We start from the raw sequence: 115,343 nt of genomic DNA, 5'->3' as shown, positions 1-115,343 counted from the left end.
ATACTCATGATTTTAACAAAGATAAATAATAGCAGGACCACTAGACTCAGTTTCAGCAGAAAGTGCTTTTTAAATAATCCCTGACGTAAACTCTGATCAGAATTAAAATATAATAACACCGCCAATATAATACTGGCTAACAAAGTAGCGCTACTAGCACCGAAAATTCCCAGCGGTGGAATTAAAACACGATTCAATAACCATTTACTAATTACAGCTAAAAGTAACGCCAGCCAATTTTGCTGCTGCTGATGTTGTGCCTGCATCAGTGTGTTAATAACGATAGCATAGGCAATAAAGAAGGCTGCTAAAACATATACGGCCAAACTCCAGCTTTGTTGGGCATCTTTAAAAAATAACGTATTAATTTGGGGCATTAAAGCTGCCATTCCGACTGCACAACTAGCCGCTAACACTAAAGCCACATGTAAAGTAATATTCTTTAGTTCTGCTTGTTTGTCTTGATCTGATTGGCTTAATTGCGGCAAAATAGTAGTTGCCAAAGATACTGCTAGCACAATAGCTAACTGGGCCAAAGATTGAGCCCGATCATAAATACCCTTTAATTCTTGCGCATGTTGATAAAAGGCAGCTTGCAAGGCCTTAAAAACGGTAAAAGAGTCAATAGCCTGAAATAAAACTAAGACCCCACTAAATAAGCTCAATAACAGGCCTTCAGATAAAAAGCGCCGCAATAAATGACTGTTACCGGCTTTTCTTAATTGCGGCTGCGGCTTAGCTGAGATCGGCAAATGAAAACCTAAAAGTATTATTATCGCCCCCGCAGCACCAATTGCAGCTCCGGCATGAGCCCAAGTTCCCATTAGATAATCACGTGAACTTAGGCAGATTGCCGCTATAATAATTATCAATACTCGAATAATTTGTTCGCTCACCTGCGAGATTGCAGTAGGGAGCATCTGTAAATCACTCTGATAAATTCCCCGCAATACAGCTTCTAGAGGCGCCAATAAATAAAACCAAGATAACACCGCGACTAAGGGCGTTAAAGACGGATCTCCCATCCCTGAAGCAATCTGTGGCGCAGCTAACTTTAACAACAGAGCTCCTAAAATTCCTAATACAAGGGCTCCTTGAAGCAAGTGCCGCTGATTTTGCGCCTGATTTACTTTATCTTCTGCCAAAACCTGGGAGACAAACATTGGTAACCCGCTTAGAGCAATAGCAGTGCAGAGACCATATAAAGGATATACCTGCTGATAAATAAAAAAACCGCGGTTACCAACCAAATTCTGTAGAGGTATCCGATAAAGGGCACTCAAAATCTTGGTTATTAATGAAGAAATAGTTAAAACCCAAGTTTCTGCAAAAAATAGTGACATTCCTTTATTTTTCATAATTTTTATTTAGCAACCGGCTGAGCCGCTTGGGCCCAACGTTGCAGCAAAGTTTGTAATTGCTTTAAATAATCCGAATGATGCTCAGTATTTAAAGAAACTGTAAAATATTCATGTTCAAAGTTAACTTGCGCTTTCATAGAGCTCAGAGCTAAATCCTGAAAAATCTTCTCACCATTTAAATACTTATCCGCCTCCACACCAAAAGTAATCATTATTTGCTGAGATTGTTGCTTAATTTTGGTAATTAAAGCTTGATTCGCCAGTAATTTTAAGTGGGTAGCTTTTAATAAATTAGCTACCTCACTTGGATACTGTCCAAAACGATCCTTAAACTCTTGCTGTAAATCAGTTAACTCAGCTTCACTTTTAGCTTGACGCAGACGCTTATACATTTCAATTTTTTGCCGTTCATCACTAATATAACTAGTAGGTATATAAGCTTCTAAATCTAATTGAATTTGGGCATCTGTACGCGGATGTTGGCGATTTTTACCTTGTTTTTTAGCCACTGCTTCTGCCAGCATTTGTGTATACAAATCATAGCCGACTGAATCAATGAAACCATGCTGCTGTTTACCTAATAAGTTTCCTGCACCACGAATTGCTAAATCCCGCATCGCAATTTTAAAACCTGAACCAAGTTCAGTAAAATTCTTAACCGCTTCTAAACGTTTTTCTCCAACTTCACTTAAAGTTTTATCTTTTTGATACATAAAATAAGCATAAGCTACACGACTGGAACGCCCAACTCGGCCACGCAATTGGTAAAGCTGTGACAAACCATACCGATCAGCATTTTCTACAATTAGGGTATTAGTATTAGAAATATCAACTCCAGTTTCGATAATGGTAGTTGTTACTAAAACATCATAATCTCCATTTAGAAAATCACTCATAACTCCCTCTAACTGGGCCTGAGTCATTTTCCCATGCGCTATTGCTACATGCGCATCTGGAACCAAAGTTGCTAACAAACTGGCGGTTTGTTCAATATCTTCAACCCGATTGTGCAAATAAAAGACTTGCCCATTACGATTTAGCTCCCGTTCAATAGCACTTCTAATAACATCATAATTTTGCTCCATTACAAAAGTTTGAATCGGATAACGATTAGGAGGTGCAGTTTCGATTACGGACAAGTCGCGAACGCCCATCATCGACATATTTAAGGTTCGCGGAATTGGCGTAGCGGTTAAAGTTAACACATCAATTTGTGATTTCATTTGTTTTAAGCGCTCTTTATGTTTAACTCCAAAACGCTGCTCTTCATCAATAATTAAGAAGCCTAAATCTAAAAATTGGACATCTTTAGATAAAATGCGATGTGTCCCTACGACCATATCAATAGTTCCAGCGGCTAACCCGGCCTTAATTTCACTTTGCTGCGAAGGTGTTTGAAAACGGGTCAAAATAGCAGTTTTAATCGGAAAATCAGCAAAACGCTCCTGCATTGTTTGATAATGCTGCTGAGCTAAAATTGTGGTCGGAACTAAAAAGGCCACTTGTTTACCGTCATTAATAGCTTTAAAAGCTGCTCTTAACGCCACTTCAGTTTTACCAAAACCAACATCGCCCACTAATAAACGGTCCATTGGATGTGGGCTTTCCATATCGCGCTTGACCTCAGCAATACTACGTAACTGGTCTGGAGTTTCAACATACGGAAATTGGGCATCAAATTGCTTCTGTAAATCATCATCCGCAGAAAAAGCATAACCCTTTTCTGCTTCACGTTGAGCATACAAATCAATTAAATCATCAGCAATATCTTCAATATTTTTTTGAACACGTTGTTTAGTCTTATGCCATTCGGTACCGCCTAATTTGTTTAATTTAGGAGCTTTGCCCTGAGCCGAAACATATTTTTGAACCATATCCAGTTGTGTAACTGGAATAAACAATTGTCCCTGATCGCGATATTCAATCGTAATATAATCTTGATGCTTGCCGTCAACTTCTAAGGTCTGAATACCTAAAAATTTACCAATACCATGGTTGACATGGACTACATAGTCTCCGGGTTTAAGATCAGTATAACTTTTTAAACGTTCGGCATTGCTCATCGTTGTCCGCGAGCGTCGCCGCTTAGGCTGCTTATTAAATAATTCTTTTTCAGTGATCACTACAATTCGTTCATCAGCCAACTCAAAACCCGTGTGTAAGCCGCCCACAACCAGCTGTGTTTGAGCCGGTTTAATATTATTAATAGCACTCACATCCGCCGTAATTCCAAAATCTGTTAAAGTTTGCTGCATTTTTTGCAAACGGGCAGAAGAACTAATTAAAAGAATAACGGTGGCTGCTTGTTTTTGCCATCTTTCAATCTCCGCCTTTAACAAAGGTAAATTACTAAAAAACTGCTGAATAGAGCGGCTAGTAACATTAAGCAATTGTTCTAAGCGAAGATGTCCACGACTCCGCGGGAACAGCGACAAAAAAATCTCTCCCTGCGAAATAGCCGTGACCGCTTGCTTAAAAGTCCAGCGAAATTTTAAGTCCGGCAATAATTTACCAGTTTCCAATTGGCCACTAAACCAAGCCGTGTTTTCTTCATTATTAGTTCGATCTTGTTCTTGAATTCGCTCATAATCATCAAAAATGACTAAACTTTGCGAAACTAAATAATCGGTTATTTTAGCTGGTTGAGTATATAAAAAATCAATATATTCGCCTAAATTATCTACTCGCTCACCTGCCAGCAAAGCCTCAATATCACTTTGATAATTAGTCTGTAAAGTCTTGATTATTTGCTGATCTTTAACTTTTTGGACATGCTGGGCGAGGACTTTTTTTAATTGTCGACCCACTTCCTGCAAACGATTAGAGTCAACAATTTGATCACTGGCAGGACTCAATAAAACTTGCTGGTATTGGGTTTGACTGCGTTGCGTTTCAGGATTAAAACTATGAATTGTATCGATTTCATCACCAAAAAATTCTATACGCCATGGCTTTTTTTCCGTCAGGGGAAAAATATCAAAAATATCGCCCCGAATGGCATATTCTCCGGGACTAGAGACTAAGGAATCCCGGTGATAACCCATTGTTAAGAGTTTTTCCGGTAATTTAGTTAAATCAAAATTGTCACCTACCTGTAACTTTAAATGATTTTCGGCAAAATCTGCAGGTGTCGGTAAAACATATTCCAATCCCGCAATGGAAGTTACTACAATTCCGGTTTTTTGAGACTGCAAAAAATCTAAAGTCTTCAAGCGCTGACTTAAAGATTCCGGGGAACTAACCGCAATCTGGGTTGCAATCGATGATTCCAACAAAAAAACCTGTACTTGTTCGTCCGGCAGTAATTGGCTGAGATCATCCGCTAATTGACTGGCATGATAGGAATCCGGCTCAACGACTAAAAGCGGCTGCGCTGTTTTTCTTAACAAATGAGCTAAAAAGAGCGTTTTTGCCGACCCGGTCAATCCCGTTAACATTTGCTGCGATTGCGGTTTCAAATTTTCAATAAATGTCTCTAATTGTTTATTTTGATTAAAACAATCAATTAATTGCAATTTTTCCTCCTCATTAATTGAATTGATTCATAGATTGGGCAAAGTCATCATACTGAATCCAATTTTCAACAGCAGCGGCAGCCTGTTCAATTCCCTTTAAAGCCTGAGCTTCCAGCTGCTTATCAAAGGGAGTCAGGACCCAATCAACGACGTGCTGGCGATCAGGATGTCCAATACCAATTTTAACTCTTTTAAAAGTATTACTGCCGATTGCAGCAATGATGCTTTTAATTCCATTATGACCCCCAGCTGATCCTTTAGCACGTAAACGGACTTTGCCAACAGGTAAGTCCAGATCATCCTGAATAATTAAGATTTCCGAAGGCAAAATTTGATAATACCCCATCAGCATTTTAACCGCATATCCGGAATTATTCATAAAAGTTAAAGGCTTAACTAGATAAATGGTTTCTCCTTGATATTTAAATCTGACATCCAGTGCTGAAAACTCGTTTTTAGTTAATTGGACTTGATAATCTGCTGCTAATTTATCAATGGTCATAAAACCCATATTATGTTTAGTTTTAGTATAGTTGGAGCCTGGATTACCTAAACCAAAAATTGCTTTCATTTTTTATCATCCTATTTCTTTTAAGATCTAAAGTTGTCATTGAGCCGCAACACAAAAACTGCCGGCTCTAAATTCTTCCCTCGTTGCTGTTTTCAAGAAAAAGCAGCCTAGGGAAGATCGCAACCGGAAATAATTTTATTTTATACTAACTTATAATAGATGCTTGATGATTATAACATAAATACCCAACATCCAAGAAATTTAAGCAAGTATAAACCTTTTATTTCATAAAAAATAATTGAGATTTTCGAAAAATAAAATCGCTTTCAGAAAAATAATCCATTAAATTCATGTTAGAATAGTACGTGAATTAATTGTTTATTGAATTTTGAAGGGAGACATATTGATGTCTAGTATTACTGATAAAAATCATACAAAAGTTATTTTAGTCGGTGATGGAGCTGTAGGTTCAACTTTTGCTTACGCTATGACTTTGCAAGGAATCGCTAATGAAATTGGTATTGTTGATGTGGTTAAAGATAAAACCCGCGGCGATGCTTTAGATTTATCCGACGCTACTCCTTTTAGCGCACCCACTCATATTTATTCTACTGATTATAGTGATGCTAAAGATGCTGATATTGTAGTTATTACTGCCGGTGCACCTCAAAAACCTGGTGAAACTCGTTTAGATTTAGTCAACAAAAACTTAAATATCTTAAAATCAATTGTGGAACCAGTTGTTGCTTCCGGCTTTAACGGTATCTTTTTAGTAGTTGCCAATCCTGTTGATATTTTAACTTATGGTACTTGGAAGCTTTCTGGTTTTCCTAAAGAACGGGTTATCGGTTCTGGTACTTCTTTGGACACTGCGCGCTTACAAAAATTTGTCGGTCAAGAATTAAATCTGGATCCGCGCTCTATTCATGGTTACATGTTAGGTGAACACGGAGATAGCGAGTTTGCTGCTTGGTCACACTTAACCATTGGTGGCCTCACCATGGCAGAAATTCAAAAAACTCATCCAGAACTTACTGATGAAAAATTGCAAGAAATCAATGATACTGTGGTGCATGCCGCTTATGAAATTATCAACACTAAAGGAGCAACTTTCTATGGTGTAGGTACAGCAGCAGCGACTATCTGCAAAGCCTTGTTGCGCGACGAAAATACTATTTTACCTTTATCTGTTTACATGGATGGTCAATATGGTGTCAAAGATCTCTATATCAGTTCGCCAACCGTAGTTAACCGTAATGGTGTCCGGCAGATTTTAGAAGTTCCGCTAAATGATGCTGAAAAAGAAAAAATGGCTAATTCCGCAGCTCAACTAGAAAAAGTCGCTCATGACGGTTTCAAAGCTACCGGTATTGAATAATTTAATTTTTTATTAATAACTGTTAAAAACCTATAATTGTCAGGTACTGATTGAAACTGATAATTAGGGTTTTTTTATTTGCTAAAACTAACATAATTGAAGCAATTAGTTTCATTTAATCTTTCGGAAGGCTTATCTCATGAAAACTCATTTTTATGTTATAATATAACGTAACTAAAATGGGAGCAGTTCAAGTAACTTTCTTGTTTATTCGCAACAGAACAACCCCTTGTTTTTCGCTAAACTGATTAAGTGAGGTAAAATCAATGTTAATCAAATCTTTAGTAATGAAAAAACGTTTTTTAACCACGGTTCAAGAATCTGTAACCTTGCAGCAGGCTTTAGATATTTTGGAGGATACCGGTTTTCGCTGCGTACCTATCCTGGATGAAACGGGAACTATTTTCCGGGGCAATATTTACAAAATGCACATTTACCGCCATAAATCACGCGGTGGTGACTTAAATTTGCCAGTTACCTATCTTTTAAAAAATGCAACTAAGACTATTCCCATTAATGCCCCCTTTTTTAAAGTCTTCTTTAATATTAAAGATTTACCTTATATTGCGGTTTTAGATGAAAATAGTCACTTTTACGGGATTTTGACACATACTAAGTTATTGAACATGTTATCGGAGGCTTGGAATGTCCACACGGGTAGTTATGTATTAACTGTCATCTCTTCTGGACAAAGAGGCGAACTGGCTGAAATGTCCAACATCATCAGTAAAGAAGTTAGTATTGCGGGCTGTATGACTTTAGATGCCCGGAAAAATGCTTTAGTCAGACGTAACTTATTCACCTTGCAACCGAATGTCACGATGGAACAATTACAAAAAATTATTGCTGAACTGGAAGAAAATAATTATCGTGTTTCAGAAGTTGATGATCTCCAAAAACAAAGCATTTTAGAAAATATTCCTGAAGCCAAGTAAAAATACTAAAATCGAGGTAGCCAATTACAAGCTACCTCGATTTTTTTTATAATTATCCGCTTTATTTTTTAATATTTATGAACACCAATAACTCACAAAAGCAGTACTCATTATAAATGAATACTGACTTTTAAGGCTTTATCAACAGCCGCCATTTTTTCCGCTGATAATGTAGTAACCTTTTCTTTTAAACGCTGTTTATCAATTGTACGAATTTGTTCTGTTAAAATAACAGAATCCTTGCTAAAACCATCAGCAGTAGTGATTCCTACATGTGTCGGCATCTTCGGTTTTTGAATACGTCCAGTGATAGCAGCAACAATTGTTGTTGGACTATATTTGTTACCAATATTATTTTGAATGACTAATACGGGACGCATACCGCCTTGCTCAGACCCCACTACAGGTGATAAATCAGCATAGAATACATCGCCGCGTTTAATTAAAGTAACCACAGCTTTTTTTGTCAGCCTCCTGTTCACAAATTGAAAAAGCGTCGCACATTTCTTCGTTAATATCTGCCATATATAAATAACCATGGATTAATTGAGCTGCAAAACTACTTTCACTCTGAAAAAAATTTAACAGAGCCACATCAATCACCCAATTAACATCACAAGCATTCTCATCACTATACTTCTGTAACCGATCTAAAACGTCAGCGTCTAGTCGAACTGAAACATCTTTTTGAACTTCGGCCATGGCTAATACCTCCTCCTGGTAGTCTCACCACTAATATAACATCAAAGAGGAGTTAATTCACGTATTTTCGGGGAATTCGATCAGATAAATTGCAAAGGATTTCATAGTTAATAGTATGAGCATATTCTGCTGCTGTTTCAGCGCTCAGATTTATTTTTTGATCGGCACCAATTAAAGTAACTTTTGTTCCCAAAGGATAAAACTTAGGTACTTTAATCATCATCTGATCCATACAAACCCGCCCGACAATCGGACAAAGCTCGCCAGCTACAGAAACATAACTGCCGCCCATCCGTCGCAGCCAACCATCTGCATAGCCCAAAGGTAAAGTAGCAATAATTTCTGATTGCGCTGCCGTATAAGTAGCTCCGTAACTTATTTTTTGTCCGGGTGCAACTTGCTTAATATGCACAATTTCTGTTTGCAAAGATAAAGCAGGCTGCAATTTGTAAGGCGGCTCAATGGCTTTTCCGGAAGGATTAAGACCATACAGTGCAATTCCTAAACGAATCATATTACATTGACAATCTAAATGCCATAAAGAAGTAGCCGAATTAGCACAATGAATATATTTAAATTTCACAGGTAAATCAGCAGTCAAGTGCTGAAAATTTTCTACCTGAAACTGGAAGTATTGCGTGTCCACCTCATCAGCAGTAGCAAAGTGCGTAAAAATTCCTTCAGGAAGCAATTTGGAATGTTGCTGGATAAAATCACAAGCTTGAAGTACTTCCGCTTTTTTTGTCAAACCAATTCGTCCCATACCAGTATCTAAGGCCAGATGAACCTTCAGCGGTTGTTCCAAAACAGCAGCTGCATCCTCAAGCCATTTTAAAGTAGCAACAGTTAGCGAAATATCAGCTTGAGCAGCTATTTTTGCTTGTTGTACTGGCGTTATTCCTAAAACTAAAATGGGCTCCTGTAAGCCTGCCTGTCGCAACTCCAAGGCTTCATCCAAGGTAGCGACGCAAAATCCATCCACGCCCATTTGACTTAAGGTTGTGGCTACTACTACAGCACCATGCCCATAGGCATTAGCTTTTACTACCGCAAAAATGTTAGTTTGCGGATTTAGTAACTGTTTTTCGTGCTGAAAATTATTTCTTAGGGCCTGACGGTCAACTATTATTTGCGTAGATCGGTGAATTGCTGGTTTCATAGCTAATTTACTCTTTTCTCTAAAATAACCTCAGTAAATACATAATCAACAGTATGAGAAATCGAAATCCAGACTTTACCTGGGTAAATTTGTTGTTCAACATAGGGCCGACCACGCTGATCATTTAAAATTGACAAATCCTGAAAACTGATCGCGCCAATCCCTGTTCCCCAAGCCTTACTAAAAGATTCTTTGGCAGAAAAACGCCCCGCTAAAAATTCTTGTCGCCTTCTAGCAGTATATTGACGATAAATTGCCAATTCCGCGGGAGTTAAAATCCGGGTAACAAAACCGGCAGTTTGTTGACTAGCTCGCCAAACACGGGCAATTTCGGTAATGTCGATTCCTATTCCTTGAATCATCTTCTTACCTCAAACAAAAACGCCGTTGAAATCTGACAAATTCAACTACGTTAATCCATATTATCACTTTAACCTTGAGTACGAATATTATAACTGTGACGCTTATTTTGTCGATGATTAAAATGATTTTGATCGTGCCGAGAGCGTCCCCGACGATTTTCAAAATGATAGTCTCGATGGCCGGAACGCCGACTACGATAGCGATTGCCGCTGCGGTTATCATGTGAACGGCGACTAGGTAACGGGCGTTCAGGTGTAATCTTTACCGGGATAGCTTCCGGATCTTTGCTCAGATTCTTCAACAATAACTGCGCTAAGGTTAAAGGATCATATTCATCCAACAGCTCCTGAGCCGCATTCGCAAATTTATCTAATTTATCATTTTCTACTTGCCGAGTTATTTCCAGCTTAGCAGTATCAATTTGTCCCGCTAAAGCTTCCGCATCAGTCGGAGGTTTTAACGGCAACATCCGCACATTAGTTAATTGTTCAATCGAACGCAAGTAGCTCATTTCGTTAGGAGCTACAAAAGTTACAGAAACTCCCGAACGGCCAGCTCTTCCTGTTCGGCCAATTCGATGCACATAACTATCAGGATCTTGAGGAATATCATAATTATAAACATGACTCACACCCGAAATATCTAATCCGCGCGCAGCCACATCGGTAGCAACTAAATAGTTGAGCTTTTCTGCTTTAAATTGACGTAAAACACTCATCCGCTTTTGCTGAGATAAGTCTCCATGGATGCCTTCAGCATTATATCCGCGAGCTTTTAAACCCCGTGTTAATTCATCAACTCGTCTTTTAGTCCTTCCAAAGATTAAGGCCAACTCCGGCTTTTGCACATCAAACAGCCGTGTCATAATATTAAATTTTTCATATTCTTTAGAACGAACCATATACTGCTCAATCTTATCAGCCGTTAATTCTTTAGATTTAATTTTAACAATCTGTGGCTGTTGCATAAACTTTTCGGCAATTCTCATAATTGGTTTGGGCATGGTAGCAGAATAAAGTAAAGTTTGATGTTGTGAAGGGACATTTTCCAAAATATTTTCAATATCTTCGACAAAGCCCATATCTAACATTTCATCAGCTTCATCTAAAACTACCCGTTGCACTGCTTCCAATTTCAAAGTGTGGCGCTTTAAATGATCTAATAAGCGGCCCGGTGTTCCTACAACTACTTGCGGGTGTTCCCGTAGTTGCTTAATCTGCCGGCGAATATCAGAACCTCCATACACGGCGATCACCTTGGCATGGCGATATTTGCCTAAACGCTGTAATTCTTCTTGAGTTTGAACCGCCAGTTCGCGGGTGGGAGAAATAATTAACGCTTGAATGTGCGGATTTTGTACATCTATTTCCTGCAGAATTGGTAGTCCAAAAGAAGCTGTTTTACCCGTTCCAGTTTGCGCTTGACCAATAACATCAACTCCGGAAAGTACTAATGGAATTGTCTGTGCTTGAATGGGAGTAGCTTCATTAAAGCCGGCTTCAGCAATAGCTGAGAGTAGGCTGTCATCTAAATTAAGTTCATTAAATTTCAAAAATATCCTCCTAGATTTTGTGAAAGTTTATCACAAAACCGGTGTTCATCCTTGAAACTCTAACCGTCTTGTAATTCACTTATATTTTTTCAGAAACTTTCACCAGTTAATAACTTTAACATTTTTTAAAGCCAAGATAAAGTAAAAAATATTATTTTTAGAGAGAAGTGGCCGATTTATAATGGCGTACCAATTTCTTTCTGAACTCTTCCAAAAAGAAGACTGGAATTGGAATACAAATTAAAAAGAGCCATTCTTCAGCATTTAAAGGACCCGTTTGAAAAACATTTTGTAGCAGCGGAACATACATTAAAACAATTAAAATCAAAAATTCGGCAAAAATACCAATATTAATTTTATGATTACTAAAGACACCTAAATTCCAAACTGAAGCATTCTGTGTACGGCAATTTAAAACATTAGCCATTTGACAAAAGACCACCGCTGCCAAAGTCATAGTAGTTGCTTCAATATAAGGTTCACCACTGGCTGCTAAAGGTACCTGTGGCCAACCAAAGGTATGATTAACAAAGAAATAACCGGCCGTGGAAACAACTGACCCAATTAGACCATACCAGCCAAAAGCGCGCCAGAGAACATTTTTAGTTAATAAATGAGCCTGACGTGAACGCGGCGGCAGTTTCATAATCCCCGGTTCTGCACTTTCAGCACCTAATCCCAAGGCCGGCAGCATATCTGTCCCTAAATCAATGGTTAAAATCTGCATTACCGTTAAAGGCAGTGGTATTGCCCCTTTACTTAGTAAAAAGAGCACCGAAGGGATCGCTTCTGCTACATTAGAATTCAAAATATAGGTCAGAAATTTTTGAATATTATTATAAACTGTTCGGCCTTCTTCGATCGCGGCTACAATAGAGGCAAAATTATCGTCAGTTAAAATCATATCAGCTGCATCTTTAGCTACATCAGTGCCGGTTACTCCCATTGCCACACCAATATTAGCCTTCTTTAAGGCAGGCGCATCATTAACACCGTCACCAGTAGATGCCACAATTTCTCCCATGTCCTGTAAAGTAGAGACTATTTTATATTTCTGCTCCGGTGCCACTCGGGCAAAAATAAGTTCTTCTTTAAAGGCTGCCTTTAAATCTTGTGTACTCATTGTTTTTAACTGGGTCCCAGTAATTACCCGGACATTGGGATTAGAAACAATCTTAATTTGTGCAGCAATACTTCTGGCGACAACCGGACTATCTCCAGTAACCATAATAATTCGAATATTAGCATCATGGCATTTCTTCACCGCGGCAAAAATCTCTGGGCGTGCCGGATCAGCCATCGCTGCTTGTCCTAATAAAATTAAATTCTGTTCCACTGCTGAAATATCCCAACTGCTTAAATCAGTCGGCACATCTTGGGCCGCTACGTCCCGATAGGCTACTGCTAGAGTACGCAACCCGGCTTTGGCATAGTCACTTTCTGCTTTTTGCGCCCGTTGAAGATCCTGCGCAGTTATTGAACGTATCCCGTCATGATCCATAATTTGACTACAACAATTTAAAGTATCACCTAAAGAACCTTTGACACAAATTCGCACAGAACCATCAGGCAAACGATTAATTGTACTCATCCGCTTACGTTCCGAATCAAAGGTTAATTCTTTCAGGCGGGGATACTGTTTTTCCACATTATCTGCCAATACTCCCGCTTTTTGGGCCATTACAATCATGGCTGCTTCAGTTGGAGTTCCGAGTAATTTAGGCTTTTCTCCTTCTTTTTGCGGTGGTTCAATCCTGGTATCATTATCCAAAGTTGCAACTTCCAGAAAACGTTGCAGTTCCGGTTGTTGTTTTAATTCTACCGGATGTCCCCGAAATTTAATATCACCATTAGCCAGATAACCCTTACCGGTCACTAAAAATTCGCGAAAAGGCAGCCAAATATGATTGACAGTCATTTGATTTTGGGTCAAAGTTCCCGTTTTGTCTGAACAAATAACGGTAGTTTCACCCAAAGTCTCCACTGAATTCAATTCTTTAACTAAGGCATGTTTTTTAGCCATCCGCGTTACTCCTTGAGCTAGAGAAAGCGTAACTGTGGGCAATAAGCCTTCCGGAATGAAGGCCACGATCATTCCTAAAGCAAAAATAAATGCTTTTGCCCAAGGATAATGAACTACCGAGACAGCTAAGAGAAAAAAGGCGAGACCGATAATAATCGCCAAAATTGATAATTGGCGGGTCAATTGATTGAGTTCTTGGGTCAGTGGACTATCAGCTTGTTCTTGAGTTTGGGTTAAAGAAGCAATTTTTCCAAATTCAGTATCCATGCCGGTAGCTAAAGCAACCGCCACCCCAGTTCCAGCACCGACACTGGTTCCAGCATACAGCAAATTAGCTTCCGCAAATTCTCCTTCTCCCGGGGCATATTGGACTTGCTTACTTTCCGGGACCGATTCACCAGTTAAAGCCGATTGATCTACTTGGAGCGAATTGGCTTCCAGCAGCATCGCATCCGCTGAAATAGCATCACCCGCTTGTAAAACAAAAACATCACCAGGCACTAAATTTTCAACATTAATTTGGACTAATTTTTGATCACGATATACCCGCACGTATGAGGGCAGCATTTTCATTAAAGAATCAGTTGCTTTTTGTGCTGTATGTTCCTGCCAATAAGAAAATATTCCATTAATGACATTGACCGCCCAAATGGCAATTCCCAATTCCGGCATCCCAGCAATGATAGCGATTACACCGCCGACCCACAATAAAATAGCCATTAAACTCGTAAAATTTTTCAAAAAAACTTTGAGTTGTGATTTTTTGGCATTTTTACTAATTTTGTTAGGCCCGTATTTCGCCAAACGTTTTTGCGCGTCACTGCTACTCAGACCTTTCTGGGAAGTTTGCATCTTTGCTAAAACTTGAGTAATAGGTTGCTGAGCCAAAGCTCGTGTCTGTTGTACATTAGCCAAAGTTGACATCTCCTTTAAATTTCTCCCTTATCTTAAACCTTAGCAGACTATTTTTCATGCCTAATTGCGATTTAATTAAAAATATTTCTATAAATAAAGTAAGTTAAAAATTTAAAAGAGAAATCAACTTGGTTTATGGCAAAAGTGCAGCCAAAACTTGATCTAAATGTAACCCATTGCTGGCTTTTAATAGCACCATATCGTCAGCTTTTAGGTCTTTTTTTAAGGCGGCAATCAACAAGTCCATTTGGCCTAATTGATAATAATAAACCGGTAAGCTCTGTTTTAAAGCCACCTGCAAAGATTTCATTAAATCACCATAAAGATAGACTGCAGCAATCTGATCAGGATTAATGGCTTGAGCAACTTGGGCATGCATATCGGCCGCCTGCTCACCTAGTTCCAACATATCTCCTAATACTAACAAACGGCGCCCAGCAGCTGGTACACGACTAAAGTTTTTAATAACATCAATCATGGCAGTCGGATTAGCATTATAAACATCACTCAAAATTTGTGCTCCATTAGCAGCTTTAAGCCACTGAGTGCGATTTTTAGTAGGTTGAAAGTGGGCCAAAGCCTGCTGCATTTTTGGCAATTCGACTCCTAAACGAGCTCCCACTGAAAGAGCTGCCAAAGCATTATCCACATTGTAATCACCTAACATCGGAATCAAAAATTGCTGCTGTGGCCATTTATTAGTCATAAAAGTAGTTTGTTCTTTAGTAGGCACAATCTGGCTGGCCCTTAAATCATTAGAAGATTGCCGGCCAAAAGTAAGTTGTTCTTGGGTTAAACTTTGTGCTCGTTGCCGCAAAAGCGGCTCATCACCATTATAAATAAAGGTTCCTGTCGGTTTTAAAAATTGAGTGATTTCCATTTTGGCATCTGCAATTTTAGCCCGCGTACCAAAAAATTCAATATGGGCTTCACCAATCATAGTAATCACCGCAATATCAGGATCCACCAAAGACGACAGGGCCGCTAATTCTCCCGCATGATCCATTCCCATTTCGACCACTAAAACCTCTGTGGATTGTTCCATCGATAAAATAGTGATAGGAACGCCAATTTCATTATTGTGGTTGGCTTGAGTTTTAACAACTTGATATTTTTCTGCCAAAATAGCAGCAGTCATATCTTTAGTGGTCGTTTTGCCGTTACTTCCGGTTATTGCTACTACCAGTGGATTTATTTTTTTTAAATAATAATGACTTAATTGCTGTAAAGCTGCGAGCGTATCGGTAACCGGTAAATAATTATGCGCCCCAGCAGGTAAAGGATGATCCTTCTGCCAGAGGGTGGCACTAGCACCATTTTCAAAAGCAGCTGCGACAAAGTCATGCCCATCACGCGCAGCAACTAGCGGTACAAATAAGGATCCCGGCTGTGCTTGGCGACTATCAAAAACTACTTGAGTAATAGTCGTTTCAGTTAATCCTTGCATTTCAATGTGCAAAGCGTGTGCAATTTCAGTTAATTTCATCTGCATAATATTACTCCTAAAAATACTTTTATTTCAGCATACTAAAAAAAAACTTGTAATGATAGTGCTATAATGTTTTTTAATACTTTAAAAAGGTAAGTGGTCAATTAGTGCAAACAACAGATAATTATTGGCGTCGCAACATGTATGTCCTGGCTTTCGGTAATTTTATTGCTGGAATCGGATTTAGTATGGTAACACCTTTTTTACCGTTGTATATCAACACTTTAGGAAAATTTAGTAATCAACAAACCTCAATGTGGTCAGGAATAGCTTTATCCGTAACTTTTATTATCTCAGCCATTATTTCCCCTTTTTGGGGTAAATTAGCCGATCGAAAAGGACGCAAGTTAATCATTTTACGCGCATCCTTAGGCATGGGAATTGTTATTGGAGCTATGTCTTTAGTCACTAATGTCTATCAATTAGTATTTTTGCGGGGATTACAAGGCATTTTTGCCGGCTATATCAGTAATTCCAACACTCTGATTGCCACCTCAGCTCCGCATAAACATGTTGGTAAAGCCTTGGGTACTTTAACTACCGGGACCGTTTCTGGTTCTCTGTTAGGACCGTTAGTGGGAGGAGCTGTGGCCCAAGTTTGGGGCTATCGACTTCCATTTTTGATTACCGGTTGTTTATTGTTGGCAGCATTTTTTCTGTGTCTTTTTTTCGTACAGGAAAAATTCACCCCAGTTCCCAAAGGAAAAATCCCTTCTCTACGGGAGGTTATGCAAAAATTAAGTAATCCGCAAGTAGTGATTGGAATGTTTGTTACCACTCTTATTATTCAAACAGCCAATAATTCCATCAATCCAATTATCAGCCTGTATGTCAAGCAGCTGATGCATAATTCAGGCCAAGTAGCTTTGATCAGCGGTATTGTGACCGCGATGCCTGGTATTCCGGCGGCTTTACTGTCTTCCAAGTTTGGTGATTTAGGTGATCGCATTGGTACCAAAAAAGTCTTATTAGCTGGATTAATTTTATCTACACTGGTTTATATTCCGCAAGCGGCTGTTAATCAAGTCTGGCAGCTAGTTATTTTACGATTTATTGTGGGTATTGCGGATGCTGCCTTATTGCCGCAAGTCCAAACAATTTTAGCTAAAGACAGCCCTCATGAAGTTTCCGGCAGAATTTTTGGTTATAATCAAAGTTTCCAATATATTGGTAATTGCGCTGGACCTTTATTAGGCTCCACGATTTCCGGCAGTTTTGGTTATAGCGCCGTCTTTTTATCAACGGCTTTGTTAGAGTTTATTAATTTAATCTGGGTTTATGGTACTACCAAAAAAGAACAAAATTAGAATTAACAGTAACTGTTTTATCAATTAAGTTATCGACTTGCATTAATAGTTACCAGAAGAAAAGGACTTTAGATCATGACATCTAAAGTCCTTTTTCATGTGCAAATAAATATTAGCTTGCACAACAACCACTACTTATTGGTAAAACCGTACTTCTTGTTGAAACGATCAATCCGGCCGTCAGCCTGAGTAAACTTCTGCTTACCAGTATAGAAAGGATGTGAATCAGAAGTAATTTCTACTCGAATTAAAGGATAGTCTTGACCCTCATAATCAGTAGTTTCATTAGAAGTAGCAGTTGAACCTGCTAAAAATTTCTTGCCGGTTGCTGAATCCATAAATACAACTTGATGATAATCTGGATGAATTTCTTTCTTCATTTTAAATACACTCCTCGCCCTAAATTATCTGCTAATCTAGAGATTAAATTTACTGACATTATGACATGATAACACGAAATATGCCTACTTGCAATTAACTTTAAAATGACTCTTTGCCGGAGTAGCTGACATCGGCTTGTAAAGCATGTAATTTATCAATAATACAATCATAACCGCGCATAATATTCTCAGCCTGATTTATTACTGTCGTTCCCTGCGCCATTAAAGCAGCAATTAATAATGAAGCCCCACCACGAATTTCCTCGGCAGTAACTTCAGTCCCAGCTAATTGTTTGGTAGGATCAACAACAATTTGTCCATCTAGAACCTTAATTGCAGCTCCCATTTTTATTAATTCCGGGATATGACGGGTTCTTTTGGGATAAATTGCATCGACAATGATACTGCGGCTGTCCGCTAAGAGCATCAAAGGTGTTAAAGGCTGCTGCAAATCAGTAGCAAATCCAGGATAAGGACTGGTTTTAACTTTAACTCCGGATAATTGACTATTCGGATAAACAAAAATGCTGTCTTCCCGAACATCTAAATTTACGCCCATTTCCTGAATTTTGGCCAAAAAAGCATCTAAATGCTCAGCAATAATATTTTTTACCAAAATTCCATCGCCAACCGCGGCGGCCAAGGATAAATACGTGCCGGCTTCTATTCGATCAGGAATAATCATATGCGAATTAGTAGACACCAGATGCGGAACTCCGACAATGCGAATCGTTTGGGTACCGACACCTCTGATCTTAGCTCCCATATTGTTTAAAAAAGTCGCTAAGTCAATAATTTCCGGTTCTTTAGCTGCATTTTCAATAATTGTAGTTCCTTGAGCTCTGACAGCTGCCAAAATAATATTAATAGTTGCACCGACCGAAACCATATCCAAAAACACGCGATTGCCATGTAATCCATGGGGAGCTTCAATCACAATTGAATTATCATGTTCTTTAACTTGTGCCCCTAGTGCTTTAAAACCTTTAATATGCTGGTCAATCGGCCGAGGGCCAATATCATCTCCACCGGGAAAACCTACAACAGCCTTGCCAAAACGCCCTAATAGTGATCCCATGAAATAATAAGATGCCCGTAAACTAGTTACTTTCCCATGTGGAAGAGGCACTAATTTAATATCAGTCGGATCAATCTTTAGAACATGATCATGAAAGCTAGATCTCACATTCATATCGGCCAACATATCCATTAAGTTATAAACATCTTTAATCTGCGGCACGGAATCAAGTACGACGGGAGTATCTGACAAAATGGCTGCCGGGATAATAGCCACGGTACTGTTTTTTGCACCACCAATTGTAACAGAACCAGATAGCCTTTTTCCCCCGTTAATAACCATTTGTGCCATATTTTCTCTCAATCCTTCTTAATTGCTAATACTCTTAAAATAATAATATAAAATTTAACTAAAGTACACTAATATTAGATATCACTTTCACTTAATCCACAAGCAGCCCCAATAAATTGCTTATAAATCGGTTCCGGATGAGTCGGACGCGATAAAAATTCCGGATGGTATTGAACACCGACAAAGAACTTGTTTTGCGGAATTTCAATGACTTCAACTAAATGGTTGTCTGGTGATACTCCGGAAAAGACTAAACCATGTTTACCCAAAACTTCCCGAAATTCATTATTAAATTCATAGCGGTGACGATGACGTTCTTGGATTACACTTTGATTATTGTAAGCATTTCCGGCTACACTACCAGGTTTTAATTTGCATGGATAAGCTCCTAATCGCAAAGTCCCGCCGCGATTTTCAATGTCGCGTTGATCAGCCATCAGATCAATTACTCGATGTGGTGCTTTAGTATCCATTTCGGCGGTGGTGGCATCACTAATACCGGCTACATCACGGGCAAATTCTAGACAGGCCATCTGCATTCCTAAACAAATTCCCAAGTACGGAACATCGTTTTCCCGAGCATATTTCACTGTTTGAATCATACCTTCTAAGCCGCGCCGACCAAAGCCGCCAGGTATAATAATACCATCAACATCACGCATTTTATCGGCTACATTAGCGGCGGTAATTTCTTCAGAGCTGAAACGTTTGATTTTGACATCGGTATTATAAGCATAGCCAGCATGTTTTAAAGCTTCATTAACGGAAATATAGGCATCTTTTAATTCAATATATTTACCCACCAAAGCAATAGTCGTTTGATGCTTCAAATGCAAAACACGCTGTTCCAGCCGTTTCCAATTCTGCATATCTGCAGGTGGCGTTTGCAGATGCAGATAATCACACACAATTTGATCCATACCCTGTTTTTGCAAGTTCAAAGGCACAGAATATAAAGTGGGAACATCTAAAGATTCAATAACTGCTTCGGGATCGACATCACAAAAAGAAGCAATCTTATCACGCATAGCTTGAGAAATCGGTTGCTCTGTTCGAACAACTAAAATATTGGGCTGGATTCCTACTCCTCGAAGCTCCTTAACACTATGCTGAGTCGGCTTAGTTTTCATTTCTCCAGCGGCTTTTAAATAAGGAATCAGTGTCGTATGGATATAAATTACATTTTCAGTACCCACTTCGGCTTTCATTTGCCGTAATGCTTCCAAATACGGTAAGGATTCGATATCACCAACAGTTCCGCCAACTTCAGTAATAATCACATCAGAATCAGTAGTAGTAGCCGCCCGCATAATTTTTTCTTTGATCATGTTTGTAATATGCGGTATTACTTGAACGGTTGATCCATTATAATCTCCTCTGCGTTCACGTTGAATAACTTCGGAATAGATTTTACCGGTAGTAACATTAGAATATTTATTCAAATCAATATCAATAAAACGTTCATAATGCCCTAAATCTAAATCAGCTTCCGTTCCATCGTTAGTGACAAAGACTTCTCCATGTTGGTAAGGACTCATAGTTCCCGGATCAACATTAATATAAGGGTCAAATTTTTGTAGGGTAACCTTCAGGCCACGATTCTTTAACAAGCGGCCTAAAGAAGCTGCAACAATCCCCTTGCCCAAAGAGGAAACAACTCCGCCGGTCACAAAAACATACTTAGTCATGTATATATCTCCTTTATATTAAATTTACTAGGTGGTCTTTTGTGGGTTAATTTCTACAAATGAAAAAAGGCCTCCATTCAACATATCTAGAATAGAGAGCCTGCTCAACGCACTATAAAGCGCCCAAATAGCATTATAAAGACAAATGTTAGCAGCGTCAAATTTTTTTGCACAAATAATTAATTATTATCATCCTCATCATCAGTGTCATCAGCATCAGAAAATTCGCTTAAATCGCCCTCAATACCATCATCTAAACCATCATCTGGCAGGGTATTATCATCAGCATCAAAATCGAGATCAGAGCTGGAAAATTTGGAAAGATCCGGAATATGCTCATCATCGTCGCTATCATCGTCTAATACGTCGGAACTGTCATCATCATAGTCAATAACATCTTCATCGTCATCGTCTTCATCATCATCTAAAAAGGCGTTAACTCTTTTAATTTTTGGTGTTTTAACATCTTCGGCATCTTCGGGATGGTTGACTTCTTCATCAACGGAATCATAAGGATACCAGGTTCTTAAGCCCCATACATTTTCTCCTAAAGAAATAAAGTCGCCGTCATCATTTAAGTCAGTATAAAATTGCGGCAAATGTTCTCTAATTTCTTGATCAGTTTTATCCAAATATTGTTGAATTTCATTAACGATATCAGCAAAGGCCATTGCTGCACCCTTATTTTCCAAAATAGCCTGTGCTACTTCAATCATTGACAAATCACTTTTGTTTTCGCCTGCAAATTGCTTAAGTTCCAAAGCCAACTCTGTCCACGTCCTTTCAACAGTCTGTTTTTCATCTTAACTATTTAACTCTTAAAAAGCAATCTTAAATTATAATCCCCAATTAAGCCATTAGGCGATCTTAAAGAGTATTCCAAATCTATCTTGCCCAAAAGCGGGGCTTGCGCAATTAAAAGCCGCATTTTTTTAGTATGGGTTATTAAAATTAAGTCTCCATAATCTGTAGGATAATTGATTATTTGATCTTGCAAACGACTAAACACCAATTTAGTCGGTGACTGATTTTTTACAGAACGCTTAATTGTTAGTAAGTTATCGGCAGCAATCTTAAACAAAACTTTAACTTCCTGTTCTCCTGCAGTTTCCTGATAACGCAGGTACAATTGTGGACCAATCTTAACAGCTTGACCAATTTCTGTTACTCCGTAATTGTCTTGCTGGCCGTTTTGTCTAGTCTGAATAGCTAATTGTACCTGCACTTTTTGCGCTTGACGTTCTGTCAAAATTACACCTTCAATATCAATTAAAATCGCCAATGTTTTTATTATAACTATTACTTAAGACGATTGCCAAAGAAATACTAGAATTTTTCCTGCACTGCCTAATATTATTGTAATTAAATCTAAAGTTAATTAAACTAAATTTAGATTATGAAAAGAGGTCCCACTATGAGCGATAACACTTGGATTTATGACCATACTTATCAAACTACAGCTGAATTGACAAACATTTTCCCGGAAACTAACTTTCTTTTACAATTTTGTGCTCACCAACAAACCGCAATTTTACAATTTTGGCAAAGTCGGCCCACAATCATCTTAGGCCTCCAAGATAAACATTTATCCCATCTCAAACAAGGGTTGCAACTGCTCAGGCAAAAACAATACACTTATTTTATCCGTAATTCCGGAGGCCTGGCTGTCGTCTGTGATCCAGGCGTTTTAAATGTTAGTTTTTTCATTCCTCCCACTGCGGCTTATTCGATTGAAGAGGCTTATGAACTGGCCTTTTCTTATTTACAAAGGAGCTTGCCGGAATTATCACTGGAACATTATCAAATTGACCATTCTTATTGTCCCGGAACTTATGATCTGGTTGTCGCTGGCAAAAAAATCGGAGGTATGGCTCAACGTCGCCGCCATCAAGCAGTGGTGGTTATGCTTTATTTATCTGTTAATGGCGATCAGCTGCAAAGAGGTCAAGTCCTGCAGCATTTTTATCAAATAGCTAATACGGCTCAAGATGCAACTTTTCCTACTGTTTGGCCCCAAAGCATGGCTAATATTCAGGATTTCTTTTCTAATGCATTTACGGTTACGGATTGTAAAAAACGTATTTTACAAACTTATAAACAAGATTATCCCCACCTGCAGCTGATGTCGCCTACAGAATTAGCCCAACAACCAGACTTTGCTGCTATTATTACCAGAGAAAAAACACATCAACAGCATCTGAACCAAATACTTAACCAGGAGGTCCATTAATGGAAGCAGATTATTTACCTCGAGAAAAAGTTTTTCGAGATCCGGTGCATAACTATATTCATGTCCAACAGCGAGTTATTCTTGATCTAATCAATACACCGGAATTTCAGCGGTTACGTCGCATCAAGCAATTGGGAACTACTTCTTTAACCTTTCATGGTGCTGAACATTCACGCTTTGGGCATTGCCTTGGTGTTTATGAAATAACACGTCGTATCTGTAATACTTTTGCCCAGAACTATTCTTCTCAAAAACCTGGTGACGGTTGCTGGGATGATCATGAGCGTTTGGTTGTATTGTGCGCTGCTTTGCTGCACGATATCGGTCATGGTCCCTACTCGCATACCTTTGAACATATTTTTCATACCGATCATGAAGCTTGGACCCAAAAAATTATCACCAGTCCCCAAACTGAAGTTAATCAAATTTTACAACAGATCAGTCCTGACTTTCCGCAACAAGTGGCCAGTGTTATTGCTAAAACTTATCCCAATGAACAAGTAGTGCAAATGATTTCCAGTCAAATTGATGCTGATCGAATGGATTATCTCTTACGGGATGCTTATTATACGGGTACTCAGTATGGCATGTTTGATTTAACAAGAATCATGCGTGTAATTCGGCCTTATCAGGGGGGTATTGCGTTTAACATTGATGGTATGCATGCTGTCGAAGATTACATTGTCTCGCGGTTTCAAATGTACCAGCAAGTTTATTTTCATCCGGTATCACGCGGAATGGAAGTAGTGCTTATGCAATTGTTGAACCGGGCCCAATATCTTTATGATCAGGATAAATTGGCCCAGTTTGCAATGCCGCATCTGCTCATTCCCTTTTTTAAAAAACAGATTTCTGTTACTGATTATATTCGCCTAGACGATGGTGTTTTAAATACTTACTTTAATATCTGGCGCGATCATCCTGATCCTATTTTAAGAGACTTGGCTCATCGCTTCCTTGATCGTCATCCCTTTAAATCTATTACTTTTGAACCGGCGCAACAAGAAAAAATCCAACAATTACAGACTTTAGTTCAGAATGCAGGCTTTGATCCTCATTTTTATACGGCTATTAATAATAGTTTCGATTTACCCTATGACCTTTACCATCCTTCCGCTAAAGAACCCAAAACGCAAATTGAATTACAAAAACCGGACGGTTCACTCCAAGAGTTATCCACTGTCAGTCCGATAGTTCAAGCACTCAGCGGTCGAGAAAGTGGGGACCATCGTTTCTATTTTCCTAAAGAAATGTTAGATCAACCAGAAAGTAGTATGTTTGCCTCAGATCTCGCAGCTTTTCAAAAACATATTATTAATGGAGCGTTAAAATAAACTCTCAATATTTTACAAGCAATAATTTAATTCAGAATTTGCTTGGACTAGCTGTTTTTACAGTAATATAAATTTATTTGCAGCTAAAAAAGAAGACTTATTAATTTTGTCTAAGTCTTCTTTTTCTTTTCTACCAAAATATTTTTCGTTTTATTCTCAGTTGATTGTCTAATGTCGCTTATATCTATTATTAAATAAAGGACTAACTGGTTCATTTTTATAAATACGTTTAATTGCATCACCAATTAAAGGACCCACAGATATTTGTACCATTTTATCGATCCTCTTCTCGGGTGGTAATTGAATTGAATCGGTAACAATAACTTTTTTAATAGGTGACTGTTCTAAGCGCTCAATTGCCGGTCCGGATAAAACTGCATGTGTACTGCTAGCATAAACTTCTTTTGCTCCCGCATCCATCAAAGCCTGGGCTGCTAAAGTAATGGTTCCTGCCGTATCGATCATATCATCAATAATGATCGCTCTTTTATCACGCACATCACCGATAATATTCATTACTTCTGAAACATTGGGACGTGGCCGCCTTTTATCAATAATTGCAATTGGAGATTTGAGAAATTCTGCCAAACGCCGGGCACGAACCACTCCGCCATGATCTGGTGAAACTACTACTGCATCCTCATCTAGATGATTCTCTAAGAAATAGTCCGCCAACAAGGGCGCTCCTAAAAGGTGATCTACCGGAATATCAAAGAATCCCTGAATTTGAGAAGCATGAAGGTCTAAAGCCAAAATCCGGTTGGCTCCAGCCTTTTCTAACATATTAGCGACCAACTTAGCAGTAATGGGTTCGCGAGAACGGGCTTTGCGATCTTGGCGAGCATATCCGTAATAAGGCATTACCACATTAACGGTTTGAGCTGAGGCCCGTTTTAAAGCATCAATCATAATCAATAGTTCCATCAGGTTATCGTTAACTGGTGCTGAAGTAGACTGAATAATAAATACATCTGCTCCCCGGGTACTTTCTTCAATATTAATTTGAATTTCTCCGTCACTAAAACGATTAACCGAAGATTTTCCCAAAGGTACTCCTACAGCAGCGGAAATCTTTTGTGCTAACGGCTTATTGGAATTTAGCGCAAAAAGTTTCATTTCACATTCAGATTTATTTATCGACATTACTCTCTCAACTTTCTTTAAAATTTAACTTCCTTAATTATTTTATCGCCAATGCGGATCATCCGCCAAGGGTAATTTGGACCAATAATCATTTTTATTAGTTTGTCGGGCCCGACCAATTGCCATCGCGTGTTGGGGCACGTCCGCAGTCACCGTGGAACCGGCAGCTATAAAGGAATGATCACTAATTTTTACAGGAGCAATAATATTAGCGTTACTACCGACAAAAGCTTGATCGCCAATATCTGTATGCCATTTTTTTTGACCATCATAGTTTACAAAAACTACTCCGCAACCAATATTAACATCACTGCCTACCGTCGCATCACCGACATAACTTAAATGACCAATTTTGGTCCGTGCTCCAATCGTTGCTTTTTTCACTTCGCAAAAGTTTCCAATATGCACTGCCGGTCCAATATCAGCTTGCGGGCGTAAATGTGAATTGGGCCCAATATCACTACCGGCACGCATAATGGATTGCTCAATAGTGGAGCTGGTGACTTGAACATTATCTTCCAACACAGCCCCTACTAAACGTGATCCTTGACTAATATAACAATTTTGCCCAATTTTGGTTCCTGCTTTGAGCGCTACTCCCGGTTCTATCACCGTATCGGCACCAATCTCAACATTGACATCAATCATAGTATTCTCAGGGTCAATGAGTGTAACTCCATTTTGTAAATGCTGCTGATTAATCCGTTTTTGCATAATCTTTGTTGCCTGTGCTAAAGCACTGCGGTCATTAACCCCTAAAGATTCTTCAAAATTGTCCATTTGGTAGGCACTAACTTGGTCATGCTGTTGCTGCATCAAACCAATTACATCTGGCAAATAATATTCGTTCTGAGCGTTATTATTTTGAACCTGATGTAAATAGTGAAATAACTTTTGATTGTCAAAACAATAGACACCGGTATTAATTTCTTGAACGGCTTGTTCTTGCGCACTCGCATCTTTTTGCTCAACAATTTTTACGACTTGGCCGGCAGCATTGCGAATAATGCGGCCATATCCAAACGGATTGGGCGCATGAGCTGTTAAAATTGTGGCTTGAGCATGCTGACTTTCATGATAAGCCAACAATTTTTCCAAAGTAGCTGCTGTAAATAATGGAGTATCGCCACTCATAATTAAAGTCGTGCCTGTTTGTGAGCTCAGCGCAGCTTCCGTTTGTAAAACTGCATGGGCGGTTCCTAATTGCTCAGCTTGTTCTACGTATTGGGTGCGATCTCCTAAAAGGTCACGTACTTGCTGGGACTGCGGAGCAATCACGGTAATAATCTTATTTGGTTGTAAAGCCTGCACTTGCGTCAGCACATGTTCAACCATTGCTTGACCACACACTTGATGCAGCACTTTAGAGTACTGAGATTTCATCCGCGTACCTTTACCTGCTGCTAAAATGATGGTGAAACGCTTTGCCATTATCCAATTCCCTTCAATCGCTATATTTTTCCATGAATATCATACCTTAATGTAGAATTAGGCTCAATATTTATCTAAAATTATGATTTAGTTATTATGAAAATGGCTGAAATCAGTCATGTCTAAATAATTACCTAATCCTACTGTAAGCTTAGGGCGCTGTACATCTAGTTGTTGAACATTTAACAAAGTCGTAACCATTGGCTGATGACAAGAAGAGGAGCTGCTTGCATCAACTAATACACTAATACCTAGCAATTCACCGGCAAACTCTTGAACTAAGTTACGCATTCCGCTAACTGTACCGCCACCTTTCATAAAATCATCCACAGCGATAATTTTCGCTCCCGCAGGCAAACTCCGCTTGGACAGTTCCATCTTTTCCACACGCGAAGAAGAACCAGATTCATAGTTTACGCTTAAAGTCGGACCTTCAGTTATTTTCGATTCCCGGCGCACAATTACATAAGGAACATTCAAATAATAAGCTACACTTTGGGCAATAGGAATTCCTTTCGTAGCTACAGTCATTATGGCATCTGCTTTTTGGCCGGCATAGCGCGTAGCGATTAACAAACCGATTTTCCGCAAAAGTGTTGGATCTCCAATTATATCAGAAGAATAGAGATAGCCGCCCGGTAAAATTCGGTGCGGATCAGACATTTTTTGTTGTAAAATCTGCAAATATTGTGTCGCCACAGCTTTATTAATTCCCGGAGTAAAAATAACTCCACCTCCGGCACCGGGCAAAGTTTCAATATAACCCATACTATTAGCTAAAAAAGCATGCTTTAAAATTGTAATATCTTCACTAATAGAAGACTTGGCTGCTTGATATTTTTGAGCAAAAAACGGTAGAGGTATCAGACGATATGGCTGGGTTTCCAGATAATGCGTCATCCCTACTAAACGTTCACTTCTTCGTATTTTCATAAAATGTACCTGCTTAGTTTTCAATTTAATTATATTATAACCGATAACCCGAACATTTTATCAAGAAGAAGTAATTTTTTGTACAAAAAAAGATTGCCGCAGCAATCTTAATCAAAAGTCAACTCAATGGACTTCGTTAATAAATCAACATAACTATAGGATACTCGTTCGAAAGAATTTTCCGTAGGATCTAAATCTACAACAAAAACAGAATGAAAAGTCTCGGCTAATTTTCCGTGACGCCGAGTAACACGTTTTCGGCCTGCTTGGGCTATTACTGTAATTCCATCACCAATATGTCCGTCTAGACCGCGTTTAATTGAAGCAAATGATGCTGGCATAAACTCAACCCCTTCGCAGGGATATTATATCACAATAATTAACAAAATACAATCTAATTAAGAAATATTTCATTCAAATTAAGAAGCTCTCTTTATTAAATTACCAACGAAAAGGTTTATTTTTTTGGAAAAAATTCCTCGTTAATTGCTTGCTGTAATTCCACAATTTGCTGAAGGCTTAACTGTTCTGCCCGCATAGTGGATGGATAACCTAATTGTTGATAGACATGCTGTAATTGTTGTAAATGAGTTGGCGTTTTACCTAAATAAGCAATTAAATTGTTTTTTAAGGTCTTGCGTTTTTGGCGAAAGATGGCCTGAACAAAATGACCAAATTGTGCATAATCAGCAATTGTCACCGGTAAAGGAGCACAAAGATCAAAATTTACCACCGCCGAATCTACTTTCGGAGCAGGGCTAAAAGCCTGCCGTGAGACTATTTGCGTAATTTGAGGAATACTTTTGGCCTGCACTAATACACTTAAAGCACCATATTCGCGGTGGTGTGGTTGAGCACAGACACGTTGGGCAACTTCTTTTTGCATCATTAAAACTAATTGCGTTAAAAAAACAGGAGCTTGCAATAGTCTTAATAAAATTGGCGTAGTAATATAATACGGTAAATTGGCCACAACTTTGACTGAGCGCTGCTCTAAATTATGCTCTTGAAAAAATTGAGCCAAATCCACTTGTAAAATATCAGCCGGAATAATTTGAATATTAGAAAAATCGGCCAAATTTTCCTGCAAAATTGGGATTAAATGTTGGTCAATTTCCCAAGCATAAACCTGAGCGGCACTTTTAGCTAACTGCTGCGTTAATCCACCAATACCCGGTCCAATTTCTAAAATGACGTCTTGAGAATCAATTGCCGCTGTAGCTACAATCCGATTGACGACCTGAGGATCGTTTAAAAAATTCTGTCCCAATGATTTTTGAGCCCGAATCTGATAACGTTCTAAAATAGCCTGAGTCCTTAGAGGATCAGCAATATCAAATTTTTCAACTACCATATAATTCCTCTTTTGCCTGCTTTACAGCAGTTTCTAATTGTTGTTGAGAAATGGCAAACATATTTAGCCGCCGTAATAATTGTTTAGCATTTACATAACCGATATGCAAAATATCACCCACTAGTGCCCGCAATTGTTGTGAATTAGCGGCCCCCAACAAACCGAGATTAACTAATTGTGTTTGCGAAATGGAGCTTGCAGCTTGTGCTTGTTTAGGGGTCCAAACATTTTGCAAAGCAGAAATAATAGCTTTAGCGCTGGCATGTTCTACTCCTAGACTCCCATGGCTTTTAGCAGGAATACCATCTTGACGACGGATGAAGGCCTGCTTGGCCTGGGGCACTGCTGCCATTATTTTTTGTCGGATTTTTTGACCATTAAAATCCGGGTCAGTAATAACAATCACTCCTCGAAGCTGTTGGGCTTGTTTAATTAAAGCCAGAGTTCGATGATCAATGGCTGATCCATTAGTCTCAATCGTATCCACATCGCCTAGTACTTGCCGCAGCCGGGCTGTATCCGAGCGGCCTTCAACAACCAGCACTTCTTTAATCTTTTTCATTTAAACGATAAACCTCATGTGTATTCTTCCAAGTAAGAGCGGCTATCTGCTCTAAAGATTCATGACGACACTTGGCCACAGCAGCAGCCACAAAGTGGGTAAATGCTGGTTCATTTTGCTGTCCGCGATAAGGCTCAGGGGTCAAATATGGTGCATCGGTCTCCACCAGTAAGCGTTCAGCAGGCGTATGCTGGGCCGCTAAGCGGACTTCCGGTGCGTTTTTAAAGGAAACGACACCACTATAGGAAATATAACAGCCCAAATCTAAAAACTTCTCCAACCATTCCAGGGGGCCATTAAAACTGTGCATAATAACCCCAAAATGCGGATAGTGGGCTTGCAAAACCGCATATGTGTCCGCAAACGCATCACGCGTATGAATATTAACAGGCAATCGATATTGCTGGGCTAAATCCAGCTGTTGGGCAAATACCCGCTGTTGCACTGGGGCTGCCGGATTTTGTGGCCAATGATAATCTAAGCCAATTTCTCCGATAGCAATGACTTCCGGCAACTGTAATTGTTGGATTAATTCTTGTTCTGCCAACTGATTATAAGCGGCTGCAAACTCTGGATGCCAACCAACTACTGCATGTAATTGACGATATTGCTGGGCCAAAGTCAGAGCACTCTGGTTAAATTGCGCGTTGGAACCAATTATCGCCATTTCTTTAACATCTAATGCTGCTGCCCGTTGCAGATAATAATCGATTTTACCTGCGAAAGGATCATCATTTAAATGTGTATGCGCGTCAAATATTTTCACAATAATCCTCTTTTATTTTCTTATTCTACACTGGAACCATTAACCAAACTCTGCGGTACAGTAACCAACTGTACTTGGCCATTATGTTCGGCTGATAACAACATACCTTGGCTAACAACTCCACGCATCTTCCGCGGCTTCAGATTAGTAATTGCCAACACCTTTTGATGAATTAATTCTTCTGGGTGCGGGTAAAATTCGGCAATACCGGAAATAATTTGCCGTGGTTGCTGGCTGCCATCGTCTAATTTAAATTGTAATAACCGGTCGGCGTGAGCAACTTTTTCTACATCCAAAATTTCTACGACTTGAATTTGAACTTTATCAAAATCGGTAATCGCAATTTGAGCTTTAGCTGCAGCTGCCTTCGCCGCAGCTGATTTGGAAGTTTTCAAGCTGCCGGCTGCTTGTGCCTTTTTTTGCTCAGTGTTCATTGTTTTTTTAATATAAGCAATTTCCTGCTCTTTTTCCAATCGCGGAAAAATAGGCTCTGCTTGCGCTACTACGTGCGTTTTTGGTAAATGGCCCAACTCTACTTGCTCCAGATTTTCATCACTCATTCCCAGTTGCTGCAAAATTTTGTGCGGAGCATGCGTCATAACCGGACTAATCAAAATTGCAATAATTCTCAGAGATTCTGCCAAATGCGCCAGTACATTTTCTAATTGTGGTTTTTGAGACGGATCTTTGGCCAAAACCCAAGGTTCAGTCTGGTCAATATATTTATTTGTCCGGGCTACTAGTTTCCAAGTGATATCCAAGGCTGTGGAAAACTCATACTTATCCATGGCAGCATCATAGTCGGTGATAGTTTGTTTAATTACCGTTTCTAAATCTTGATCAACTGCAGTTTGTCCTAACAGCAAAGCAGGCATTTCTCCCGCACAGTATTTATTAATCATCACTACAGTCCGATTAAGCAAATTACCCAAGTCATTAGCCAAATCATAATTGACACGTTCTACAAAATCTTCAGGAGTAAACAAACCGTCACTGCCAAAAGGAATTGCCCGCATTAAATAATAACGTAAAGCATCCAAACCATAACGTTCTACCAGCATTTCCGGATAAACAACGTTACCCTTAGATTTGCTCATTTTGCCATCTTTCATTAAAAGCCAACCATGGCCAAAGATGTGCTTCGGTAATGGTAAATCCAAGGCCATCAAAATAATTGGCCAGTAAATCGTGTGGAATCGCATGATTTCTTTACCAACAAAATGAACATCAGCCGGCCAGTAACGATCAAATAAACTTTGATCATCACTGCCATAACCTAAAGCGGTAATATAATTGAGTAAAGCATCGACCCACACATAAACCACATGCTTAGGATCACTTAAAATAGGAACACCCCAAGTAAAACTAGTCCGTGACATGGCCAAATCTTCCAAGCCGGGTTTGATAAAATTATTAATCATTTCATTTTTGCGGCTTTGGGGTTGAATAAAGTCCGGATGATCTTCGTAATATTGTAACAAGCGATCAGCGTATTTACTCATCTTAAAGAAATACGAAGGCTCTTTGACTAATTTTACTTCATGCCCTGAAGGTGCCCGTCCGCCGATAACTTGACCTTGATCATTACGATAAACTTCAGCTAGTTGAGATTCTGTAAAATATTCTTCATCATCGACCGAATACCAGCCGGTATACTCGCCCAGATACACATCACCTTGATCAATTAATTTTTGCACAATTTTTTGAACATCAGCCACGTGTTCCGGATCAGTAGTCCGAATAAATTTATCATTAGAGATCTCCAGCAGCTGCCATAATTTTTTGATCTGTGCAGCCATTTTATCAACATAGGCTTGAGGCGACATCTTTTGGGCTTCCGCTTTTTGCTCAATTTTTAAGCCGTGCTCATCGGTACCCGTCAAAAAGAAAACATCGTAGCCGCGAGAGCGTTTATAACGGGCTAAAGTGTCAGCTGCAATAGTAGTATAAGAATTGCCGATTGTTAATTTTCCCGAAGGATAATAGATCGGTGTTGTAATATAAAAAGTTGGTTTTTCAGACATAATTCTTCGCTCACTTCCTTAATTATTGCTATAAATTATAGCATTGCCGGTTTTGACAAAAAAGACCAGAACTCATAATGTTTTCAATCTTTTTTCTCAATATTTTTTTGATACAAAAGTGCTTGATATTGGCGGGTAATAATACGCAGATCTCTTAATAAATCCCTTAAATAAGCGCGATATTCTGGGCGCTGTGATAATTCTAATTGCGTTGCATCTGCTTCAATATCTTCTCCGCGCGTCGCTAATAATTCTTTTTGTTGCAGTTTTTGTTGCACTGCTTTTTGGGCTAAATCTAATTTTTGGACAAATAACTGCAAAATCTGACGATCTATATTCATCATTTCTGCATCATAATCGACTATTTTAGCCATTAAACCTCGACCTCTTGAAAAATTTTGACAGCATCACCGACAACCATCTGTCCGCCGGCCGGCATTGTTAACGGAGTTTTATTCACCGCAATCAATTGGGCTTGCGGTTGGCGATACTGAATTAGTCCTGCAAACGGATAAACCTGAAAGCTGGTGCCGACTACTACAATCAAATCTGCCTGCGCTACTGCTTGCAAGGAGCGTGTTACACTCTCTTCATGAATACTTTCCCCATAAAGTACAATTGAACTACGAATAATTCCGCCGCAATTTTGATGATGATAATCCTGCAAGTATTGATGCCAATCTACCGCTTGCCGACATTTCGTGCAATAAGTATCATATAAAGTACCATGAAATTCGACCAAATTTTGACAACCGGCTTTTTTATCTAAGCCGTCAACATTTTGTGTAATTACACAGCCTTTTTGGTTCGCAATCTGAGCCATTTTTTGATGAATAATATTAGGCTGGGCTTCCGGAAAATAAAGATTTTCTTTGACAAAATTCCAATAATCAGCTGGATGTTGAGTAAAATTATCGTGACTCAGCATGTATTCGGCGTTCTGCTTGCCTGCATAAACTCCAGTTTCTGAACGATAATCAGGAATCCCCGAAGCCGTTGATACTCCGGCTCCTGTCATAAATACTACATAATGTGCCTGCTTTAAGGCTTGATTTAAATCCATCATTTTCACACCCCTTAAATGAATAAACTACGAAATTAGCAGTTAATTTCCCCAATTTCACTGAAACATTGCTCGGACTCGCCTAGCGTAAGTAATAATGAACCTGCTGCATTTGTAAAAACTCACGAACATTCATTTGATAAAGCTGGCGATACTGCTCCGGGGTCAATTCGTGCTGAAAACGCAAAACTGCCGCATTTTGCTGGTCCGTTAATTCTACTAAAATCAGCGCCCTGTTATTAGTTTTTAAATCTTTTAATTCGCTATGTTTAATTTGAAAAACTTGTCCTAATGTTAACCGTAATTGGCGGGAACTTACAACCGGTTCCAGCAGCACAAAGTCGTTCAAAGGTAAAAACGGATAGGAATTTTCAACTAGTAGTTGAGCAAATAATTCTAAGAGCCGTACTTGCTGGCGTCGCACAGAAAAGGCTGTCGGCCGTGTATTTTCAGCTATTTGTTGATAGAGTTTGCCGGCAGCCGCATAAGCTTTAGGATAATGCTGCTGCCAATGATCTAAATCCTGACCTTGGCTCAAGGTCAAAATATCTAATAAAATCAATGTATAATAAATAAAATAATTATCTAAATTGACATCTTGCCAAGCTAAATTCTGAGAAATTCCTTTTACAAATTCCTTTTCCACTGTTGCAGTTACTTCTCCTTGCTTTCGCTGTTTTTGCATAATTAACAGGTGTTCCACACTGCCAATTAACGAAGAAGCGGTAATCTTTAATTGCCGATCCAATTCGGGTTGACCAGTAGTTAAAGGAAATTTAATTCGGGCATAATCTTGTAGTTCCCACTCAATATGGCGCAATTCATGAGCTAAAGTAAAATCCGGAATACTGGAATGGGCCATTTGTAAATGAATCTTGCCTGCCGCATCTACTTTATGACCAGATTGGTCAAAAGCCAGCCAATCTTCATGGCGGCCATTACTTTCCAGAATAATTTCTTTTTGTGCTTGCTGCTGTACCTGCTGCAATAATTGTTGCACTTGTAAACTAAAATCCGTTATTTGCATATTCTTCCTCACTGATTGTACAATAATCTTAAAACTAGTTTGATTATAGCATTAATCTAAAGGAGTCTTCGGAATGAAAATTACAGTTAAATTGAATCAAGGACAATTGCCGAAAAAATATGGCAAATTTGGTGATGCTGCTGATTTTAAAGGAGCCTACCCGCTACGTTCGTTTCCAATCAGTATTTATGAACAACCTGCTCAAACTGTTAGTTTTGCCCTAACGCTTATCGATCCTGATTCCATTCCGGTAGCGGGTTTTTCTTGGATTCACTGGACAGCTGCTAATTTACCCGGTGATCTAACTGAAATCCCGGAAAATTCCAGTCAAAAACCTCCCTTTTCCATGATCCAAGGAAAAAATTCTACCGCCAGTCCTTATATTCAAGAAAAAGACCCGCTCATCTGTCAACATTACGTTGGCCCTACTCCACCTCAAGGTGTTCATAATTATGAATTGCGTATTTATGCTTTAGATCAAAAATTAGCTTTAGCACCAGGCTTTTGGATGAATGAATTATTACATGCGATGGAAGGACATATTTTAACTCACCAAAAAATAATTTTACCTTATCGCGGTTAGCTCTTGTTAATAAAGGACTGAAATCAAATAGTTTCAGTCCTTTTTTGACTTCCGGATCTAACTTTCCTCTTCTTTTAAAGCTGCCTGTTGCAAATATTCCCATAAAATACCATTGCGCAGACCGACCTTGCTAAAACATATTTGAGCAATAGAAAAATAATTTAAAACCGTGCTTAATGGTAGTAAACCGACTGCCATAAAAGGAGCCCGCTGCATTTCCATATTTTCTAATTTTAAATTCTGTGTCAATGAATTATGTTCAATTAATTTGACCCATGAATCGACCTGTTCCACAGGCAGCCAGTGATCAGTGGCCTGCTGCATAACCGTAAATAAAGTGTTGTGTACACCCCCAATAACTACCAAATTCAAACGGTCTGACGGCTGAATTTTTCGCATATATTTGAATAAATACTGCTGTAATTGTTCAATCAAGGTCAAGGATAATTGTTGCGGTTTATGCAATTCATCATACAGCTTAACTGCTCCATAAGGCCAACTAGCAGCCTGAAGACCTCGAGAAGACCTCCAGCCCCACTCAAAGCTGCCGCCGCCAGTATCTAAAAATAAAAAATCACTCAAATTTAAATGAGTCTGAATTGCCAATGCATCATAATAAGCCTCTTGCTGACCAGTTAAAACCTGAATTTTAATTTGAGCCTGAACTTGAGCGGCCTGCAAGAATTCACTTTGATTACTCGCTTTACGAATAGCTTCAGTTGCAGTAGCAATTACTTTAGTTACTTGCTGTTCGATAATAATTTGATGAAATTGCTGCAATGTTTGAATTCCTGCAGCAAAATTCAGCTGGTTAATTGCTCCGGCAGCTGTCATATCCTTAGCTAATTGAACAAAATGGCGATAGCGGGTTATTTCCTGTGCTTGATATTGGTTATCAATTTGATACAAAACCATCCGAATTGAATTAGAACCAATATCAATCAAAGCTAATTTGGCCATTAACACTTCCCCCTCATAATTCTTTTATTCAGAATACACAAAACCACGCTTAATTGCGACCCTTAAAAAATTAATCTTCAATACATTTTTCAATATAAAAATCACGAAAAAAGCTTAAGTAATAATAACTATATCATTACTTAAGCTTTATTTGGGCTAATTTTTCTAAAACCTGTCTTTGACGTAAGACCGTCATGTGTTTCACATATTGGCGACGCTGTTGAGCAGTCAGTGTTGGTCGACGGGCTAGATCTTTTTGGACTTGCTGTTGCACTTCTTGGCTTAATCGTTGCTTTGTGCGCGGATTTTGCATTTGCACAGCTAATCGCTGTGCCTGCTTAGTTGAGAGCACCAGCCAATTAGGTGGTAAATAAAAAGTATTATGCGTCTGAATATGGCGACCTTCATTACCAGCAATAGCAAACATAAACTTATAAAAACCATTTTTGTAAACCCAGGTTTTTCTTTTAGTAACTAAATGCGGATCTGTGCTTGACCGGACTACTTTATTTACTGTCTCATCAGGCCGGGTGTGGACAGGCTTAGAATCAGGTGTCTTTTTATATAAATAAATTGGATTTTTGCCACTTGTTCCTAAAGAACGATATAACAAAATAGGTGCCTTGGAACTAGGCTTTACTGCAGAAATAGACGTAATTGTTGTTTGCGTTCTTGGCTGCATGCCGAAATGAAAAGTATCATTAGCTACTATTAAAGTTAAAATAACAACAATCAGAACGTCACAAATTCCACGAGTAATGTTAGCAGCATGACGATTATCAACATACACCCCGCCAAAATAAGCAATTAAGGTGACAATAACTAAACAAACAATAATCATTTTATTGCACCTCCTGCTCAATATCTGCGGAATGCTGTTTATCTTTTAATAAAAATGATAAAGCAAAGGTAATTAAGCACAAGACAACTGCTACTGCAAAAGCAGCGCGATAACCCATAATGGTCGCATTTACCATTTGATTTTTATAAGCAATGGGCGCAGTTTTCAACAAACTGGAGGCCGGTTTTAAAGTATTGGTAATATTAGTTAACACACTAATTAAAATTGCAGTCCCCATAGAAGTGAAGACTTGCCGGGTAGTATTATTTACCGCTGTTCCATGGCTAATCAAATTAAACGGTAAAGAATTCATTCCGGAAGTTGTAACCGGCATATTGACCATCGAAATTCCAAACATCCGAAAAGCATACAGGACCACAATATATAAAGTTGAAGTATCTTTTGTAAGAAATAAGAATGGAATCGTCCCGGCTGTCAGAAAAAACATTCCTGTAGTCGCCAAACGTTTAGCACCATATTTATCAAAAGCAGCTCCAGTTACCGGACTCATGATACCTGTAATCAAAGCTCCTAACAATAAGGCCAACCCAGAATGAAAAGCCGATAAGCCTTTAATCATTTGTAAATAAAGCGGCAAAATCATTTCAATTCCCATCATTGCCATATTGGTTACTGATGATAAAACTACTGACAGCGAAAATTCTCCTGATTGAAAAACCCGTAATTGCAGAAACGGCTTTTGTAAATGTAATTGACGCCAACAAAAAATCATAATTACTACTAAACCAAAAATAATCGTTCCATAAACTGAAGGAGAAGTCCAGCCATTATCACCGACGGAAGAAAAACCATATAGCAAACTGCCAAAACCGCAAGTTGATTCAATAATTGAAATTACATCAATAGAACTTTTAGCGGTTTTTAACACTGAATGCATTGTAAAAAAGCTGGCAATAACTACTAAGAAAACAATCGGGATAATAATACTGAATAAATCGCGCCAACTCCAATTATCAATCACCCAGCCAGATAAAGTAGGACCAATAGCTGGTGCTAATCCAATAACTAGACCTCCAAGGCCCATAGCTATTCCTCGTTTTTGCGGTGGAAAAATACTTAACATAATTGTCTGCATCAATGGCATCGTTACTCCAACGGCAATTCCTTGGATTAAACGACCGCCTAACAAAACCCCAAAACTATTAGCAAAATAGCAGATGATCGTTCCTACTAAAAAAGTGCTCATTGCACTAATGTATAACAATTTAGAATTTATCCGCGTACTAATCCAGGCACTAATCGGGATCATAACACCATTTACCATCATAAACCCCGTAGTTAGCCACTGTACTGTAGAAGCCGAAATATTAAAGGCCCGCATCAAAGTAGGAAAAGCTGTTGCGAGAATGGTCCCATTCAGAACTGTGCAAAAAGTTCCTGCTAATAAAGTAATGACCATCGCAATCTTATTAAAAGATTTTCCATTAATATCAACAGCTTCATTCATAAAAACACCTCATTTTTTATTAGATTGAGTTAAATCAGCAAGTAATTGACGATAATCAACTTGCTTCAAGTTCTCTTCGATCCGTGAGATCAATTGATCCAGGGTCTGCAATTCTTGGGGGGTTAAATCGCTAAAGATGATCTGATTCCAATTATCTAAAAAATTATTTAAAGCCTGATAGAATTGTTCAGCCTGCTGGGTAGGATAAACCAGTTTTTTACGGTGATTATTAGGATCTTCACGCCGAATAATAAAACCCCGGTTTTCCAAATTCCGCAATCCCCGGGCCACACTGGCTTCATCAGCCATAACGTGATTAATAATTGCCCCTTGACTACAACCCGGTTTAGCTGCAACAATCGCGATTAAAAGACTGTCAAAATTTTTTAAATTATAAGGTTTCAAGAATTCCTGCAGTAAGCGTCTTTTTAAGCGATAAAAACCAATCTCAAAATGTAAAAAAGATTTACTATCCATATTTATCTCCCCCAAGAAAGTAATAACCACTATAAGACCTAGCTTGACTCTTGTCAAGTATTAACTATTGTTAAGAAAACTCAAGACAATTTCGCATCTTATTAATAAATTTTTCCCGTCAAAATGGCAGTAACCATGACTTTTGATCCTTTGCTTAGCTGAAATTTCAATAAATTAAACTTCCCTTGCCTTTGAATTCTGGTAAAATCGAACTAAGGCCCAGCAACAGTTTAAAAATTTTTCAATAAAATGCTGTTGTGTTTCTAGTAATTAATACCAAGCAGCAACTAGAACTGATTGCATTTAGCTGCCTAGAGCTTTTATTATTTGGTTTAGCTGCCTTGCTTTCAGGAAAAGAAGTGGATGTACTTCCAATAAAATACTAGTATTTGTAATACTAAACTGGTTTTCAGCCACCCCGTTACTTATTTAAAAGCAGATCCTGATAATTTATTTTTTACTGTCAACTGTAGTTTAAATGATTAAAATGTAAACTGCAGACAGGCCGGAGCTAGTTTAACCATGATTAAGAGGCGGTTTGTTCACTGATTTCAGAATAACTAACAGCAGATTTTTCCTATTCGTAAAACTATAAAAGGAGATTATTATGAAAATTTATTTTGCTAATGCACTATTTTCTCAAGCTGATATTAATTATAATGCCCAGTTGGCAGCTCAAATTCGGCACTTAAGCCCCCAAATTGATCTATACTTACCCCAAGAAAACAACGATATCAACGATAAACAAGCCTACGCTGATTCTAAAATGATTGCCCAAGCTGATACTGAAAAACTCTTAGCCAGCGATCTGGTTATCGCTATTTTGGATGGTAATACCATTGATAATGGGGTGGCCAGCGAAATTGGGGTAGCTTATGCGCAAAAAATTCCTATTATCGGCTTGTATACTGATACTCGACAACAAGGAGCTAGCAACCAGCAAAAGCTGGACGCCTTAAGCCAAGTCGCCGAAAATCAATTTCACTATGTTAACCTGTATACTACTGGTTTAATCAAATTAAACGGAACTATTGTCAATAATGAAGCTGATTTATTAACTGCCATTAAGCAAAAATTAAATTAAAACTGGTCATAAATCCCAAAATAAAACCGCTAAGATTAAATTATCCTAGCGGTTTTTACTTACTTTATATTACTTTTTACTGTTCAAAATAATTAACACCAATAGCCGCCCGAACTTCGGCTAAAGTCTGTTCGGCAACTTCATTGGCCACCTGACTGCCTTTTTGTAAAATCTGATATACCTGTCCCAAATCCTGTTCATAGACGTGGCGGCGCTGGCGAATTGGTTCTAATACTGCATTCAAAACTTCTTCTAAATAGCGTTTAACCTGCACATCACCTAAGCCGCCAGCTTGATAGTGTGCTTTTAATTGCGCAATATGTTCTTTATCTGTGCCAAAAATATCCAAATATTCAAAAACCGTATTTCCGGCAATTTGCCCCGGATCTTCTACGTGAATATGATGCGGATCCGTATACATCCGCATTACTTTTTGATGAACTTCTGCTGCATTATCGGAAAGATAAATTGCATTATTTAAAGATTTACTCATCTTAGCATTGCCATCCAGACCAGGTAAACGCCCCTGTCCTTCTGGGGAAAACAATCCTTGTGGTTCCACCAAAACGTCTTGTTGATAAGTTGAATTAAAGGTACGGACAATTTCTCGAGCTTGTTCTAGCATTGGTTCCTGATCGTCACCTACAGGCACAGTATCGGCCTTAAAAGCCGTAATATCTGCTGCTTGGCTTACCGGATAAGCCAAAAAACCAGCTGGTACATTATCGCCAAAACCTTTTTGCTTAATCTCGGCTTTAACCGTCGGATTACGTTTTAAGCGCGCTAAGGTCACTAGGTCTAAATAATACATTGTTAATTCATTGAGCGCTGGGATTTGCGACTGAATTAAAATGGTTGATTTTTTCGGATCAATGCCGACTGCTAAATAATCCAATGCCACTTGTATCAAACTTTGGCGAATTTTTTCCGGATTGCGGGCATTATCGGTTAAAGCCTGCATATCCGCAATCATAATAAAAGAACGATAATCACCACTATTTTGGAGTTTGACCCGATTTTTTAAAGAACCAATATAATGGCCAATGTGTAATTTTCCTGTCGGTCGATCTGCTGTTAAAAGTGTGTGTTTAGCCATGATTATTCTCCTTATCTAAAAAAATAAAGACGCCCACTTGTTCTTTTGAACAATAGGACGTCTTTCAACGCGGTACCACCTGTTTTGCAGTTTATCCTGCCTCTTAGTCCAGCTTAAGGCGCTAGTTGCCACTATTAAAAGCTCCACTTCTTTAACAAGCTGGGCTGACTTTACAGCCACCAGTCAGTTTCTCATTTCCCACTTGCTAAATACTTTGCACTTTTAGTAATTGTAATTATACTATAATATTTACAACTTTAATGTCAACTTTTCCCTGAAATTACTGCAGCCTACTTTACATTCATTCAAGCTAACATTAAAATACTCCACGAATAAACAAGGATGGACAAAACATGCAATTTAATAACGAAAGCCAAGCGCAAGAACAAAAGCGCGTCGATCAAGTAGAACAGATTATTCAAAAGCAGTTACAAAATAATACCGATAACCTAGCGCAGGCCCAACATGAGCGCCGGCAAATTGAATTGAACTATGGCGCCAATACGCGTGCTAACTATATTGAAACTGATGATATTATTGAAACTAACGCCACTTTACAGCAGCAGCGGCAATTAATGACCAGTGCTGTCAGTAATGAAGTGATTTTTCAGCAAAAACAGCAAGCCTTAAAATCTCTAGTGGGTTCACCATATTTTGGACGGATTGATATAAAAGAAGACGGTGAACAGGATACTCTTTATATTGGCACCTCCTCTTTAACCGACAATCAGGGCCAATTTTTGATTTACGATTGGCGGGCTCCTATTGCCAGTATTTATTATAATGGGACCTTAGGCTTGGTACATTATGATTCACCTATCGGCAAACAAGAAGTTCAATTACAGCGTAAACGCCAGTTTTCCATTCGCCAAGGTCAAATTGAAAATATGTTTGATACTAATGAAACTATTGGTGATGAATTTTTAAAAAATGCTCTGAGCCAAACTAGTAGTGCCCAAATGAAAAATATTGTAGCTACAATTCAGCGCTCGCAAAATCAGATCATCAGAAACACCACCGCCGACTTACTCATTGTCCAAGGTGCCGCCGGTTCTGGCAAAACTTCCACTGTTATGCAACGTATTGCCTATTTACTTTATCACAGCCGCCAAAATCTAAATGCAGAACAAATTATCTTATTTTCCCCTAATAACTTATTTTCCAACTATATTGCCGAGGTGCTGCCTAGTCTGGGAGAAAAAAATATGCGCCAGGTAACTCTTCATACTTTATTAGCCCGCCGCTTACATGGGCTGCAGATCCAAACCCCCTTTGAGCGTTATGAACAAGAACAACACCATTTTCCTCAAGCCGCACAACAGGTCCGGCAATATAAGGATAGCCTTGATTTTGTTCAAGCTTTACAAAACTATGCCCAGCATAGTGACATTAGCTGTGCCTTTAATGATCTTATTTTTGAAGGACAAATCTTTTTCAGCAAAAGTTATATCCAGCAAATATACCAAAAATTGCCCGCGGCTTTAAGTAGTGCGGATAAATTTTTACAAACTAAAAATCACCTCATTAAAGCCTTAAAACACCGGCTGCAAAAAGAAGCCCAAGCCGATTGGGTATTAGAGGCTATAGATGATCTTTCAACGACGGAATTTCAAAACCTGGAACAACAAAAACATCTCAGTCAATATTCTAGTGATCACCAGCAGCAAATACTAGCCCATTATGTCTTAAAACGGCATTATTTGCCTGTTTATGATGCCCTTTACAATGACTATTATTTTGATATATTTCAACTTTATCAAAATTTCTTAACCCAATTACAGCCACCAAAGATGGCGGCCACCGTTTGGCAAGAAACTATCGCTGACTTACAAGAGGATTTGGAACGGCATTATTTACAACTAGATGATGCCGCCGCGATTCTCTATTTACGGCAACTAGTTACCGGCAGTGGACAAAATCGTCATATTAAGTATCTGTTTATTGATGAAATGCAGGATTATTCTGCTCTGCAATTAGCTTATATTCAGAATTCTTTTCCCCAGGCTAAACTTACTTTGCTTGGCGATATTGAACAAAATGTCTATGCTCCCAAGAATCTCTCACAGGAACGTTTTCAAACATTAACCCAATTATTACCACAAAAAAAGGCCGCTTTAATTACACTCAACCAAAGTTATCGTGCAACCGCGGCCATAACCAACCTGGCTAAACAATTCATACCTTCCGGAGCTCAAATTCAAAGTTTTAATCGTCAAGGCCAAACTCCGACTTTATTTCAAACTACAGCAGCAAATTTATCCACCGTTACCGGTCAGCTGGCAGATAAACTAGCAAAAAAACACCGGAGTGTAGCTATCATTACAAAAAATATTCAACAAGCACAAACTTTACAGCAGCATTTAGGAAATCAAGTTCTTCTCTTACAAGAAGAAAGCACTGCGATTCCTGATGGTATTATTGTGCTGCCAGTATATCTAGCCAAAGGGTTAGAATTTGATTGTGTCATCGGCTATGATATTTCTGCAGCTAATTATCAGACTAGTGGCGATTGGGGTATTCTTTATACGATTGCTACTCGCGCCTTGCATGAATTATATTTTACCAGTACCCCCAAAATTGCCGCCATCTTTCACAAAATTAACCCGCAAACCTTAAACATTCAAAAACTTAACTAATTGTAACCGATTATTTGCATAAGTTAATTATTTGAATGAGCATATTTAGTTTTAGCATTTTTGAGATGGGCTTGACTGACAAAATGCAAGGTTAAACCAATTACTGCACCTAAAGCTGCCGGTACAATCCAATCCATCCCTAAACTTGCAAAAGGTAAAAATTGCTGCTGCCAAGTACCGACAGCTTTGGCCCAGGCAGTTTGGCTAATAACTGGTGGAAAAGCAGCAATCATATCTAAAACTGCCGCTACTGCAGTTAAAGCAACGGTCCAAACATAAACTTGTGGATCACGCTGGAAAAACGGCGAAAAAATTGATAATAAAATAAGGACCATTGCAAACGGGTAAAGTAACATCAATAGTGGTGTTGACCAAGCAATAATTGTATCTAAACCAAAGTTAGCCGTTAAAAATGAAGCAATACAAGTAAAGACTAGCCACACATGATAGCTAACTTTAGGAAAGTGTTTATGAAAATCCTGTGCAAAAGCCGCTACTAAACCTACCGCTGTTGTCAGACAAGTAACAGTAATTAAAACCGCCAATAAAACTTGTCCCGCACGACCTAAGTAATAATTAACCAACTGGTTAAATGCAATTCCGCCATCGGGAGATAATTTGAATTTTGCTAAGGTAGTAGCTCCAATCCAAATTAAGACCACATAGATAAGGCCAATTAAAGCAGTAGCCAAAATGCCTGCTTTAGCTGTCACTTTCGCATTACTCTTCGGGGTAGTTTTGCCCATCTGCTTAACAGCTGTGACAATGGTGACCCCAAAAGCTAGGCCGGCTAAGGCATCCATCGTATTATATCCTTGTAAAAAACCATTGAAAAAAGCATTATGTTGATAAGCAGCAGTCACACTTTGGTTAGCAGTCGCGCCCATTGGATTTAGAATGGCTAGGAAAAAGACCACCATAAGTAAGAGTAAGAATAAAGGATTTAAAACTTTTCCGACACTGGAAAGAATACTGGATTCCTGATAAGAAATAATAAAAGCCACGAGAAAAAAGATCGCCGAAAAAACTAATAAACCACCGTGGGCCCAATTAGCTGGCAGCAAAGGAGCTAAGCCTACTGTAAAGGAGACAGTTGCCGTCCGCGGTGTCCCAAATAAAGGTCCGATAGTAGCATGAATCAACACCATAAAGACCAAAGCAAAAGCTGGTCCCAATGGCCGCCCAATATCATAAACTCCTTGAGAGCGGGTAATACTGACTGCCAAAACCGACAAAAGCGGTAATAAGACGGCTGTTACTAAAAATCCAATCATAGCTGTCAACCAATGCGCACCCGCTAACTGTCCTAAATGTAACGGGAAAATTAAATTGCCAGCACCAAAAAATAAGCCGAACAACAAAGAGCTAACTACTAAATAATCTTTCCAGGTTAACGGTTGCGGATTCAAATCCGTTTCACTTTTATTCATTATGATCTCCTCCCTTAAATAAATAGTTCGAATAAAATAATTAAGATCTAATCATCTAAGTCATCATTGCCAACACTCCTTAACCACAAAAAAGCCCTTCAGTCAAATTGACTAAAGGGCGCAAGCAGCACGGTACCACCTTATTTACTGCTTATTAGCAGCTTTCTTACTTACAATTTATTTATAAGCGTTCACAATAATGGGTGATCCCAATGCCAGCTACTAGTTTTCACGACATCGCTCAAAAGTGATAGCTCTAATAACCATCTAGCTTTCTTTCACCAAACAAAGCTCGCTTTATAGTGGGACTATTAGAGCGCTACTTTCTCACAGCTTTTTAATTAATTGCTCATTATCATATAACTTTTTCTAATTATTGTCAAATAGAATCTAAACAGTTACGGTTAACATTTTGTGCTAATTTCAGAACCCGAATACTTTAGAAATTTTGATGAAAAACTATTAATAAAATTCAAATCAAAATTACTTTCATAATGGCCACAAAGACACTCATAAACATACAAATCCGTAAATTTTGCGTAGCTAGGTACATGGTCGCCAGCATCAAACCAATTGCCGTATAAATAAAGAAATTAATCAAATGCCAAGATTCCATATTTAAGGCTCCAAAAATCAAGCCACTGATTAAAATTGCTACAAGAGCCCCGATTAAAGAATTACGCCGAAAAAAATAATTAAAGAAAAACCCAATAGTTACAAATTGTTGTTCTAAAGAAATCAACAGAGCGCTCGCTAACAAATCAAACCAAAAAGCTAACGAACCGCGGTCTAAATAATCGGTTCGATTGACTAAATGCGGAAAATATCCGCGAGCTTTTAAATAGCTGATAATAATCATAAAACAGCCGATGGCAACCAAGATAAAAACAACCAAACCAAAAAATTCGGTCAAGCCTTGACTCAAACTGGTATTGACAGTCTTAAAATAATGTTGTTCATGTTGATAACGCTGGAGCATAAATAATAAAGTTAAAATAGCAATAATTAAAAAAAAGACTACCCTAACTGAGTCTAAGCCTTTAGCATTTAAACACAATTGCTCCATTTGTTGGGAAATAATTACTAAAATTAGCCAAATTATGTACCAAATGCTCCGAATCATGGGCGATTTTAATGCCTGCATAAATTTTCACCTGCTCTAATTAAATACGAGCGCATTATACCATTAATTACTATTAAAGCTCAAATCCATTTTATTTGTTTAAAAGTCATTCATTCTTCATCATTGTTTAACTAAAAACTGTTATAATAAAAGTTAATAACAATAAAGAAAGTGTGGTTTTAATTAATGTTTAACAAGAAACTAACTGCTGCAGTGGCAGGTTTAGCCATTCTCTTAGCAGGCTGTGGCAATAATTCCAGTAAACCTGCTAGTCAAGCTGTCAAACCCTTTAGTGCTCAAGTAACTGCCAGCGATAATGGTATTAAACAAGAAATCAGTGGTAGCTCTACGAAAGGTAGCAAGGTTTATTATCAAGTTGCGGACAGCGAAAAAGATTCTGTAGCAGTTAAAAATAAAAAATTTACAATTAAATTACCAGCTTCTTTAAAAACCCGCAAAGTTAAAGTTAGTCAAAAACAAAATTTAAGCAAGCCGATTACGGTCAAGGTTCCCAAACCTAAGGCAGTTATTGAATCCGCCAAATTCGCAAAAAAATTCAATGGTGCTAAACAAATGCAGGCTCAAATGCCCAAAAAAATGCCTAAATTAGATAGACCAACTAGTTTAATGTTCAGTCCTACTACTACCTATCATATTTTAAGCAATGGTGAAACCGTCTATAGTATGCAATTAGAGATTAATGATGTAGCTAGCGCTGAAACTAAAAAACATCTTAATGCTACTGCCGCAGGTTTAGGCTTGAAAAAAGCTGATTTAAATAATCTGGTTACAAAAGCTAAGAAGAACAAGGGTAGCCAGCAAACCAAAGATATTCAAGGATATCACTTAACGAGTCTGGTTGATGGCAAAAAATTAACTGTTAACATTACCAAATAATAAAGTTCAAGCAATAAAAAGCCGCTATTAATAATAGCGGCTTTTTATATAAGTTATCTATAAAGATAGTTTTATCACTAATTAGCATGATCACGAGGTTTAATCACCAAAGCTAAGACGCTACTCAAAAATAAAATAATTCCCAGAACAATAAAGGCTACGACAAAATTCTTATGAAAAGCATCTATTAAAAATCCACCCAGCATTGGTCCTAAGACTCCTCCGAAAGTCCCACCAAAATTCAATACTCCTGTAGCTGAACCAATACGGTCTTTAGTAAATAAACGTTGCGACCACGTGAAGGCTCCGGTAAAAGTAGCCACAATGGTTAAATTAGAAATCGCCATCATAATTGCTACAATTACTAAATTATGCACAGAAACCATAACAATTGTCGCCAGCATTGCAATTAGAGAAGACAAAATTAAAAACTTCTTTTGCTGTCCGGCAAACCATTTAGATAAAACTACCCCTGTACCTAAACTACCGACAATTTGCCAAATAGCATTAACTGCTAATAAATAACCCGCCGACTTTAAAGACAAGTGATACGTCTGGGTTAAATAAGTAGGTAGCCAAGATGAACTGCCATAGGCTGTAATATTTATCAGTACCATAACAATCGCCAAAATAATAACGTTAGGATCAGTTAAAACTTTAGCTAATCCCACCTGGGGCTGAGCTTTATCAGCAATGGCCGCGGTTTGTGACTTTGGAATAAAAAATCCAATAATCAACAGTGCAATGACAAACAAAGTGCCCAATAAGAAATAACCATAACGCCAATTAATAGCAATGACATTAGTCCCAATTGTAAAAGCCAAAATTGCACCAATACCGGTCGTAGTCAGAACAGCTGACTGCATAAACACCCGGCGATCGGAATCAAAATGTTCAGCAATGGCTTTCGAGGCAGCAGAAGGATAACCGCTATTACCAATTCCTGATCCAAAACGCAGTAAAATAAAAAAGATCAGGCCGTTGGCCCAGCCAAAAGCGTAGGCAAAAACCGCAGTTAAAACTAAAGATAACATTAAGATATTCTTAGAGCCAAACTTATCCACTAACCAACCAGCAGGAATACTCATTAAACAATAAGCTAAAAAGAACGCACTCATGATAAAACTGGTCTGTGTAGAACTGAGATGAAACTGCTGCCCAATAGGTACAATGGCAGCAGAGACCATCTGTTTATCCATATAAATTACAGAATAACCCACCATCAAGGCAATAATTGTTTTCATATTGCCTTGACCAGCAGCTCTCGTATTATTTTCTCCCAATAAAATACCCTCCTCTTACTATGGTCAAGTTGCTTTCAATGAATTCAAAATAGATTAATAAAAAGAATCTATTTTTATTAAACAATTTTAATTGTAGCGAATTTTGTTAGAACATGCCATCCTTAATTTAAAAAAAACTAATTTAAGTAGTTAAATCTTTCCTAACTGTGCTTTATACACAAAAAAAGAGATGAAATTATTTTTCATCTCTTGAACCGTTTTTTTCCAAGCCATCTATCGGATTCGGACCGACGACCTCCACCTTACCACGGTGGCGCTCTACCTACTGAGCTAAGATGGCAACTCAGTACCTATCTATAATACCAAAAAATTGCTCTTTTGCAAATAGAAAATTGGCCTGAGTGACAATTTTTTTAAAAAGCTTCAATAATTTCCAAAATGCCGGCCATAAAGAAATACACTGCTGCTAGAGAAACAATTAATACTCCGCCCAAAAACGGCCGAAATAAAAGGATAATCCCCGCAATAATACTCAGAATTGCTAAAATAATGATCAGCCAATAATAACCACGGCCAAACAGGCGATAAAACGGTACTAGAGTAATTTCAGCAATACCATCAATAATAAACCAAAAGGCCAAAATATAAATTAAGGTGGTTAATCCTAAAGGCAAATTAAACAGAAAAATAATACCTAATAAAATATCTACAATTGCCGAAAATACTAAAAATCCTACATGACTTTGCCTCATTAATTGATGAATACGATAAGCCAGCCAGCATTGATAAATTCCACGTACCAGAGAAAAAATACCCAGTAACAGGACAATCGTAATTAAACCTGAAGCAGGATGCTTCATAATTTCATAACCGACGAACAACGAAAAAATCCCAATAATTAAACTAAAAATATCAAAATGCCGTTCCCGCGTCATTATTAATTCCCCCTAAATAAAAAATTGCACCTGAATGAGCAACACTTTATAATGAGATTATCAAATTGACAGAAGAGGTTACATAATTGTCACCGAATAAAGAAGACTATCTCAAAAATATTTTTGAATTACAGCATAGCTTTCAAAAAGTAACTAATAAAAGATTAGCTGCCATGATGCAAGTCAGTGCTCCCTCAGTTACCGAAATGCTGGTCAACTTAGCCCGCAACGGTTATATTAAACATACTCCTTATAATGCCATTGAGCTGACAACATCAGGACAAAAATTAGCTGAAAAATTAGTAAAAAAACATCGCATTTGGGAAGTGTTCCTTACTAATAATCTTCATTATACCATTAATAACGTGCACCAAACGGCTGACTCCTTAGAACATGCCACCGATGATCAATTATTAGCAGCTTTGAATGCTTTTCTGCATTATCCGCAAAAATGTCCGCATGGTGCCATTATTCCCGGCAATGGACAGGGGGAAACTGATGATGATGATCTGATTTTAAGTCAAGTGGAGCCAAATGTTTGGGTAACAATCGTGCGTATTTTTGATAATCGTGAATTCTTAGACTATTTTTGCAAATTAAAGCTTAATTTGAACCAAAAATTGCTGGTCGTGCAACATCTACCCTTTGATGACTCTCTAATTGTTCGTACCGAAAACGGCCGTGAAATTACGCTCAGCCAAAAAACCACTGATTTTATTTTTGTCGAAAAAATAAACCGCAACTCTACTTCGGAAAATTCCCAGTAAAGAAGCGGTTTTTTTATTTAATAATAATTTTCCCCTCATATAAACGTAGCAGATCCTGATAAAAGGCAGCATAACTAGCAGCTTTATAAGGAGCAACATATAAATTAACTACTCCCCAACTGAAATAATTCAATAAGTCCCAGCCCAAGAAACTAAAATCCAGGAAAAAGAACCGTAACTTATGCCCCCGCATCAAACGCCAGCTTAAACGCAAAGTTTGCCAAATTTGCCGCCAAGCCAGTTTTTGTTTGCGGGTTAGATCTTTATAAATAAAATAAGTCATTATAAAGCCGTAGCGAACAAACAGCATTACTAACAATCCTAAAAATGCTGGCAGCCAAAAGCCTAATTGACTGATCACAAAAATAACCAACCACAAACTAATAGTAGCAAAAAAATAACGGCTCGAAAATAACTGCCAAGCACTGTTCCAGCCTAAGCTTTGATGCGGCTGTCGTACTAAATCCAAGCAAGTAAAAGTGACTCCCGTAAATACCAGAAAATAAGCCAATCTCGCCTCGACACTGTACCAAAAGATCTGCTGATAAATTTGAGGATTATTTGCTAATAATTTGGTCATTGCTGTATAAATTTGATCATAAGTGGCGGTCGAAGGCAGCTGAGCGGCAAAATTCATCACCCAGCGCATCGCTAAATAAATAATCCCCATTAAAAGTAAAACTGGGGCCCAACCTAATTTCAGAATACTCTGAGGTTGTTGCTGCAGAGTTTTTCTAGCTGTTTGTTTAATTTCAAAAATACTTTGGGGAGTTCGCACGTTAATCATTATCTCTTTCTAATCGCTCAGGCGAAATTGTTTTAAATATTACTATTTGGTTCGGACTAAAGTATATTTTTTCTTGCCCTTTCTAATGATCACAAAACGGCCGGAAAACGCCGTTTGGGGATCGACTTGAAAATCAAGATCCTGCTGTCTTTGGCCATTAACATAAATAGCCCCGTTTTGAATATCTTCACGGGCCTGTCTTCGAGAAGGTTCGATCTGGGTCTTATCTACCAAAAATTCAACCAGATTAACCACTCCGCCATGATATTCTACTGCAGGAACACCATGAAATCCTTGTTCAATTTCATCGGCAGATAACTTTAATAAGTCTCCGGAGAATAAAGCCGCCGAAATTCGCTCAGCTTGTTCTACTGCTGCTGAGCCATGAACAAATTTAGTTACTTCTCGAGCTAAAGTTCTTTGAGCGGCACGCTTTTCTGGTGCCTCCTGTACTTGTTTGGCTAAGGAAGCAATTTCTTCTCGACTCAAGAATGTAAAATATTTTAAGTATTTTACTACATCACGATCATCAGTATTAAACCAAAATTGATAAAATTCATAAGGACTGGTCTTATGGGCATCTAACCAAACAGCCCCTCCTTCGGTTTTACCAAATTTTGTACCGTCGGCTTTTAATAATAAAGGAATAGTCAAACCAAAAACTGGTGTCTTAGGGCCTTCCAAGCGGTGAATCAAATCAATTCCAGCAGTAATATTGCCCCACTGATCACCACCGCCAATCTGCAACTGTACCTGATGCTGCCGATATAAAGTGAGAAAATCAATTGCTTGTAAAATCTGATAGGTAAACTCGGTAAACGAAATCCCCGCTTCTAAACGCGAAGCTACAATCTCTTTATTGAGCATCGTATTAACATTAAATAATTTGCCATAATCCCGTAAAAAGGTCAACAGATCAATCTGGGATAACCAATCGTAATTATTAACAATCTCAAAATTGTCCGTTCCAAATAAATTAATCATCTGTTTTGTTAATGCTGCTTGATTATGGTGCACCTGTTCCATGGTTTGTAAAACCCGTTCTGATTTTTTACCAGAAGGATCTCCAATAGAACCCGTACCGCCACCAATGACAATCACAGGCTTATGGCCTAAAAGTTGAAATCTTTTCAAAATCATAAAAGTTACCAAATGACCCACATGTAAAGAGTCTCCTGTGGGATCTACTCCACAATAAAGAGCAATTTTATGATTTTGGACATAATCTTTTAAACCTTGAGCGTCTGTTTGTTGATTAATTGTTCCACGCCAAGTTAATTCATCAATAATATTTTCAGTCATTTTTTCCCTCATGCTTTTGTTTATGATATAAATTTTTTTCAATAGTAAATCGCGGACGGCGTTTTACTTCATTAAATATTTTTGCAATATATTCTCCGATAACACTTATACAAATTAATTGAATGCCGCCCAGACCCCAAATGGAAATCATCAACGAAGACCAGCCGGAGACGACATCGCCCCGGATTTTTTGAATAATAGTATAAATTAAAAGAAATAGCGAAACTGCCACAATTACTAAGCCTAAGCCCATAATTAATTTAATTGGAGCTACTGAAAAAGAAGTAATTCCGTCAAGAGCCAAATGCAGCATCTTAAAAAGCGGATATTTAGATACTCCGGCTGCCCGCGGTTGGCGCCGGTAATAAACTTTTGCGGAAGGAAAACCCACCAAAGGGACTAATCCGCGTAAAAACAGATTTCTTTCGGGATAATCTAGTAATACTTGTGCCGCTCGCTGACTCAAAAGCCGAAAATCGGCCGAATCAGGAACTAATTTAACTCCCAAAAAATTCATGAATTTATAAAAGCATTCTGCCGTGGTCCGTTTAAAACGGCTGTCACTGTCGCGATTATTACGAACCCCGTATACTACTTCCGCACCCGCATAATACTGCTGCACCATTTGAGCTATAACCTGGGGATCATCTTGTAAATCCGAATCAATGGTCACAATAAAGTCAGCATCACTCACAGTGCTTAAACCAGCTAACAAAGCATTTTGATGGCCAAAATTGCGACTTAATTTTATTCCCGCAACGTTAGCATTAGTTTGGCTAAATTGACTAATTAAAGACCAAGTTTGATCCTGACTGCCATCATCCACAAACACTATCTGACTATCAGCACTAATTTGTTGTTGTGACTGCAGCTGCTGCAAAACTTTTTGTAAAACCGACAGCGACTGGGGCAAAACCTCCTGTTCATTATAACAAGGAACTACAATGGCTAACTTACCTGGGACCAATTCGTTTCACCTCCATCTTGTAATGTAGGCACCAGTTTTAAATGTTGCGGACTATATAACTGAGTTAGCCCTACAGCTGCAATAATTACCAATACAGGTTCAAACTCCAAACGATATCGTCCCTGAACTTCAATAATAACTTGAGCAGCCGCGTAAGCAAATAAAATCAGCAATAATAAATTGAACGAATTGGGATATTTATGCCCTGCCAAAGTGAAAGCCCCCATTAACACCAGCAAAATTTCGCTCACGGTAATGGCATAGGACCAAAGATTGGCCTGCCGTACTTGTTGAGGAGAATGATTGTGGTCAAACAAAGAAAAGCTTAAGGTATTGGAAGGATTAGACCACACTGTGAAGAATTTTTGCAAAAATAACGACGCCCATAAATGATGCTTATTCAAATAACGAATATGCCGTTGGGTCACTTGTTTTTCTTGTTTTAGCATTACTGCGCGGGAGTCTTTTAAATTAAATTCTTTAACTAAAGGCCGAGAATAACTGCCTCGAGACGGATAATTGAGCCCGATCACAAATTTCCATTCCGAATCCCGGTTCTTTAAACCAAATTCATTCAGCCCAGACTGTTTAATCAAACTACCACTGGCAGCAATAACTAAAAAATAAACGAGGATCAAACTGAGTACAGAAACTAAGTTTTGCTGCCAAGATTCTGAACGGGCCAGAATTCGATAAACAACGCAAAAAACAATTATTCCCACCAAAAAAGCAATTCCCAAGGGCCGAACAATATTGCCTAAAGCTAAAGTCACTCCGGCAGCCAGCCACGAAGTCCAATTATCATTCAACAGCAAAATCCAAGTCAACAAGAAAAAAACCAACGCTAAATATTGATTAGTAAGTCGACCATTTAAAGCCAGCCATTCCCAATTAATACCAAGAAGAAACAAACTAATTCGACTAATAGCTGCGTGATGAAACAGACGCTGGGCCAATTCATAAGTTAAAACTAAAGCTACCAGCTGCCACAAAACATTCAGAAACTGCAATACTCGTAAATGAGCTCCAAACACTTTAATAACAGCCATTACATAAGTTAAAAAGCCCGTCTGATAAGCCCACTTAGCAAAATAGTTATTATCATGATAATAAATCGGACCTCCTAAAACAGCCTGACGACCATATTTCCAAAAAGTATAATAATCACTAGTCTGTTTTACAGGAGTATTGTAAACCCAGCTTAAAAATAAAATTCCAAATATCACCAATAAAACTCCGACTACCAGCCGATTAATAACGGTTCGATCCGGAATTTTAAACAGCAAATAACAACTGGCACAGATCAGTCCTAAAGTCAGCATAAACACTGCCAGTGTCCGTTTAGGAGTAGACCACGCCCCGCTAAAAATAAGCTGTTTAGCACAGATTAGTGCTCCGAGAGTCATTAAAAGTGCAAAAATCAGCAGACAAATCCGTAAAATTAAAGTAAAACCGTTATTTAATTTTGATTTCATCAACTTAACCTAACTGACCTTGTTAATATAATCATGTAGGCGGTCCAAAGCACCTTCAATCGCCGTCATGCTAGCAGCATAACTGAAACGGACATAACCTGCTCCGCCAACGCCAAAAAAGCTTCCTGGCAAAAGTGCCAGCTTTTCTTGAGCCAATAATTCCTGAGCTAATTGGCGATCATCCTGATTTAATTGCGGCGCTATTTGGGCAAACATATAAAATGCCCCTTGCGGCTTGGTTACCTTAAATCCTAATTGAGTTAATCCTTGCAATAAAACATCACGTCGTTTTTGATAATCGGCTTTCATAGGTAAAGTGTCATCTAATCCATGGGCCAAAGCCTCTTGAGCAGCATACTGCGACGGAGCAGAAATCGAAGTCGTAACTAATTCATGCACATGTAATATATGCTGCATAATCTTTTGCGGACCACAAATATAACCAACACGCCAGCCAGTCATTGCATGGGATTTTGAGAGTCCATTTAACAAAATTGTTTGTTGCGGTAATAATTGAGCCATACTTACATGTTTTGTTGTATAGGATAATTCACTATAAATTTCATCACTAATCACAAAAATATCATATTGCTGCAAAATATCCACTAACGGCTGCAGTTGTTCTCTAGTGTAAGTTACTCCAGTCGGATTATTCGGATAATTCAAAATAATCGCCTTAGCTTGAGGGTGAGCGGCTAAAGTTTGTTGTAGAACTTGTGGATCCAAACGAAAATCCGTCTTAGAAGTATCAATAATTACAGGCACACCCTGATTCAAACGGATGTCCGGTTCATAGATAGTGAAACAAGGACTCGGCAATAATACTTCATCACCGGGTTCTAAAATCGACTTTAAAGTTGTAAATACCCCTTCGGTCACGCCAATAGTTGTTACAATTTCTGATTCAGGTTGATAATGCAGCTGATACTTGCTTGCCAAAAAATCAGCAATCACTTGCGTCAATTCCGGCTTACCTTCAGGGATGGTATATCGTAAAGGTTGTGAATCAATCGCTTGTTCAGCTGCCTGCTTAATATGATCAGGAGTACTAAAATTCGGTTCACCGACGGTCATATTAATGACTCCAGGAATTTTATTAGCTTTCGCATTAAATAGGAAAATATCTTGCGGTTGCAGTTGTAAAGCACTTTTACTGAGGCGTTGCTCTAAATTAGCCATTATTAAATCCTCCTTTTAGCTTTGTGGAAAAACTAATTAGTTCTCATTTATTTTATTCTAACATAGCGAGTTTTTTAAAACTGTAAACTTTTCTCTTAATGAGATGAGGTCGGTGTTTTTGCCTTTAAAAACAGCCGATGTTTCAATTTAGAAAAAACATGCAGATCTGCCCAGCCAATAATTGAACCTTGGAAAAATAATGCAAAAAAAGTGCCAATATTTACAGCCAGTAGGCGATGAGTTTTGAACAAGCAGATAATAATAATGGCTACTGGAATTAAATAGCTGAGACACTGGGCCCAAGCAGCACTGCCATGAACAAATTTAAAGCGGATTAAATAACTAAACTCATCATTAGGATGAAGCATAACATCTAAGCGCTGGTAGATAGAAGTAGCAATTGAAATGCCACAAATACTCAAAATATTCAGTAGCAACCGGATTATAATATTAAAATGCGGAATCGTCAGTATTACTAAAATATGTGTCCAAAATTGCACTAAATAGCTGAATAAAAAGGCAAATAACAAATTCGCCGACACTGCCCGTACATCCAAGTGTTGACGAATTAATAAATTCACTAATTGCACAATAATCGCATAGACAAATAAGATAGTACCTAAACTACCGGGTAAAATGCTATGCAGGTTGACCGCAGAGGAAGTCCAGACAGCACTGCCTAAATTAGAAGCCACAGCCAGACCGTTAGCAAAAGAATTTAGAATAATTGATAATATTAAATAAAAGAGCAGTTCCGGAACTGTTAAGCGCCGTTTTTGGCCATTTTCTACAATCATCTAATTATAACCGCATCCGTTTCAAAATAGTTTTCTCTAAAGCTAAATAAATTAAAGGTACTATGATAAAAGTGGCTCCAGAATTAATGGCTGCCGCCGGTAAACTGAGAAAAGCATTAATCACAGCTACTGACAAATGAGTGCCGACCATTAAACTTTCAATTACTCCTGCCAGCCACGAAGTCACTAATTTAATCAATCCTGCTGCTAAAGAAACCAGATACAGTTTGCCAACTTGATTATTCTGATAATGAACCGCACGAAAAACCAGCGCTGTCACAGCCGCTAAAATCACTGCTTCCAGCATCGTAATCCAAGAAGTAGCAGCATAACCGTTTAAAATATCAAATAATCCCAATCCTAAAACAGCAGCACAAGCACCATATTTAAATCCCAAAATCATCACCGCAATAACTGCAAAAGTATTGCCAAAATGTATAAAGGGACGACCGACAACTGCAGGCAAGTTTATACGAAACAGACTAATTCCGATAAAAATAATGGCCGCACATAAACCTGCAAGAATGATTTTTTGAAGTTTTACTTTATGCATGATTACCATCCTTTAACTCTAATAACGCGGGAATAATTGCTGCTACTTGAATATCACGTGCACTTAAAGGCGTTTGTTTGACCGCCAAGGTTGTTAAACGTGTCGCCTGTTGAACTGCAGCCGCAAAAGAAAAATCTGCAGCCAAAAACAGGACTACTAAAGTTGTGAATAAATCGCCACTGCCAAATAAAGTCCGCTGCTGCTGCGGATATAAGCTGGTTTGGACCACGCCTTGATTTAAAAAGGCACAGCCAATTTTTTTATCCTGCTGAATGCTGGTAATAATTACCTGTGAACCTCGCATTTGTGCAGCTAAACGGTGTAAAGCCCGGCTCAAAGAGTCATAATCAATAATAGGAAAGCCAACTAAGAATTGAGCTTCACTGATATTAGGAGTTAAAACATCAACGTAAGGCAATAATCGGCTGATCGCATGAACATAATTAACATCTAAACCTTGATATAATTGCCCCTGATCAGCCATGGCCGGATCTAAAATCACTGGGCAAGCAGCGGTGGCTAAATAACGCTGCCACACTTCAACCACAGCTGGGGAGCCTAAATATCCTAAATAAATACGGGACCAAGCCTGCTGGTGCCAATAATCTAAAACTCTTTGCAGCCAAGCAGTTAAATCTTGCTGGGGCGTTTGGGCAGCCCACCCCGGATGGGCTGCCAATAGTTTTACCGGCAAGCTGACAGCAGGAAGTCCCCAAACCTGAAATAAAGTTGTGGCAGTCTTTAACGAAATATCACCCCAAACGGACCAATCTTGTGCTAACAATGTTCTTTTTTTAGTTGACACTATTTATTAGCTCGCTTAATATAGCTGCCATCTTGAGTATTAATCTCTAATTTATCACCGACATTCACAAAATCGGGAACGGTCACAACCAAACCTGTATTTAAAGTAGCGGGCTTGCCTGAACCTGAAACAGTTGCCCCTTTGATGGCAGGCTGGGTTTCTGTAACTTCTAAGGTAACACTTGTAGGCAAACTGATACCCACTACTTCTTCACCATAAAAATCAATCTTCACGGCCATATTTTCTTCCAAATATGGTGTCTCAGCACTAATTAAGTCTAGGGGAACCTCGTATTGCTCATAAGTTTCTAAATCCATAAAAACGGCTGTTTGGTCCTGTGAATATAAGTACTGCGCTGCTTTAGTCTCAATAATTGCTGGTTCTAACTTGACATCTGGATGCATAGTAGTTTCGGTAATAGCTCCACTGCGAAGATCCTTTAATTTTAAACGCATCACTGTATTACCTTTACCAGGTTTATGATGATCAGCACTCATCACTTTAATTAATTTATTATTCTGTATAAAGGTCATACCCGCCCGTAAATCAACTGCTGAAATCATGTTAATTCTCCTTTGTCTCCATATATAATAATAATTGTAGCAGAAATTACAAGATAATTTTTAAAAAACTGGTAATTATCTTCCCAGAAACGTCAATCAATTTAGTTATCCCGTTTTTCTGAAATAAAATTATATCCAATAAAATTATTAGTAGTCCTTATTCCAAAAAAACAGCCAATTATTGGGTATGAAAGGCACAATTGTGATTTCAATTAAGATACATATCCAGATTATGGCTGTTTTAAATTTAATTTACAGAATTAGTTAAATTGTAATCGATCTCCAAATTATATGATTTATTTTCGACATTTTTATAATTCAAATTTTGCAAATCCAGTTGAATGCCGTCATCGTTGGTTGACCAACTATATTTATCTTGCTTTTGAGTAAAATTACCTGCTGGAATTAAATAAGGGCCTGATCCTGTATATTCAGTCTTATCATCACTAAAGTGCAATTGAGCGCCCTTCAAGTCCTTGGCAATCAAAGTTAACTGTACATTCCAACTTTTCTTCAATCCAGTCCGAAAAGCTCGGCTATCTTGGATTTTAATAGTTTGTGAGCTGTTTCCACTACTTTTTATGGAATTAGTGAAAAATTCGGGTAACCTAATAACTTTATAATTTAAAGAAGCAGGTACTTGTGTAAACATTAAATTACCCGTAGGTTGCCAAACATAAGTTGTTGGCCCCTTAGGTGCGTTAGTATCACTATATAAATTCTCTAAGTCCTTGGCTGGATAAACTTTGCCGGTTGGATAATGGTCTTCTTCATTCTCACTACTTTTGGCCTGCCAATTTTTTGTATAATTTTCATTGTTTGGTGATGGTAAAGCCGCATTACTTTTTTGGGGAGTTGAAGTTTGTAATCTATTTTTGTTTGATAAAGTTAGTTTTTGTAAACTATTATCACCACTAAACATATTAGTGACCCAAGTAGCATTACTCATATCTAAGCCACTTAAATCTAATTTCTCTAATTTTGAATCCTCTGCATCCTCTGGATCCTCTGCGAATAAATAACTGAAATCTAATGTCTTCTGATTATTTAACTTACTATTTAGGAGCGGATTGGGATGTAAATAATTTAATCCTTGGACACTGGTTAATTTTGACATACCTGAAAACATGTACTTTAAAGATCCCTCAACTTGGACATTATCTCCAAGTGAAGAGTCACTGTTACCTATTATTTTAATGGATTTAACATCATCCCTCTGACTATTCCAAGGCCAAGTCTTTGCCTTTACCTTATCAAAATCATTATTGGGTACTACATTAATATCATGTGGATAAATAGTCAGTAAACCACTATCCTTATCAAACGTCCACCATGTTTTATCCCAAACATAAGTCTCCTTAATGGGGTTGAATGAACTAGAGTTATTTGTATATTTATCAATTAGTGCTTGCTTTGATAAAACAGCTCCAGTGCCCACAGCTTGCCAATTCTTAGAATGTACATCGCCATACTTATATGGTGGCGCTGATACTGTAGCTTCGCATAAACCAGGATCACCCTTAAATTGGGTATTCTTACCCAAACTTAATTCAGATAGATTATTATTATTAGCAAACATATCCGTTGTGTCAGTTACATTACTCATATCAAAACTTTGAAGATCTAATGATTTAAGTACATAATCCCAACGAAACATGTAGGACATGTTAGTAACCTTACTAGTAACAAATTTGTCTAAACCTATGATATCAGTTAAACTAGTACAGCCATCAAACATATGAGAAATATCGGTAACACTTTGTGTGACAAATTTATCTGGCAGGTCTAATTCTTTTAATGTATGACAGCCAGTAAATAAACTATTCATCGAAGTAACACTACTAGTATCAAATTTGTCTAACCCTTGGATTGCACTTAATATCTCACAGCCATCAAACATATAAGAAATATCGGTAACACTTTGTGTGACAAATTTATCTGGCAGATCTAATTCTTTTAATGATTTGCATTTATAAAATAAATATGACATAGAAGTAACACTACTAGTATTAAATTTGTCTAACCCTTGGATTGCACTTAAATTAGTACAGCCATCAAACATATGAGAAATATCGGTAACACTTTGTGTGACAAATTTATCTGGCAGGTCTAATTTAGTTAATGCATTACAGCCATCAAATAGATGTGCCACAGAAGTAATATTAGATGTTTGTAAATTACTCAGACCTTTTATTGTTGTTAGCTTGCTTAGTCCGGAAAACATATATGCTAAAGATCCCTGAGCTTTAACGACACCATCTCCATCAATATCAACCTCTGTGATTTCACTTGCATAACTGCTCCAAGGCCAATCACTTGCCTTAGTAGGCTTCCGATGAATAGTATGTTTATGGATTTTTAGAACCCCATTAGTAACCTCCCACCAAGGTGAATCAGGATCAGTCCACACATAAGTTTCATTAGGAGCAGTAGTATAATTATCTGAGCTATATAGATCCAATAATTTCTCTGTTGTAAAAACATCGCCCGTCGGATCATCTTCAGTTCCTGTTGAACCAACTTCCTGCCAGCTACCTGACCTTAACATAGGCTTTTCATTATCCAATGAATTTTTAATCAGTAATTTATTTTTGTTTGATAAAGTTAGTTTGTTTAGCATATTATCACCACTAAATATCCCACTAACCCAAGTAGCATTACTCATATCTAATCCACTTAAATCTAATTTCTTTAAGCTTGAATCATATTCGAATAAATAACTGAAATCTAATGACTGCTTGGATACTGGCTGTAAATTATCTAGGCCTTCGATACTGGTTAATTTTGGCATACTTGAAAACATATGCTTTAAAGACCCCTCAACTTTTACACCAGCTCCATTCCCAGTTGAAGGAGCACTTTTTAATATTTTAATGGATGTAACATTCTTCCTCTGACTATCCCAAGGCCAAGAAGACTCATCTACGGACCCTGTTGGTGTAATCGTTGGTGTAATCGTATGCGGATAAATAGTCAGTAAACCACTATCCTTATCAAACGTCCACCATGGTAAATTATAGTCATGATTGCCCAATATCCCATACCTATCAGTTGCGGTAATTTTAAATTTGGAATAATCATCCTTTTCATCTTGAGTATTCGGCATTTTAATATCATCGGGTAATTTAGCTGTAAAATTAACTCCACTATCGGAACTAGTAGAATCAGTCTTGTAAACACGATTTTGATGCTGACTATCAGAAGGATTATTCAAATTTAATGAGGCCGACTTAGAGACACCACTACTATTCGTATAATTGATTGTTAAATCCCAATAAAGTGAATCCTGACCATGAACTAAATTATCCTTAATTGTTCCTGTAATAGTTTTATTATCTAAATCAATACCAGTATTAGAATCAACACTAATATCAGGACGTTCTGATGGATAAGCAATATAAGCATAAGCCGTATTTGAATCATACGTTGTTTTATCTTTATCAGAGGGTGACTTTGCATATGTGATCTCAGCTGTATTAGGAATTTCTCCCGTACATGAAGAATCAGAATTATTAATATTGTCTTTTGTCACAAGCCTGCCCTCTGAATCTTTCGCAAAGCTCCCGGAAATAACAAAGGTATACACATGCCCGTAAAAATCAGCATTATTTAAGGCATCTGCCGTAGCTTCAATTATTAATGTATTTTTTTGTTTTGTTTGTGTATTTATACCTGGATTATAGATCGCTGAAAAATCCGATGTGCGGTTATTACCTTGCTCATCGGTAACCTTAATATTGTTAATAACATTAACCTCGGTAGTAGCATCTGGAGCTAATGTCCAAGTATCATTTAGCGGATCCATAATTTGATAACTGGTTAAATAGCCAGCAGATTTTTGAGGCAAATTTTGCTGCAAATAGTAAAGAGGTTTTATTTTAAAAGGATCTTCCTGTTTGGTAGTATCAGCAATTTTGATATCTGGTGCTGCTATTTGTTTCTGCTGTAAAGTTTCTTGAAACTTTCTTTGAGTTATACTCTTTTTCAAATCAGGAATCTGCCAAAATTTAGCCTTTGGTCCTATCTGGAAAGCAGATTTAGCTTTCAAAGCAGTTTGCTTACCCGCCTGTTTTATATCATTGGGTCTTTCATCAATACCTTTTTTATTGATAGGCGGAATGGCAACATCTACTATTGATCCCATTGTGAATCCCGTATCAAATTGTTTATATTTATTAGTACTAGTACTAGTACCCGTAAAAGAATAATTTAGCGAAGACACCGAGTTAAAAACCGCCGTAAACATTATGCATTTGCTAGTATTCTTCACATTATCATTTGGTATGCCATCACTAATAATAATATTATTTCCGTCTTTAGAATATACCAGATGAGTAACATCACCACCAGTAGAACTAGTTGCAGGTGCACAATAAATCTGACTGATATTTTTAATCCCAGTAGTAGTATTAGGGTCATTAGTAGTCCTCAATGGCAGCATTAAATTTTTTAAATTATTAATATTGCTAAAGCTTAAATGTCCAGAAACCTTTGCCGGTTGGTCCTTATTGGTGGTTTGGTCCTTATTGGTGAAATTTATTTGAACCTGTGCATTCATATCCTTGGCAGAAAATGAAGAAGAGTTTTTTAAAGAACTAAGTCTTACATGCCCAATTTCGTAAATTTCTATCCAGTCAGTAACGTTAGTTGCTGTCACTGTAACCGTTGCATCAATCGCATTCCCATTATTATCTAAACCAACATTAGTATATTTCATTACAACTGTCATTGTTTTTGGGGAGTTAGCAGATGGTGTAAATTTATAATGGTGTTCCTGAGGCTTCGATATAGTAGTATCTTCCTGACAATTACTCGTACTTACTACACTAACTTTTGTTTGTGAACTAATTGTTGGCGAAAAAGCGTGGTCAGCGTCAATAATTACATTAGGATCAGAATTAACCCCAGTCATCTCGGTCAAAGGTGTATCCGCTTTAACGAAACCAACAAAAATAACTAAGAGCCCTAGTAACTCTATTAGAATTAAAAATCCTGTCAGGAATGTATTTCTTAAATTAAAACGACTTTGCATAATTATTACCCCACCCCAAATTTAAAAGCTAAGAAAAACGTAATATTATAATGACTTTTTTAATAATTTCACTTTGTTACTTGCTAGCTTCAGAAAAGATGTGCGTAACTTTAATACGACAAAAACCAACCTGGGATTAATTCTAGGTGAAATTAACCGCAACGTTGGTACTCTCTTTTGAATAGCAAAATTCTTTGGATTCTTTGCCCTCGTGACTATCAATAATCCTCCCCAGTCACTAGGTCAAGTATCCTCAAGCAAAAGGAAATAATCATTTCTTGTTGAGATTATGTAATCAGTTGCTCCCATTTTGTGAGCTTCATAAATGGAAGCTTTTCAATCTCTCAATTATTCCTCAGTGAAAATCCCTACTTCAAATAACATGAAAGAAAAATCTATTATCCCTCAATACATGCCGGAAGATAGTTTGACGATTTTCCGACAGCCTATAGCCTTTTCAAGGACATTATTCAGTTTTTCAGCCACTCTCAACATCTTTATCTTAGAACAAAAAGGGATTAGTTGCAATATGCCTTGGAGCTATCTTTGCCCCAGCAAAACTCATTTGTCATTAATTATTAATATTGCTCTTAACTATAAAAAAAGCATCGATGAAGTGATCATCGATGCAAACGTATTTTCTTAATCTAATTTAGTTTTGTTAATGACTTGAAGCTGCTGATCCAAATCATAAACTACGGGTTGACCTGTAGCCATTTCCAAGTTCATAATATCATCATCTGAAATATTTTCGATATATTTCGTCAAAGCCCGCAAAGAATTACCATGAGCTGCAATAATAACATTTTTACCCGCAATTAGATCGGGAGCAATGTGGTCTTCCCAAAAAGGAATAACTCTTTCCAAAGTTACTTTCAGATTTTCTCCACCCGGAATTGCCCGTGGATCTAACTGACTATAACGCCGATCTTGAGCTGCAGAACCTGCATCTGTAGCTTTCAATAATGGTGGTAAAGTATCATAAGAACGCCGCCAAATGTGCACTTGCTCGGCGCCGTATTTTTCAGCAGTTTCAGCTTTGTTTAATCCCTGCAAAGCCCCATAATGCCGTTCATTCAAACGCCAAGTTTTCATTTCGGGAATCCATAATTGTCCGCATTCTTCCAAAGCATAATGCAAAGTCTTAATTGCCCGTGTTAATACTGAAGTATAAGCTTGATCAAATTGAATACCCGCTTCTTTTAATAATTTACCGGCATTTTGAGCTTGCTTTACACCTTCCGCACTTAGATCCACGTCAATCCAGCCGGTAAATTGATTCGATAAATTCCACTCACTTTGTCCATGACGGATAAATACCAGTTTTGCCATTAATATACCCCTTTTCCATATACTATCATCCTCATTATTATATGTTTTCAGAAAATGTGTGTCAATGCACATTCTCAATTATCATTGGCGAACCAAGGGCGCTTTAATATTCCTCAAATCCAGCCACTAAAAAAGATGAGATTGCCATCTCATCTGAAATTACTCCTTGTATTTAATTAGCGGTATTAGTGCTTTCTATCGGCGCCGCATTATCATTTTTATTAGAGTTAGTAATTAAAGAAACATTCACTTTGCCTTGGCTGGCTTGACTGACTTCTTGCTGGGCATCTTCACTATTAACCAAGATACCATCACTTAATAATTGAGTATTATCTAAAATATTAGCTAGTTGTGTCTGTTCATTCGCATAATTGTCCACAAACGGCAAGACCTTAAAATGACCATTACTTTGTTCTAATAAAGCCTGATGAATTGGCGAACTTAAAGGCACAATAATTGTTGAATTATCATCTAAGATTTTTTCCGCTAACCACCAAACAATAAAGTCCTGCTCAGTATCAAAGCTCTTCACTAAAATATTGGACCGATTCATCACTTGAATATACGGCTCACCATTCATTTTACTTTTAACAATGGCCAACGAATTATCTAGACGATAATAAAATTCATCCATAATTTCTTCCGGATTACGGGGATTAAAGACCTTCGTCAAACGATTAATCCCCTGTTCATCCAGATAATCAGAACTAATAACTTCATTACCATGGTAATGATCAATATTAGCCGGACGCCCTTCAATATCCTTAGTAATCTGCATTACTAAGTCATTACCTAAGTAAACACGGTCAATATTGTTTTCATCATCATTTTCTACATGTGCTTGCGGGCTAATTTCAATGCCGGTATTCGGGCCTTGAATTGGTTTCGTTCCTTGTAGACCCTCAGTCTGAAAATAATCATAAATGTTCACCAAATTAGATTCTGGATTCACAATGCCATCATCCAAATAAGACTGCCATCTGCCATACAGATTTTCGTCGTAATCTAAAGTTATTACTGATGGTAAAACATTATGGTCATCTAAGTAATAAGCTAAATCAGCCATCTGTTCCCGTTTTTGATTTTCCGGATCTAAAAGACCGGGTTGGACAATAAAATACTTCCGGTCATGGCTAAAAAAAACATCACCTGAAATCATATCGGTTCCAAACCAATACCTTAAGGTATCATTAATCCGCTGAATCTTCTGTACTTCTAATTCAATGGCTCCTCGATCCAAGTGCACAGACTGCTTACTTTGGATTAAGTGGCTATAAAATGTCCGACTGCTGAGCAGCTGTACTTTTAACTGACTTTTTAATTCCTTTTGGTGGGACTCTAATTCTTTTAATTGTTTTTCAGTGTATTCCCAATTTTCTAAAGAACCGTGCGGATGGCTGACTGCCGCTGGCGATTGGGTACTTAAAGGCCGTTGCTGCATCGGCTGACCAGCCGGATTATTCGCTGGTGCGTCTGTCCTTGGTGCTTGCTGTGGGGCTGGAGAACCGGTTGGTGCAGCTGGCTGTGCGGCAGAATTTCTCTCCGGCATAGATCTTAGCGGCTGAGTATTAGCAGTTGAATTATTGACTGGATAATCAGGTACATCTTGAAAATATTGATTACCTGCTGGTTGATTATTCGGTGGAAAATTATTTGCTGCTTGACTCGGCTGTTGTTGATTGTTAGACTGTTGATTTGGTTCTGATTTTGGCTGTTGCTTTTTCCCATGTTTAAATAATGCCATAACGCTACCTCACTCCTCAAAGTCCTACCCTTATAATAACACTTATCCTAGAATACCAAAATAAATAATTTCACTTATTTAAAGTTTGTACTCCTAAAACATCTAAAAAGAAGGTAAAAATCGGAATTCCGACCACTAACCCCCAAGTTCCCAAAAGTTGTTCGGAAACTAACAAAACCACAAAAGTCACAAAAATCGGCAAATGAGTCCGACTTGACATTAATTTGGGATTTAATACATAAGTTTCTAAAGCATGAATAGCCAAAATGGCTATCCAGACATAGACCATTGTTTGCAAGCCACCCACAGTATAGCCGATAATCGATAACGGAATTAAAGAAATAATCACTCCTGCCACCGGAATCATAGATAAGAAAAAGACCATAATCGCTAAACTGGGAACACTGGGAAATTTTAAAATTGTTAAAGCGATCGCCGTTAAAAGTGTATTAATAACTGCAATAATGACTTGCGCTTCTAAAACAACTCCAAAAGTATTCACAAATTTACGGGCAAAAAAATGAATATCCTGAAATAACCAATTTAATTTGCTTTTTTCAAAGGAGCGGCCAAAGTCATTCATCCAATCCACTTCGAAACTATAAAAATAGCTTAAGAGAAAAGAAATGACAATCGTAAAACCAATTGCTCCCAAATTAGTGACATAGCGCCACACTTCCGTTAAACCGGTTTTAATCTGCTCATCCAACTTGAAGTTTTTCACGCTTTCAACCAATAAGGCAATCAGCGGATCGTTTTGACTCTTATTACTGTCGTAAAAATCAAACACCTTTTTGATTAAACCCACTGTCGAGTCAATGATATTAGGAATATAATGGGTTGCTAACAAATAGATTAAGCCGATAATGATTACATAAACCGGTGTAATAATCCAAAATGGACTCAGCGACCAATGTCTTTGGATTAAGCGAATAAAATTGACCGATAAAAAGGTAAATATAAAAGTCAATAAGACAGTACTCATCATCGCTCTTAGGAGCCAAATCATTAAAATGCAAGCCAATAAAACACAGATCCGGCGTAAAGGAACATTTTTAATAAAAGCTTGATAAATTTTCATTACTGCCTCCGTGAGTCTTACTTTTAAATTACATCATAACAAAAAAATTCACAGCTGCAAGTTGTTCAACCCGCCAATTTGCAAAAGCCCTTGAAAGCCACAACTCATTACTTATTCCAGGTAATTTTGGCGGCTGGTAATTGTAGCGGAAAATCATGAAAAGGCGCCCAAGATACTGTTTGGGAGTCCGCATCAGGCTGTTCCAACAAATATAACTTATTATTTAAGACCCCAAAAATTAAAAATTCTCCTGCAGGCGTACTGACAGTATGGGCATCTTTTTTCTCTTGTAAAATGGCTGGTTCAATCAAAGTCAAATACTGCATCAAAGGCTGTTTTTGTCCTTTGCGATCCACTCCGGCATAACTGGCTGCTGGCTGATTAATACTAAACTTGCCGCTCATATTCACCCCAATACCGGCTACGCGGCTTTGATTTTTGGCAGCTACGGCCCCGACATACTGCCGTAAATCCGCATTCGAAGCCACCGGCTGGGATTGTAAGTCACGATAATGTTGATAAATCTGTTGATACTGTTGCGTTAGTTGTGGCTTGGTCTGCTCAGTCAAATGTAGATGAATGGTGGGTTCAGTCCCTTCATCAGCACCGGGGAAATTTTGCAAATCTTGGGTATACAGCAATAAATCTTTTTGGCCCCATTCCAAACGCCAGCGGCTTTGATCGATATTATTACCATATTTAGCAGTATTGGTGGCTAAATTAATGGCCTTAATCGCAGGATTGTCCAGATTTTGGCCCTGCGTAAAATATTTCACCGTTAATAAATTTAACGGCCGCAGATATAATTTACCGTAAAGACTAAATAAGTAACCGGATGAAGTTTGTTGCTGCATAATTAAAGGATTATCGACTTTTGGATTAGCTTTGCTTTGTGCCGCATGAATATATAAAGTGTTCGTAAATACGCCATCGGCTCCTATTTCTAAATGCCCGTAAACCCGACTGTTGCCCTGTAAAGCCCGATAATTATAATTGCCGGCAACCGAACGCCCAGCTAATTGGACTGTTTTCTCAGCTTTTGCTTTGGCCGGATTGACCACATGCTTCATTAAACTGGGACCTAATTTATCACTGCTGGCCACTTTAATGGCCGAATGAGCAGGACGTTTCTTTTGATAAGCGCGCGCTTTTTTATGATTAATATGAGTAATACGACCTAATTTCCAAGTTTCGCCTTGATAAATTACCAAATATCCCTTCAGAGTGTAACCATGCAGGGTTTGTTGATAACTTTTTTTCAGAGCTAAAACCATCCGTGGTGGGGTAGTGTTAATTGTAATTTCTTTTCCATCCCGATTAAGACGATAATGGGGATTTCCAAAGTCAGCATTCAAAATATTGGAGCCGGAATGATGATTAAACCAAGAAATTTTTTTCACGCTCACAGTTTCATTGTTATAAAAATTTAATCGCAGCAAATTACCCGGGCCAACAGCCTGATTTTGGTAGAGATACCAGCTGGTATCAGTATTAGTGACTTTCTGGTTTAAAGGTTGCTCGGGTTGACAGCCAGCCAAGCTGAATCCAATAATAAGTAAAACTAAATATCCCCATAAATGTTTTAATTTCATTTTGACCTCACAGCAAAATTATAGCATTACTTGAAAACAAAATCTCAAGAAGAATTATTCCCTTTTCTTAAAAAAAGCAAAAGAGCCTGATCTTAAGCTGGATCAGACTCGTTGAAAACTATTATTCAAATTATTTTTGTAATAATGGCCGCAGCTTTTGGCGCACTTGGGCGCGGATTTTGCGAAGATAACGCGGACTGACGTGCAAAGCGGCTGCTAAGGTTTTGAGATTTTGGCCTCTGATTAAATGTTGCCACAAAACCTGTTGTTCCAGCACGGTTAATTGTCCTACCACTTGCTGTACTTCTGTTTGCCAGAATAAAGGTTCTGCAACCTGTGGAGCGGTGAGAATAAGGTCGGTGACATCGACATGATTTTGCCGATATCTTTCCCGACGCAATAAATCTTGTGTGCGCCAAACTATTCTTTGAAAAATATACGGCTGAAATTCGGCCACTGATAAGCGGCTGTGACTCCAAACTTGCGCATAAGTCAAATAAGCTTCTTGGATCAAATCTGCATATAAGTTGTTACTGCGGTAAACTCCAGCCCGTTTCACAGCTCCATAAATAACTGCTACGTTAGTTATTGCCAATTGAAAACCTGTGGCCAGATCATGTTGTACTATCATTGTGAAATATCCCTTCTGCTATATTCCACAAGCGCTTGCGGTAATTGTAGGATAGCAAGTTTTTATTAGAATTTTTACTTGCAGTAAGTTATTAAAAAATAGCAATAACTACACTTCTCAGAAAAAATTGCGGCCCCAAAGTTAATTTAAAGATAGTAATAGCGGGAAAAAATTTTCTTAAAAAAAAAGCCCTTTTTCAGGGCTAATTATTAGTTAGAAGCTGCTGCTTTACCATAAGCAATGCACGGCAGCCAATTCCGAACGCCAAAATTTGAGAGTCTGCTCTTGTAAAGGGGCTGATAGTTGCAGTTCTGAAAAATGGGCCACTTGCCGCAAAGTCCAGTCCTGAAAGCTTTGTAAGAACTGACGGACCTCAGAATTAGTCTGAGGCAATTGTCGATGCAAACGACAGGAGCACTGCGCAAACTGGTGCATTAAACCGGCAGCCGGCAAACTCACTAACTGGGCTCCGGAAGCTTGGACAATCAATTGTAAAATGCGGCATAAATACTCACTATAATAAGAAGTTAAATGAACCGCGTCTTCTAAATTACGATAAGAACTATATGTAAATTGCAAAATTTTGTTTTGCAGGGTAATGAATTCAGCTTGCCTAGCCGGGGTATTTTGCCAACAATCCTGCTGCCAATGTAAACCAACCCAATCGGTTGAACCGTGGCTCACCCCTGCTAAAGGCAAATAAGCCGCCCGCCCCAAAATTAAAGGTAAAAAATGGGGATGCTGCGTTTGTCGGACCAACATGCGGGATTGTTGAAAGTTAAAAATACTTTGATGACTAAAATCATTAAGCAGCTGGCGGGTAGTGCGCGGCGTCATAATTAATCCTTGTTGATAATCCAGAGCCACAGTTAGGGGTAAATTCGAACTTGGAGGCTGCAAATTAAACAAAGCAATAACTTGATTACTAAATTGAAATTGGGGAGCGGCTTTAATCTTACGGGCAGTCACTTGCTGCAGTAAAAAGTCTTTGGTCACTTTACGGGGCAGATCTTGTATTTGTAATAGCATAAAATCTCCTTTTTAATTGAATTAAAAAAATCACATGTAGCATCTTTATTTTAGCAATAAATGAAGGCGCTGTCATTATTTTTTTAATTCTTTTCCAAATTGCTCAAAAGTCTGGCCCAAATAAAAAAGACTCGAATCTCTTCGAGTCTTCTCGATTAAATTAGGATAATACTTCGACATCAGTTGCCTGCAGCCATTCATAAGCAGCCAAGCGATAGAACTTTTGGCCATTAATATAACGAACTTCACTGCAAGAATAAGTAGTATTAGGATTTAAATGGCGTCCGGGCAAAGCTACTCCTAATGGCGAATAGAGATTAATGCGTCCTTGATCAGCGCGCGCTTTAACTTTAAAACTGGCAGCATTGGTCGAACTATTAGAAGAAACAGCCGCATTAGCAGCCGCATCACTACCGTCATATTTATTTAATTGATAGTTTTTGATGAGGCGATTAAGTTTAGCTGCATAATCTGGATCAGTCGCATAGCGACCCTGCAGCCAAGCAGTAGCATCGCGATAACTGGTAGTACTCTGGCGCCAAGTGCCGCGATAATAATTAGGATCACCGGCAATTCCCTGCCGGAGAATCTGGGCATAATCTTGAAAAGAAGCTGCCATATTCGGATACTTGCGAAAAGTGGCGTTTGTCTGATAAAAATCATGCTCCGCACTCCACTCACTTGTTGCCAGTGCCACTCCTGCCCCCGCATAGTTTCCTTTAATACCAAAAAAGTTATAATTAGGAGCCTGACTGGCAGTGGAAGTACCCCAATTACTTTCTAAAATTGCTTGGGCCATCATCACTGAAGGATATAAACCATTGGTTTGAGCGGCTTTTTGAGCTGCGGGGGCAATCTTATTAATAAACTGCTCTTGTGTTGCTAGCGGCAATTTCGCGCTAAAGTCCGCTAAAGATGAGGATTTGGTAACAGTAGTTAATTCGGATTTACTATGACTAGCCGCTTGGGCAGGCTGAGACAGCAACAAACTGCCAGCAGCTAAAAAACTAACCAATAACGGCAGCGTCCATTTTTTCGTTTTCAAAAATTATTCCTCCTGACAAACTATTTTTATCATAGTGGTTTCTACAGAAGAATTCAACTTAAAACCTGAAAACAAGTGTATAAAAAATTCCTGTCGTAAATTTTACAACAGGAATTTTACTTTCTTGAACCATTTTATTCTTGTTTGATTAAATTACCGGAATTTGCTTTGACCCATTCATTTGTTGAGACCCTATAAAAAGTAATACCGGCAATAACTGCTTTTTGATCAGTATACCATAAACTATTTTGAGCTAACCAGCGATTATCTTTTGCGATGATACTCTTGCCATCGTCAGAAATTCTCCATAATCCTGTTAGACCTACGCCAGTAACTTGAAAAATATTATCGATACTATTCTTAATAAAACCACCACTAATAACTCCTACATTAATTTGAGCAGCAGAATAATCATCAAAACTTACCTGGCTAGCCTTAACATATTCTTCAGTAGAAACCCGATAATACTTCACGCCATTAATGGTTCGTAAAGAATCAGTTCGCCAACTGGACTTGACTGGTAAGGACCGATCAATAATAATCCGCCCTTGAGGATCATATAACGGAACGACTGCGGCATTAGAATTTTCTTTGACATTAACTACTCCTGTTACCGATTCATCTTTAATAACCGGTTCTTTATTATTATCAGAAATAGCAGTTCCAGTGACCGTGATTAATTGATTATAACTATACTTACCATTCTTGGCATCAAAGTTAGCTACTCCATCTTTTAAGGTAATTTCTTTACCAGCTAACTTAATCTTAATTTTGCCATTCTCCAGATTTTTTTGATAATTAGGACCGATCATCGACTTAAAATCAATCGTGACAGTTCTGGTATAATCTCCAGGTTTAGTGAATTTATCCCCAGAAATAATATTGCCTGCACTATCTTTAATATTGCGACTTAAATCAACATAGTAATTTAAATCACTATTATCAAGACTACCGTCCGTATCATTTTCAAACTTTAAATCATCAGCTGAAGTTGGTAGGTAATCCGCAAGCTTATCACCCACCTTGGCAGCTGATTTAGTCGGTGTAATTACAGCTTCTATGCCATCTTTAGCGACAACAGGATTCTTAAAACTTAAGGTGACTTTTATAGGATAACCAAATTTTATAGGCTTACCGGACTCGTCTGTACCTCGATAAAAATCATAATTAAGCTGTAAGGAACCTCCATCAGTAATAATTTTCTTAACATTTTGTTCAAAATCTTGCGCCGTAGCTTGTATTTCACCGGTCTCTACCCCATCACCTACAACATAATTATTTCCCTTTGCGTCAACAACAACAAGTTTGGAAGTAAATTTAATCCCAGCATCTGTCAAAGCCTGTTTTTCAGCCGCTGTTAATTTTAAACTGTCTTTTGAGGTATCAATTTGAAAAATATTACTTAAATCATTGTTTATTTTGACAGATTTAGTACCATCATTAAGATCAGCAAAAGAACCGGGAACCTTGCTATTAAAAAGATCTGTCGGTTGTGTAACTCCCGTAATTTTACTACTTTGAGAAGCATACTTATTCCATAAAGCTGGATTAGTAATATCGGTGTCAGCACTCTTAAAAGAGTCCTGAATTTTTTTTAAAGCTTCCTTCACTACTTCAGGATTTGGCAAATTATCTTTTTGCACAACGGGTGCGGACGTGGCTTCTAAGGTGACTGGTGCAGCTGCTAAAGGCGCCAGCGCCAATAGTGCAGCACTAATAATACTAGTACTGAAAATCAAAGACCTTTTCATCTATTCATTCCCCCTAAGATTTTAATTTTCCATGTTCAATATACCACAAATATCTGTGAGTGCGCATACATTGGCCATAATCATTAACAAAATGTAATAATTACAGACACTAAAAAACAATGGTAAGAAAAAAAATTCCCCGACCATTGTTAACAATTAATAATTATTTCTATTGCGGAATAGCTTTAATCACTGTACAATCCGAACTGCGCACCCATTCATTAGTAGAAACCCGGTAATAGGTTTCTCCTTGGTAGGATACAGTTTGATCAGTTTGCCAGTCAGTGCCTGAAAGCAAATGTCTATCAACTAATATTTTCATAGAACTGTCTGTTTCATGTTCATATAATGTAATAAATTGTGTATTATTATTAATTCGAATAATTCCATTTTTTGAATTATTATCGGTTGCATTGGCATTGTTTAACCGATTATAGTGATATTGGACTAACTGATAGAACTGCCACATTGTGTAGCCCCATTTATTAAAGTAAGTAATTGGATCTACATGACCACCAGCACTGGGATGATACTGATTAATTGCATAATGTGACCAAATGGTTCCATAGCCCTTACCATCAGCTAATGAAGGTGTTAAGCCATATTTTTTGAGCATCACAGCGGTAAAATAGGCCTGATTATTAACGGAACGAACAAAATTACTCCATGTGCTTTCTTGACATAATTCAATTTGTATCATTCGGCTATTAGCCCAAGGACCTGCACCCCAAACACCATAATCAGTATCATGAATTTGCAAGATATGATTAGCATCGGCAAAGGCATGTACATAAGTTTGGGCGTTGCGCCATTCGCGATTGAAGTAAGTCACTTCATTCCAAGCTGTAGCACCCGGAGTAGCGGTTTCGTGAATTACGACTCCTTCCGGTTTACCAATACGATAATCAATCTTAACATCAAATGTCCCATTAACTCGTTGAATTTCATTAGGCTGAATATTATTTTGCTCAATATATTCATTAATTGTTTGAGCTTTAGCTGATTGGGCAAAACCTAACCCGATAGCCACAGCACCCAAAGCCACTAGTGCGGTGAACCATCGAGATAAAAAGTGTGTTATTTTCATCAAAAAATCTCCTTTTTTAATCTCTATGAGACAAATATATCAACTTTTAAAATTCATGACAATAGTTGTAAGCAATGTGTAACAAAAAAGAAAAAAAATTGTATAACTAAAAAAATATAGGTCAAAGATCATGATATGAAGTACTCATAAAAATAGCGAAGAAATAAGATTGACAATTATTTCTTCGCTATCAGCTGACAGGATTAATAAATTACTTAATAACCGTAACATCCACAGCCCGGACCCATTCAAAGGTAGAAACCCGGTAAAACTGTTCGTTATTAATGGTTTGAACTTGATCACTGCGCCAATCAGTATTAGCCAGTAGCGCTCGATCTACAATTGGATTACCCGAAGGTGAATAAAGGCGGTAAAATTGTCGGTCACTATTAGTGCGGACAACATGAAAATTGTTCTGCGACTCTGCAGAAACAGAGTCTACTTGACCATTAGTAACATCATATTGAGTTAAATTATAAGTTGTAATTAAATTATTTAATTTGGCTGCGTAATTAGGGTCAGTAGCATAGCGTCCCTGTAACCAAGATGTCGCATCCTTATAACTTTGGGTATTTTCCCGCCAAGTACCACTATAATAAGAAGCGTTCCAACTAAGACCGTTCCGTAATTTATTACCATTATCGTCAAAAGAAGCTTCCATATTAGGGTACTTTCTAAAATAACAATCGACGGTATAGTAGCCTTTATCCTTGCTCCATTCTTTAGTAGGCATATTAAAGCTGGCACCATTATAGTCACCTTTAATCCCAAAGAAATTATAATTAGGTGCTTGACAGGCAGCCGAAGTACCCCAGCCACTCTCTAAAATAGCCTGAGCCATCATTACTGATGGATATAAACGATACTTATTAGCTGAATTTTGCGCTATAGGAGCAATAGTCGTAATAAATTGCTGTTCTAAACTGCTGGGAGCAGCCTTGGTAACAGCGGCAGTTCCTACAGAATCTGTAGCTATATTAGATGCGTGCGCAATACCCGTATCTTGAGTTGCTGCACTTGCGCTTTGAATCATTCCAGCATTCAAGGTACACAATGCCGAACAAGTAACAAATAATGACGCCATTAATCTTTTCTTCACTTCTATATAGACCCCCTAGTTAATCTACCCTTTCATGTTAAAGGCTTATTTCGAATTTTGCAATAAGCTGGGAGAAATTGTAACAAAAGCGAAATAAAGCAAAATATTATATGGTAATTATAGACAAATAAAAAAGGACTCACAGATGTGAGTCCTTAACAACTAAAGCTTAACGATTACTGTAAAGTAACAAATTTAGCGTTAATCCATTCATTTGTAGATACACGATAGTATGTTATACCATTTACTGTTGCAGTTTGGTCAGTTTGCCATGAACTTTCACCTGGAACATGACGGTCAGGGTTACGTGTCATACTCTTGTTGTCATCACTCTTATTCCAAAGATCTGTAATTGTACCAGCATTATTAACTTTGATAACCTTACGACTTGGTAATGGAGTAACTACAACATCACCCTTAACAACATCAGCTGAACTAGAAGTATCAGTTGCTTCAAATGTTACTTGGTCAGCACTAATATATTCATGTGTAGATACACGGTAGAATACTTTACCATTTGCGTAAACTGTCCGCTTGAGATTAGTTTTCCACTTGGATTTATTTATTACAGAACGATCTACAATGACATTACCATCCTCATCATAAAGAGGTGCAGTAGTAACATCAGATGTGTGAACAGTTACAATACCATCAACTTTTTCATCTTTTGTTCCGAAGTTAGTAGAACCAACATTAATAGTCCGCTTTAAGACTAAAGTACCATACGGAACTGGTTCTGCATCTACTGTAGAGGATACACCATTACCACCATCAACCCTTGCTGACATGAAAACATTAGCATCAGCATTAGTAAGACTTGGTTTTTGACCATTAACCGTAATTAAACCATTTTTTACAGCATCAGCCCAAGAAACACTGTCAGGAAGACCTAATCCAAGTTTAGTAAGATCAATTTTTATTCTCTGATAAAAGATCCCAGTTTTAACAAAATTACCATTAACAACTGAACCAGTTTCACCTGAAGCATGTCCATTAGCATCATGTAGCTGTGCGATATTTATAGCACCAGCATTGTAGGCAGCTTGAGTAATATCTTGACCATTGTAGTTAAGAATCTTGCCGCCACCATTTACAAAGGAATTAGATAGTGCAAATACATCAGCACTGTCATTAACTTTAGCATTTAGTGAATCATTATATGAAACATATGCTGCTCGGTTATTATTTACATTATAACTTACAGTACTAGTAATAGCACCATTTGATAATGCCTTCTTTGTAGCATCATATAACTGCATTGTCATAGTAATTTTTCCGCCATTAGTCTTTAAATCATTCATTAACTGATTTAAATTCTCGCCATTATTAATTGTATGACTATTAGTGCCAATAGCATTACTATAATTAAAGCTTAATGTGTAATACAGAGACTTAGCATAAGTTTTATTCGCAGAATTCATTAAATCGATACCCTGAGTACCGTTGAAGAAATATTGTAAAAATTGATTAGTAGTAGTTAAATGATTAGTATCACCACTATCCAACACAAGTGCACCAGCAGGATTAGCATCTATAGGCTCAGGATCGGTTGGATTTACATAATGACCTTGCAGTAAGTTTGCTACATTGTCATTAGTGAATTTGTCCTTAAAATCAGAAATAGTACCAACGCCACTACCCTCCTTAATTAAGGTAGTACCAGTAGCTCCCTTCTGAATTCTATCAATTGTGTCACTTGTTGTATCAGCTTTAACTTCTTGTGTAGCTGGTGTTGCTAAACTAGCAACAGGAGCAACTACTGGTGCTGCAGCCAACAAAGCCGCTGCAACAACACTTGCACCCATTAATGAAGATTTTTTCATATTTTGGTATTCCTCCTCAAATAATCTCATAATTTATAATTTTGATACCATATCCAATATAACACAGAAACAAGCTTTTTTCAAAAAACAATATGCGCTGAATGAAGTTAATCGGTAGTCGTCAACGCTGTTTTTTTGTTTAAGTATCATTGGATCTAATATCGCAATACCAACAAAACTTATTTTAACGCAATGGTTCCTATTTGCAAGTATTATTCGCTAATTATTAGGCCTTTTTTAAGATCGTAACTATTTTGTTACATGAATGAAATATTTGAAAACAAAATATTACAAATACTGGGTTATTAAAAATTAAATCTTCAAGCGTTGCTCTTGGATATTAAACTCAGCTCAAGAAGTGCCATCACTGCTAATCCAACAGCTTTCTTAATAAATATTTACTACACTTTTTGGCTGTATTTCTGCTTTGACCACTGCTCCAATATTAAACTAATCAAATCAGCCTATTATGGGAGATTTGCACTCAAATTATCCATAAAGGAGGCAAGTAGAATTTTGTATAGCTAAAATTACAAGTCCTACTATTCATATTGGGACACATCATAATTAGCGATTTTAAATCATTTTCTTTAGAGTACTGTTTTAAAAACGGTCATTTGAAAATTAGCATTCTTAAATTTTTACTTCAAGGTTTCTTAATAGCGAACTTTATATAATCTTTACAATTTAGAATGGAATAAATAACTACTTTTCCAAGATTAGTAGGCCTTGATCAGTATGTGTGTCCAACGATATCTCTGTAACCAGAGGATGAGCAAGTAACTAAGAATAACTAAAAAAATAATAACCAAATAACGTGTAATCACATCATGAATTTGAAAATATAAAAAGTTATAAAATATTTTCATTAAGAGATAATGACTAAGATACATATACGTAGCTAAATTACGAAGCCAGCGCGCATGGGGCAGGTTTATTCTTATATTCAAAAATAATATAAACAAAATCCCAGCCAAGATAGGATAACTAAATAGTTGATCACTATTTGCTTTTAAAGCATTGACAACTGTAATTTCATAATATGCTATTAAACCGATGATAAAAACTACCGGCACCAATAACGTTAACTTGGGATGGAAATTGTGACGATACAGCCAAAACAATAGTTCGCCGACATAAAAATATAAAGGACCCACAAAAAAGGACGTTTGAATCTGAAAAAAGGATCGTAAAGGAACATAAGCACTAAAAATTACTATCAAAATAAACATTAATGAAGCAAGCACAATTCCCAAGAACTTCTTTTTTCGAAACCAATAATAAACAAATACTGCTCCAAATAATGAGGCATTCAAGTACCAGCCCAGCAACATTGTCCTCGGTCCGGAAAGAAAAAAACATAATATTCCTTTTACCAAATTTTGTAATAACCAGCCATTCATTTTTATACTATCCAGGGTAGCCTTAATAATAAAATATCCATAACCAACTAGCCAAAATAAGTATAATTGCAGAATTCTTTTAACATAATTGAATATTGCAAAATCGCTATCTTTATGTAAATATAGATGGCGTGCTAAAAAAAAGCTGGATGAGATAAAAAACAAGGGAACTGCCAATCTGGCTATCAGCATTAACAGTTGTAGATGAAATTTACTATCTAAAGTAAGAAACAGTTCACTGTGAATTCCAACTACTAAAAATGAAGCCATAATTTTCATAAGATCTAAACTATCAATATTTGTTTTATTCATAAACTTTGCACCCTAATTATTCAATTGTTTTTATTTTTTCTGGCTGCTAAATATAATTTTAGAGACACTACTCACTGCAAACAAGTAAAAATCAACACGAGTAGTTATAAATAAGGACAATACTATGAGTAAAAAACATCGATATTATTTAATAATAAGCAATCTATGTATTTTTATTATTATTACTTATTCCCTCTTTACTTGGGGTGTACAAGGTGGATATGATCCGGTGTTTCACATAGATAGAATACATACTCTGGCCACCAATCTTAGTCATGGACATTTTCCGAATCCGATTGGCTTTGAATATTTAAATCACTTTGGCTATGGCCTAGGCTTTTTCTATGGCAACTTTTGCTTATACCCCTTTGCCCTTCTGAATATTCTGGGGATCAGCAGTTATCATTGTTACCTACTTTTTATTTTAGGTTGTGTCTTAGCGGCTATTGTGGCTATCGACTGCCTAGTTCACACATTATTCAAGAAAGACTGGGCAACGATTGTAGCCGCACCACTTTATTTAAGCTCATATTATTACATTGGTACTATTTATTTTAGAGGTGCCGCCGGTGAATTGCTGGCGTTTGCTATTACTCCCTGGATTTTTTTAGGTTTATTGGAGATGATTCAGGGCCACCACCACTATTGGCCACTATTAGCTGTCAGCTTCGCTCTTTTATTAGTAACTCATATTTTGTCTTTTTTTATCTTAGCAGCAACGGCTCTCATTCTCATAGTCCTTAATCTTTCGCAACTTTGGCGTCAACGCGGCTTATTTTTGAGCTTTTGTAAAAGTGCAGCTTTATTTCTGGGACTAGCAATGGTTTTTATTTTACCATTTGTAGAGCAATATTTTGCCCAAACATATTTGGACACCTCCAAAAATCCCGGAGAAAACACTTATTTAGTGATTGCTGATATTGCAAATTCAAATCCTTTCTTTAGTCCCAGTAGAGTAATTAATCTGAACGGCGGATTCATTTTCGCACTTTTCTTATTATCAATAATATGGAATATTTATCAATACCAGCAGCAAAAAAATTTTAATCATAATTTAAAACAGGCTTATTCTCTTATTTTCATTCTCGGTCTCTTTATAATTTCTCCCCTTGCACTGAGAATTCTGGTTAAATTATTCCCTCCAATAGTTTTTTTACAAATTATCAATAGATTAAATGTTGCTATTTTACCACTAACAGTTTTAGTCATTGCGAAGTTTTGTGCTGATTTTATCTCAACTCTGTCAATAAAAAAAGCACCGATTTTAATACTGTTTTTGGCATTTATTAGTATAATCACTATTATGATTCCGCTACGCCAAAATAAGCAAACTATGGCTCCGCGGAGAGTCAGTGCTCCTAATTATTTTACTTATAGTATTAGTCGTGGTGAATACGAACCGCAAGCCTTATATAATTATATTGCAAAACATAATTTTCACGTTGTTCCTAATTCTATAGCTCGTAAGGGTCATTATCATATCTTAATTAATAACCATCAAAAATTACAGATCCAATTTAATAAAGATGTCAATTCTGCTTTAATTATGTGTCCTCGGACCTATTATCTTGGTTATCAAGCTTTTCAAAATCATAAAAGAATTCCTATTACTTCTAAAAATGGTTTAGTTACTCTTAGAATAAGGCATATTTCTAAATCAGAAACAGTCAATATTACTTATCGTTTAACTAACCTGGCAAAACTCGGCTGGATTATTTTTATAATAACTCTTATATCTATGTTTAGTATTTTTATTAAAAAGGTAGGCCATACTTAAGCTTTGATATAACTATTATTCATAATTCTCTGTGATAAATTATCACAAATGGTAGCAAGTAATTGCGACAGCTATAACCCATCGTTTGAGCTCATGACATGTTGCATCTTCATTATTGGCAACAGGTCTAAAACGTAAGCAAAATAAGTAATTCCAACAGCCAGAACCAAATACTCTGGCTGTTTTTTAATGCATACAAAAAAGCCATCTTTGATTAACAAAGATGGCTTGAGTTAATTACTAGTTATGACGAATTTTGTACTTGTCTAACCCTGCTGGTTTCTTAGGTGCATAGGAAAAACATACGCAGTAAGTATTAGCCGTCATGTACATCATTGATTTTCTGATTAATTTTTTCATTGTAATTCCTCCTCTAAAATATATAATATTGGTTCTAGGAATATTATACTCCAAAAAGCGATAATTAAACCAAAAAATTTTATTTATTTTCAGAATTTCTTTTGTCATTAAATATTCGGAAAATAAATAGCAAAAGTGTTGAGATAAAAGTTAAGCCCATATAAATAACGATATTTTTTAAAAGGAAATTAGCTGGCCATAAACACATTACTCCCATGACCGCAAAAATCACCAACGTTTTGAGCCATTCTTTTCTCGTAATTAGCTTATACGACAGCAGCATGAGCAGTAGACAACCCCCATAAAAAATCTGAGCTACTAATCCACTTTGTGCCATTAGTGTTCGCCCTAAAGCTATAATTACAATAAAAATACCTACCGAAACGAGAAAACACACCCAAAAATGCTGCGCATGCCAGCCCGAATACTGTTTACGAAATAAATTCATTCCAATTAAAATAATTAAGGCTTCTAACCACATATGGGTAAAGATGGCGACGATTAAAATAATAAGATCAATCGTCCAGCGACTAATTAACATCGAAGCCGAATATTGAACTAATTCCCATTCACTATCATCATCAGTAGTTAAATAATCAGCAATTCTAGCGGCTAATTTTTCTAACATAAGAGCTCCCTTCTAGTTATTAGGCAGAATAACTTCGACTTTGAAATAGTTATCATGGATACTAGTAGTAATCTCTCCAGCCATTTCGTCAACAATTTGATGCGCTTGTTGCAAATCCAGTCCGCGTTGCTCTAACAACTCTATCCGATAGTCATGAATCTTAGGATTTTTTTTAAAATTATTAACTACCGTATAAATAGCGCCGCGCTGATCACCAAAGTAATTAATAATAATCTCGCCTTGTTTTACTTCCTTAGCATGTTCCAGCGCGTTGGACAAAATAATCGTCAAAATATTCATAACATTAAGTAAATAATCTGGTTGTGTGATATTTTCATTATCTTGGCCCTCAATTACTACCTTTAAACCATTAGCTTGAGCTTGTTTAACAAAATAGTCAAGAACCATTTGAATACTATTGACCTTTTTCGGATCCTGTAATTTTATCAAAACCTTATTAACATGCTCTAGCCGTTTATCTAAAAGCTGATATAATTCTTCAGACGAGAGGTGTTTCTGGTATAAATCCAGAAAAAATCTATTTTCCGAATGAATCAAATTAAATAACAGTTTATACTGGCCAGATAAATGAATATTTTGCATTTGAATATTCACCAGTTGCTGCGAAATCAATTCATTCTTTCTACTTTGAATAATAGCTTTATCAATTTCATTCATGACAATATAACTTATTAAAGTATTTAGTATAAGTACAATAACAATAGAAAAAGTAGTTGTTTTATTTTCTAAATAGTTATTATAAAACAAAATAAACATAATAATAATATTCGAAATAGGAAATAAAATAAGACTATGAATCTTATTGTTCTGCTTACTACCTACTCTTCGTTTTATAGTTGATCGTAAAACATAAAAAAAAGTAGCCAAGATGATGATTGCGATAACTTCAGTATAAATATCAAAAATTTGTGAATTATATAACTTTGCTTTATAACTTAAAAGCACTCTACTAACTAGCTCCAATGCAGAAATAATACTTAAAATCAGGGCAATAAATACCACTTTACTAGATAAATGGCCTTTAAAGATCATTAAAAAAAAGGAAAAACATACAGCAGATAAAATAACATTCACAATAGGTGGTAAAGAAAAAATTGTAGTAATAAAAGAACAAATGATATTGATAATAAATACGGTAATTAAAATAATACTGCTACTAATATAAGATTTCCTTTTAAAAAATAAAGTCAAATAATTATAGATTACTGTAGTTTGTAATATGGCCGCCAAAAACGCCAAAAAAATAGCATCCCAATTTCCCCATTTCAATAATTAACTCTCCCAAAACTAAGTAGTTACCTCCAACAGCTCATTGCAAAAACTTATTATTTATCTCAAAATAAATTCTCGGAGCATTTCCTTTCGGCGTGCTTTGGCCAGTGGTAATTCTTGCTGATTATCCAGCAACAAAGAAGTTTCAAAGATTTTTTTCACATAGTTTAAGTTAACAATTGTATTACGATAAGATTGATAAAATGATTTATTATCTAATAAGAAATCGTACTTTTCCAGACGGCCATGGGCATAGTACTCCCCATCTGTAGTAATGAACTTGAGCAGACGTTTATCCGAATTAACCAGCATAATCGCTTTAATATTACTAATCTTTAACAGTATTCTGCTGCCATCATCGATAGAGCGAATAATGATCTCTTTGGTATTCCGATTTTTGGAATCATTCAGCAGCCGATCCAAGACCATTTGTAACTCTTTATAAGCAATCGGCTTTCTTAAAAAATATTCCGGATGCACAACAAAAGTCTCAAATACATAATCAGGAAATGCCGACACAAAAATAATCCGGGCATTAGCTTGACTGGATCGCAATGATTTAGCGATTTCAATCCCATTAGCATGGTCTAATTGGATATCAATAAAATAAATTTGGGTTGACTGACTCTTTGAGATAGTTAATAATTGAGTAGGGTCTTTAATCCATTTGGTTTTTATGTCTAAATTGCGTAAAAAGGCGTATTGCAACAGATTTTGCTTTAAATTTTGATAATCTTTTTTATCATTCTCAATTATCCACGCTGATAACATTGTTTTCTCCCCCAATTATTATTTAGTTTAACCTACCCCTTGCATAAATATTATATCTCATACTTTTATCATGCGGATAGTGATATAGTCAACTATTGTGCTGGTTGTTTCAGTTGTGAATGTTTTTTCATGCGCTTACATTTTCGTGAAATAGCTATTTTTATTTTTGAAAAAATGGGGGAAAACTAGCTTATTATTCATTAAAAACTTGAGGTTTTTTCAGATAATACATAAGTTTATCGCGCTATTACTAATATAAAAGCAAAACAAAAAGGCACTGACAATATTATTGCCAAATGCCTTCTTATCGTAAACCATTAACTTATTGGGGGAGAGGTGTCATAGAGATGACGCTATGGGGGGTTCTTTGAAGAGATAGCTCCAAAATAATAATTAGGGAAGAATCCACCAAGAATATTTTCAGCCAGTATGAATATTCCTGATTTCGGTAAGCCTAACAGCTAACCACTCTAACATTACAATATCAACAATGTTATCCAGCAATCATCTCTAAAACAAATCACAATGATCCAATTATTATATAAATAGATCAGTTTGGTTCACGACATTTATTATACTCTTTAGAACATAAATTGCACAAGTCAAAAACATAAAATTAATATTGAAATTTATCATGAAAGCCAATTCATTACCAGTACTGTTTCACTTATGCTATTATTACAATAATAAAATAGTTGCGGTTGCTAACAAACCTGCCAAAAAGATTACCGGAGCTGCTAACAAAATGCCAAGTAATTGTTTCGAAGTAATGGGAGTGTCACCCATGAACTTTAAATTGATCAAGTCTGTTAATCGCGCTAGTTTTGTTACTGACGTCTGTCTTGTGCCGGCAAGAGAGACGTTTTTTGTTTGCAAAGCCATCAGCTACCTCCTTTTAATTTTACTACTATAAACATTATACGAACATTTGTTCGCTATTGCAAGTCCAAATGACTCCACAATTCTGCTCTGAAAAAGAAAAAGCCCGCTAGCTTAGTACTAGCAGGCTTGAATTATTTTTAAATTTCCAACCATTCTTTTGAACTTTGTGTTAGCATCTGGACTTGGCCCTGTTCATCTAAATATAAATCATCCTCTAGACGAACACCGCCTTGATTAGGCAAGTAAATCCCCGGTTCAATCGTAAAAGTCATATTAGCCGGCATTTTCTCCACACTGGCAGCATTTAAAGTAGGATATTCATGACATTCGCGCCCCACACTATGACCGGTGCCGTGCATATATTCGGGGCCATAACCTGCCTGGGCAATATAATCATGGGCAAAAGCATCAATAGCTGCTAAAGGCTGCTGCAATTGAATCTGGTTAATTGTCGCTTGTTGGGCCTGCAACACTATCTGATAGATCTTTTGCAGTTCCGGCTCCACATTACCGACAGCAATGGTCCGCGTTATATCAGAATCATATCCTTGATAAACAAAACCAAAATCTAAAACCACTAATTCATGAGCAGCAATCAGTTTGTTGGTAGCACTGCCATGCGGCATAGCCGAACGCACTCCTGAAGCCACAATTGTCGGAAAAGAAGTCGCACTTGCACCCAATTTCTTACCTAAATACTCCATTTCATTAGCAATAGCCAATTCACTAACTCCGGGTTTAATGTAATTTAAGATTTCCGTGAAGACCTGATCGGCAATCCGAGCGGCTTGTTGCACTTTAGCAATTTCTGTCGGTGTTTTAATCATCCGAATTTTTTCAACTAAATTACTGGAATCTATAATATGCCAATCAGGCTGCTCCAACTCCCGAAAGGTACTGACGTTCAAATAATCGGGTTCAATAATTAAAGTTTTAATTCCCGTTTGTCTGACCAGCTGTTTTAAAGTAGTCTGGGCTCGATCAATAATTTTAAATTCTGGTGCTACGGACTTTAATTGTGTAAAAAACCGGCCGTCAGTATAAAGATACTGTTCATGCTGATCTAACAGCAATAAACCTTCATAATCAGGAAAATCCAGTAAGTAACTCAGATTAGCCGGGCGACTGATTAAGATTGCATCCGCTTGACGGGCGGAAATTTCTTGGCGAATATGTTCTAATTTATCCATTGGTAACTCCTCTATACACTAACCATTTTAATGGCCATCACATTTTTATTCATCGAAAGATCTTCAATAATATCAGCATAATTCATTTTATTGGGAATCTCAATATCGTAAACATTCGTATAGATATAATTATCTGCATCAGATAAATCAGCGTTAAAGTTCACATCACGCACAGTAATGCCGTGATCATCAAAATAATCTTGAATAAAAACTTTCGTCTCCTGCTTATGGCGATAACGAATCATAATTTTTTTAGCGGGAGTAATATGCAGAATTTTTTTTAATGCTCCTAAAACTAAGAAGATCACAATCGTTCCGGCGATGGCAATATCATAATTGCCCATCCCGACAGCTATACCTAAGCCGGCTACGGCCCATAAACTGGCAGCTGTGGTTAATCCCCGAACGACTTGATGATTTACTAAAATTGTTCCGGCACCTAAGAAGCCGACACCACTGACGACCTGAGCAATTAAACGGGCATCATCAGCCCGCAAAATTCCGGCATAATGAGGATAACGACTGGCGATGTAGAGTGCATTAAAACCGATTTCCTTTTGAATTAAAGCAATAATACAAGAGCCGACACAAACCAGAATGTGCGTCCGCACTCCCGCGGAATGATTTTTTTGTTGCCGATTATAACCAATTAAGCCAGCACAAAAAACCGACAAAATCAATCGCAAAATAATTTCCCAAATTGATAAATGAAAACTCACTTCCAATCCCCCTTTAAAACCTTGCTTATAATCGTTCTATTATACACGGGTCTGCGCAAAAGGTAAACGTTGTCAGTTACTGTAATTATTCCTAGCAAAAAAGGTGCCGCTATCCACGGCACCTTTTTCTATTAATCATCTCTTTAAAACAGCGGTACTTCTTTAGTTTCAACATATTTGGCTGAAACTGGTTCAAAATAAATCTCTTCATTGTTTTTGACAAACAATTTCGCCGCTGCAATAGCTTGCATTTGCTGAAGAACCGTTGCTGCATCAAGGTTTTGATCGATATATTTTAATGATAAAGAACGCTTTTTACCTGATTGTGTTTTAAATCCTAATTGTAAAACCCGCATATTTTTTCCTCCCCTGAGTTAGTTAGTTATTAGTCAAGATTGTGGAACGAGTAGTTATTTCTGCACTCTCTAAATGTAAATGATCACTGAGATTTGCTAAGGCATTTCCAACTGCTAAAATTTGTTCGTCACTTGGAGCAGCAATGACATTAGCAAAATGCTGCTGAATTAAAGTGTTCATACCTGTTTGTGTAAAATGATAATTAATCGCGGTACTAAGCCAATTCTGCTTTGTTTGCATGTGTTCTTACCTCCTAATTTTAGTAGGTAGAAATGCTGGCCAGCAATTATCTCCTACACCCTTAATAACGTTTAAAAAATAAAAAACGGAACTTAATCGGTGCAATTAGGTTTCATTTTTTCATAAACAGTTTATAATAGAAGTTGGTATTCGGTTTTACCTGCTCATAATTTATTAACGTAAAGATGAAGTAGATATAATAAAAAGTCCATTGCTTTTCGCAATGGACTTTTTGTTATTTTAGCGGCGGCTGACATACTTGGCTTTGATCCAATTGTCATTAGCAATATGATAGAAGAGTTCTCCAGCAATGAGAATCTTACCATCAATTTTTAACTCGGTTCCATTATCTAATAAATGCGCTGTCAATTTGTTTTGGGCTAAAGTCTGCGGATTAATCTGCCATAAGACTACCTGCATATTAGCAGGAATTTTGACAACTGCCGCAAAATCTACCGGCGTCATTTGCCATAATTCCGGCTGCTTGGTTTTAGGATTATCTTCTACCAGAACTACATCATCAGCTTGAACCCATTGATGCGGGGCAATTTGATAATAGGTTTTTCCGGAAACTTCTTTTTGTTGGGTGTAAGTGCCAAAGGTATTAGGCTGGAGAACATTATTTTCGATTAGTTGTTGTTCATCATCAAAAACGGGCACTGTTTCTTGTTGTGATTTCACTAAAAATTTATGATCAGATTGGGCTACCCATTGTTTTGCATCAGCCCGCTTAGGTTGAGGAGCAGCTAATTTCTGGTAGCGTAATTCTATTCTGACAGCGCGGTTAGCCTGATAAAGAACACGACTGTATTTTTTGACAAAAGTAGGCACTTCATCATCATCTAGACCCACAACCATTTCTGTAGAAAAACTGTAGCCTTCAATATCCGGTATTTTATAGTCAACCGGACTGCCTACTTCACCTGTCATGGTAATATCAGGTCGCAGTTGTTCTAATTGCATATTAATATAACATATAGTGGCTTGCGCTTGTACCATACTTCTCCTCCATAAGATATAATTAGCAGATAATTAGATGCCTTTTCTAAAATCTATTATAATAGATTTTAAGGATTCGGACACATTGAATCCTTAATCTAATAATTTTATTAATTATTAGACGGTTTTTCTTAAATTGTTATATAATCTAGAAAGACTCATAATTTAGTAATACCAACCAAAGAGGCTCTCCTTCAGTTAGGAGAGTTTTTTTGCATTTAACAACTAGATTACAATTGTATTGCAGTTTCTGGTACTCAGAAAAGAACATGCTATAATAGCAATGGCAAAATATACCAGGAGGTTTTACTAATGAAAAAGCAATTTACCACCTTATTTGCTTTAGCAGCCAGCTTGTTTCTTCTTAGCGGCTGCAATAATTCTCAATCCAATACTAATCATAGTCAGCAGATTTATACCAAAATTATGGCTCAGGGAGACCACGCTGTAAAGAAACATGATTATGCCCAAGCTCAAGCCTACTATCAAGCTGCTCTCAAGGCCCGTCCAGATGATTCTAAAGCGCAAACTTACGCGCAGCAAGCACAAAACCTGACTAGTGCACAAAAGGCTGTTAAAAATTATTCATTTGCCCAAGCACAGAACAATTTAGCCGATGTGCAAGATAATAGTAAAGGCTCGGCATCGATGAAAAACACAGCCACTAAAATGCTGCAAACAATCAAAACTGTTCAAAAAAATCGTACCCAATATCGCCATCGGATAGAAACGGCTGCTACTGCTAATGATGATCATAATTATGCGCAGGCACAAAAACAAGCCATTGCCTTAATGGAAATCACTGAATTTCATAAAAAATATTATGGAGATCTCTTCAAGCAAGCTAATGAGATCCTGCTGACCAGTTCCAAAAATCTGCAGACAACTACTGCTAATTCTGCAGAATCAAAAGCTGACACTGATACTGCTAATAATGGCCAAGCCAATGACTCCCATCAGGCAGTCGGAGAATCTGACGCCATTAAAAATCCCACAGCTAATGGCAAGAAAATTACCGCAGCTGATATCCAAAAGGCACGAAAGCAGCTTCGTGATCAAGGCACTCAAGATGCAGCCGCTAGTGATAGTGATATCATTCGTGCCATTCAAAAGGCTGCAACATCAGGCCGCTCGACAATTACTCCTGCTGATGCCGGTTTTTAAACTCGTCTCAAAAGACCAGTCTATTAACTATTAATAATAAAAAAACCGTACCTTGGAGTACGGCTTTTTTAATACTTTATTTTTATTTCCATAAAAAATTAATCAATATTCGATCTACCCGGCGGCTTTCATGTAAACGACTATGCTGCCCATCAGAACCCACGATTTTTCGTTCTTGATAGCTTAAGGCTCGTGCTTGCACCAAATAACGCAGAGATTGCGCCGAAGCATTAGTCACATCACCATCAGAATTAGTACCATCATTTTTATCACCAAAAATATTAAGTACTTTTACTTGTTTATTAGGATAGCGCTGACGCAAGCCCATTAGCGTCCGGTAATTATTATCCATGTGATTAGGCCGACCTGTAGCTGCTAAATGTAAGCGGTGCGGTCGATCACCGGCCCCAATAATACCAGCAAAATGGCCCGCAATCGCGACTTGTTTGCGCAATTTGGGTAAGCGTTGATTATCGGCATTATCTAAAAGATAGTAGGAAATAGCCATATTCCCCATGGAATGACCAACCAAGTTAATATTTTTAATCTGATATTGTTGCTGCAGTTTCAGAATAACTTGTTTCAACCAACGGCCATCTTGATGATAATTAGGATTGCGATTATCCTTAAAGCCCACTTCAATAATAGGATTACGGGCGTGAGGTGGAATATGTCCCTTTAAATGAACCCGACCCTGCCGATCAACCAGCGCCTGGGTCACACTATTAGTTACCCCCGCACGTTGAGCCGCACTGGTCATCTGTTTTTCGGCATTAATACTGCTGCCCCAACCATGTAAAAAAAGTGTCGGCGTTGAGTGCAGACGTGTCGGAACCAAGGCCGCCGTTTGCTGGCGATAGCCAGCAAAAACCAGCAGGAACGCTACTATTATTAAGATTATACTGATTACTTTCAGTCGTTTTTTTGTCATAATAGTTTTTCATCTCATTTTTGACTAACAATTTGCAGCAGTCCTTGGACTAAACGTTGTAAAGCCACTTTTAAAATCGCTGGTGGGCAAGCCATATTCAAACGTAAAAAGTCAGCGCCATTACCCCGATAAAGGCTGCCATCAGAGAGCAATAACCCAACACTCTCTTGTAACTGTTGAGCTAATTTAGCAGCCGGAATTTTAAAGGCGGAACAATCCAACCATAATAAATAACTGGCTCCGCCATGAATAAGCTTAATTTCCGGCAAATTATGCTGTAAATAATCAGCGACTAACTGATAATTGGCTTGCAACTGCTGCTTTAAAGCCTTCAACCACGGCCGCCCCTTTGTATAAGCAGCAATTGTGCCAGGAACGGCTGTCAAATTCGGCTCTGCCAATTCATCATTATTCAAAGCCCGCAGTACTTGTTGCCGTAAAGCAGCATTCGGCACAATGACACTAGCTGCATGTAAAGCCGCCAAATTAAAAGTTTTACTAGGTGAAACTAAAGCAATTGTTGATTGAATTAAAGTATCCGGTAACGAAAAAATTGGCGTATACTGCTGGGAATTTAAAGTAAGATCACCATGGATTTCATCGCTAATTAAAGTTACCTGAAATTGCTGACATAAAGTAACAATCTGCTTTAGTTGTTCATAGGTCCAAATTTGACCACTGGGATTTTGAGGGTTACATAAGATCATCAAGGTAGTCAAAGGCTGCGCTAATTGTTGCTTAAGTAAAGGAAAATCAATCTCATAATGGTCTGTCTGATAGATTAAATTATTAGCCAAGGTATGGCGGCCATTATTTTCAATGGAATGATAAAAAATATTATAAACCGGCGGCTGCACAACAATATTATCTCCGGGATGGCTTAAACGCCGCACTAATGAAGAAAGCGCCGGCACTACCCCAGTAGCAAAAACCAGCCAGTCGGTGTCTGGACGACAGCCATGTTCTTGTTCATACCAATCAGCAACTGCTTGATAATAGGTTGGAGGAATTTCTTCATAACCAAAAACTCCGCTGGCCACTTTTTGTTGCAGGGCGGCAATGATCTCGGGAGCAGTAGTAAAATCCATATCCGCCAGATTTAAAGGCAGTTCCTGCTCTGAAACATCCCATTTTACTGAATTCGAGCCCCGCCGCTGGAGGACAGTTTGAAAATCATACATAATTTTTCGCCTCTATTTTTCCACTTCTGTGATTATTTTAGTTTGCTGGGGATCTAACTGCGGATCATCTTGAATAATTTCACCAATATGGTGCGCCTGAATGACACCACTGATCGGATTTTTCACACTGATGATATCAGAATTAATCTCAGCTTGAATATCAGAACAATATTCAAAGGCCAAATCTGTTTGCAATAGGCGACAATTTTTGAGAGTCAAATGTTTGATATAACACAATCCCTGATTACTTTCGATAGTACAGTTAATTAAAATGAGATTCTCTGTATTCCACCCTAAATATTCTCCGTTCAAAGTACAATCTGTTAAAGTTACATTTCGGCAGTTCCAAAAAGCATCTTTAGAGACAAAAGTACAATGCTGAGCGGTAATGTTTTGGCCGCCATCAAAAGCATAATTACCAACGATTTGTACATGATCCATTTGTACATCTTGACTATTCATACCAAAATAATCACCATGCGCTTGGACATCTTGTAACTGCACCTGCTGACAAGTCCATAACGTTTCGGCTGCATCAGCAAAATAAACCTGCTGAAGGCTCACTTGCTGACAGCGCCGAAATAATTTGGGCGCTTGCAAGGTACAATGAGTCATACGTAGATTCTTGGTATACCAAATACCAGAACGAGCCATTGTTTCTAAAATAGAATTTTTAATCTCAATATCCTCACAGTACCATAAGGGATATTTCCATTGAAAAATAGTATCTGAAATGTGCAGATGCCGACTTTCCTTTAAAGGCGATTCGCCTTCACCAAAAGTAACATTTTTAATAGTCGCTCCTTGGCTGGCAAACAACGAACGTTCCCCGGTATAAAATTTTTCTTGATATTCTGTCATAAGTTCTCCTTTATTTTTAGTAGTATCGCTAATTATTTTTGTGAACGGTTGCAAAATTAGCAATAAAGAAAATATTTTTCTTGATTTAAGAATCTTTAGTAGTTACTATCCTTTTTCTTATTGAAAACGGGCTCTATCACTTAGTGTAATTCTCCCCTTGCCAATTGTCTAATACTTATCGCCAATTATCACTTATGCAAATAACGCATACTTAATTACTAGGAGTATTTTGTAATTCGTAAGTTAATGTAGCGTGATAAAGCCCCGGCTGGGGAACCGAGCGTGGTGCAATAATCAACTTAATTCCTTGCGCAGGTTCGAAGGTCCACTGATATTTGGACTGCAGTTTTTGACTTTTTTGCCGATATAAAATAACTGGTTGCTGATTTCCTAAGTACTGTCCCTGATAATAAAAGGTCTGGCCCATAATTTGCTGTTGTGGATGATTGACTCGTATCCATGGACCAGCTGAAACCAGCAATTGCCATGGCGGCTGCTCTTGACGATCTAAACGCGTATCCTGCACGGCAAAAGATTGCTGATTTTGTGTATAATAGATGCACGTTTGTGAACTGAGTGCATGAGTGCCAAATTCTAATTGTTCTGGTACTGATTTTAAAATTAAGGCTCCCGCTTTTTGAGTAGGCCAAACATAACTTTGGTGCAAAGCGGAGTCATCCTGATATGACAACCAAATTTGCTCGGCCGCTAATTTAGGACCTTGCGGATGTTCAAAATCGCCAGCGCCGACAATTTGCCAGCGTGGATCAGTATTAATCAAGTTGGCATTATCAGGTAGCGGCGTTTTTTTAGCCGGAGCTGGAGCAATTTCCGGATTAGTGGGAAAGCGGACTTCGGCACCTAAAGTTAACTTCCACAACTGGTAATTATTTTTTAAGAGGCCATCTGTATTTTGTGCCTGACGCAAGTCCCAAGAACTAAGATCTAAATCTTGCAGCGCCGACATATGATTAAACATTAAATGAAAATCTTTTCCCTGACTAGTGTCAAAATTACTCACATCTAAATGTTTGAGCGCACTAGCGCGATTAAACATATTCGCAAAATTATGTACCTTCGCTGTCTGAAAGTGGGTCACATCTAATTGTTGTAACTGGGTATTGTTATAGAACATATAACTCAAATCAGTTGCTTGAGAAGTATCTAAATTTTCTAAACCGATATAGTGTTCCACCGCTTCAAAGCCGGCAAACAAAGCACAAAAAGAGCCGCGGATTTTGAATCCCGGTTTGATTTCCACAATTTTAGTACTTCGATGGTAATCAGCTTGCCAAGGCCAATAGCTATTATCCTGGGCCTGACTGTCAATTTCGTGCTGATACAGAGTCAAAGTTTTAGTTTTATTATTAAAAGCCCACCAATTCTGATCCCAGACAAAGGTACACTGTCGGCGCTTAGCAGCTGCTCGATAAGCACTATAAATATTAGTTACGGTTCGCCAAGGCCCTTGAGGATTATCCGCTTGCCCCTTACCTACTTCTTGCCAGCGGCAGGTATGATTATAATTAGAACCACGTGGCATTAAACGATCATCTCCCGGGGCGGGTGGTAAATGCGGATCCGCTGTAAAAATGACTTGTGAACCTAAGGTTAACTGCCATAAGTTATTCATGCCCCAAAACATCCATAAGGTATCGGTTTGCGGCTGCATGACAAAATTTTTCAAATCCAATTGCGTCAAGTTTTGGCAATTAGCAAACATATATGACATATCACGGACTTGGTTGGTTACTAAATGACTGACATCCAGCTGACGCAAATTAAAATCACCGCTAAACAGACTACTCATATCTGTCACCTGATCCGTTACCAGATTTTCTAAGCCGCTAATTTCCTGCAGTTGGGGCAAATAGGCGAAAAATTCGTGCATCGAAGCTGGCGGATAAACTTGTGGTTCTATCACAATTTTTGTGATTTGGTTATGATACTGCCACCAAGGCCAATGTTGTTGAGAATCTAAAGTAATAAGTCCGCTATGAATTATTAAAACCTGTTCTTCATTAATCTCCCAAGTTGCTAAAGTTGTTGGATGCCCCGGTTGCCTTAAGACAGAAGGTTTATTAGTGAATTGCAGACTGGCTGCTTGTATCTGCAAACTGCAACTAAACATTCCTATTAACAGCAAAAATATTATTAAGCTATAATAACGTCGCGGCATGGGCAACACTCCTTAAAAAGTTTTTCGCTCTTATTAATTAATTACCCGAAATAGTTCTTACAGAAACCGCGCTCCAAGAAAAACGAAGTAATTTTTGGCACTAACACTTGAAATGAGTTAGACTTATATTATAGTTTTTGCCATTGTGACAATTTTTACCTAGTTCGAATTTATTCATCTGATAATGGCATTACTCCAATTACTGAAGGAGGTTTTCTCTTGGAGAAACAAATAAAGGTCAAGGTGCACGATTTGACTAAAATCTTCGGCAGTCATCAAGCTGAAGCAATCAAATTGTTGCAGCAAGGCCAGTCTAAAGCCGATATTTTGGAAAAGACTGGCGCGACCGTTGGCGTTAATCGAGCCAATTTCTCAGTAGAAGCAGGTGAGATTTTTGTAATCATGGGCTTATCAGGCAGTGGTAAGTCAACTTTAGTACGGATGTTAAACCGTTTAATTAACCCAACCCGGGGCGAAGTCTATATTGACGGGGAAAATATTATGCGACTTAACAAAAAACAATTACGACAATTACGACAACAAAAAATCAGCATGGTTTTTCAAAATTTCGCTCTGTTTCCGAATATGACTGTTCTGGAAAATGCCGGTTACGGTTTGGAAGTTCAAGGCCTAGACGCTCAAACCCGCGATAAAAAAGCACATGCAGCTTTGGAATTAGTGCACTTACATGGATATGATGACCAATATCCTAATCAGTTATCCGGTGGTATGCAGCAGCGTGTAGGATTGGCACGAGCTTTAGCCAATGACGCCCAAATATTATTAATGGATGAGGCATTTTCAGCTCTTGATCCCCTAAATCGAAAAGATATGCAGGATCAATTATTGGATATTCAAGAAAAAATGCACAAAACGATTATTTTTATTAGCCATGACTTAAATGAGGCTCTGCGCATTGGTGATCATATTTTAATTATGCACGATGGAACGATTGATCAAATTGGTGATCCGGAAACTATTTTAACTAACCCGGCCAACGACTATGTTAAGCGTTTTATCGAAGATGTGGATCGTACTAAGGCCCTCACTGTGAAGAGCGTGATGACAACCGCCGATACTATCAACATTAACAAAACTGGTCCGCGGGTGGCTTTACGGCGCATGCGGGCTAATGATATTTCGTCTATTTATGTTGTGGATGATGAGCATCGTTTTGTCGGCTTTCTTGATTCTGACGACGTGGCTAATTTAATCCGCAAGGGTAGTAAAGATCTTAAATCAATTATGAAAACGGATGTCCCTACTACAGGTCCGGATGTTTTAATTAGTGATTTAATGGATAAAATCTCCCATACTCCTATTCCCTATGCTGTCTTAGATGACCAGCATCATTTATTAGGAATTATTTTACGGGGATCGGTTTTAGCAGCTATTGCTGGCGAGGAGGTTGACAAATGATGTTACTAGTACAAATCCCCAAATTACCACTAGCAAAATGGATTAATGATTTAGTTGATTGGCTGACCCAATTTAGCGGCTTTTTTAATAGTGTTACGAATTTTTTTCAAGCAATTATTAATGCTTTTCAGTGGGTGTTTGACCTACTTCCGGTCTGGTTATTTATTATTATCATTTTAGCTATTACTTATTGGGAAAAACGCCACACCAAAAAATGGGGCTTATTATCCTTTGAATTAATTGGGTTATTATTGATTTGGAATTTAGGCTTTTGGCATGATATGACTGAAACCTTAACTCTAGTTTTAACTTCTACTTTAATTGCTTTAATTATTGGTGTTCCCTTGGGAATTTGGATGGCAAAAAAAGCAACCGTGCAGGCGATTGTTAATCCTATTTTAGATTTTATGCAGACCATGCCTGCTTTTGTTTATTTAATTCCGGCGGTTGCTTTCTTTGGTATTGGAATGGTCCCAGGAGTTCTATCATCAGTAATTTTTGCTACGCCGCCAACAGTCCGCATGACTAATTTGGGAATTCGTCAAGTGCCAACTGATCTAATAGAAGCCGCTGATGCTTATGGAACTAATGCTTGGCAAAAATTAATTAAAGTCGAATTACCTTTAGCCCGCCCCACTATTATGGCAGGTATCAATCAAAGCTTAATGCTCGCCTTATCGATGGTAGTTATTGCTTCTATGATCGGTGCGTTGGGATTAGGAACTCAAGTATACTTTGCGGTAGGTCGTAACGATGCCGGTGCCGGCTTTGCGGCTGGTTTGGCTGTAGTTATTCTAGCTATCATTTTGGATCGGATTACTCAATCTTTGACCCAAGATAAGCATTCCAGCTAGGAGGCTTTCTTAATAATGAAAAAAAAATTATTGTATTGCTTGACTAGTTTATTAATTCTTCTATTAGTGGGTTGCAGTGGGGCGCAATTGCCTCAATACCAAAGCGATAAAGCTTTAGGCCCACAGATTAATTATACTATTACGGGTATTGAAGCAGGATCAGGAGTTATGGGACGAGCCGATCAGGCTTTAACGGACTATCATTTAAAAGCTAAGAAATGGCAATTAATGACCAGCTCCACGGCAGCAATGATTAGTACCTTGGATAAAGCTACTAAAAATCATCAGCCTATCGTTGTCACTGCTTGGCAGCCCCACTGGATGGTAGAAAAATATCATCTGAAGTTTTTAAAAGATCCTCAGCATGTTTTTGGCAAGGGTGAAAATATGAAATCAGTAGCCCGTCTGGGTTTGAAGAAAGATCAACCGGAAATTTATCAATTTTTGCAGAATTTTCATTGGCAGTTAGCGGACGCTACACCGTTAATGCTAAAAATTAACCGGGGTGAAAAAACTTCCAAGGCCATTAAGGATTACATTCGTCAACACCCTCAACAAGTCAAACAGTGGTTAAAAAATGTTCCCCAAGGACAAGGTAAAAAAGTTACTTTAGTTTATACACCCTTTGACTATGAAGTCTCCGCGACTAATTTAGTAAAACAAGTATTAACTGATCACGGCTATAAAGTTGATATCCGTCAATTAGATGTCGGTGTAATGTGGAGTGCGTTAGCTTCTGGTTCTGCTGACGCGACTGTAGTAGCAGAATTGCCTGTTACTCAAGGATTATATGCTCACAAGTATTTACACAAGGTTGACATTGTGCGGACAAATCTTTCAGGTGCTAAAACCGGTTTGGCCGTACCAAAATATATGACCAATATTAATAAGATTGAAGATCTTAAAAACAAATAACAAAAACCCCAATCACAAGTGAGTGGGGTTTTTAGTCTTTATTAATATAAAAATACTCCAGTTTTTAAAACTGGAGTTCATGAGAATTAATTATTAATTGCTGCCAGTGCCTGCTGAATAGTAGCACCTGTAGCTTGACGTTTATTCTTCGGATTAATCACAATAAATAATTGCTTTTGTGTGTCTAGTTGTACTTGATATTTCATCTTGAATTCCTCCATCCTTTTTGATTCTAGAATGGTCTCAAGGTAGCGATTGTAGTAATTATACACGCTCTTTTTTACAAGTCAAGCAAAAGCACTGCCAGAATGAACTATCGCCAAATTGCCCACAACCAGCAATAATAACACCCCGTAAATTAGCCAGTCGGGCCAATGATATTTAATGGCCTGATAATTAAAAAGATGGGCTTGATTATGATAGCCTTTAGCAATCAAAGCATCAGCCACTTGACCGGCTTTTTTCATAGAAATCAAAATAATAGGCTGTAATAACAGGGCAGTTTCAGTTAGACGTTTACCCCAATGAGCAGCGGCCTGATTACTGGCTCTTAATTTATAAGCCTGCTTGACAGTTACAAAAGTTTCCTGAAATTCATTAATAAAAGTAGCCATAATGATAATGACTAAAGGCAGTCCGGATCCATGATAATGCCCGAAAGTTAAAGAATGACAAATTTTCCCCACTGAAAGGGCTAATTCTTGCGGAGTAGTTTTAATAGTCAACGCTAAAGCAAACAATAATAACAGGACAATTCTCAAAAAAATCTGGATATCCAGCTCTGTTAAAGTGAGCCAACCCCAGGACCATAAAACTCGTCCATTCACAAAAAATAAATTAGCAAACAAATTCAAACTTGGTAAAAAGAGAATTAATTTCCAATGCTGAAATAACTGCTGCCGCTGCGCCTTGGTGAATTCCAGTGCCAGTAAACCGACAAAGAAAAAAGTAATAACTCCATATTGCCAATAATAATGAAAACTGAACATAAATAAGGTGAAAAAGATACCTGTTAAAAATTTCGTTCGTCCATCTAATTTGAAAGTTCTACTCATAATATTTATTGGTCCTTATTTTTAATTTTTGCCAGTGCTGCGGCAATTTCCTCATTAGAACGATAGTAACCATCAGCCGGTAAAACCCCGGCAGCCACCAAGGACTGTCTAATAGCTAAAGTTGGCGGCATTCGCAAGCCCCAGTGTTGAAACAGCTCTGTCTGCCGAAGAATAGTAGTAATAGAATATTCTTTTAAACCTGTAGGAGTTAAAAATAACCATTGATCGCAATACTGCAAAGCCTCTTCCAGATTATGAGTCACCACGATGACCAGATGTTGTCTACAGTAATTTTGTAAAATGTTCATCACTAATTGTTGAAAATGGGCATCTAAACCAGCCGTAATCTCATCACATAATAAAATCTGTGGCTGTTTTAACAGCATAATTGCTAAAGCTAACCGTTTCTTTTGTCCGCCGGAAAGTTCAAAGGGTGACATGGTTAACAAGGGCTCCAGTTGTAATTGTTGAACAACTTCAGCTATCGAGCCATTATGATGATATTCCAATTCTTCTTGCACTGTTTGTTTAAAAAAAAGATGATCCGTGGACTGTAAACAATACCCTACTTGCGTTAAATATTGCCTTAAGGTTGCTGCCGACTGATGAATGGGTTGTTGTTGCCAAACAATTTCTCCCTGTGTCGGTTTAATTAAGCCACTAATCACATTTAAAATAGTCGTTTTACCGACACCATTAATACCCACTAAGGCATATATTTTCCCTGCTTGTAATTGCAAACTCAGATTGGACCATAAGGGTTGTGAACTCTTCGGCGGTGTATAATTTATCTCTTTGAGTTCTAACATAAGTTCTCCTGAATAGTTTGCACAAAATCTTGCACTGCAGGGCTCGCGGTTGTGATTGATTGTCCAGTTAGCTGGTTTAATTTTTGTAAAATAGCGATTGTATCTGGTAGGGGTAACTGATTGGCATCTAAGAGCTTCGCATCAGTCAATAATTCTGAAGTCTGACACTGTTGCACAATTGTTCCCTGGTTTAAAATCAAGGTCCGCTGCGTTAAAGCCAACTCCGATAACTTGTGGGTTATCAATAAAACTGCCAGCTGCTGTTCTTTTTTAATTTTCTGCAGAAGCTTGAGTACTAATCTGGTATTTTCCGGATCTAATTGGGCTGTCGGCTCATCTAAAATCAGTAACTGTGGCCGTAATAATAACACTTCGGCAATGGCTAATAACTGTTTTTGACCACCGGATAAGGTTTTAAAGGGGCGCTTGATTAAAGATTGAATTTTCAATTGACGGCTAATATCAGCAATTTGGGTTTGGATTTGCGCTGCAGTCCACCCAAAATTACTTAAATATAAAGTCACATCTTCCATAAAATCTTTGCCAATAAATTGGGTATCAATATTTTGAAAAACCATACCCACCATTTGGTTTAAATGCCAAGCAGGCTGAATATCATGATAATTTTGTCCTTTAATAATTAACTGACCGGCTGTTGGTTCCAAAATGCGCACCAGCAATTTACCCAAAGTAGTTTTACCGGAGCCATTCGGTCCGACCAGACCCACAAATTCCTGCGGCTGAATGGTTAAGTTGACATCATGCAAAATTTCCCGTTTTTGTGTTTTTAAATCTAAATCCAGCAACTGTTCAGCTGTATATTGTAAATTTTTAACCTGCAAAAGTAATGGCTGCACTTTATCTCCTTCTTTAAATCAGCTTTAAATAGCTCAGCACTAACAAAATAATGGTAATAATCACGAGAGCGACAATGGCATAATTTGTTAGTTTATTCTCTTGGGGAATAATATTAAAATCAGATGTGCGTAAAATATTACTTTTAAGTAAGGCCTGCACAATCGGCTTATATAAAATCAAAACCAGAATGGAATTCAAACTGCCCTTGATTAAATTAAAGGGTAAAATTACTGGTATCAACATTTTGACGACTGCTGCCCGTGAATAGCCGAAAAAGATTGGTGACAAAACATAATTCCAAAGCAGCATAAAAGCGGTTAACATAACAATTCCAATAATTAGACCTATTATTAAATTTTTAGTTTTCTTCTTTTTGGAATAGGCTAAGACGGGTGGTAACACAAAACAAATTGCTGCAATGACATTCATAACAAACCCAATAATTCCCGTCGAACTAACGGTAATCATTTCAAAAAAAGGCACAATAATTGAAAGAATAATTGAAAAAATAGGTCCAAAAACCATGCCTCCGAGAATTAAGATGACATCTTTGGGTTCATACTTTAAAAAAGATATCATGGGAATTTTTAAAAAAACTGCCGATAAATAAGCTAAGGCTCCAAAAGCTGCTAAAAAAGTTATATACCGAATATAATTTTGGTCACGTTTCATACTGATTTACCTCCATAATTAGCACTTACAAGCGCTCTCAATTTGAGAAAAGTCTCTTCTTTGCCTAGGCATAAAAAATACCCCGTAAAAACGGGGCAGATAAAAATTATGAAGAATCTTCAACAAAAAATATTCTTAATGTACAGTTGGAGAAACTTCTTCTTCCATCCAGACTTTAACTGTCGGTCCTGGATTTGCACCAGGTCAACTGCTATTAGCAGGTCGCGGACTTCAAATTATCTTTGTCACCGCCGATTGGGAATTACACCCGACCCCGAAGAAGCTATTCTTACTAGCAAAAAAATTGTAACATAGTTCAGCTAATTTGTACATTAGCAAATTAATACTTAAAAAACACGAACGGCAAAGGAAGGCATGAAATATTGCGAAATGCTGGCCACTTTTACCGTTTCACCAGGTTGAGGTGCATGGACGTATTGTCCATTGCCAATATAGATCGCATCATGATAAGATGCCCCGACACCTCCCCAAAAGATAATATCTCCTGGTTGTAAATCGGACAAAGAAACCTGACGCCCAGCGCTTTCTTGAGCGACTGTATAATGCGACAAAGCTACATTAGCTTTACCGTAAGCATACTGAACCAAGCCAGAACAATCTAAACCCTGGCCTGGGGTCGCACCACCCCACACATAAGGCGTACCAACTTGCGATAGTGCTGCTGCTACAACGGTCTCAGCTGCATTATTATTGGTAGCAGTGGAACTGGCAGCAGAGGCCCCATTTTGATTAGTATTGACAGCAGCAGTGGCGGCACTAGAAGCTGTAGTGATTGGCTGAGCAGCTGCTGCTCCTGTATTAGCAGCTGGCTGAACAGGTGCTGTTGGTGCTGGCGTTGCGGCGGCAGCATTATTAGTAGAAGGCGTTGCAGCAGCGGGTGTATTGGCGGCTGGTTGAGCAGCAGAAGCTGCTGGTGCTGGATTAGAATCTGCAACAGCATTGCTGCCGGCAGTGTCAGTAGTTGTGGCAGCTGCTGGCTGGACAGCTGTAGTCTGGTCTTGATTAAAAGTAGCATATTCAGCTGGTACCCAGCCTTGATCAGCCAATTGATACCAAACTGCACCATTAACCGTTTTTTGATTAATGACTGCAACTATTGTGCCATAAGGCAAATATTTACCCGTATGCTGACGAAAATTAGGTTGCGACCAAACAGTAGTAGCTCCTCCCTGATAATTAATAGTGATAGTTCCTACAGGAGTAGCTGCCGGTGCATTAGAAGCCGGCTGCACAGATGCTGCCGGTTGGGTATCTTCTGAAGCAGGAGTAATATACTGACTTGATACCCATTGATTGGTTCCAATTTGATACCAAGTTTGGTGATAAACCTGCTTTGTCGCCTGAATAGTCACACTTTGACCACGCTGTAAATAACTCTGCGGTTTTTGTCCGACTGTCGGACTATCCCAGACGGTAGTAGCTCCCCCTTGATAATTAACAGTTCCCTTACTAGACGCTTGAGCAGAAGTAGCATTCACCCCGAAAAGGGCGGCTGTAGTTAAGCCCAACACGCCTGATGTTAAATAAAGTGACTTTTTCTTATTCAAAATCCCCATCTCCCCCAAATATTTCTCTTAAGAAAAACTTAATATTTTGTACACGCTTTTATTATAAACACATCTGCCGCTAATAAACAATGTGTTTTTCACCACAAAGTCAAAAAAAATAAGAAATAGTATGAATACTACTTCTTAATTTATTTGATCTTAAAGTTTTAATCCACCCATTTAACCAAATTATCAATCTCAATGTCCGTATAAGTTACTTCTTGAGACTGCGGGTTAAGTTTTTTAGCACTAAAAGTTAAGCCCCGACAAGTCTGAACATACATTTCTTTTTTATTTAAATCATAACCTGACCAATAACGGGTACAATCACTTAAAGGATCATCCTGACTAGCCCGTTCTAAACCACGAGGAACCATTGCAGTTCTGAAAACAGAATATAATTGATTAATTCCGTTATCGGCAGTGAAAGGATCTAAATTATTGGCTAAAAATGTGGAGCGGACAAAGCGTGATGGTGAAGTATAATCTCCCGGCAAACCAAACATTCCGTAACCTGTACCCGCTTCAATAGGATCCAATGAGACCCGTTCACTAACTTTTTTAGTAGTTTTAGGATCAAATTTATCTAAACTGATATAATTACGAATATTAGTTAAATGCCAGTTATATTCAGGGCTATTAGTCATTACGCCGATGCTGTCATAAACTTTAAAAGCCCCATTATCTGTCGGCTCCAGAACTACTGCTGAGTTAGTTGTATCCGCAAAAGTAAAATGCAGTGGTGTTTCTACACTCTCGTTTCCTTGAGTCAGCGGCTGATCTAAGAGACCGTATTCATTAATATGAGCTTTAATTTCTGCTACACTAGCAAAATGCGTTAAAACAAAAGTTACAAACTCCTCACCTAAAACAGCTGTTAAATTACGTTGTTGTAGATCACTGGCAGAAGCATGCTCACATTCCATTAAGACCTGCAAATCACCAGCTAATCCTTGATCATTAACACCATCCATTAAACAAACGGTTCCTGTAGAACCTACACCCATAGCTGCGTATTTAGCTGTCCAGGGATTTAATTGGCTTGCTACCTGTGCGCCCGCCGGAATAGTTACAATACTCATTGGCGAACCCGGATCTTCGCCAAACATCCCTGCTGCAAAATCCATTGTACGGCCAAAAAAGACATTTCCCTCTTTGGAAGCGAGTGTAATACTTGTACACATACTGCTGACCTCCTTTATTAAAATAATTTCATTATATCAATTTGTTACTTATATTAATATAAATCTTAATAAAATTTAATTAAATATTTAAAAAGGTCGGTAAAAAGCTTCTAATTTTATTTATCTTTAGACTACCCTTTTGCTGGCGTTTACTTCAACTTGACATTGGGCATGTTTCATTGCTTAAGTTATTAATCCTCAGAAAAGTTCCTCAGTATTATTTTTGATTAGAATCAATTCTTTAATAAAATCGGATGCTTTAAACATGGAAAAATATACTTATCCGCTATCCCAGTTAAAGGACCTTGAAAAAATAAAGCAAATAATGTTCCCCAACCAATGGAAATTAAGTAGCCGCCTTTAAAAAAGCATAATCCCATTACTACTACTGGAATTATATAACTAAGATATTGCCCTAAAGTTGCACTGCCATGCACAAATTTAAATCGAATTAAATAACTAAATTCATCATTGGGATGCATCATTAAATTAACTCTTTGATAAATTGAAGTAGCCGCTGCTATTCCTCCAATCCCGATAATATCAATTATTAATCTAAAAACAAAATTTAGGGAAGCCAGCCCGGTTTTCCAGAGAAGACTTGTCCAAAATTGCACACAATAACTAAATAAAAAAGCAAAAAGCAAATTCGAAAATATTAGGTGCCAATTTAATTTTTTTCTAATTAATAAATTAATTATTTGAACAATAACTGCATAAATAATTAATACATCGCCCAAATTAGTTGAACACTGTACACTGACATTCACAGCAGAAGCTGTCCAGACAGCACTGCCTAACTTTGAAACAATTGCTAACGCATTCGACAAAGAATTCAATAAAATAGAAACAGTCAAATAAAATATAGTTTCCCCAGTTTTTAAACGACGTCTATGATTATTTTTTTCAATCATTAATAAATTATTATCCGGATTTATTTTTTAGATGGATTCAATTTCAATATGAACCATACAAAAACTACTGCCGCTAAAACAACTAGTATGATACCGGCATTTAAAATGGACCCGGCTGAAGTGCTGCCAATTAGTTTGCCTGTATATGGGGATAAAAATGAACCTAGATTAGATCCAACTAATACAATTGAAGTATATAATGGCGCTTTGCTGGCTGATGAGGTTTCACTAATTTTATTGAAAATATAAGGAATTACCATTGCAGCAAAAGCACCAGTAACAATACAAATGATATACATACCTATAACACTTTTAGTGAAACTGGCTACTACAATCCCTGCTCCATCTAAAAGAAGTCCTAAAGGTAAGATGTATTTGTTAATTCTCTTATAAATATAACCAAAAGCTGCTCCCCCAATTAGATTAGCGATACTGTGGATGCTCCAGGCATTGCTTGCCTGTGTTGGCGTACCTACTTTAAAATCAACAAAGTAAGTTGGAAGTTTGACTGCAAAAACCATTCCTGCAGTTAAAAAGATGAATGTTAAAATAGCGAGGATAGCGACAAGCACCGGAGAATCCTTTTTATTGGAATCATTAATTTCTTCGCTAGCAACGCTGGCTTCCTCCTCATCATTAATTAATCCTTCCTTTTCAGGATTAGGAACAAAGATGATAAAGAATATTAGTGTAGGAACAAATAACAAATATACCCAGTAGGCTGCATGCCAATTAATAGACAATAACTGCCCCGCAAAATAAGTCATAAGAGAAGTTCCCACTCCAGCAATGGCGGACCTCCAGCCCAAAAGTTTGGCTCTTTCATCGCCGTGAAAAAAAGTTCCAATTAAACTGATGGCTAAAGGATTGGCTAAACCAATCCCAATACCTAATACAGCTCTTGAAGCAAATATTAACCAAAAGTTATTTGCAAACGCAGGAATGATGGAACTGACTGTAGCAATCGCCAGACCTATAACGGCGGTGTTCTTTTGACCTAAGCGTTTAACAACAATCCCGCTCACCAATACAAAAACCGTAACAAATATAGAAACTACCGTAGTAACTAATTCAATATGCACCAAGGATTCATTTGGAAATGATTTAGCCATGCCTGGGATAGTTGAATTAACAACACTAGCAGCCTGTTCAACCACGTTTAGTGCTAATAGAGATATAATTAGCATGATTTTTTTAAAATTGTTTTGCATTTTTGACCTCACTTAAATTAATCATCATATTTCAACAACAAACTATAAAATGCACCATACAAATTAGCATCATTATGAAATTTACTAGAGACAATTTTCGGATAGCTAATAGTATTATCCAAAGACGGATAATTTTTCCGGAGCAATCGATATTGATTATTAATAGTTTTAGTAACTATCGGTTGCACTGAAATACCACCACCAATCACAAAGCATTCAACATCCAATATTACTTGAATATTACTAATTAAAATTGCGATATTAGTACAGTAGCTTTCAAAAAGCTCTTGGACTCGTAAATCTTTACGATTAATATATTCAAAAACTTTTTCACCATTTTTTTTGCTTGGCAAATTTAATAATTTGCTTGCTTGTTCTACCATTAGAACTGCTGAACAAGTTTGGCCATATTTTTCAGTCTGATTTTCCCAAAATTTTTGAATCATAAAACTAAATTCACCAGCTTGAAAATGCGAACCAAAATACAGGTCATTATTAAGAATAATGCCGCCACCCACACCAGTTCCTAAAACTATTGCTACTCCATTTTTATAACCTTTTAAATTTCCGCTCCACTTTTCGGCTAGAGCCGCCGCCTTACCATCATTTTCGACATTAAAGTAGGCCTTGGAATCAATACTCAGGATTTTTTGTAATGATTGTCCATCTAAAAAACGAAGAATTCCGCCACCTTTAATTTCATTTTTTTGGTGATCTATCGTTCCGGGTATACTAAAAGCAATACCGCGATAACAATTTTGATAGCGCTGGATTATATTTTTTAATGAGCTAGCAAAATCATTTAAATTAGTTTTGGGTGTAATAAAGTGGCGTTTAAAAAGTAGTTTCCCTGAATGATTGATTAATCCGTATTTAATATTTGATCCTCCAATATCAAATACCAAATAGTTATTATTTTTATCCATGAACATTTTCATCCACTTATCTTATAAATATTTTCTAATTAAATATGTGGGCGTACAGCTCCAAGCATGGCAATAGCTGTTAATTATTAGACTGCCATAAGGAGAAAAATTTAAATTATCGGGCTCAAAAGCTTCCCAAAATGTATCTGCTCCCAATTCAATCATTTTCCCCCAATAATCTTTAATTAATTGAACTGCCTCAGTTCTATGATCAGATTCCAGCAAAGCCTGCGCAATATGATGATACATATAAGGTGTAGCAATACCCTTAATTGGGAAAAATGTAGTTATAGATTTATCCATTAATTTCTTATTCTCTTCATCAGGCAAAACATGAGCTAAAACCATCCATACCTGGCTGGCAATATTTAGTTGGCCGTTACTAACAAAAAGCCCCTTTTGTTGATCAAATAATTTATTCACTGAATTAGCCGATAAAGTAGATATTTTTTGTTGATAAAAGTTTAAGTCTGGATCGGACTGAATATCGGCTAATTGAACTAATTGTTTCAATGCATAAATTAATATTGCCTGCCCGGAAACTTTTTTATCAATTTCTTTGGACCAATCAACAAACAATTTCCAAGAATCACAAGCCTCTAAAATTCCCGAATCATCGACATAATTTAAAGCCTCATTTACAGTTCTTTTAGCAATTGGATACAAGTCATTAAGGGTATCTTGGTCCTTGGTTTCCCAAAAATAATCCTTCAAAACTGCCACAAACAATAAACTATAATCTAAAAGAAACACACTATCGGGAGTAATTTTCGGCTGAATAAAAACATCTGCCGGAATCCGATTATCTGTAGTAATTGATCCACCAAAAAGATATAAACACCTTTTAACTAAGCCGTAATCTTTAAAAGTTTGATAATTAGCTAAAGCCTGTAATCGTAAATCACCTAACCACAAACGTCTGTCTCTTTTCGGTCCATCTTCAAAAACATCCTGCATACAGTCATGTAAAGTCTTGATACTAACGGCATCAATTTTTTCTAAAGTTTTATCCGCAATCTTTAATGGTGCCACTGCATCCATAGTGACAGCGCTTTCGGAAATAACAAAAGGATTGCTTATTCTGGCAGACCATTTAGATGAAGTATCTTTGACTTCAATTTCTACATATCTAAAAGCATATCTTCGTGGAAGTTTTAAATCACACGGTAATTCGTCAATGTGAATATATTCTTCCTGAATCCAAGAACTACTGATCCAACCATGATATGAAGCACTATCAATAACTAATTCTGCTGGTAATTCTGCTAATTTAAGATGTAAATATAAGGGTGAATCCATTGGTTCACCATGTGATTCAATATGCAAATTTAATTTTCCAACACAGTGCTGACCAAAATCCAGGATAATTTTGTCACCTTTATTCAAATCTTTCTTGGATAAGAATTGTTTATCAACATCACTCTCGCTTACTTTTACACCACCAAATTTAGTATCATCTGGTTTCAACTGGATAAGTCTTTGGAGTGGAATTTTCTCATTATATATATGGGGTTTATTTTGATTAGCGATCTTATAAAAATTATCATTTTTTTGCATTATAGAAGACTTTACTTGAGTCATAATCATCCTCCTCTAAATAATTCCGTTATTTTGAATAACTTGTTTATACCAATAGAAAGATTTCTTTTTATAACGCTTTAAAGTTCCATGACCATAATCATCTTTATCAACATAAATGTAGCCGTACCGTTTGCTCATTTGTCCGCTACTGGCAGATACTAAATCAATCGGAGCCCACGAAGTATAGCCGATTAAATCCACCCCATCTTGTAGGGCTTCATACATGGCTGATAGATGTTGTTTTAAATAATTAATTCTGTAATCATCATTGATATAAGGCTGGCCATCACGAGTGAATTCTAATTTATCTTTGGCCCCTAAACCGTTTTCCACAACCATAATCGGTAAATTATAGCGATCAAACACCTGATTTAAGGCAATACGCAAACCTAAAGGATCAATTGCCCATCCCCAATCGCTGGTTTTTAAATATGGATTTTTAACTCCACTAATGAAATTCCCTTTTTGTAAAGTATTCTTTTCTTTATCTAAAGTAACGGTTGTAGATTGATAATAAGAAAAAGTAAAGTAATCAACTTTCCCTTGTAATAAAATTTTTGCATCTTGGGGTTGAATATCCAGCTTTAAATTGTGCTTTTGCCAATACCTTTGAGCAAAATAAGGATATTTACCTTTAACCTGAACATCACCACAATAAAAGTTACTTATTTTCGAAACTTCCTGCGCGTATTGAATATCTACCGGATTGCTGGTTAAAGGATAAATAGTATGATAGGCCAGCATACATCCCATTTTTAAACTAGGATCATATTGGTGAGCAAAGCTGGTAACTAGGCTACTGGCTAAAAATTGATGATGTAGAGCATTAAATCGCATTTGTTCACTATCTATTTCAGGATTGTCAAAATTACTATTGTTACTAACATACATTCCTCCACCTAAATATGCTCCCGAGGTTCGTGTTAATATATTAATTTCATTAAACATAATCCAATATTTGACATCATGGTGATATCTTTTAATAATTGTTTTGGCAAATTTTACATATTGTTCAATTGCTCTGCGGGACTCCCAGCCATTAAATTTTTGTGTCATAGCTAAAGGAGGCTCGTAATGAGAAATAGTAATCAGAGGCTGAATATGGTATTTCTTTAATTCTTGAATCACACCATCGTAAAATTCTAAGCCTTTTTTATTAGGTTCTTCTTCAAAACCATGAGGATAAATTCTCGTCCAAGCAATAGAAAATCTATAAATTTTAAAACCCATTTCTGCAAATAACTTGATGTCTTCTTTGTAATGATGATAGAAATCAATGGCTTGATGACTTGGATAATATTTATCCGCTTGTATTTCCCTGGTAATTTCTCGTGGACGCTTATCAGTTCCTCCTACTAACAGGTCATTCACAGATAGGCCCTTACCATTTTTTAAGTAAGCTCCTTCCAATTGATTTGCTGCAGTAGCACCACCCCACAAGAAATTAGTAGGAAAAGTTTTTAGTGACATTAAAGTTCCTCCCAGATCAGAATTTAGTTACGTAGGCTTCAATATAATAGCTCTATCACCTCCTTAATCTTCGATGACTGTTACTTAGTTAACGTTAAAATTTCATCGTCAGTTGTTACCTTTTGGTTCGCAGTTATTGCAATATTATCTTCGAGACTATTAATTAGAATAAAGATAATGGTAGGGTCAAAACCTTCTTTACAAATAAAACTCAAATTAAATCTAATAAGCGGATCTCCACTATGAACTTTTTGTCCTTCTTTAATTAAAGCTTTAAAGCCGCGACCTTTTAATTTTGCTGTGTCAAGACCAATATGAATTAGGATTTCATTGCCTTGATTAGTTTTTAACCCTACAGCGTGTCCTGTTGGAAAAATCATAGAAACAGTAGCCGTCACCGGAGCAACAACTGTTTCACTGGTGGGATATACGGCTACTCCTTTGCCCAAAGATCCGGATGAAAAGACTTGATCATTAACTTGATTGAGAGGAATAACTTTTCCATTAACAAAACTTTTAAATTTTTCTGTATATTTGCTCTGGCTATCATCTTGAACACGAGCAAAAAAATAAGTAAAAATAAAGGAAAGAAATATGCCCAAAACTGCTGTTATACAAGCATTGATAAAATTACGCGGATTACTGCCGATAAAAATCGGCAACGTAAAAATACTGGGAGACCCAAAAGAATAACGTATTACTCCGGTAATACCTGCATAAAACCCGGCCAAACCTCCGGCAGCCATTACACAAGCCAATACCCCATCATATTTTAAAGTCACCTTATATAAACCAGGCTCGCTAACTCCTGAAAGCGCAGCAAAACTGGCAGATAGAGCATTCTTTCTTAATTTTGGGTTTTTTTCTCGCAAAAAAATCGCTAATGCAGCCCCAACTTGAGAAAAATTACTTGCTAACATTCCCGGCCCTAAAACATTCTCATAGCCAAATTTGGCAAAGTAAACTATTGCTATTGGAGTTAAAGATATATGCATACCCACCATAATTAAAAGTGGAGACAAAGCACCGATAATTGTGGGAACCAACCACGATACATGAATATACAAAAAATTAACAATTGTAATTAATAACTGATCTAATAATTTCCCAAAAGGACCGATAACAATTAAAGACAGTGGCGCAGTAACAGCTATAATTAACAGTGGTTTGAGCATTGCTTTTACACTGGTGGGAATTATGTTTTCCGCAATTTTGTCAATATAGCTCATCAGCAATACCATCAAAATTATTGGTATGACGCTACTACTGTAATTAACTAATTTAATGGGCATATTAAATAGTTTAATCGGCTGACCTTGGGCTATCATATTCATAAAACTGGGATGTAAAAGTATCCCCGCTAACATCATGGCCAAATAGGGATTAGTATTGAATTTTTGAGCTGATGTACTGGCTAACATAAAAGGCAAAAAATAAAATGCTGAATTAGCAATAAAACTCAAAATACGATAATTTGTACTTTTCTGACTCATCCCTAATAAAAGTAAAATAGTAATAATTACTTGCAGCATTCCCCCAGCTGTTAGAACTACAAGAACAGGTGACATAATGGCCACAATCGTATTAAGGAATCGTTTATAAAGGCTCACATTTTTCTTATTGGCTAATGCTTTTTGTCTTTCTTTACCCAAATTAAAGTTTTTAACGATTTCTTGATAATATATTCCTACATCAGCTCCAATAACCACTTGAGATTCATTGCCTGAATTCACAGCACCTAAAACTTCGGGCAGTTTTTCTAAAGCAGGGATATTAAATTTACTTTGATCAATTAAATTAAACCTTAATCTTGTCGCACAGTGATATAAATTATTAACATTTTTTTCACCTCCTACGTAATTTATAATTTGAGCAACAACTTCTTTTTTAGATTGAATTGTTCTCACCCTCTTAATCAGTTAATACTCGATGAATATGAATAATTAAATAGGCCAGCTCTTCATTTGTTATTGCCTTTTCATAGATGGTTTCAATAGTATTTTGAATTTTAATAGACATATTCGAAGCTTTTGGATAAAGTCTATAAACCATTTTCAACAAATCATCTTTATCTGATAGCATCGTGTCACTTAAATACCGCTGTGCAAAAAATTTCAAATGCATTATAAATCGATCATAATTAAGATTATTAGAAGTTAAGTTACCTCCGGTGAGGACCCTTAAAGTTTGTAAAATACTATCAACTAATTGAGTTACATCAAGGATATTGGTTTTCACAGTCGACTGGGTACTAGAATTAATGACATGAAAAGCAATATTAGCGGCTTCTTCACGAGGTAGGTGGAGATTTAACATTTTATTAATTATCTTTAAACCATACACTCCAATATCAAACATTTCCGGATAATACGCTTTCATTTCCCAGTAAATACGATTGCCTAATGCTTGATTAGCATGGTATCTTTGAACAGCAAAATATAAATGATCTGTTAAAGAATAATAAATATTAGGAAGCAAGTTTTCACGTAATTTATTTTCCGCATATTCTACAATCTTAGTAGTTATATCAATATAAATAGGTGGTACATTATTTAAAGATTGAATCATTTCACTTTTACGACTATCATCAATAGGGATAAATTTTTTTGCAATACGAGATTCTGGAATCATACTATTGACTTTTTGGTGATAACCAATACCCTTGCCAAAAGCAATATACTCATGTTCTCCTTTAGAAACTAGGACAACATTAACATTTAATATTTTCTTAATTCGAAACACTGATAATCCCTCTTTATTGCAAATAAAAAAGCAGACAAACAAATCCTAATTTCTTCATAAGAAAAAACTAAAATAAGTCTTGCCTGCTTTACCAGTAACATACGCTTATATTATTAAATTGGTATTTTATTATACAAAGATTATAACATAATTTTCAATTCATGAATATAGTAAAAATTCTATAAACAGAATAAACTAAATTTTTATTATGAGCCAAATACCCGCACTTTTGGTATTTTGATTTAATCTGAATAACTGGCTGGGATAGTTAAGTATCACTACTTACAGACAGCTCATGATAAAGGGTATGGCTACTAAATTGACCTTTCTTACCTTTATTGAAAGAAAGTTTTTATATGAAATAATTAAGATTATCTTGCTTGCCTTTTAAATTTATAAGGCTAATTTTTTCCACTTACGGATTTTAGTGCGAAAAGTAGTGAACGGAGAGACAGTATTAATATCAATCCACCGCCATAGCGACCAACGGGCCTTAGTTGTGGCCCATTTTCTCTGACCTACTTCAAAAAGTTCTGCCTCACTCAAAGAATCTATCCAAGAAGTGAATTGGTCTACCAAAGCATTTAATTCATCCACTTGCGTTTGTAAAGTAGTATTTCCATATTTGTTATAAAAAGATTGATAAAGTCCCCCCAACTGATTCCACTTATAATCCGGAGTCGGTGTTTGCACTGCTAAGCCTTGTTTTTCTTTTCGATCCCACTCTAACATCAGGTTAAGCCAGCCTAATTGGTAGGCCAAATTTTGGCTGGGAGTTTTGTCCACTCCTTCAACTGCTAAATCTTTTTGAGCTTCCGGAATATTGGCAAATTCTGCAATATACTTCTGATACTGGGTTTGAATTGCTTGGATTAGTTCCTGCTTATTTTGGTATGTACGCATTTTTTCTGCTCCCATCTAAAATTCTTGAATTAACTTTTGGCAAAACTCCCATTTTAGTTAAGCCCCATTATACCATAGTACTAACATTTGCCCTGGAACATATTCACAGATTTTGTTAAAAGTGCTATGATAATAAAGTGCTTATCGGGTCCTTAGCTCAGTTGGGAGAGCGCCTGCTTCGCATGTAGGAGGTCGACGGTTCAAGTCCGTTAGGATCCATGTTATTTCACAGCTGATACTGCAGTCACAATTGCAGTGTCAGCTTTTTAATACTTATTGTTTAATATAATCTTAATCAGCAATGCGCTATAATATTGATAGGCTTTATATTTTTATTTAAAGGAAATAAAGATGAGCAGGCAGCGGCCAATTTATTATTATCAAAACTTTGAAGAAGATTTTGTCCAAGCACCACAACAAAATCTACGTTTGCCCTTAGATTATAGTTGGCAGCAATCTAATAATTTTTCCCAACTATTGAAATCCCGCATAAGCACACGATTGGCCCGAGCCTTTAGTTATCTTCTTTGTAATTATTATTTAAAAATCAAATTTTCCCAGGCGCAAATTTTAATTCCCTATCAACAACAGGGTTTGTTTTTATACTGTAATCATACGTTAATGGTCGGTGACGCCTTTTGGCCCTTTCAGTTATTTAACCAGCAAAAAATTGCTTTGATTGCTGAACCGGCTAATTTAAGTTTGCCCGTCATTGGTAAATTATTGCCTTGGGCAGGAGCTTTAATTACTCCCAGTTATTCGCACCAAATGCCGCAATTTCTGACTGCCATCGCTCATAGAATTAAAACTAAGAAGGCTGTTATTATTTATCCGGAAGCCCACGTTTGGCCCTACTACACGGGTATTCGTCCTTTGAATTTGGCAGCTTTTCATTATCCGGTTAGATATCATGCACCTAGTTTTTGTGCTACCGTTACTTATCAACGGCCTTTACATGGGCAACGACCCCAGATCACGATTTATGTGGATGGCCCTTTTTGGCCGGATCAACAACAAACCAGCAAACAGCAACAATTACAGCTCCAGCGACAAATTACTACTTGTCTGCAAAAAAGGAGCACTTTCAGTAATTATGAATATATTATTTATCGGCCAAGGAGTAATCCATGAACTTGTTATATTGTGGTGATAGCAAAATGCAGCAGGGGATCTTGTTATCAATTTTGTCATTCATGAAAAATATCAGCCAACCCTTAAAAGTCTATATTTTAACTGCTCATATTTTAACCCGACACAAGGAATATCAACCCTTATCCGATCAGATG

The 115,343-nt window shown here is 37.4% G+C and carries 102 protein-coding genes, 2 tRNA genes and 1 riboswitch (2 of these 105 running past the window's edge); of the genes, 19 read left to right on the top strand and 85 right to left on the bottom strand.

Translation table 11 applies throughout. The features are described from left to right. The 3 genes in view from JG29_RS01595 to pth are tightly spaced (at most 13 nt apart) and all read right to left on the bottom strand, a layout consistent with a single transcriptional unit that may run on beyond the window. A protein-coding gene (locus JG29_RS01595) for an oligosaccharide flippase family protein (protein ID WP_084232480.1) crosses the window boundary here: on the bottom strand, positions 1–1,358 show its 5' portion. Its footprint begins 193 nt before the window's first position; 1,358 of the gene's 1,551 nt are visible here — the first part of the coding sequence; its start codon is at positions 1,356–1,358; its stop codon lies beyond the left edge, outside the window. A gap of 5 nt (positions 1,359–1,363) precedes the next feature. Further along, positions 1,364–4,876 (bottom strand): transcription-repair coupling factor, encoded by a 3,513-nt coding sequence (gene mfd / locus JG29_RS01590; RefSeq protein WP_045922211.1) that lies wholly within the window; start codon positions 4,874–4,876, stop codon positions 1,364–1,366. Positions 4,877–4,889: 13 nt separating this feature from the next. Next, positions 4,890–5,447, bottom strand: coding sequence for an aminoacyl-tRNA hydrolase (gene pth / locus JG29_RS01585; RefSeq protein ID WP_045922210.1), 558 nt, complete (start codon positions 5,445–5,447; stop codon positions 4,890–4,892). Between the two features lie 346 nt (positions 5,448–5,793). On the opposite strand from pth, the gene JG29_RS01580 reads away from it, so the two are divergent. Together JG29_RS01580 and cbpA are read left to right on the top strand one after the other, a co-directional pair. Beyond that, the gene (locus JG29_RS01580) at positions 5,794–6,765 is read left to right on the top strand and encodes an L-lactate dehydrogenase (protein WP_045922209.1); all 972 of its coding nucleotides are present in this window, start codon (positions 5,794–5,796) and stop codon (positions 6,763–6,765) included. A gap of 266 nt (positions 6,766–7,031) precedes the next feature. Further along, positions 7,032–7,700 carry a cyclic di-AMP binding protein CbpA gene (cbpA, locus tag JG29_RS01575; protein WP_045922208.1) on the top strand — a complete coding sequence of 223 codons (669 nt, stop codon included), beginning with the start codon at positions 7,032–7,034 and terminating at the stop codon, positions 7,698–7,700. Between the two features lie 110 nt (positions 7,701–7,810). Here cbpA and JG29_RS01570 read toward each other — a convergent pair whose 3' ends face one another. The 7 genes from JG29_RS01570 to JG29_RS01540 all read right to left on the bottom strand — a co-directional run bounded on the left by JG29_RS01570 (position 7,811) and on the right by JG29_RS01540 (position 15,906). Further along, positions 7,811–8,182: a type II toxin-antitoxin system PemK/MazF family toxin gene (locus JG29_RS01570; RefSeq protein WP_376890620.1), complete on the bottom strand. Its 372-nt coding sequence runs from the start codon at positions 8,180–8,182 to the stop codon at positions 7,811–7,813. After that, positions 8,139–8,402 carry a hypothetical protein gene (locus tag JG29_RS08740; protein WP_045922206.1) on the bottom strand — a complete coding sequence of 88 codons (264 nt, stop codon included), beginning with the start codon at positions 8,400–8,402 and terminating at the stop codon, positions 8,139–8,141. The genes JG29_RS01570 and JG29_RS08740 overlap by 44 nt, the downstream gene beginning before the upstream one ends. Before the next feature lie 52 nt (positions 8,403–8,454). After that, positions 8,455–9,561, bottom strand: a complete 1,107-nt coding sequence (gene alr, locus JG29_RS01560; protein WP_045922205.1) for an alanine racemase — start codon at positions 9,559–9,561, stop codon at positions 8,455–8,457. Positions 9,562–9,563: 2 nt separating this feature from the next. Then, positions 9,564–9,923 carry a holo-ACP synthase gene (gene acpS / locus JG29_RS01555; RefSeq protein WP_045922204.1) on the bottom strand — a complete coding sequence of 120 codons (360 nt, stop codon included), beginning with the start codon at positions 9,921–9,923 and terminating at the stop codon, positions 9,564–9,566. Between the two features lie 68 nt (positions 9,924–9,991). Then, the gene (gene cshA / locus JG29_RS01550) at positions 9,992–11,476 is read right to left on the bottom strand and encodes a degradosome RNA helicase CshA (RefSeq protein WP_045922203.1); all 1,485 of its coding nucleotides are present in this window, start codon (positions 11,474–11,476) and stop codon (positions 9,992–9,994) included. A gap of 157 nt (positions 11,477–11,633) precedes the next feature. Then, a complete protein-coding gene (locus JG29_RS01545; RefSeq protein WP_045922202.1) occupies positions 11,634–14,414 on the bottom strand; it encodes a cation-translocating P-type ATPase in 2,781 nt (926 codons plus the stop codon). Positions 14,415–14,547: 133 nt separating this feature from the next. Further along, the gene (locus JG29_RS01540; protein ID WP_045922201.1) at positions 14,548–15,906 is read right to left on the bottom strand and encodes a UDP-N-acetylmuramoyl-tripeptide--D-alanyl-D-alanine ligase; all 1,359 of its coding nucleotides are present in this window, start codon (positions 15,904–15,906) and stop codon (positions 14,548–14,550) included. 137 nt (positions 15,907–16,043) lie between these two features. Between JG29_RS01540 and JG29_RS01535 the strand changes: the two genes are divergently transcribed. Beyond that, positions 16,044–17,210 carry a multidrug efflux MFS transporter gene (locus JG29_RS01535; RefSeq protein ID WP_045922696.1) on the top strand — a complete coding sequence of 389 codons (1,167 nt, stop codon included), beginning with the start codon at positions 16,044–16,046 and terminating at the stop codon, positions 17,208–17,210. A 131-nt stretch (positions 17,211–17,341) separates the two neighbouring features. Here JG29_RS01535 and JG29_RS01530 read toward each other — a convergent pair whose 3' ends face one another. From JG29_RS01530 to JG29_RS01510, 5 genes are all read right to left on the bottom strand, one after another. Then, the gene (locus JG29_RS01530; protein WP_045922200.1) at positions 17,342–17,590 is read right to left on the bottom strand and encodes a type B 50S ribosomal protein L31; all 249 of its coding nucleotides are present in this window, start codon (positions 17,588–17,590) and stop codon (positions 17,342–17,344) included. Between the two features lie 100 nt (positions 17,591–17,690). Beyond that, the gene (gene murA / locus JG29_RS01525) at positions 17,691–18,959 is read right to left on the bottom strand and encodes a UDP-N-acetylglucosamine 1-carboxyvinyltransferase (RefSeq protein WP_045922199.1); all 1,269 of its coding nucleotides are present in this window, start codon (positions 18,957–18,959) and stop codon (positions 17,691–17,693) included. 74 nt (positions 18,960–19,033) lie between these two features. Continuing rightward, positions 19,034–20,647, bottom strand: coding sequence for a CTP synthase (gene pyrG / locus JG29_RS01520; protein ID WP_045922198.1), 1,614 nt, complete (start codon positions 20,645–20,647; stop codon positions 19,034–19,036). A 179-nt stretch (positions 20,648–20,826) separates the two neighbouring features. Beyond that, the gene (gene rpoE / locus JG29_RS01515) at positions 20,827–21,408 is read right to left on the bottom strand and encodes a DNA-directed RNA polymerase subunit delta (protein WP_045922695.1); all 582 of its coding nucleotides are present in this window, start codon (positions 21,406–21,408) and stop codon (positions 20,827–20,829) included. A gap of 50 nt (positions 21,409–21,458) precedes the next feature. After that, complete coding sequence (locus JG29_RS01510) at positions 21,459–21,929, bottom strand: YwiB family protein (protein ID WP_198139886.1); 471 nt, start codon at positions 21,927–21,929, stop codon at positions 21,459–21,461. A 132-nt stretch (positions 21,930–22,061) separates the two neighbouring features. Between JG29_RS01510 and JG29_RS01505 the strand changes: the two genes are divergently transcribed. Both JG29_RS01505 and JG29_RS01500 read left to right on the top strand, forming a co-directional pair. Next, on the top strand, positions 22,062–22,877 hold the full coding sequence (locus tag JG29_RS01505; protein WP_045922196.1) for a lipoate--protein ligase family protein: 816 nt from the start codon (positions 22,062–22,064) through the stop codon (positions 22,875–22,877). Then, a complete protein-coding gene (locus JG29_RS01500; protein WP_045922195.1) occupies positions 22,877–24,211 on the top strand; it encodes an HD domain-containing protein in 1,335 nt (444 codons plus the stop codon). Before JG29_RS01505 ends, JG29_RS01500 begins: the two co-directional genes overlap by 1 nt. Before the next feature lie 168 nt (positions 24,212–24,379). On the opposite strand, the gene JG29_RS01495 is transcribed toward JG29_RS01500, so the two are convergent. The 11 genes from JG29_RS01495 to JG29_RS08530 all read right to left on the bottom strand — a co-directional run bounded on the left by JG29_RS01495 (position 24,380) and on the right by JG29_RS08530 (position 34,514). Further along, positions 24,380–25,354, bottom strand: a complete 975-nt coding sequence (locus JG29_RS01495; protein WP_045922194.1) for a ribose-phosphate diphosphokinase — start codon at positions 25,352–25,354, stop codon at positions 24,380–24,382. 42 nt (positions 25,355–25,396) lie between these two features. Continuing rightward, a complete protein-coding gene (gene glmU / locus JG29_RS01490; protein WP_045922193.1) occupies positions 25,397–26,785 on the bottom strand; it encodes a bifunctional UDP-N-acetylglucosamine diphosphorylase/glucosamine-1-phosphate N-acetyltransferase GlmU in 1,389 nt (462 codons plus the stop codon). Between the two features lie 87 nt (positions 26,786–26,872). Beyond that, positions 26,873–27,718, bottom strand: coding sequence for a pur operon repressor (purR, locus tag JG29_RS01485; protein ID WP_045922192.1), 846 nt, complete (start codon positions 27,716–27,718; stop codon positions 26,873–26,875). A 107-nt stretch (positions 27,719–27,825) separates the two neighbouring features. Beyond that, on the bottom strand, positions 27,826–28,059 hold the full coding sequence (locus tag JG29_RS01480; RefSeq protein WP_045922191.1) for a Veg family protein: 234 nt from the start codon (positions 28,057–28,059) through the stop codon (positions 27,826–27,828). Positions 28,060–28,175: 116 nt separating this feature from the next. After that, a complete protein-coding gene (gene rsmA / locus JG29_RS01475) occupies positions 28,176–29,072 on the bottom strand; it encodes a 16S rRNA (adenine(1518)-N(6)/adenine(1519)-N(6))-dimethyltransferase RsmA (RefSeq protein ID WP_045922190.1) in 897 nt (298 codons plus the stop codon). Next, complete coding sequence (gene rnmV, locus JG29_RS01470) at positions 29,062–29,634, bottom strand: ribonuclease M5 (protein ID WP_045922189.1); 573 nt, start codon at positions 29,632–29,634, stop codon at positions 29,062–29,064. The genes rsmA and rnmV overlap by 11 nt, the downstream gene beginning before the upstream one ends. Next, the gene (locus JG29_RS01465) at positions 29,621–30,400 is read right to left on the bottom strand and encodes a TatD family hydrolase (RefSeq protein ID WP_045922188.1); all 780 of its coding nucleotides are present in this window, start codon (positions 30,398–30,400) and stop codon (positions 29,621–29,623) included. The genes rnmV and JG29_RS01465 overlap by 14 nt, the downstream gene beginning before the upstream one ends. A 20-nt stretch (positions 30,401–30,420) precedes the next feature. Beyond that, a complete protein-coding gene (gene metG / locus JG29_RS01460) occupies positions 30,421–32,424 on the bottom strand; it encodes a methionine--tRNA ligase (protein ID WP_045922187.1) in 2,004 nt (667 codons plus the stop codon). An 83-nt stretch (positions 32,425–32,507) separates the two neighbouring features. Continuing rightward, positions 32,508–32,798, bottom strand: a complete 291-nt coding sequence (locus JG29_RS01455) for a hypothetical protein (protein WP_045922186.1) — start codon at positions 32,796–32,798, stop codon at positions 32,508–32,510. Then, complete coding sequence (locus JG29_RS01450; RefSeq protein WP_045922185.1) at positions 32,798–33,490, bottom strand: NAD-dependent protein deacylase; 693 nt, start codon at positions 33,488–33,490, stop codon at positions 32,798–32,800. The genes JG29_RS01455 and JG29_RS01450 overlap by 1 nt, the downstream gene beginning before the upstream one ends. A 79-nt stretch (positions 33,491–33,569) precedes the next feature. Then, entirely contained in the window at positions 33,570–34,514 is a 945-nt protein-coding gene (locus JG29_RS08530; protein WP_052696267.1) for a hypothetical protein, read from the bottom strand. 73 nt (positions 34,515–34,587) lie between these two features. Here JG29_RS08530 and JG29_RS01440 point away from each other — a divergent pair, with 73 nt between their 5' ends. Next, positions 34,588–35,097 carry a YbhB/YbcL family Raf kinase inhibitor-like protein gene (locus tag JG29_RS01440; RefSeq protein WP_045922184.1) on the top strand — a complete coding sequence of 170 codons (510 nt, stop codon included), beginning with the start codon at positions 34,588–34,590 and terminating at the stop codon, positions 35,095–35,097. Between the two features lie 57 nt (positions 35,098–35,154). Here JG29_RS01440 and JG29_RS01435 read toward each other — a convergent pair whose 3' ends face one another. The 4 genes from JG29_RS01435 to JG29_RS01420 all read right to left on the bottom strand — a co-directional run bounded on the left by JG29_RS01435 (position 35,155) and on the right by JG29_RS01420 (position 38,843). Continuing rightward, complete coding sequence (locus JG29_RS01435; RefSeq protein WP_045922183.1) at positions 35,155–36,057, bottom strand: Ppx/GppA phosphatase family protein; 903 nt, start codon at positions 36,055–36,057, stop codon at positions 35,155–35,157. Between the two features lie 136 nt (positions 36,058–36,193). Then, positions 36,194–36,898, bottom strand: coding sequence for a DUF4811 domain-containing protein (locus JG29_RS01430; RefSeq protein WP_045922182.1), 705 nt, complete (start codon positions 36,896–36,898; stop codon positions 36,194–36,196). A gap of 1 nt (position 36,899) precedes the next feature. Next, positions 36,900–38,366: an MDR family MFS transporter gene (locus JG29_RS01425; protein WP_045922181.1), complete on the bottom strand. Its 1,467-nt coding sequence runs from the start codon at positions 38,364–38,366 to the stop codon at positions 36,900–36,902. A 9-nt stretch (positions 38,367–38,375) separates the two neighbouring features. Continuing rightward, a complete protein-coding gene (locus JG29_RS01420; RefSeq protein ID WP_045922180.1) occupies positions 38,376–38,843 on the bottom strand; it encodes a MarR family winged helix-turn-helix transcriptional regulator in 468 nt (155 codons plus the stop codon). Between the two features lie 607 nt (positions 38,844–39,450). Between JG29_RS01420 and JG29_RS01415 the strand changes: the two genes are divergently transcribed. Continuing rightward, complete coding sequence (locus JG29_RS01415; protein WP_045922179.1) at positions 39,451–39,927, top strand: nucleoside 2-deoxyribosyltransferase; 477 nt, start codon at positions 39,451–39,453, stop codon at positions 39,925–39,927. 76 nt (positions 39,928–40,003) lie between these two features. Here JG29_RS01415 and trpS read toward each other — a convergent pair whose 3' ends face one another. Next, positions 40,004–41,023, bottom strand: coding sequence for a tryptophan--tRNA ligase (trpS, locus tag JG29_RS01410; RefSeq protein WP_045922178.1), 1,020 nt, complete (start codon positions 41,021–41,023; stop codon positions 40,004–40,006). A gap of 353 nt (positions 41,024–41,376) precedes the next feature. Between trpS and helD the strand changes: the two genes are divergently transcribed. Further along, positions 41,377–43,659, top strand: coding sequence for an RNA polymerase recycling motor HelD (gene helD, locus JG29_RS01405; RefSeq protein ID WP_045922177.1), 2,283 nt, complete (start codon positions 41,377–41,379; stop codon positions 43,657–43,659). A gap of 23 nt (positions 43,660–43,682) precedes the next feature. On the opposite strand, the gene brnQ is transcribed toward helD, so the two are convergent. Then, positions 43,683–45,089, bottom strand: coding sequence for a branched-chain amino acid transport system II carrier protein (gene brnQ / locus JG29_RS01400; protein ID WP_045922176.1), 1,407 nt, complete (start codon positions 45,087–45,089; stop codon positions 43,683–43,685). A gap of 472 nt (positions 45,090–45,561) precedes the next feature. After that, positions 45,562–46,233 (bottom strand): CPBP family glutamic-type intramembrane protease, encoded by a 672-nt coding sequence (locus JG29_RS01395; RefSeq protein ID WP_045922175.1) that lies wholly within the window; start codon positions 46,231–46,233, stop codon positions 45,562–45,564. Between the two features lie 165 nt (positions 46,234–46,398). Between JG29_RS01395 and JG29_RS01390 the strand changes: the two genes are divergently transcribed. Further along, positions 46,399–47,109 (top strand): hypothetical protein, encoded by a 711-nt coding sequence (locus JG29_RS01390; protein WP_045922174.1) that lies wholly within the window; start codon positions 46,399–46,401, stop codon positions 47,107–47,109. A 77-nt stretch (positions 47,110–47,186) separates the two neighbouring features. Here the strand turns inward: JG29_RS01390 and JG29_RS01385 are convergent, their stop codons facing one another. The 3 genes from JG29_RS01385 to JG29_RS01375 form a co-directional block, all read right to left on the bottom strand. After that, positions 47,187–48,392 (bottom strand): MFS transporter, encoded by a 1,206-nt coding sequence (locus JG29_RS01385; RefSeq protein ID WP_052696266.1) that lies wholly within the window; start codon positions 48,390–48,392, stop codon positions 47,187–47,189. 228 nt (positions 48,393–48,620) lie between these two features. Beyond that, positions 48,621–48,693 (bottom strand) — tRNA-Thr (locus JG29_RS01380). A 73-nt stretch (positions 48,694–48,766) separates the two neighbouring features. Continuing rightward, the gene (locus tag JG29_RS01375; RefSeq protein WP_045922173.1) at positions 48,767–49,288 is read right to left on the bottom strand and encodes an HdeD family acid-resistance protein; all 522 of its coding nucleotides are present in this window, start codon (positions 49,286–49,288) and stop codon (positions 48,767–48,769) included. An 86-nt stretch (positions 49,289–49,374) separates the two neighbouring features. Here JG29_RS01375 and JG29_RS01370 point away from each other — a divergent pair, with 86 nt between their 5' ends. Continuing rightward, a complete protein-coding gene (locus tag JG29_RS01370; protein ID WP_045922172.1) occupies positions 49,375–50,055 on the top strand; it encodes a metal-dependent transcriptional regulator in 681 nt (226 codons plus the stop codon). 13 nt (positions 50,056–50,068) lie between these two features. Here the strand turns inward: JG29_RS01370 and JG29_RS01365 are convergent, their stop codons facing one another. The 10 genes from JG29_RS01365 to JG29_RS01320 form a co-directional block, all read right to left on the bottom strand. Further along, the gene (locus tag JG29_RS01365; protein ID WP_045922171.1) at positions 50,069–50,842 is read right to left on the bottom strand and encodes a DUF975 family protein; all 774 of its coding nucleotides are present in this window, start codon (positions 50,840–50,842) and stop codon (positions 50,069–50,071) included. 42 nt (positions 50,843–50,884) lie between these two features. Beyond that, positions 50,885–52,144 carry a tyrosine--tRNA ligase gene (gene tyrS, locus JG29_RS01360; protein WP_045922170.1) on the bottom strand — a complete coding sequence of 420 codons (1,260 nt, stop codon included), beginning with the start codon at positions 52,142–52,144 and terminating at the stop codon, positions 50,885–50,887. After that, on the bottom strand, positions 52,137–53,111 hold the full coding sequence (locus tag JG29_RS01355; protein WP_045922169.1) for a glycosyltransferase family 2 protein: 975 nt from the start codon (positions 53,109–53,111) through the stop codon (positions 52,137–52,139). Before JG29_RS01355 ends, tyrS begins: the two co-directional genes overlap by 8 nt. Then, positions 53,093–54,586, bottom strand: a complete 1,494-nt coding sequence (locus JG29_RS01350; RefSeq protein ID WP_052696265.1) for a glycosyltransferase family protein — start codon at positions 54,584–54,586, stop codon at positions 53,093–53,095. The genes JG29_RS01355 and JG29_RS01350 overlap by 19 nt, the downstream gene beginning before the upstream one ends. A gap of 9 nt (positions 54,587–54,595) precedes the next feature. Beyond that, positions 54,596–55,765: an aminotransferase class I/II-fold pyridoxal phosphate-dependent enzyme gene (locus JG29_RS01345; RefSeq protein WP_045922168.1), complete on the bottom strand. Its 1,170-nt coding sequence runs from the start codon at positions 55,763–55,765 to the stop codon at positions 54,596–54,598. A 95-nt stretch (positions 55,766–55,860) separates the two neighbouring features. Beyond that, positions 55,861–56,562: a DUF6198 family protein gene (locus tag JG29_RS01340; RefSeq protein ID WP_045922167.1), complete on the bottom strand. Its 702-nt coding sequence runs from the start codon at positions 56,560–56,562 to the stop codon at positions 55,861–55,863. Positions 56,563–56,566: 4 nt separating this feature from the next. Beyond that, positions 56,567–57,115, bottom strand: coding sequence for an ECF transporter S component (locus tag JG29_RS01335; protein WP_156961601.1), 549 nt, complete (start codon positions 57,113–57,115; stop codon positions 56,567–56,569). Further along, positions 57,108–57,920, bottom strand: coding sequence for a PfkB family carbohydrate kinase (locus tag JG29_RS01330; RefSeq protein ID WP_045922165.1), 813 nt, complete (start codon positions 57,918–57,920; stop codon positions 57,108–57,110). Before JG29_RS01330 ends, JG29_RS01335 begins: the two co-directional genes overlap by 8 nt. Beyond that, positions 57,920–58,483, bottom strand: coding sequence for an elongation factor P (efp, locus tag JG29_RS01325; RefSeq protein WP_045922164.1), 564 nt, complete (start codon positions 58,481–58,483; stop codon positions 57,920–57,922). The genes JG29_RS01330 and efp overlap by 1 nt, the downstream gene beginning before the upstream one ends. Positions 58,484–58,730: 247 nt before the next feature. Continuing rightward, a complete protein-coding gene (locus JG29_RS01320) occupies positions 58,731–63,515 on the bottom strand; it encodes a BspA family leucine-rich repeat surface protein (protein ID WP_045922163.1) in 4,785 nt (1,594 codons plus the stop codon). 325 nt (positions 63,516–63,840) lie between these two features. Here JG29_RS01320 and JG29_RS01315 point away from each other — a divergent pair, with 325 nt between their 5' ends. Further along, entirely contained in the window at positions 63,841–64,161 is a 321-nt protein-coding gene (locus JG29_RS01315; protein ID WP_045922162.1) for a hypothetical protein, read from the top strand. Here the strand turns inward: JG29_RS01315 and JG29_RS01310 are convergent. The 12 genes from JG29_RS01310 to JG29_RS01255 form a co-directional block, all read right to left on the bottom strand. Next, positions 64,158–64,847, bottom strand: a complete 690-nt coding sequence (locus tag JG29_RS01310; protein WP_045922161.1) for a 2,3-diphosphoglycerate-dependent phosphoglycerate mutase — start codon at positions 64,845–64,847, stop codon at positions 64,158–64,160. The two genes, JG29_RS01315 and JG29_RS01310, sit on opposite strands and share 4 nt — an antisense overlap. A gap of 172 nt (positions 64,848–65,019) precedes the next feature. Continuing rightward, complete coding sequence (locus tag JG29_RS01305; RefSeq protein ID WP_045922160.1) at positions 65,020–66,591, bottom strand: hypothetical protein; 1,572 nt, start codon at positions 66,589–66,591, stop codon at positions 65,020–65,022. 70 nt (positions 66,592–66,661) lie between these two features. After that, positions 66,662–67,672: an AI-2E family transporter gene (locus JG29_RS01300; protein ID WP_045922159.1), complete on the bottom strand. Its 1,011-nt coding sequence runs from the start codon at positions 67,670–67,672 to the stop codon at positions 66,662–66,664. A 107-nt stretch (positions 67,673–67,779) separates the two neighbouring features. Then, on the bottom strand, positions 67,780–69,264 hold the full coding sequence (locus tag JG29_RS01295) for a hypothetical protein (RefSeq protein WP_045922158.1): 1,485 nt from the start codon (positions 69,262–69,264) through the stop codon (positions 67,780–67,782). 130 nt (positions 69,265–69,394) lie between these two features. Next, positions 69,395–69,895 carry a sigma-70 family RNA polymerase sigma factor gene (locus tag JG29_RS01290; protein WP_045922157.1) on the bottom strand — a complete coding sequence of 167 codons (501 nt, stop codon included), beginning with the start codon at positions 69,893–69,895 and terminating at the stop codon, positions 69,395–69,397. Positions 69,896–70,123: 228 nt separating this feature from the next. Next, complete coding sequence (locus tag JG29_RS01285; protein ID WP_045922156.1) at positions 70,124–70,924, bottom strand: hypothetical protein; 801 nt, start codon at positions 70,922–70,924, stop codon at positions 70,124–70,126. A gap of 160 nt (positions 70,925–71,084) precedes the next feature. Then, complete coding sequence (locus JG29_RS01280) at positions 71,085–71,969, bottom strand: glycoside hydrolase family 73 protein (RefSeq protein WP_052696264.1); 885 nt, start codon at positions 71,967–71,969, stop codon at positions 71,085–71,087. A 134-nt stretch (positions 71,970–72,103) separates the two neighbouring features. Continuing rightward, entirely contained in the window at positions 72,104–73,720 is a 1,617-nt protein-coding gene (locus JG29_RS01275; protein WP_045922155.1) for an SLAP domain-containing protein, read from the bottom strand. Positions 73,721–73,889: 169 nt separating this feature from the next. Next, positions 73,890–74,807 (bottom strand): peptidoglycan recognition protein family protein, encoded by a 918-nt coding sequence (locus JG29_RS01270; protein ID WP_045922154.1) that lies wholly within the window; start codon positions 74,805–74,807, stop codon positions 73,890–73,892. A 211-nt stretch (positions 74,808–75,018) separates the two neighbouring features. Then, positions 75,019–75,906, bottom strand: coding sequence for a glycoside hydrolase family 73 protein (locus tag JG29_RS08945; protein WP_282431996.1), 888 nt, complete (start codon positions 75,904–75,906; stop codon positions 75,019–75,021). A 176-nt stretch (positions 75,907–76,082) separates the two neighbouring features. Beyond that, positions 76,083–77,729 (bottom strand): SLAP domain-containing protein, encoded by a 1,647-nt coding sequence (locus JG29_RS01260; protein WP_045922153.1) that lies wholly within the window; start codon positions 77,727–77,729, stop codon positions 76,083–76,085. 719 nt (positions 77,730–78,448) lie between these two features. Beyond that, the gene (locus JG29_RS01255; protein ID WP_045922152.1) at positions 78,449–79,444 is read right to left on the bottom strand and encodes an acyltransferase family protein; all 996 of its coding nucleotides are present in this window, start codon (positions 79,442–79,444) and stop codon (positions 78,449–78,451) included. 124 nt (positions 79,445–79,568) lie between these two features. On the opposite strand from JG29_RS01255, the gene JG29_RS01250 reads away from it, so the two are divergent. After that, the gene (locus tag JG29_RS01250) at positions 79,569–81,221 is read left to right on the top strand and encodes a glycosyltransferase family protein (protein ID WP_045922151.1); all 1,653 of its coding nucleotides are present in this window, start codon (positions 79,569–79,571) and stop codon (positions 81,219–81,221) included. 439 nt (positions 81,222–81,660) lie between these two features. Here JG29_RS01250 and JG29_RS01245 read toward each other — a convergent pair whose 3' ends face one another. The 9 genes from JG29_RS01245 to JG29_RS01205 all read right to left on the bottom strand — a co-directional run bounded on the left by JG29_RS01245 (position 81,661) and on the right by JG29_RS01205 (position 88,660). Then, complete coding sequence (locus tag JG29_RS01245) at positions 81,661–82,209, bottom strand: accessory gene regulator B family protein (RefSeq protein ID WP_045922150.1); 549 nt, start codon at positions 82,207–82,209, stop codon at positions 81,661–81,663. A gap of 12 nt (positions 82,210–82,221) precedes the next feature. Further along, the gene (locus JG29_RS01240) at positions 82,222–83,499 is read right to left on the bottom strand and encodes a GHKL domain-containing protein (protein WP_045922149.1); all 1,278 of its coding nucleotides are present in this window, start codon (positions 83,497–83,499) and stop codon (positions 82,222–82,224) included. Positions 83,500–83,559: 60 nt separating this feature from the next. Next, positions 83,560–84,273: a LytR/AlgR family response regulator transcription factor gene (locus JG29_RS01235; RefSeq protein ID WP_045922148.1), complete on the bottom strand. Its 714-nt coding sequence runs from the start codon at positions 84,271–84,273 to the stop codon at positions 83,560–83,562. Between the two features lie 678 nt (positions 84,274–84,951). Next, entirely contained in the window at positions 84,952–85,155 is a 204-nt protein-coding gene (locus JG29_RS01230) for a hypothetical protein (protein WP_045922147.1), read from the bottom strand. A gap of 137 nt (positions 85,156–85,292) precedes the next feature. Beyond that, complete coding sequence (locus tag JG29_RS01225) at positions 85,293–86,345, bottom strand: M24 family metallopeptidase (protein ID WP_045922146.1); 1,053 nt, start codon at positions 86,343–86,345, stop codon at positions 85,293–85,295. Positions 86,346–86,356: 11 nt separating this feature from the next. Next, the gene (locus tag JG29_RS01220; RefSeq protein WP_045922145.1) at positions 86,357–87,064 is read right to left on the bottom strand and encodes an MgtC/SapB family protein; all 708 of its coding nucleotides are present in this window, start codon (positions 87,062–87,064) and stop codon (positions 86,357–86,359) included. Between the two features lie 143 nt (positions 87,065–87,207). Continuing rightward, a complete protein-coding gene (locus JG29_RS01215; protein ID WP_045922144.1) occupies positions 87,208–87,420 on the bottom strand; it encodes a DUF2922 domain-containing protein in 213 nt (70 codons plus the stop codon). 22 nt (positions 87,421–87,442) lie between these two features. Further along, positions 87,443–87,661, bottom strand: coding sequence for a DUF1659 domain-containing protein (locus JG29_RS01210; protein WP_045922143.1), 219 nt, complete (start codon positions 87,659–87,661; stop codon positions 87,443–87,445). A gap of 240 nt (positions 87,662–87,901) precedes the next feature. Further along, positions 87,902–88,660 (bottom strand): SLAP domain-containing protein, encoded by a 759-nt coding sequence (locus JG29_RS01205; protein WP_045922142.1) that lies wholly within the window; start codon positions 88,658–88,660, stop codon positions 87,902–87,904. Positions 88,661–88,972: 312 nt separating this feature from the next. Between JG29_RS01205 and JG29_RS01200 the strand changes: the two genes are divergently transcribed. Further along, positions 88,973–89,824: a hypothetical protein gene (locus tag JG29_RS01200; RefSeq protein ID WP_045922141.1), complete on the top strand. Its 852-nt coding sequence runs from the start codon at positions 88,973–88,975 to the stop codon at positions 89,822–89,824. A gap of 82 nt (positions 89,825–89,906) precedes the next feature. On the opposite strand, the gene JG29_RS01195 is transcribed toward JG29_RS01200, so the two are convergent. The 4 genes from JG29_RS01195 to JG29_RS01180 form a co-directional block, all read right to left on the bottom strand. After that, positions 89,907–90,755 carry an alpha/beta hydrolase gene (locus tag JG29_RS01195; RefSeq protein WP_045922140.1) on the bottom strand — a complete coding sequence of 283 codons (849 nt, stop codon included), beginning with the start codon at positions 90,753–90,755 and terminating at the stop codon, positions 89,907–89,909. Between the two features lie 14 nt (positions 90,756–90,769). After that, positions 90,770–91,936: a MalY/PatB family protein gene (locus JG29_RS01190; protein ID WP_045922139.1), complete on the bottom strand. Its 1,167-nt coding sequence runs from the start codon at positions 91,934–91,936 to the stop codon at positions 90,770–90,772. 12 nt (positions 91,937–91,948) lie between these two features. Then, on the bottom strand, positions 91,949–92,797 hold the full coding sequence (locus JG29_RS01185) for a DUF3737 family protein (protein ID WP_045922138.1): 849 nt from the start codon (positions 92,795–92,797) through the stop codon (positions 91,949–91,951). A 211-nt stretch (positions 92,798–93,008) separates the two neighbouring features. Further along, positions 93,009–94,976: a BspA family leucine-rich repeat surface protein gene (locus tag JG29_RS01180; protein WP_045922137.1), complete on the bottom strand. Its 1,968-nt coding sequence runs from the start codon at positions 94,974–94,976 to the stop codon at positions 93,009–93,011. Between the two features lie 219 nt (positions 94,977–95,195). Between JG29_RS01180 and JG29_RS01175 the strand changes: the two genes are divergently transcribed. From JG29_RS01175 to JG29_RS01165, 3 genes are read left to right on the top strand one after another with little or no spacing between them, the layout of a single operon-like run. Then, on the top strand, positions 95,196–96,395 hold the full coding sequence (locus tag JG29_RS01175) for a quaternary amine ABC transporter ATP-binding protein (protein WP_194239458.1): 1,200 nt from the start codon (positions 95,196–95,198) through the stop codon (positions 96,393–96,395). Beyond that, positions 96,392–97,249, top strand: a complete 858-nt coding sequence (locus tag JG29_RS01170; RefSeq protein WP_174790735.1) for an ABC transporter permease — start codon at positions 96,392–96,394, stop codon at positions 97,247–97,249. The genes JG29_RS01175 and JG29_RS01170 overlap by 4 nt, the downstream gene beginning before the upstream one ends. A 15-nt stretch (positions 97,250–97,264) precedes the next feature. Further along, positions 97,265–98,164 carry a glycine betaine ABC transporter substrate-binding protein gene (locus JG29_RS01165; protein ID WP_045922136.1) on the top strand — a complete coding sequence of 300 codons (900 nt, stop codon included), beginning with the start codon at positions 97,265–97,267 and terminating at the stop codon, positions 98,162–98,164. 287 nt (positions 98,165–98,451) lie between these two features. On the opposite strand, the gene JG29_RS01160 is transcribed toward JG29_RS01165, so the two are convergent. The 14 genes from JG29_RS01160 to JG29_RS01095 form a co-directional block, all read right to left on the bottom strand. Further along, positions 98,452–99,219: an energy-coupling factor transporter transmembrane component T family protein gene (locus JG29_RS01160; RefSeq protein ID WP_045922135.1), complete on the bottom strand. Its 768-nt coding sequence runs from the start codon at positions 99,217–99,219 to the stop codon at positions 98,452–98,454. Between the two features lie 5 nt (positions 99,220–99,224). Continuing rightward, positions 99,225–100,028: an energy-coupling factor ABC transporter ATP-binding protein gene (locus tag JG29_RS01155; protein WP_045922134.1), complete on the bottom strand. Its 804-nt coding sequence runs from the start codon at positions 100,026–100,028 to the stop codon at positions 99,225–99,227. Then, positions 100,022–100,885 (bottom strand): energy-coupling factor ABC transporter ATP-binding protein, encoded by an 864-nt coding sequence (locus JG29_RS01150; RefSeq protein WP_052696262.1) that lies wholly within the window; start codon positions 100,883–100,885, stop codon positions 100,022–100,024. The genes JG29_RS01155 and JG29_RS01150 overlap by 7 nt, the downstream gene beginning before the upstream one ends. 13 nt (positions 100,886–100,898) lie before the next feature. Continuing rightward, the gene (locus tag JG29_RS01145; RefSeq protein WP_045922133.1) at positions 100,899–101,558 is read right to left on the bottom strand and encodes an ECF transporter S component; all 660 of its coding nucleotides are present in this window, start codon (positions 101,556–101,558) and stop codon (positions 100,899–100,901) included. A gap of 152 nt (positions 101,559–101,710) precedes the next feature. Continuing rightward, positions 101,711–101,844, bottom strand: a riboswitch (FMN riboswitch). A gap of 61 nt (positions 101,845–101,905) precedes the next feature. After that, positions 101,906–103,135: a C40 family peptidase gene (locus tag JG29_RS01140; RefSeq protein WP_232297085.1), complete on the bottom strand. Its 1,230-nt coding sequence runs from the start codon at positions 103,133–103,135 to the stop codon at positions 101,906–101,908. Between the two features lie 158 nt (positions 103,136–103,293). Beyond that, positions 103,294–104,310, bottom strand: coding sequence for a linear amide C-N hydrolase (locus tag JG29_RS01135; protein WP_045922131.1), 1,017 nt, complete (start codon positions 104,308–104,310; stop codon positions 103,294–103,296). A gap of 233 nt (positions 104,311–104,543) precedes the next feature. Next, positions 104,544–105,224 (bottom strand): DUF6198 family protein, encoded by a 681-nt coding sequence (locus JG29_RS01130; protein WP_045922130.1) that lies wholly within the window; start codon positions 105,222–105,224, stop codon positions 104,544–104,546. Positions 105,225–105,244: 20 nt separating this feature from the next. After that, positions 105,245–106,435 carry an MFS transporter gene (locus JG29_RS01125; RefSeq protein ID WP_232297071.1) on the bottom strand — a complete coding sequence of 397 codons (1,191 nt, stop codon included), beginning with the start codon at positions 106,433–106,435 and terminating at the stop codon, positions 105,245–105,247. 17 nt (positions 106,436–106,452) lie between these two features. After that, positions 106,453–107,361, bottom strand: a complete 909-nt coding sequence (locus JG29_RS01120) for an ROK family protein (RefSeq protein ID WP_045922129.1) — start codon at positions 107,359–107,361, stop codon at positions 106,453–106,455. A gap of 21 nt (positions 107,362–107,382) precedes the next feature. After that, positions 107,383–108,942: an alpha-L-rhamnosidase-related protein gene (locus tag JG29_RS01115; protein ID WP_232297070.1), complete on the bottom strand. Its 1,560-nt coding sequence runs from the start codon at positions 108,940–108,942 to the stop codon at positions 107,383–107,385. Between the two features lie 12 nt (positions 108,943–108,954). Next, a complete protein-coding gene (locus JG29_RS01110; protein WP_045922127.1) occupies positions 108,955–110,412 on the bottom strand; it encodes a glycoside hydrolase family 1 protein in 1,458 nt (485 codons plus the stop codon). Positions 110,413–110,492: 80 nt separating this feature from the next. Next, positions 110,493–112,310, bottom strand: a complete 1,818-nt coding sequence (locus JG29_RS01105) for a glucose PTS transporter subunit IIA (RefSeq protein WP_045922685.1) — start codon at positions 112,308–112,310, stop codon at positions 110,493–110,495. A 13-nt stretch (positions 112,311–112,323) separates the two neighbouring features. Continuing rightward, positions 112,324–113,154, bottom strand: a complete 831-nt coding sequence (locus tag JG29_RS01100) for a PRD domain-containing protein (protein WP_045922126.1) — start codon at positions 113,152–113,154, stop codon at positions 112,324–112,326. Between the two features lie 393 nt (positions 113,155–113,547). Next, positions 113,548–114,057: a ClbS/DfsB family four-helix bundle protein gene (locus JG29_RS01095; protein WP_045922684.1), complete on the bottom strand. Its 510-nt coding sequence runs from the start codon at positions 114,055–114,057 to the stop codon at positions 113,548–113,550. A 146-nt stretch (positions 114,058–114,203) separates the two neighbouring features. On the opposite strand from JG29_RS01095, the gene JG29_RS01090 reads away from it, so the two are divergent. The 3 genes from JG29_RS01090 to JG29_RS01080 form a co-directional block, all read left to right on the top strand. Beyond that, positions 114,204–114,276, top strand: a tRNA-Ala gene (locus tag JG29_RS01090). Between the two features lie 132 nt (positions 114,277–114,408). Further along, on the top strand, positions 114,409–115,188 hold the full coding sequence (locus tag JG29_RS01085; RefSeq protein WP_045922125.1) for a hypothetical protein: 780 nt from the start codon (positions 114,409–114,411) through the stop codon (positions 115,186–115,188). Next, positions 115,185–115,343, top strand: the 5' end (the start) of a protein-coding gene (locus tag JG29_RS01080; RefSeq protein WP_084232467.1) for a glycosyltransferase. 690 nt of this gene lie beyond the right edge of the window; 159 of the gene's 849 nt are visible here — the first part of the coding sequence; it begins with the start codon at positions 115,185–115,187; the stop codon falls past the right edge of the window. Before JG29_RS01085 ends, JG29_RS01080 begins: the two co-directional genes overlap by 4 nt.

Source organism: Bombilactobacillus mellis (assembly GCF_000967245.1).
Taxonomy (GTDB): Bacteria; Bacillota; Bacilli; order Lactobacillales; family Lactobacillaceae; genus Bombilactobacillus; species Bombilactobacillus mellis.
This window is presented reverse-complemented; position numbering and strand designations above follow the sequence as displayed.

Bases quoted from the DNA above. Each gene is read 5' to 3' on its own strand.
- JG29_RS01180 (WP_045922137.1), bottom strand. From the start codon at position 94,976: ATGCCGCGACGTTATTATAGCTTAATAATATTTTTGCTGTTAATAGGA.
- JG29_RS01535 (WP_045922696.1), top strand. From the start codon at position 16,044: ATGTATGTCCTGGCTTTCGGTAATTTTATTGCTGGAATCGGATTTAGT.
- JG29_RS01305 (WP_045922160.1), bottom strand. From the start codon at position 66,591: ATGGCATTATTTAAACATGGGAAAAAGCAACAGCCAAAATCAGAACCA.
- JG29_RS01170 (WP_174790735.1), top strand. From the start codon at position 96,392: ATGATGTTACTAGTACAAATCCCCAAATTACCACTAGCAAAATGGATT.
- pth (WP_045922210.1), bottom strand. From the start codon at position 5,447: ATGAAAGCAATTTTTGGTTTAGGTAATCCAGGCTCCAACTATACTAAA.
- JG29_RS01140 (WP_232297085.1), bottom strand. From the start codon at position 103,135: ATGGGGATTTTGAATAAGAAAAAGTCACTTTATTTAACATCAGGCGTG.
- JG29_RS01310 (WP_045922161.1), bottom strand. From the start codon at position 64,847: ATGGCAAAACTGGTATTTATCCGTCATGGACAAAGTGAGTGGAATTTA.
- JG29_RS01345 (WP_045922168.1), bottom strand. From the start codon at position 55,765: ATGGCTAATTTAGAGCAACGCCTCAGTAAAAGTGCTTTACAACTGCAA.
- JG29_RS01190 (WP_045922139.1), bottom strand. From the start codon at position 91,936: ATGTATGATTTTCAAACTGTCCTCCAGCGGCGGGGCTCGAATTCAGTA.
- JG29_RS01215 (WP_045922144.1), bottom strand. From the start codon at position 87,420: ATGCGGGTTTTACAATTAGGATTTAAAACACAATCAGGTAAAAAGCGT.
- JG29_RS01135 (WP_045922131.1), bottom strand. From the start codon at position 104,310: ATGTGTACAAGTATTACACTCGCTTCCAAAGAGGGAAATGTCTTTTTT.
- JG29_RS01145 (WP_045922133.1), bottom strand. From the start codon at position 101,558: ATGAAACGTGACCAAAATTATATTCGGTATATAACTTTTTTAGCAGCT.
- JG29_RS01185 (WP_045922138.1), bottom strand. From the start codon at position 92,797: ATGACAGAATATCAAGAAAAATTTTATACCGGGGAACGTTCGTTGTTT.
- JG29_RS01505 (WP_045922196.1), top strand. From the start codon at position 22,062: ATGAGCGATAACACTTGGATTTATGACCATACTTATCAAACTACAGCT.
- JG29_RS01420 (WP_045922180.1), bottom strand. From the start codon at position 38,843: ATGGATAGTAAATCTTTTTTACATTTTGAGATTGGTTTTTATCGCTTA.
- acpS (WP_045922204.1), bottom strand. From the start codon at position 9,923: ATGATTCAAGGAATAGGAATCGACATTACCGAAATTGCCCGTGTTTGG.
- JG29_RS01255 (WP_045922152.1), bottom strand. From the start codon at position 79,444: ATGAATAAAACAAATATTGATAGTTTAGATCTTATGAAAATTATGGCT.
- JG29_RS01260 (WP_045922153.1), bottom strand. From the start codon at position 77,729: ATGAAAAAATCTTCATTAATGGGTGCAAGTGTTGTTGCAGCGGCTTTG.
- JG29_RS01225 (WP_045922146.1), bottom strand. From the start codon at position 86,345: ATGGATAAATTAGAACATATTCGCCAAGAAATTTCCGCCCGTCAAGCG.
- JG29_RS01120 (WP_045922129.1), bottom strand. From the start codon at position 107,361: ATGGATAAAAATAATAACTATTTGGTATTTGATATTGGAGGATCAAAT.
- JG29_RS01390 (WP_045922174.1), top strand. From the start codon at position 46,399: ATGTTTAACAAGAAACTAACTGCTGCAGTGGCAGGTTTAGCCATTCTC.
- JG29_RS01275 (WP_045922155.1), bottom strand. From the start codon at position 73,720: ATGAAAAGGTCTTTGATTTTCAGTACTAGTATTATTAGTGCTGCACTA.
- cbpA (WP_045922208.1), top strand. From the start codon at position 7,032: ATGTTAATCAAATCTTTAGTAATGAAAAAACGTTTTTTAACCACGGTT.
- JG29_RS01580 (WP_045922209.1), top strand. From the start codon at position 5,794: ATGTCTAGTATTACTGATAAAAATCATACAAAAGTTATTTTAGTCGGT.
- JG29_RS01450 (WP_045922185.1), bottom strand. From the start codon at position 33,490: ATGATGGATTTAAATCAAGCCTTAAAGCAGGCACATTATGTAGTATTT.
- JG29_RS01095 (WP_045922684.1), bottom strand. From the start codon at position 114,057: ATGCGTACATACCAAAATAAGCAGGAACTAATCCAAGCAATTCAAACC.
- JG29_RS01230 (WP_045922147.1), bottom strand. From the start codon at position 85,155: ATGGCTTTGCAAACAAAAAACGTCTCTCTTGCCGGCACAAGACAGACG.
- JG29_RS01495 (WP_045922194.1), bottom strand. From the start codon at position 25,354: ATGTCGATAAATAAATCTGAATGTGAAATGAAACTTTTTGCGCTAAAT.
- efp (WP_045922164.1), bottom strand. From the start codon at position 58,483: ATGATTTCAGCAGTTGATTTACGGGCGGGTATGACCTTTATACAGAAT.
- JG29_RS01335 (WP_156961601.1), bottom strand. From the start codon at position 57,115: ATGCATAAAGTAAAACTTCAAAAAATCATTCTTGCAGGTTTATGTGCG.
- JG29_RS01085 (WP_045922125.1), top strand. From the start codon at position 114,409: ATGAGCAGGCAGCGGCCAATTTATTATTATCAAAACTTTGAAGAAGAT.
- JG29_RS01285 (WP_045922156.1), bottom strand. From the start codon at position 70,924: ATGCTATTACAAATACAAGATCTGCCCCGTAAAGTGACCAAAGACTTT.
- JG29_RS01480 (WP_045922191.1), bottom strand. From the start codon at position 28,059: ATGCCAGCATCATTTGCTTCAATTAAACGCGGTCTAGACGGACATATT.
- rnmV (WP_045922189.1), bottom strand. From the start codon at position 29,634: ATGAAAAAGATTAAAGAAGTGCTGGTTGTTGAAGGCCGCTCGGATACA.
- JG29_RS01245 (WP_045922150.1), bottom strand. From the start codon at position 82,209: ATGTTAGAAAAATTAGCCGCTAGAATTGCTGATTATTTAACTACTGAT.
- JG29_RS01415 (WP_045922179.1), top strand. From the start codon at position 39,451: ATGAAAATTTATTTTGCTAATGCACTATTTTCTCAAGCTGATATTAAT.
- JG29_RS01395 (WP_045922175.1), bottom strand. From the start codon at position 46,233: ATGCAGGCATTAAAATCGCCCATGATTCGGAGCATTTGGTACATAATT.
- JG29_RS01210 (WP_045922143.1), bottom strand. From the start codon at position 87,661: ATGCAAACAAAGCAGAATTGGCTTAGTACCGCGATTAATTATCATTTT.
- JG29_RS01440 (WP_045922184.1), top strand. From the start codon at position 34,588: ATGAAAATTACAGTTAAATTGAATCAAGGACAATTGCCGAAAAAATAT.
- JG29_RS01250 (WP_045922151.1), top strand. From the start codon at position 79,569: ATGAGTAAAAAACATCGATATTATTTAATAATAAGCAATCTATGTATT.
- JG29_RS01375 (WP_045922173.1), bottom strand. From the start codon at position 49,288: ATGACGCGGGAACGGCATTTTGATATTTTTAGTTTAATTATTGGGATT.
- JG29_RS01500 (WP_045922195.1), top strand. From the start codon at position 22,877: ATGGAAGCAGATTATTTACCTCGAGAAAAAGTTTTTCGAGATCCGGTG.
- pyrG (WP_045922198.1), bottom strand. From the start codon at position 20,647: ATGACTAAGTATGTTTTTGTGACCGGCGGAGTTGTTTCCTCTTTGGGC.
- JG29_RS01315 (WP_045922162.1), top strand. From the start codon at position 63,841: ATGGAAGCTTTTCAATCTCTCAATTATTCCTCAGTGAAAATCCCTACT.
- JG29_RS01110 (WP_045922127.1), bottom strand. From the start codon at position 110,412: ATGTCACTAAAAACTTTTCCTACTAATTTCTTGTGGGGTGGTGCTACT.
- JG29_RS01350 (WP_052696265.1), bottom strand. From the start codon at position 54,586: ATGAAATCAAAATTAAATAACGGTTTTACTTTAATTTTACGGATTTGT.
- JG29_RS01125 (WP_232297071.1), bottom strand. From the start codon at position 106,435: ATGCAAAACAATTTTAAAAAAATCATGCTAATTATATCTCTATTAGCA.
- JG29_RS01435 (WP_045922183.1), bottom strand. From the start codon at position 36,057: ATGGCCAAATTAGCTTTGATTGATATTGGTTCTAATTCAATTCGGATG.
- purR (WP_045922192.1), bottom strand. From the start codon at position 27,718: ATGAAAATACGAAGAAGTGAACGTTTAGTAGGGATGACGCATTATCTG.
- JG29_RS01530 (WP_045922200.1), bottom strand. From the start codon at position 17,590: ATGAAGAAAGAAATTCATCCAGATTATCATCAAGTTGTATTTATGGAT.
- JG29_RS01455 (WP_045922186.1), bottom strand. From the start codon at position 32,798: ATGGCTAAAATAGTCGATTATGATGCAGAAATGATGAATATAGATCGT.
- murA (WP_045922199.1), bottom strand. From the start codon at position 18,959: ATGGCACAAATGGTTATTAACGGGGGAAAAAGGCTATCTGGTTCTGTT.
- JG29_RS01130 (WP_045922130.1), bottom strand. From the start codon at position 105,224: ATGATTGAAAAAAATAATCATAGACGTCGTTTAAAAACTGGGGAAACT.
- JG29_RS01205 (WP_045922142.1), bottom strand. From the start codon at position 88,660: ATGGTACAAGCGCAAGCCACTATATGTTATATTAATATGCAATTAGAA.
- JG29_RS01425 (WP_045922181.1), bottom strand. From the start codon at position 38,366: ATGAATGAAGCTGTTGATATTAATGGAAAATCTTTTAATAAGATTGCG.
- trpS (WP_045922178.1), bottom strand. From the start codon at position 41,023: ATGGCTAAACACACACTTTTAACAGCAGATCGACCGACAGGAAAATTA.
- JG29_RS01365 (WP_045922171.1), bottom strand. From the start codon at position 50,842: ATGATTAACGTGCGAACTCCCCAAAGTATTTTTGAAATTAAACAAACA.
- JG29_RS01290 (WP_045922157.1), bottom strand. From the start codon at position 69,895: ATGATAGTACAACATGATCTGGCCACAGGTTTTCAATTGGCAATAACT.
- JG29_RS01235 (WP_045922148.1), bottom strand. From the start codon at position 84,273: ATGTTATCAGCGTGGATAATTGAGAATGATAAAAAAGATTATCAAAAT.
- JG29_RS01340 (WP_045922167.1), bottom strand. From the start codon at position 56,562: ATGATTGTAGAAAATGGCCAAAAACGGCGCTTAACAGTTCCGGAACTG.
- JG29_RS01295 (WP_045922158.1), bottom strand. From the start codon at position 69,264: ATGAAATTAAAACATTTATGGGGATATTTAGTTTTACTTATTATTGGA.
- tyrS (WP_045922170.1), bottom strand. From the start codon at position 52,144: ATGACTGAAAATATTATTGATGAATTAACTTGGCGTGGAACAATTAAT.
- JG29_RS01155 (WP_045922134.1), bottom strand. From the start codon at position 100,028: ATGTTAGAACTCAAAGAGATAAATTATACACCGCCGAAGAGTTCACAA.
- metG (WP_045922187.1), bottom strand. From the start codon at position 32,424: ATGTCTGAAAAACCAACTTTTTATATTACAACACCGATCTATTATCCT.
- JG29_RS01320 (WP_045922163.1), bottom strand. From the start codon at position 63,515: ATGCAAAGTCGTTTTAATTTAAGAAATACATTCCTGACAGGATTTTTA.
- JG29_RS01540 (WP_045922201.1), bottom strand. From the start codon at position 15,906: ATGCAGATGAAATTAACTGAAATTGCACACGCTTTGCACATTGAAATG.
- JG29_RS01195 (WP_045922140.1), bottom strand. From the start codon at position 90,755: ATGACAAAAAAACGACTGAAAGTAATCAGTATAATCTTAATAATAGTA.
- helD (WP_045922177.1), top strand. From the start codon at position 41,377: ATGCAATTTAATAACGAAAGCCAAGCGCAAGAACAAAAGCGCGTCGAT.
- JG29_RS01430 (WP_045922182.1), bottom strand. From the start codon at position 36,898: ATGATTATTGTTTGTTTAGTTATTGTCACCTTAATTGCTTATTTTGGC.
- JG29_RS01165 (WP_045922136.1), top strand. From the start codon at position 97,265: ATGAAAAAAAAATTATTGTATTGCTTGACTAGTTTATTAATTCTTCTA.
- alr (WP_045922205.1), bottom strand. From the start codon at position 9,561: ATGAAACCAGCAATTCACCGATCTACGCAAATAATAGTTGACCGTCAG.
- JG29_RS08530 (WP_052696267.1), bottom strand. From the start codon at position 34,514: ATGCAAATAACGGATTTTAGTTTACAAGTGCAACAATTATTGCAGCAG.
- glmU (WP_045922193.1), bottom strand. From the start codon at position 26,785: ATGGCAAAGCGTTTCACCATCATTTTAGCAGCAGGTAAAGGTACGCGG.
- brnQ (WP_045922176.1), bottom strand. From the start codon at position 45,089: ATGAATAAAAGTGAAACGGATTTGAATCCGCAACCGTTAACCTGGAAA.
- JG29_RS08740 (WP_045922206.1), bottom strand. From the start codon at position 8,402: ATGGCCGAAGTTCAAAAAGATGTTTCAGTTCGACTAGACGCTGACGTT.
- JG29_RS01270 (WP_045922154.1), bottom strand. From the start codon at position 74,807: ATGAAAATAACACACTTTTTATCTCGATGGTTCACCGCACTAGTGGCT.
- rsmA (WP_045922190.1), bottom strand. From the start codon at position 29,072: ATGGTAGTTGAAAAATTTGATATTGCTGATCCTCTAAGGACTCAGGCT.
- JG29_RS01160 (WP_045922135.1), bottom strand. From the start codon at position 99,219: ATGAGTAGAACTTTCAAATTAGATGGACGAACGAAATTTTTAACAGGT.
- JG29_RS01300 (WP_045922159.1), bottom strand. From the start codon at position 67,672: ATGAAAATTTATCAAGCTTTTATTAAAAATGTTCCTTTACGCCGGATC.
- JG29_RS01200 (WP_045922141.1), top strand. From the start codon at position 88,973: ATGAAAAAGCAATTTACCACCTTATTTGCTTTAGCAGCCAGCTTGTTT.
- JG29_RS01115 (WP_232297070.1), bottom strand. From the start codon at position 108,942: ATGACTCAAGTAAAGTCTTCTATAATGCAAAAAAATGATAATTTTTAT.